The sequence below is a fragment of the Bradyrhizobium betae genome (assembly GCF_050632175.1).
Lineage (GTDB): Bacteria > Pseudomonadota > Alphaproteobacteria > Rhizobiales > Xanthobacteraceae > Bradyrhizobium > Bradyrhizobium betae_B.
This window is the reverse complement of sequence record NZ_CP192576.1, coordinates 2,943,573-3,058,647: the sequence shown is the minus strand read 5'-3', so window position 1 is coordinate 3,058,647 and position 115,075 is coordinate 2,943,573. Positions and strand designations below refer to the sequence as shown.

Annotated in this window: 93 protein-coding genes and 11 pseudogenes (2 of these 104 only partly in view); 67 read left to right on the top strand and 37 right to left on the bottom strand. The window is 64.8% G+C overall.

The window, feature by feature from the left end; translation table 11 throughout:
• The 3 genes from ACQ86E_RS14785 to ACQ86E_RS14775 all read right to left on the bottom strand — a co-directional run.
• A protein-coding gene (locus tag ACQ86E_RS14785; protein ID WP_431205987.1) for a DUF1330 domain-containing protein crosses the window boundary here: on the bottom strand, positions 1-231 show its 5' portion. 63 nt of this gene lie to the left of the window's left edge; only the first 231 of its 294 coding nucleotides appear in the window; its start codon is at positions 229-231; the stop codon falls past the left edge of the window.
• A gap of 28 nt (positions 232-259) precedes the next feature.
• A complete protein-coding gene (locus tag ACQ86E_RS14780; RefSeq protein ID WP_431205986.1) occupies positions 260-946 on the bottom strand; it encodes a DNA-3-methyladenine glycosylase I in 687 nt (228 codons plus the stop codon).
• Between the two features lie 383 nt (positions 947-1,329).
• Positions 1,330-2,154: a hypothetical protein gene (locus ACQ86E_RS14775; protein WP_431205985.1), complete on the bottom strand. Its 825-nt coding sequence runs from the start codon at positions 2,152-2,154 to the stop codon at positions 1,330-1,332.
• A gap of 178 nt (positions 2,155-2,332) precedes the next feature.
• Between ACQ86E_RS14775 and ACQ86E_RS14770 the strand changes: the two genes are divergently transcribed.
• Both ACQ86E_RS14770 and ACQ86E_RS14765 read left to right on the top strand, forming a co-directional pair.
• Positions 2,333-3,409: a glycosyltransferase family 4 protein gene (locus ACQ86E_RS14770; RefSeq protein WP_431205984.1), complete on the top strand. Its 1,077-nt coding sequence runs from the start codon at positions 2,333-2,335 to the stop codon at positions 3,407-3,409.
• A 219-nt stretch (positions 3,410-3,628) separates the two neighbouring features.
• Positions 3,629-4,456, top strand: coding sequence for a metallophosphoesterase family protein (locus ACQ86E_RS14765; protein ID WP_431205983.1), 828 nt, complete (start codon positions 3,629-3,631; stop codon positions 4,454-4,456).
• On the opposite strand, the gene ACQ86E_RS14760 is transcribed toward ACQ86E_RS14765, so the two are convergent.
• The 5 genes and pseudogenes from ACQ86E_RS14760 to ACQ86E_RS14740 all read right to left on the bottom strand — a co-directional run bounded on the left by ACQ86E_RS14760 (position 4,395) and on the right by ACQ86E_RS14740 (position 7,348).
• Positions 4,395-4,880: a Crp/Fnr family transcriptional regulator gene (locus ACQ86E_RS14760; RefSeq protein ID WP_431205982.1), complete on the bottom strand. Its 486-nt coding sequence runs from the start codon at positions 4,878-4,880 to the stop codon at positions 4,395-4,397. The two genes, ACQ86E_RS14765 and ACQ86E_RS14760, sit on opposite strands and share 62 nt — an antisense overlap.
• 56 nt (positions 4,881-4,936) lie before the next feature.
• Entirely contained in the window at positions 4,937-5,479 is a 543-nt protein-coding gene (locus ACQ86E_RS14755) for a GNAT family N-acetyltransferase (protein ID WP_431205981.1), read from the bottom strand.
• A gap of 121 nt (positions 5,480-5,600) precedes the next feature.
• The gene (locus ACQ86E_RS14750; protein WP_143842733.1) at positions 5,601-6,341 is read right to left on the bottom strand and encodes a di-trans,poly-cis-decaprenylcistransferase; all 741 of its coding nucleotides are present in this window, start codon (positions 6,339-6,341) and stop codon (positions 5,601-5,603) included.
• A 27-nt stretch (positions 6,342-6,368) separates the two neighbouring features.
• Positions 6,369-6,744, bottom strand: a pseudogene (locus tag ACQ86E_RS14745) (transcriptional regulator).
• Positions 6,731-7,348: a hypothetical protein gene (locus ACQ86E_RS14740; RefSeq protein ID WP_431205980.1), complete on the bottom strand. Its 618-nt coding sequence runs from the start codon at positions 7,346-7,348 to the stop codon at positions 6,731-6,733. Before ACQ86E_RS14740 ends, ACQ86E_RS14745 begins: the two are co-directional and overlap by 14 nt.
• A gap of 197 nt (positions 7,349-7,545) precedes the next feature.
• Here ACQ86E_RS14740 and ACQ86E_RS14735 point away from each other — a divergent pair, with 197 nt between their 5' ends.
• A complete protein-coding gene (locus ACQ86E_RS14735) occupies positions 7,546-8,790 on the top strand; it encodes a S1C family serine protease (RefSeq protein ID WP_431205979.1) in 1,245 nt (414 codons plus the stop codon).
• A 24-nt stretch (positions 8,791-8,814) separates the two neighbouring features.
• Here the strand turns inward: ACQ86E_RS14735 and ACQ86E_RS14730 are convergent, their stop codons facing one another.
• Complete coding sequence (locus ACQ86E_RS14730) at positions 8,815-9,729, bottom strand: LysR family transcriptional regulator (RefSeq protein WP_431205978.1); 915 nt, start codon at positions 9,727-9,729, stop codon at positions 8,815-8,817.
• 110 nt (positions 9,730-9,839) lie between these two features.
• Between ACQ86E_RS14730 and ACQ86E_RS14725 the strand changes: the two genes are divergently transcribed.
• Positions 9,840-10,379 (top strand): carboxymuconolactone decarboxylase family protein, encoded by a 540-nt coding sequence (locus ACQ86E_RS14725; protein WP_431205977.1) that lies wholly within the window; start codon positions 9,840-9,842, stop codon positions 10,377-10,379.
• 81 nt (positions 10,380-10,460) lie between these two features.
• Here ACQ86E_RS14725 and ACQ86E_RS14720 read toward each other — a convergent pair whose 3' ends face one another.
• Positions 10,461-10,739, bottom strand: a complete 279-nt coding sequence (locus ACQ86E_RS14720) for a DUF3551 domain-containing protein (protein ID WP_431205976.1) — start codon at positions 10,737-10,739, stop codon at positions 10,461-10,463.
• A gap of 149 nt (positions 10,740-10,888) precedes the next feature.
• Positions 10,889-11,863, bottom strand: coding sequence for a Bug family tripartite tricarboxylate transporter substrate binding protein (locus tag ACQ86E_RS14715; protein WP_431205975.1), 975 nt, complete (start codon positions 11,861-11,863; stop codon positions 10,889-10,891).
• Positions 11,864-12,005: 142 nt separating this feature from the next.
• On the opposite strand from ACQ86E_RS14715, the gene ACQ86E_RS14710 reads away from it, so the two are divergent.
• Both ACQ86E_RS14710 and ACQ86E_RS14705 read left to right on the top strand, forming a co-directional pair.
• On the top strand, positions 12,006-12,416 hold the full coding sequence (locus ACQ86E_RS14710) for a VOC family protein (RefSeq protein ID WP_431205974.1): 411 nt from the start codon (positions 12,006-12,008) through the stop codon (positions 12,414-12,416).
• Between the two features lie 116 nt (positions 12,417-12,532).
• Positions 12,533-14,113 (top strand): ATP-dependent acyl-CoA ligase, encoded by a 1,581-nt coding sequence (locus tag ACQ86E_RS14705; protein ID WP_431205973.1) that lies wholly within the window; start codon positions 12,533-12,535, stop codon positions 14,111-14,113.
• On the opposite strand, the gene ACQ86E_RS14700 is transcribed toward ACQ86E_RS14705, so the two are convergent.
• The 4 genes from ACQ86E_RS14700 to ACQ86E_RS14685 all read right to left on the bottom strand — a co-directional run bounded on the left by ACQ86E_RS14700 (position 14,114) and on the right by ACQ86E_RS14685 (position 19,042).
• Complete coding sequence (locus tag ACQ86E_RS14700) at positions 14,114-15,208, bottom strand: HD-GYP domain-containing protein (RefSeq protein WP_431205972.1); 1,095 nt, start codon at positions 15,206-15,208, stop codon at positions 14,114-14,116. It abuts the gene before it with no gap.
• Between the two features lie 248 nt (positions 15,209-15,456).
• Positions 15,457-16,071, bottom strand: coding sequence for a cell envelope biogenesis protein TolA (locus ACQ86E_RS14695; RefSeq protein WP_431205971.1), 615 nt, complete (start codon positions 16,069-16,071; stop codon positions 15,457-15,459).
• Positions 16,072-16,268: 197 nt separating this feature from the next.
• A complete protein-coding gene (locus tag ACQ86E_RS14690) occupies positions 16,269-18,554 on the bottom strand; it encodes a molybdopterin cofactor-binding domain-containing protein (RefSeq protein ID WP_431205970.1) in 2,286 nt (761 codons plus the stop codon).
• Positions 18,551-19,042, bottom strand: coding sequence for a (2Fe-2S)-binding protein (locus tag ACQ86E_RS14685; RefSeq protein ID WP_431205969.1), 492 nt, complete (start codon positions 19,040-19,042; stop codon positions 18,551-18,553). The genes ACQ86E_RS14690 and ACQ86E_RS14685 overlap by 4 nt, the downstream gene beginning before the upstream one ends.
• A 306-nt stretch (positions 19,043-19,348) precedes the next feature.
• On the opposite strand from ACQ86E_RS14685, the gene ACQ86E_RS14680 reads away from it, so the two are divergent.
• The 3 genes from ACQ86E_RS14680 to ACQ86E_RS14670 all read left to right on the top strand — a co-directional run bounded on the left by ACQ86E_RS14680 (position 19,349) and on the right by ACQ86E_RS14670 (position 21,321).
• Positions 19,349-20,113: an alpha/beta fold hydrolase gene (locus ACQ86E_RS14680; RefSeq protein ID WP_431205968.1), complete on the top strand. Its 765-nt coding sequence runs from the start codon at positions 19,349-19,351 to the stop codon at positions 20,111-20,113.
• A 24-nt stretch (positions 20,114-20,137) separates the two neighbouring features.
• Positions 20,138-20,479: a hypothetical protein gene (locus ACQ86E_RS14675; RefSeq protein WP_431205967.1), complete on the top strand. Its 342-nt coding sequence runs from the start codon at positions 20,138-20,140 to the stop codon at positions 20,477-20,479.
• 167 nt (positions 20,480-20,646) lie between these two features.
• On the top strand, positions 20,647-21,321 hold the full coding sequence (locus ACQ86E_RS14670; protein ID WP_431205966.1) for a dienelactone hydrolase family protein: 675 nt from the start codon (positions 20,647-20,649) through the stop codon (positions 21,319-21,321).
• 87 nt (positions 21,322-21,408) lie between these two features.
• On the opposite strand, the gene ACQ86E_RS14665 is transcribed toward ACQ86E_RS14670, so the two are convergent.
• The 3 genes from ACQ86E_RS14665 to ACQ86E_RS14655 all read right to left on the bottom strand — a co-directional run bounded on the left by ACQ86E_RS14665 (position 21,409) and on the right by ACQ86E_RS14655 (position 23,524).
• Positions 21,409-22,158: a polysaccharide biosynthesis/export family protein gene (locus ACQ86E_RS14665; protein ID WP_431205965.1), complete on the bottom strand. Its 750-nt coding sequence runs from the start codon at positions 22,156-22,158 to the stop codon at positions 21,409-21,411.
• A gap of 206 nt (positions 22,159-22,364) precedes the next feature.
• Positions 22,365-23,021: a peptide-methionine (S)-S-oxide reductase MsrA gene (msrA, locus tag ACQ86E_RS14660; protein ID WP_431205964.1), complete on the bottom strand. Its 657-nt coding sequence runs from the start codon at positions 23,019-23,021 to the stop codon at positions 22,365-22,367.
• A gap of 185 nt (positions 23,022-23,206) precedes the next feature.
• Positions 23,207-23,524 (bottom strand): hypothetical protein, encoded by a 318-nt coding sequence (locus ACQ86E_RS14655; RefSeq protein WP_431205963.1) that lies wholly within the window; start codon positions 23,522-23,524, stop codon positions 23,207-23,209.
• 402 nt (positions 23,525-23,926) lie between these two features.
• Between ACQ86E_RS14655 and rpsT the strand changes: the two genes are divergently transcribed.
• From rpsT to ACQ86E_RS14590, 13 genes and pseudogenes are all read left to right on the top strand, one after another.
• Positions 23,927-24,193, top strand: coding sequence for a 30S ribosomal protein S20 (rpsT, locus tag ACQ86E_RS14650; RefSeq protein ID WP_431205962.1), 267 nt, complete (start codon positions 23,927-23,929; stop codon positions 24,191-24,193).
• Positions 24,194-25,454: 1,261 nt separating this feature from the next.
• On the top strand, positions 25,455-26,867 hold the full coding sequence (gene dnaA, locus ACQ86E_RS14645) for a chromosomal replication initiator protein DnaA (protein ID WP_431206477.1): 1,413 nt from the start codon (positions 25,455-25,457) through the stop codon (positions 26,865-26,867).
• Between the two features lie 265 nt (positions 26,868-27,132).
• Positions 27,133-28,251 carry a DNA polymerase III subunit beta gene (gene dnaN, locus ACQ86E_RS14640; protein WP_375311975.1) on the top strand — a complete coding sequence of 373 codons (1,119 nt, stop codon included), beginning with the start codon at positions 27,133-27,135 and terminating at the stop codon, positions 28,249-28,251.
• 250 nt (positions 28,252-28,501) lie between these two features.
• Positions 28,502-28,867, top strand: a complete 366-nt coding sequence (locus tag ACQ86E_RS14635) for an endonuclease domain-containing protein (RefSeq protein WP_431206476.1) — start codon at positions 28,502-28,504, stop codon at positions 28,865-28,867.
• An 88-nt stretch (positions 28,868-28,955) separates the two neighbouring features.
• Positions 28,956-30,096, top strand: a pseudogene (gene recF / locus ACQ86E_RS14630) (DNA replication/repair protein RecF).
• 103 nt (positions 30,097-30,199) lie between these two features.
• Positions 30,200-30,943 carry a hypothetical protein gene (locus tag ACQ86E_RS14625; protein WP_431205961.1) on the top strand — a complete coding sequence of 248 codons (744 nt, stop codon included), beginning with the start codon at positions 30,200-30,202 and terminating at the stop codon, positions 30,941-30,943.
• A gap of 108 nt (positions 30,944-31,051) precedes the next feature.
• Positions 31,052-33,223, top strand: coding sequence for a hypothetical protein (locus ACQ86E_RS14620; RefSeq protein WP_431205960.1), 2,172 nt, complete (start codon positions 31,052-31,054; stop codon positions 33,221-33,223).
• Positions 33,224-33,504: 281 nt separating this feature from the next.
• Complete coding sequence (gene gyrB, locus ACQ86E_RS14615) at positions 33,505-35,940, top strand: DNA topoisomerase (ATP-hydrolyzing) subunit B (protein WP_431205959.1); 2,436 nt, start codon at positions 33,505-33,507, stop codon at positions 35,938-35,940.
• 236 nt (positions 35,941-36,176) lie between these two features.
• The gene (locus ACQ86E_RS14610; RefSeq protein ID WP_431205958.1) at positions 36,177-36,644 is read left to right on the top strand and encodes a hypothetical protein; all 468 of its coding nucleotides are present in this window, start codon (positions 36,177-36,179) and stop codon (positions 36,642-36,644) included.
• 112 nt (positions 36,645-36,756) lie between these two features.
• Entirely contained in the window at positions 36,757-38,052 is a 1,296-nt protein-coding gene (murA, locus tag ACQ86E_RS14605; protein WP_431205957.1) for a UDP-N-acetylglucosamine 1-carboxyvinyltransferase, read from the top strand.
• A gap of 86 nt (positions 38,053-38,138) precedes the next feature.
• Positions 38,139-39,532 (top strand): annotated as a pseudogene (locus tag ACQ86E_RS14600) (MATE family efflux transporter).
• Positions 39,529-40,014, top strand: a complete 486-nt coding sequence (locus ACQ86E_RS14595) for a DUF2867 domain-containing protein (RefSeq protein WP_431205956.1) — start codon at positions 39,529-39,531, stop codon at positions 40,012-40,014. Before ACQ86E_RS14600 ends, ACQ86E_RS14595 begins: the two are co-directional and overlap by 4 nt.
• Complete coding sequence (locus tag ACQ86E_RS14590; RefSeq protein ID WP_431205955.1) at positions 40,014-40,664, top strand: 2-hydroxychromene-2-carboxylate isomerase; 651 nt, start codon at positions 40,014-40,016, stop codon at positions 40,662-40,664. The genes ACQ86E_RS14595 and ACQ86E_RS14590 overlap by 1 nt, the downstream gene beginning before the upstream one ends.
• 1 nt (position 40,665) lies before the next feature.
• On the opposite strand, the gene ACQ86E_RS14585 is transcribed toward ACQ86E_RS14590, so the two are convergent.
• Positions 40,666-41,781: an FUSC family protein gene (locus ACQ86E_RS14585; RefSeq protein ID WP_431205954.1), complete on the bottom strand. Its 1,116-nt coding sequence runs from the start codon at positions 41,779-41,781 to the stop codon at positions 40,666-40,668.
• Between the two features lie 118 nt (positions 41,782-41,899).
• Between ACQ86E_RS14585 and ACQ86E_RS14580 the strand changes: the two genes are divergently transcribed.
• Complete coding sequence (locus tag ACQ86E_RS14580) at positions 41,900-43,267, top strand: MmgE/PrpD family protein (protein ID WP_431205953.1); 1,368 nt, start codon at positions 41,900-41,902, stop codon at positions 43,265-43,267.
• Positions 43,268-43,317: 50 nt separating this feature from the next.
• On the opposite strand, the gene ACQ86E_RS14575 is transcribed toward ACQ86E_RS14580, so the two are convergent.
• Both ACQ86E_RS14575 and ACQ86E_RS14570 read right to left on the bottom strand, forming a co-directional pair.
• On the bottom strand, positions 43,318-44,736 hold the full coding sequence (locus ACQ86E_RS14575) for a serine hydrolase domain-containing protein (protein WP_431205952.1): 1,419 nt from the start codon (positions 44,734-44,736) through the stop codon (positions 43,318-43,320).
• Between the two features lie 144 nt (positions 44,737-44,880).
• On the bottom strand, positions 44,881-45,948 hold the full coding sequence (locus ACQ86E_RS14570; protein WP_431205951.1) for a helix-turn-helix domain-containing protein: 1,068 nt from the start codon (positions 45,946-45,948) through the stop codon (positions 44,881-44,883).
• A 224-nt stretch (positions 45,949-46,172) separates the two neighbouring features.
• On the opposite strand from ACQ86E_RS14570, the gene ACQ86E_RS14565 reads away from it, so the two are divergent.
• The 3 genes and pseudogenes from ACQ86E_RS14565 to ACQ86E_RS14555 all read left to right on the top strand — a co-directional run bounded on the left by ACQ86E_RS14565 (position 46,173) and on the right by ACQ86E_RS14555 (position 50,628).
• Positions 46,173-47,090, top strand: a complete 918-nt coding sequence (locus tag ACQ86E_RS14565) for a pirin family protein (protein ID WP_431205950.1) — start codon at positions 46,173-46,175, stop codon at positions 47,088-47,090.
• Positions 47,091-47,155: 65 nt separating this feature from the next.
• Positions 47,156-48,069 (top strand): annotated as a pseudogene (locus ACQ86E_RS14560) (phosphoribosylaminoimidazolesuccinocarboxamide synthase).
• A gap of 342 nt (positions 48,070-48,411) precedes the next feature.
• Positions 48,412-50,628: an SLC26A/SulP transporter family protein gene (locus ACQ86E_RS14555; RefSeq protein ID WP_431205949.1), complete on the top strand. Its 2,217-nt coding sequence runs from the start codon at positions 48,412-48,414 to the stop codon at positions 50,626-50,628.
• 112 nt (positions 50,629-50,740) lie between these two features.
• Here ACQ86E_RS14555 and ACQ86E_RS14550 read toward each other — a convergent pair whose 3' ends face one another.
• Together ACQ86E_RS14550 and ACQ86E_RS14545 are read right to left on the bottom strand one after the other, a co-directional pair.
• A complete protein-coding gene (locus tag ACQ86E_RS14550; RefSeq protein ID WP_431205948.1) occupies positions 50,741-52,234 on the bottom strand; it encodes an NAD-dependent succinate-semialdehyde dehydrogenase in 1,494 nt (497 codons plus the stop codon).
• Between the two features lie 110 nt (positions 52,235-52,344).
• The gene (locus ACQ86E_RS14545) at positions 52,345-52,665 is read right to left on the bottom strand and encodes a hypothetical protein (RefSeq protein ID WP_014438668.1); all 321 of its coding nucleotides are present in this window, start codon (positions 52,663-52,665) and stop codon (positions 52,345-52,347) included.
• A 338-nt stretch (positions 52,666-53,003) separates the two neighbouring features.
• Here ACQ86E_RS14545 and ACQ86E_RS14540 point away from each other — a divergent pair, with 338 nt between their 5' ends.
• Both ACQ86E_RS14540 and ACQ86E_RS14535 read left to right on the top strand, forming a co-directional pair.
• Positions 53,004-54,197, top strand: coding sequence for a serine hydrolase domain-containing protein (locus ACQ86E_RS14540; RefSeq protein WP_431205947.1), 1,194 nt, complete (start codon positions 53,004-53,006; stop codon positions 54,195-54,197).
• A 169-nt stretch (positions 54,198-54,366) separates the two neighbouring features.
• Positions 54,367-56,062 (top strand): annotated as a pseudogene (locus tag ACQ86E_RS14535) (AMP-binding protein).
• Positions 56,063-56,167: 105 nt separating this feature from the next.
• On the opposite strand, the gene ACQ86E_RS14530 reads toward ACQ86E_RS14535, so the two are convergent.
• Positions 56,168-57,169: an adenosine kinase gene (locus tag ACQ86E_RS14530; protein WP_431205946.1), complete on the bottom strand. Its 1,002-nt coding sequence runs from the start codon at positions 57,167-57,169 to the stop codon at positions 56,168-56,170.
• A 138-nt stretch (positions 57,170-57,307) separates the two neighbouring features.
• Between ACQ86E_RS14530 and murJ the strand changes: the two genes are divergently transcribed.
• From murJ to ACQ86E_RS14510, 4 genes are all read left to right on the top strand, one after another.
• Positions 57,308-58,858, top strand: coding sequence for a murein biosynthesis integral membrane protein MurJ (gene murJ / locus ACQ86E_RS14525; protein ID WP_431205945.1), 1,551 nt, complete (start codon positions 57,308-57,310; stop codon positions 58,856-58,858).
• A gap of 74 nt (positions 58,859-58,932) precedes the next feature.
• On the top strand, positions 58,933-59,985 hold the full coding sequence (gene trpS / locus ACQ86E_RS14520; protein ID WP_375311954.1) for a tryptophan--tRNA ligase: 1,053 nt from the start codon (positions 58,933-58,935) through the stop codon (positions 59,983-59,985).
• Between the two features lie 109 nt (positions 59,986-60,094).
• Positions 60,095-60,589, top strand: a complete 495-nt coding sequence (locus ACQ86E_RS14515; RefSeq protein ID WP_431205944.1) for a universal stress protein — start codon at positions 60,095-60,097, stop codon at positions 60,587-60,589.
• 153 nt (positions 60,590-60,742) lie between these two features.
• Entirely contained in the window at positions 60,743-61,312 is a 570-nt protein-coding gene (locus ACQ86E_RS14510; protein WP_431205943.1) for a NifU family protein, read from the top strand.
• Positions 61,313-61,420: 108 nt separating this feature from the next.
• On the opposite strand, the gene ACQ86E_RS14505 is transcribed toward ACQ86E_RS14510, so the two are convergent.
• Entirely contained in the window at positions 61,421-63,106 is a 1,686-nt protein-coding gene (locus ACQ86E_RS14505) for a methyl-accepting chemotaxis protein (RefSeq protein ID WP_431205942.1), read from the bottom strand.
• A 309-nt stretch (positions 63,107-63,415) separates the two neighbouring features.
• Here ACQ86E_RS14505 and tsaB point away from each other — a divergent pair, with 309 nt between their 5' ends.
• The 12 genes from tsaB (at position 63,416) to trmB (ending at position 74,266) form a co-directional block, all read left to right on the top strand.
• Complete coding sequence (gene tsaB / locus ACQ86E_RS14500; protein ID WP_431205941.1) at positions 63,416-64,108, top strand: tRNA (adenosine(37)-N6)-threonylcarbamoyltransferase complex dimerization subunit type 1 TsaB; 693 nt, start codon at positions 63,416-63,418, stop codon at positions 64,106-64,108.
• Positions 64,105-64,590: a ribosomal protein S18-alanine N-acetyltransferase gene (rimI, locus tag ACQ86E_RS14495; RefSeq protein WP_431205940.1), complete on the top strand. Its 486-nt coding sequence runs from the start codon at positions 64,105-64,107 to the stop codon at positions 64,588-64,590. Before tsaB ends, rimI begins: the two co-directional genes overlap by 4 nt.
• Positions 64,591-64,628: 38 nt before the next feature.
• Positions 64,629-65,084, top strand: coding sequence for a Fur family transcriptional regulator (locus tag ACQ86E_RS14490; protein ID WP_431205939.1), 456 nt, complete (start codon positions 64,629-64,631; stop codon positions 65,082-65,084).
• 4 nt (positions 65,085-65,088) lie between these two features.
• Entirely contained in the window at positions 65,089-65,769 is a 681-nt protein-coding gene (locus tag ACQ86E_RS14485) for an HAD family hydrolase (protein WP_431205938.1), read from the top strand.
• A gap of 143 nt (positions 65,770-65,912) precedes the next feature.
• Positions 65,913-67,310, top strand: coding sequence for a tRNA (N6-isopentenyl adenosine(37)-C2)-methylthiotransferase MiaB (miaB, locus tag ACQ86E_RS14480; RefSeq protein ID WP_431205937.1), 1,398 nt, complete (start codon positions 65,913-65,915; stop codon positions 67,308-67,310).
• A 64-nt stretch (positions 67,311-67,374) separates the two neighbouring features.
• The gene (locus tag ACQ86E_RS14475; RefSeq protein ID WP_014438680.1) at positions 67,375-68,370 is read left to right on the top strand and encodes a PhoH family protein; all 996 of its coding nucleotides are present in this window, start codon (positions 67,375-67,377) and stop codon (positions 68,368-68,370) included.
• An 82-nt stretch (positions 68,371-68,452) separates the two neighbouring features.
• Positions 68,453-68,941 (top strand): rRNA maturation RNase YbeY, encoded by a 489-nt coding sequence (gene ybeY, locus ACQ86E_RS14470; protein WP_431205936.1) that lies wholly within the window; start codon positions 68,453-68,455, stop codon positions 68,939-68,941.
• A gap of 1 nt (position 68,942) precedes the next feature.
• A complete protein-coding gene (locus ACQ86E_RS14465) occupies positions 68,943-70,061 on the top strand; it encodes a hemolysin family protein (protein WP_431205935.1) in 1,119 nt (372 codons plus the stop codon).
• Complete coding sequence (gene lnt / locus ACQ86E_RS14460) at positions 70,058-71,671, top strand: apolipoprotein N-acyltransferase (protein ID WP_431205934.1); 1,614 nt, start codon at positions 70,058-70,060, stop codon at positions 71,669-71,671. Before ACQ86E_RS14465 ends, lnt begins: the two co-directional genes overlap by 4 nt.
• A gap of 232 nt (positions 71,672-71,903) precedes the next feature.
• Positions 71,904-72,317 (top strand): helix-turn-helix domain-containing protein, encoded by a 414-nt coding sequence (locus ACQ86E_RS14455; RefSeq protein ID WP_431205933.1) that lies wholly within the window; start codon positions 71,904-71,906, stop codon positions 72,315-72,317.
• Positions 72,318-72,401: 84 nt separating this feature from the next.
• On the top strand, positions 72,402-73,559 hold the full coding sequence (locus tag ACQ86E_RS14450) for a M20 family metallopeptidase (protein ID WP_431205932.1): 1,158 nt from the start codon (positions 72,402-72,404) through the stop codon (positions 73,557-73,559).
• Positions 73,556-74,266, top strand: a complete 711-nt coding sequence (trmB, locus tag ACQ86E_RS14445) for a tRNA (guanosine(46)-N7)-methyltransferase TrmB (RefSeq protein WP_431205931.1) — start codon at positions 73,556-73,558, stop codon at positions 74,264-74,266. The genes ACQ86E_RS14450 and trmB overlap by 4 nt, the downstream gene beginning before the upstream one ends.
• On the opposite strand, the gene ACQ86E_RS14440 is transcribed toward trmB, so the two are convergent.
• Positions 74,263-75,345: a DUF2336 domain-containing protein gene (locus ACQ86E_RS14440; protein ID WP_431205930.1), complete on the bottom strand. Its 1,083-nt coding sequence runs from the start codon at positions 75,343-75,345 to the stop codon at positions 74,263-74,265. The genes trmB and ACQ86E_RS14440 overlap by 4 nt on opposite strands.
• 331 nt (positions 75,346-75,676) lie before the next feature.
• Positions 75,677-75,823 (bottom strand): hypothetical protein, encoded by a 147-nt coding sequence (locus ACQ86E_RS14435; RefSeq protein WP_431206664.1) that lies wholly within the window; start codon positions 75,821-75,823, stop codon positions 75,677-75,679.
• On the opposite strand from ACQ86E_RS14435, the pseudogene rimP reads away from it, so the two are divergent.
• From rimP to ACQ86E_RS14390, 9 genes and pseudogenes are all read left to right on the top strand, one after another.
• Positions 75,822-76,482, top strand: a pseudogene (gene rimP / locus ACQ86E_RS14430) (ribosome maturation factor RimP). The gene ACQ86E_RS14435 and the pseudogene rimP sit on opposite strands and share 2 nt — an antisense overlap.
• A gap of 2 nt (positions 76,483-76,484) precedes the next feature.
• The gene (gene nusA, locus ACQ86E_RS14425; protein WP_431205929.1) at positions 76,485-78,095 is read left to right on the top strand and encodes a transcription termination factor NusA; all 1,611 of its coding nucleotides are present in this window, start codon (positions 76,485-76,487) and stop codon (positions 78,093-78,095) included.
• 22 nt (positions 78,096-78,117) lie between these two features.
• Positions 78,118-78,801 (top strand): RNA-binding protein, encoded by a 684-nt coding sequence (locus ACQ86E_RS14420; RefSeq protein ID WP_431205928.1) that lies wholly within the window; start codon positions 78,118-78,120, stop codon positions 78,799-78,801.
• 70 nt (positions 78,802-78,871) lie between these two features.
• Positions 78,872-81,598 carry a translation initiation factor IF-2 gene (infB, locus tag ACQ86E_RS14415; RefSeq protein WP_431205927.1) on the top strand — a complete coding sequence of 909 codons (2,727 nt, stop codon included), beginning with the start codon at positions 78,872-78,874 and terminating at the stop codon, positions 81,596-81,598.
• A 154-nt stretch (positions 81,599-81,752) separates the two neighbouring features.
• Positions 81,753-82,200 (top strand): annotated as a pseudogene (rbfA, locus tag ACQ86E_RS14410) (30S ribosome-binding factor RbfA).
• Positions 82,197-83,315 carry a tRNA pseudouridine(55) synthase TruB gene (gene truB / locus ACQ86E_RS14405; protein WP_431205926.1) on the top strand — a complete coding sequence of 373 codons (1,119 nt, stop codon included), beginning with the start codon at positions 82,197-82,199 and terminating at the stop codon, positions 83,313-83,315. Before rbfA ends, truB begins: the two are co-directional and overlap by 4 nt.
• A gap of 2 nt (positions 83,316-83,317) precedes the next feature.
• On the top strand, positions 83,318-83,587 hold the full coding sequence (rpsO, locus tag ACQ86E_RS14400) for a 30S ribosomal protein S15 (RefSeq protein ID WP_007598346.1): 270 nt from the start codon (positions 83,318-83,320) through the stop codon (positions 83,585-83,587).
• A 376-nt stretch (positions 83,588-83,963) separates the two neighbouring features.
• Positions 83,964-86,120 (top strand): polyribonucleotide nucleotidyltransferase, encoded by a 2,157-nt coding sequence (pnp, locus tag ACQ86E_RS14395; protein WP_431205925.1) that lies wholly within the window; start codon positions 83,964-83,966, stop codon positions 86,118-86,120.
• Positions 86,121-86,324: 204 nt separating this feature from the next.
• Positions 86,325-87,056: a superoxide dismutase gene (locus tag ACQ86E_RS14390; RefSeq protein WP_431205924.1), complete on the top strand. Its 732-nt coding sequence runs from the start codon at positions 86,325-86,327 to the stop codon at positions 87,054-87,056.
• A 67-nt stretch (positions 87,057-87,123) separates the two neighbouring features.
• On the opposite strand, the gene katG is transcribed toward ACQ86E_RS14390, so the two are convergent.
• A complete protein-coding gene (gene katG, locus ACQ86E_RS14385) occupies positions 87,124-89,289 on the bottom strand; it encodes a catalase/peroxidase HPI (RefSeq protein WP_431205923.1) in 2,166 nt (721 codons plus the stop codon).
• A gap of 113 nt (positions 89,290-89,402) precedes the next feature.
• Between katG and ACQ86E_RS14380 the strand changes: the two genes are divergently transcribed.
• From ACQ86E_RS14380 to ACQ86E_RS14370, 3 genes and pseudogenes are all read left to right on the top strand, one after another.
• Positions 89,403-90,329: a LysR substrate-binding domain-containing protein gene (locus ACQ86E_RS14380; protein WP_431205922.1), complete on the top strand. Its 927-nt coding sequence runs from the start codon at positions 89,403-89,405 to the stop codon at positions 90,327-90,329.
• Positions 90,330-90,336: 7 nt separating this feature from the next.
• A pseudogene (locus ACQ86E_RS14375) lies at positions 90,337-90,797 on the top strand (GNAT family N-acetyltransferase).
• A 45-nt stretch (positions 90,798-90,842) separates the two neighbouring features.
• Entirely contained in the window at positions 90,843-91,709 is an 867-nt protein-coding gene (locus tag ACQ86E_RS14370; RefSeq protein WP_431205921.1) for a hypothetical protein, read from the top strand.
• A 19-nt stretch (positions 91,710-91,728) separates the two neighbouring features.
• On the opposite strand, the gene fabI is transcribed toward ACQ86E_RS14370, so the two are convergent.
• The 3 genes and pseudogenes from fabI to fabA all read right to left on the bottom strand — a co-directional run bounded on the left by fabI (position 91,729) and on the right by fabA (position 94,410).
• Entirely contained in the window at positions 91,729-92,529 is an 801-nt protein-coding gene (gene fabI / locus ACQ86E_RS14365) for an enoyl-ACP reductase FabI (protein WP_431206475.1), read from the bottom strand.
• Between the two features lie 95 nt (positions 92,530-92,624).
• On the bottom strand, positions 92,625-93,848 hold the full coding sequence (fabB, locus tag ACQ86E_RS14360) for a beta-ketoacyl-ACP synthase I (protein WP_431205920.1): 1,224 nt from the start codon (positions 93,846-93,848) through the stop codon (positions 92,625-92,627).
• 41 nt (positions 93,849-93,889) lie between these two features.
• Positions 93,890-94,410, bottom strand: a pseudogene (fabA, locus tag ACQ86E_RS14355) (bifunctional 3-hydroxydecanoyl-ACP dehydratase/trans-2-decenoyl-ACP isomerase).
• 349 nt (positions 94,411-94,759) lie between these two features.
• Here fabA and irrA point away from each other — a divergent pair.
• Positions 94,760-95,251 carry an iron response transcriptional regulator IrrA gene (irrA, locus tag ACQ86E_RS14350; RefSeq protein WP_431205919.1) on the top strand — a complete coding sequence of 164 codons (492 nt, stop codon included), beginning with the start codon at positions 94,760-94,762 and terminating at the stop codon, positions 95,249-95,251.
• Positions 95,252-95,393: 142 nt separating this feature from the next.
• Here irrA and ACQ86E_RS14345 read toward each other — a convergent pair whose 3' ends face one another.
• The gene (locus tag ACQ86E_RS14345) at positions 95,394-95,924 is read right to left on the bottom strand and encodes an SH3 domain-containing protein (protein WP_431205918.1); all 531 of its coding nucleotides are present in this window, start codon (positions 95,922-95,924) and stop codon (positions 95,394-95,396) included.
• A 323-nt stretch (positions 95,925-96,247) separates the two neighbouring features.
• Between ACQ86E_RS14345 and ACQ86E_RS14340 the strand changes: the two genes are divergently transcribed.
• Complete coding sequence (locus ACQ86E_RS14340; RefSeq protein ID WP_431205917.1) at positions 96,248-97,249, top strand: 2-hydroxyacid dehydrogenase; 1,002 nt, start codon at positions 96,248-96,250, stop codon at positions 97,247-97,249.
• Positions 97,250-97,251: 2 nt separating this feature from the next.
• On the opposite strand, the gene ACQ86E_RS14335 is transcribed toward ACQ86E_RS14340, so the two are convergent.
• Complete coding sequence (locus tag ACQ86E_RS14335) at positions 97,252-98,163, bottom strand: LysR family transcriptional regulator (RefSeq protein ID WP_431205916.1); 912 nt, start codon at positions 98,161-98,163, stop codon at positions 97,252-97,254.
• Positions 98,164-98,278: 115 nt separating this feature from the next.
• On the opposite strand from ACQ86E_RS14335, the gene ACQ86E_RS14330 reads away from it, so the two are divergent.
• Positions 98,279-99,286, top strand: coding sequence for an aldo/keto reductase (locus ACQ86E_RS14330; protein ID WP_431205915.1), 1,008 nt, complete (start codon positions 98,279-98,281; stop codon positions 99,284-99,286).
• Positions 99,287-99,295: 9 nt separating this feature from the next.
• On the opposite strand, the gene ACQ86E_RS14325 is transcribed toward ACQ86E_RS14330, so the two are convergent.
• A complete protein-coding gene (locus tag ACQ86E_RS14325; RefSeq protein WP_431205914.1) occupies positions 99,296-100,099 on the bottom strand; it encodes a HesA/MoeB/ThiF family protein in 804 nt (267 codons plus the stop codon).
• Between the two features lie 104 nt (positions 100,100-100,203).
• Here ACQ86E_RS14325 and ACQ86E_RS14320 point away from each other — a divergent pair, with 104 nt between their 5' ends.
• Positions 100,204-101,565, top strand: a complete 1,362-nt coding sequence (locus tag ACQ86E_RS14320) for a serine protease (protein ID WP_431205913.1) — start codon at positions 100,204-100,206, stop codon at positions 101,563-101,565.
• Between the two features lie 88 nt (positions 101,566-101,653).
• Here ACQ86E_RS14320 and ACQ86E_RS14315 read toward each other — a convergent pair whose 3' ends face one another.
• Both ACQ86E_RS14315 and ggt read right to left on the bottom strand, forming a co-directional pair.
• Positions 101,654-102,706, bottom strand: a complete 1,053-nt coding sequence (locus ACQ86E_RS14315) for a sensor histidine kinase (RefSeq protein WP_431205912.1) — start codon at positions 102,704-102,706, stop codon at positions 101,654-101,656.
• Between the two features lie 227 nt (positions 102,707-102,933).
• Positions 102,934-104,613, bottom strand: coding sequence for a gamma-glutamyltransferase (gene ggt, locus ACQ86E_RS14310; protein ID WP_431205911.1), 1,680 nt, complete (start codon positions 104,611-104,613; stop codon positions 102,934-102,936).
• A 239-nt stretch (positions 104,614-104,852) separates the two neighbouring features.
• On the opposite strand from ggt, the gene ACQ86E_RS14305 reads away from it, so the two are divergent.
• On the top strand, positions 104,853-105,596 hold the full coding sequence (locus ACQ86E_RS14305; RefSeq protein ID WP_431205910.1) for an AAA family ATPase: 744 nt from the start codon (positions 104,853-104,855) through the stop codon (positions 105,594-105,596).
• 320 nt (positions 105,597-105,916) lie between these two features.
• On the opposite strand, the pseudogene mutM reads toward ACQ86E_RS14305, so the two are convergent.
• Positions 105,917-106,797, bottom strand: a pseudogene (mutM, locus tag ACQ86E_RS14300) (bifunctional DNA-formamidopyrimidine glycosylase/DNA-(apurinic or apyrimidinic site) lyase).
• Between the two features lie 81 nt (positions 106,798-106,878).
• Here mutM and ubiE point away from each other — a divergent pair.
• The 6 genes and pseudogenes from ubiE to tsaE form a co-directional block, all read left to right on the top strand.
• Positions 106,879-107,640, top strand: coding sequence for a bifunctional demethylmenaquinone methyltransferase/2-methoxy-6-polyprenyl-1,4-benzoquinol methylase UbiE (gene ubiE / locus ACQ86E_RS14295; RefSeq protein WP_431205909.1), 762 nt, complete (start codon positions 106,879-106,881; stop codon positions 107,638-107,640).
• A pseudogene (gene ubiB, locus ACQ86E_RS14290) lies at positions 107,637-109,209 on the top strand (2-polyprenylphenol 6-hydroxylase). The gene ubiE and the pseudogene ubiB overlap by 4 nt, the downstream one beginning before the upstream one ends.
• Before the next feature lie 56 nt (positions 109,210-109,265).
• Positions 109,266-110,732, top strand: coding sequence for a bifunctional phosphopantothenoylcysteine decarboxylase/phosphopantothenate--cysteine ligase CoaBC (gene coaBC / locus ACQ86E_RS14285; RefSeq protein ID WP_431205908.1), 1,467 nt, complete (start codon positions 109,266-109,268; stop codon positions 110,730-110,732).
• Entirely contained in the window at positions 110,729-111,187 is a 459-nt protein-coding gene (gene dut, locus ACQ86E_RS14280; protein WP_431205907.1) for a dUTP diphosphatase, read from the top strand. The genes coaBC and dut overlap by 4 nt, the downstream gene beginning before the upstream one ends.
• A gap of 261 nt (positions 111,188-111,448) precedes the next feature.
• On the top strand, positions 111,449-113,953 hold the full coding sequence (locus ACQ86E_RS14275; protein ID WP_431205906.1) for an ATP-binding protein: 2,505 nt from the start codon (positions 111,449-111,451) through the stop codon (positions 113,951-113,953).
• A protein-coding gene (gene tsaE / locus ACQ86E_RS14270; RefSeq protein WP_431205905.1) for a tRNA (adenosine(37)-N6)-threonylcarbamoyltransferase complex ATPase subunit type 1 TsaE crosses the window boundary here: on the top strand, positions 113,950-115,075 show its 5' portion. Its footprint extends 401 nt past the window's final position; 1,126 of the gene's 1,527 nt are visible here — the first part of the coding sequence; it begins with the start codon at positions 113,950-113,952; its stop codon lies beyond the right edge, outside the window. Before ACQ86E_RS14275 ends, tsaE begins: the two co-directional genes overlap by 4 nt.

The following is a 115,075-nucleotide window of genomic DNA, read 5'->3' as shown; positions in this document are numbered from 1 at the left end:
GGCCTTGTAGGCCGGGCTTTCATACGCCGCCCTGGCGCTCGCGACGCTGTCGAACTCGATAAGGACGACACGTTCCATCAGGCCGTGCTCGAATGCCGCGGCCGGCATCCCGCGCGCGAGCACGCGGCCACCGGCGGCCTCGATCGCAGGCCGCGACAGCTTGGCATAGGCCGCCATGGCGTCGGGGTTCTTGATCGCGCGGTAGGTGGCAACCCAATAGGCCTTTGCCATTTCGTTTCTCCTTGTTTCCAGTGACCCGCTACTCGCCGCGGTTCTCGCCGACCGAGAGCGCGCAGATGCGTGACAGATATGTGTAAGGCAGGCCGGTCTCCTCGGCCCAGGCATTGAATTGCGCCTGCACTTTTGCGAGATCGCCCTTGGACTTGACCTCTTCGGCGATATCGAGGCCGGCATCGCGCAAGGACGCGACGACGTCCTTCGAGGTGACAAAGCCGTCCCAGCCGACGAAACGCAGCAGCATCTGGCCTGTGTTGCCCCCTAAGCGGCTGCCGCGCCTGGTGAGGAGATCGAGCAGGCCGATCTCGTTGGACGGCGGCCATTTCGCCAGAAATCTGCCGAAGCTGCCGTGCTCCCTCGCAATCTCCTGCACGAAGGCGGCGTTGCCGCGCACCGACATGATCTTGGCGCCGTTGCGCACGATGCGCGTATCGCGCAGCAGGCCTTCCCAATAGTCCTCGGGCTGGAAGCCGAGCCTGGCCGGCTCGAAGTGCAGGAAAGCCTCTTCAAAGCCGTCCCATTTCGAGTCGATCACGCTCCAGGCAAAACCGGCGGAGAACACCCGCCTGGTCATCTCGGCAAGGATGCGATCGTCGCCGAGCTTCGCCAGACGCTTGAGGTCGGGCTTCTCGGGCATCAGCTTCTCGAGCGCCTTGGGCCCGCCCTTGCGTTTCTCGGCGCGGGCACGAATGGTCTTGAACGAGGTCATGCAATGTCGCTCTGAGCGGCACGAAGAAGCGCGAGCTTAGCGCACTGAGCCGGTCCTGCAACCGTGACCATGTCACAGCGTCAATACTGCCCTTGCGTCGAGGCGTCGAATGGGATTTGGATGCAGCGATTACGGCTAGCGCCCACTGACGATACTTCTCATCTTTTTCAAGGCTCCGTTCGTCCAACATGGAAATCAATGCATTGCGCGTCGGCTGGATCGTCAGCCAACCCGACAAAGGGGACAGCGATCTCTTCCCTGATATACCGGCGCATCGTCATGAGGTTTTCGTCTGGACGCCATCGCGCTTCGCGTTCTGCTCCGATCATACCCAGGAGCATGCCGTTCATTCAGCCGCGCGGCGCTTCGGAGGCTTTGTCGTCTCAGGCATGTCGCTGGCTGAACTCGAGTCCCTCTATAATCTGCGCGCGCTCCAACTGATCGATCGTGAAGGCCGGCTGGATATTCCGTCGATCGTCATCGTGCGACCTGGCGCCGCTCCGGACGCATTTCCGCGCTTCGGCCAGCGGGTGCGCGCGGGCTGGCCGTTTCGCTCGCTCCTCTTCATCGCAGACGCTGCGACGGTCGAGCTGCTTCGGCGGGAGGGTCTGGTTGCCATGGAGCCGTCCGAAGCACGGCGAGCCGGCCTCTCGCAATTGTTCGCGCAGAACGCGGGAGCCTTCGCCGACACGCTGGCGGATCAGGTTCTGGCGGTCCAGATCCAGCCACCATGGCCCTACGGCGGCAGCCATACGGTGTTCGCGAACCAGACCGACGCTCTGCTGGACCGGAATTGGTTCGTTCTGCGCATCATCGTCGATCCCGAGGCTGGACCGGGCCCGACCATGCGGCGACGGATGAAAAGCAGGGTTGCCGAAGCCAACATCGACGCGATGTCTCACCTCGACACGGTCGCCTGCTCCGAAGCCACACCGCACGGCCGCCACATCCCCAACGCCGATGAACTCTATCGCGTCACTGCACGCAGCCTCATGCGGACGGTGATCGCGGACGATCTGACCGCCCGGCTTGCGGCGCGCGCCGATATCGCGGTCGTCAACTACGCCATGTACGCTGGATTTGCGCTCAAGACATGTCCCGACGCGAAGCTCGTCCTCGAGACGCATGACGACATCACACGCTCGAGCCGTCACGCGATCGCAGGTGGTCGCAAACCAGCCCTCATTTCCCACGCGCGCATCGGTCAAGCGCCACCTTCGGCTGGAGCGGCTGATCTGGCGTGCCGCCGATGTCTGCGTCGCCCTGTCGCTTTCGGAGTTGGTCAAGATTCAGCGGTACGCGCCCACTGTCTACGTACTTCCAAGACCTTACGCTCGCCCGTCTCGGGCGGCCGGCAACGACGCACGGTGGGACATTCTCATTGTAATGAATCCCCACCCTTTCAATATCCAGGGACTCGACGATTTTCTCGGCATCGTCGTCGCCGGCAATCCGTTGATGGCTGGCCTGCGGATCGCGATCGCTGGCCGGGTCAACGAGGGCCTCCAATCGAAATGGACGGACAGGCTGCCGAACACCCACTGGCTCGGATATGTCGAGGATCTGGACAGCCTCCGCGACGGAGCCCGCCTATCCGTCTGTCCTGAGCAGCATGGCACCGGCGTTGCCATCAAGGCTCTCACCGCCATCGCGGCCGGGCACCCGCTGGTGGCGACCTCAACCGCGCTGCGCGGACTTCCCGGCGCGATTCTCGACTTGATCCCACCTACCGACGGCCCGACGGAAATGCAGCGTCAGCTCCTGCAATTGCTGGGCAATGACGATCTGCTGCGGAGGCGCCGCAGCAGCGTCGCGCGCGCACGCGACCTTCTGTGGCCCGCCGGGAATCATGATCGGGCGCTGTCCCTGGCAAGGGGCGCGGACGAGGACAAGTCGACCATCCGAACGAAGCTTCTGGCAACGATCCAGGCCGGCGCTCCTCCGCCGGACCATTTGCGGCCGGGCACCGAACCGCAACCGATTCGCTTCGGTGAAGGCGGAAACGACGCTCCCTATCTGGGTCGCGGCTGGCTCCACGACGAGGCTGGCGGACGTTGGAGCGACGGGGCATCAGCGACCATCCGCATTCCGGCGGCCTGGTTTTCGTCCCCCAGCTGGCTGGTTCTGTACTTCATGGCGGATTTCCGCGGGCCCGACATCACCGTGAAACAGGGCGGGACGCCCCTTCGTTGCGTGTCCCGGGGAGCCGGCAGCATGGTGTTCGAGGTGGACGTTCCGGATGGCGCACCGGACGGCACCTGCATCTTCGAGATCGCATGCGCGCGCGAATTCTGTCCAAGAGATGCCGGCATCAGCGACGACGAGAGGATCCTCGGCGTCCATGTCAGGTCGGTCGAAATCGCGGTCAGGGGCAGCAAGCCGCTGTCATCTTACTGGATCGCCGGCTTATCCAACCGGGCTGGCAGGGTCTTGAGCAGACTCATGCGGTCCCGAATCGCCTGAATCTCGCTGGCGGCGCTGGGCTTTACAGGGCAGCTTTCCAAGGCAGCCTGGATTTATCCGGCTCGCCTGGACATTCCGGGATGATATGCTCATTGCGACGGGCAGCGCGACGATCGGTCGGTTTGACGCGGGCATGTCGCGCTACATTGGTCTGCTTCTTGCTTTTCTTACTTTCCGGAATTTTCCGATTTTCTCATTTCCTGACCTGATGGATTGACAATGCGCTGCCTGGTCGTGGCCGACCTGCACTACTCGCTGCCGCAGCTCGACTGGCTGGTGAGCGCGGCGCCGCAATTCGACCTCCTGATCTTCGCCGGCGATGCGCTCGACATCGGCTCGATGGTGGATTTTCGCGCGCAGATCGTGGTGGTGAAGAAGTATCTCGCGCTGCTTGCTGAAAGAACGCGCGTGATCCTCTGCTCCGGCAATCACGACCTCGACGAACGCAATAGCGAGGGGGAGAAGATCTCGCGCTGGATTTCGGAGGTGCGCGAACTGGGGATTGCCTGTGACGGCGACAGCCTCACCATCGGCGAGACCCTGTTCACGGTGTGCCCGTGGTGGGATGGGCCACTGGTCAAGCAGCGCATCGTCGAGCAGCTCCGCGATGCCGCAGTCAATCGGCCGCAGCGATGGATCTGGGCGCACCATGCGCCGCCGGCGAATTCGCCGACGAGCTGGGGCGGCAAGCGCTTCTTCGGCGATGTCGAGCTGGTGCAATGGATCATGCAGTATCAGCCGTCGATGGTGATCTCTGGCCATGTGCATCAGTCACCCTTCATCACGGACGGATCGTGGTTCGACCGGCTGGGCCAGACCTGGGTGTTCAATGCCGGCCTGCAGCCGGGCCGGCCGCCGACGCATATCGTGCTGGATCTCGATGTGAACAAGGCGTTCTGGCTGGCGGCGGGCGAAGCGCAATGGATCGACCTCGACGCGCCGCTGAAGCGGCCCGGCAGGTACATCGAGGAGCCGCCGGACTGGCTTACATCCTTGGGTCGGATTGCCGATCCGAGCCTGGCGAGACCTCAAGCGGCGGCAGGTTGATCATGCTCTGGAGCACTTCGCCGACCATGGCCAGATGCGTGCCGTGGCCGGCATATTGCCGCTTGAGGTCGGCAAGGTAGGTGTTGGCGACGTTCAGCCGTTGCGCCAGCATTTGCGCAATCAGCAGCGCCACCCCCGGCTCCTGCTTGAGGAACGAGGCGGCGTCCTCGAACTCGTAGACGACAGCGTCCGAACAGGCGCGCACCGTCGCAGTGTGCGGCTGGCCCAGCAGCACGGACATCTCGCCGAGCACCGCGCCGGGCTCGGTGACGGTGGCGACGATCATCTCGCCCTTGAGCACTTCGAGCTTGCCCTGCATCAGCACGTAGAGATGACCGGTGGTGCTGCCTTCGGTAACGACGACCGTGCCGGCCGCAACCTGCCGCTCCGTCCCGCCGGTGCAATAGTTCAACACTGCGCGCATCGCCGAAAGCTCCCGTGACGGGAGATAATAGAGCATGATCCGTGCCACCCGGCAAATCAGCGAGATGACGACGGACGCGACAGGCTTTTTGCGAGATGGACCGACTGCCAGTCACCGAGCCCGGTATCCGCAAACCCCGCCTTCTTCGCAAGACCGCGCATCTCCACATTCACCCGGGCCGTCTCGGCGGCAATCATCCCGTGACCGAGACCGCTCGCGCGCACCTCCATCGCTGCCATCATCTGCAAGCCGAGGCCCCTGCGCTGAAAGACATCGGCCACGGAGATGGCGAATTCGCCTTGCCGTGCGACCGCGTCGTAGACGTAGAGCGTCTCACCGATGATCGTGCCTTGCCCCTCCTGCCTGAGCTCGGCGAGCAAGGTGAAATGATCGGGATGGCCGGCCCTGGCGACGCATTCGGCCGCGACCATTGCGACGTCCGCCCGCGCGCCCATGAAGCGCTTGTTGCGCGTCGTCGTGGAAAGGCCCGTGAAATAGATCGACAGGCTCTCGACGTCGGAGGCATCGGCGGCCCTGATGCGGATCGTGCCCTTCGCCTGGTCCGACTCGATAACCGCATCCGGAAACAGCTGTGACATGCGCGGCGCCCTCGGAAGGTTGCGTTGAACGCACACCTAGCCGAGGCTGCGCGGAGGCCGCTTGGACATTGCCGCCAATCACGCGGCTGAAAACGAACAGCCCCTCTCTCCGTGCCGTGCGTCACACACGCGAGAGTGAAGGCACCTCGTCGGGCATGATCGCCTGAAGGCCGCCGAAGCGGCGCTCGCGGCCGTGGAAGGAGGCCAAGGCGGCGGCAAGATCGGCCGCGTCGAATTCGGGCCACATCCGCTCGGTGAAATGCAACTCGGCATAGGCGCCTTCCCAGAGCAGGAAGTCCGACAGCCGCTTCTCGCCCGAAGTGCGGATGATGAGATCGACGTCGCGAAGGCCGGCCTCGCCGGTGACGAGTTGCGAGAACGCTTCTCGCGTGAGGCTCGTCAGTGCCGCCGCCTTTGCGGCCGCATTGAGGATGGCGTCACGCGCGGAGTAGTCGACGGCGATGCGCAGGTGAAGCGTGCTGCCGCCGGCTGTGGCATCTTCGGCGCGCGCGATCGCATTGGCGATGCCGTCGGGCAGGCGGTCGCGGCGGCCGATCACGGTGAGGCGCACGCCGTTCTTGACCAGACTCTGCACCTCGTTGGCGAGATAGAAGCGCAGAAGCGTCATCAACGCGGCAACCTCGGCTTTCGGCCGGCGCCAATTGTCGGTGGAGAAGGCATAAAGCGTCAGCGTGCCGATGCCCTGCCTGGGCGCGGCCTCGACGATGCGCCGGATCGCCTCGACGCCGGCCTCGTGGCCGCGCAGGCGGGACAGGCCGCGCCGCGTCGCCCAGCGTCCGTTGCCGTCCATGATGATGCCGACGTGAAGCTTGTCGTCGCGAGGCGCAAGGTCGCTTTGCATTGCAAAGTCTCCGGTCAAAAAAGGGGATCAGGTCGAGACGATGCCGAGACGGCCGAGCGGCGGCGCCTCACGGCCGGCCGCCTTGGCGGCGTCGCGCACCAGGCGGCTCGAGCACGGTGAGATAGTCGAGGAAGCGGCGGCGGCCGGCCTTGGTCAGGCGGCAGGTGGTGTGCGGGCGATTGCCCTCATAGCCCTTGGTCACCTCGACGAGCCCGGCTTCCTGGAGCACGGCCAGATGCCGGCTGAGATTGCCGTCGGTGAGGCCGCAAAGCTGCTTGAGATCGGCGAACGCAAGCCCCTTGGGATGCGCCATCAGCGAGGTCAGAAGCCCGAGCCTCGCCTTCTCGTGGATCACGCGATCGAGTCCTTCATAGGAGAACGGCGCGCTGTCAGTCTTCGACATCATGGTCTCCGGACGCAAAATACAAAATGCCCGCCATCACCGATTGCCCGATCACGAAGGGCAGCCCCATGGTCCACGGCGACAGCGTGTGGGTCCGGCTCGCGAGCACGACAACGACGAAGCCGGACACGAAATACCAGGCGCCGGCGAGCGCGACGGTGCGCGGCAGCGAGCGTACGGAGGCGAAAATGCCGAGCGACACCAGGATCTGCCACAGGCCGGGCAAGAGCCACAGCGTCTCGCTGGCGAACTTCCACATCACCACCGCGAGCAGCACGCCGGCGACACCGGCGGGAAGGAATTGCTCGACCGCCTGGTGGATCATGGCGTCGGCGAGACCCGAATGATGGCGGCGCGAGCGCGCGCGCATCTCGATGCCGATCATCAGGCCGGAGAGCGCGGCCGCCATGAACCAGCCCAGGAAGAAGCCGAGCGGCTCGCCGGTGGGATCACTGAGCAGCCAGAATTGCAGGATCGCGGTGAGAAGCGCGACGACGCCGGTCGCGGCCATCGTCGCCGGGCCGTAGCCGCGGAACGCCGTACCCGCCGCGATCTGGCTGCGGATCTCCACGATATCGGCCAGCGCCTTGTCGAGATCGCGCATCGGCAACGCCAAAACCCCGCTCCGCCCTGGAAGTCCGGGGTCAAGCCCCCGTTACTTTGTATTGCAAAGTATATAGCCATGCAAAGTAAAGGCAAGCCGGAAAGTCATCGCGAGGCGCCCCGATCGGATGAACAACTGACGGTTGCGCCGCAACTCTCCCCGCGGCTAAGATGGGTCCAAAAGCGTTGGGGGAAGCTATGTGGTTGAAGTCATGTGTCGTTGCGTTGCTATTGCAGACGGGCGTCGTCGGAGCGGCGTATGCGAAGGGACCGTTCGGCAGCGTCAATGTCGGCAACTGGATCGGCGGCGCCTTCAGCAATGACGAGACGGGCGCCTTCTCGCATTGCGCGGCGACGACGCCTTATGCGAACGGCGTCATCCTCGTCGTGAGCCAAAATGCCGCCGGCACATGGTCACTCGCCTTTGCGAGTCCCGGCTACCGCTTCAACAAGGGCGAGAACGCCGCGATCGACGTGACGTTTGATGGGCAGGAGCGAGCCAGGCTGTACGCTACGGCGTATCAATCCAACATGCTCACGGCCGTCATGCCGCTCAATGTCGTGCGTACGTTCCAGAAGGCGAGCCTGATGGTGGCGACAGCCGGCCGCGCCGTCCTGAATTTCGATCTGACCTCGACCGGGCCGGTGATCGCCGCATTGGCCCATTGCGTGACCAAGGTGAAGGCCGACGGGCTCGACAAGGCCGGCGACTTCACCAAGATCGCCGCCAAGCCGCAGCCCGCGCCGGACAAGCAGGCGCCGCCGGCTGGCAATAAGGCCACCCGAGTCAAGGCCGGAACCGGCTTCGTGGTCAGCGCCAACGGGCATATCATCACCAATAACCATGTGATCGACGGCTGCGTCGGCGACATCAAGGGCAACCTCACCGGCGAAGCTGCGATGGTCCTGCGCGTCGTGTCGAACGACGCGAACAACGATCTTGCCCTGTTGCAGGCGCCATCGACCACGACGTTCAAGGACTTCGTTCGCATCCGCGACCGCTCGATCCGCTCGGGCGATTCCGTCGTCGCGATCGGTTTTCCTTACGTCGGGATGCTGACCTCGGACTTCACCGTCACAACCGGTATCGTGAGCTCGCTCAGCGGCCTGCGCAACGACACGCGCTTTCTGCAAATCAGCGCACCCGTGCAGCCGGGCAATAGCGGTGGACCGCTCTTCGACACTGCGGGGCAAATCGTGGGCGTGGTCACCGGAAAGGTTGATGCGCTCCGCGTCGTCGCGGCGACCGGCACCATTCCCGAAAACATCAACTTCGCCATCAAGACCGGCGCTCTGCGCGACTTCCTCGACAATTCCGTGGTCCCCTACCAGACCGCCGAGCCGAAAGGCGAGCTCAAGACCACCGACATCGCCGGCAACGCGCGGCCGTACACGATGCTGATCTCGTGCAATGCCACGGCGCAGGTCGACGCAAAGCGATAGGTGTGATGCGCGGGCGCACTGCAATCAGCCCGCCGCACCCTTCTTGCGCGCCGCGGCGCGAGCGGCAAAGTGCTTCCGCGCCGCCTCGATCAGCGCCCGCGCATTCGGCGAGCGCAGCCGGTTGGCCTGATAGACGAGACTGACCGGGACCGACGGCGGATCCTGGTTGGCAAGCAAATAGCGCAGGCGGCCATCGGCGACGTGCTGCTCGACCTGATAGTCGAGCACGCGCGAGATCCCGAGACCGGAGATCGCGGCATCGATCGCGGCGTCGACGCTGTTGGTCATCAGCCGGGGCTCGCATTTGACGACGACTTCGCCGGAAGGGCCAAAGCGCCATTCGCCGTTACGGGTGAAATTGTCGAAGCCGATCAGGTCGTGTCCGCCGAGGTCGGCGACAGTGGCCGGCACTCCGCGGCTCTTCAGGTATTTCGGGCTGGCGACAAGCACGCGCCGGACCTGCGCGATACGGACAGCGTGAAGCGCGCTATCCGACAACTCGGCGATACGCACGGCGACATCGACACCCTCCTCGACCAGCCTGACCACGCGATCGGTCAGCGTCAGCCGGACGTCGAGACCGGCATGGGCGCGCAGCAGTTGCTCCACGATCGGCAGAATATGAATCCGCCCGAACACAACCGGCGCGGTGACGATCAACAAGCCGCGCGGCTCGGCCGCGTCGCCGCGCACCGCGCGCGCGGCATCGTCGAGTTCCTCCAACGCGTGGCGGCAGCGGTCGAGATAGGCCTCGCCCTCCGGCGTCAGCGCAACCGAGCGCGTCGTCCGGCGCAGCAGCGTGACCCCGAGCGTCTCCTCCAGCCCGGCGATGCCCCGGCTCGCCGCGGTCGGCGAAATTCCAAGTGCACGGGCCGCCTCGACGAAGCTTCGCTTGTCCGCCACGGTGACGAAGGTGCGCAACACCTGCATCTGATCCATCAGATTATCCCGCCAGCGGCGATAAAGAAGTGCAATCTTTGCCGATTATCGCGGAGGTCACAAGGGCGCATATCGGCTGCGCAGACTGACCTGCAGCAACGGAGAATTCCATGTCCCGCCTGACCATTCCCGAATGCGACGCCGCACCGGCCGCCTCCCAAGCCTTGCTCGACGGTGTAAAGGCGCAGATCGGATCGATCCCGAATCTGTTTCGCGTGACGGCAAATAGCCCCGCAGCGCTGGAAGGCTACCTCGCCTTGTCGAAGGCGCTTGGCCGCACCCTGACGCCGGCACGGCGCGAACAGATCGCGCTCGCCGTCGCCGAGGTGAACAGCTGCGACTATTGCCTGTCCGCGCACAGCTATTTCGGCGCCAATTTCGCCAAGCTGAGCCAATCCGAGATCGCCCTGAACCGTACCGGCCACGCCACGGACACGCAGACCGATGCCATTCTGGCCTTTGCGCGTGCGGTCGCGCTCGCCAGGGGCAAGGTAAGCGACGCCGATCTCGCCGCCGTGCGCAAGGCCGGCGCCAGCGAGGCAGAGGTCATCGAGATCGTCGCCAACGTCGCGCTCAATGTCCTCACCAATTTCATCAACAACGTCGCCGAGACCGAGATCGATTTCCCGGTCGTGCGCGCGGCGGCCTGAGCCGCATCTGGACGAGGATCACAGCAATGAAAAAGCCGCTCCGGCGCGTCGAGTCGTTGCCGGACCGGCTCAATGTCGGCGTCAATACGGCCCAACAGGTCCCGCGCGGCGGCGCGGCTGAGGTTGGCGCTGCGGCGGCTGCCCGTAGGCCATGCGAGGATTGCGATCGCAGAACAGCAGCCGCCCGGACACGCTGGCCTGGCATTGCTCATAGGTGCTGTAGGCGCACTCGCCGGGATAATCATACTCACCGCCCTGGGCGCACCAGGGATAGTCGCGCGCCGCGGCGGGCGTGGCGGTGACGAAACCGGCAAGGACCGTCGCGCCAAGGGTCAGCAGCGCCAAATGCGTCTTGCGCATGATCCCAGCTCCTCTGTTCACGCCGCCAGATACGGCGCCATCTATCATCAGGTTTCGCGGCGTCGTTTTATTCCGGATCGACGCCGCAGACCACCCAAGAAAAAGCCCTGCCGAACGGCAGGGCTCCATTTCTCGCGATCACAAGATTGCTACTCGACCTTCAGGCCGGCGAACTCGACGACCTTCTTCCACTTCGCGGTCTCGGCCTCGACCTGCTTGCCGAACTCTTCCGGCGTCAGCACCAGGGGATCACCGCCGAGCTCGACCAGGCGCTTGGTCATGTCGGGCTCCTTCATGAGAGTGTTGATCTCGCCGTTGAGTTTGGCGATCATGTCCTTGGGCATGTTCTTCGGCCCGCCGATGCCGAACAGCGCGCTCGCCTCGTAATCCTTCACGGTCTCGCCGATCGCGGGGACGTCGGGCAATTGCGGCGAGCGTTGCGCCGTAGTGACGCCGAGCGCGCGCAAGCTGCCGGAGCGGATGTGCTGGATGATCGAGGGCATGTTGTCGAAGATCACCTGCACCTGGCCGCCGAGCATGTCGGTGATCGCGGGCGCCGCGCCGCGATAGGGCACGTGCTGCATCTTGCAGCCGGTCATCGCCATGAACATCTCGCCGGACAGATGCACCGAGGTGCCGTTGCCGGAGGAGGCCATGTTCACCTTGCCGGGATTGGCCTTCACGTACTCGATGAACTCTGGAACGGTCTTGGCCGGCACGTCCTTGTTGACGGTCATCACGTTCGGCACGCGCTGGAAGCCGGCGATCGGCGCGATGTCGCGCACGAAATTGAACTTGAGGTTCGCGTAGAGCGTGGCGTTGATGTAGTTGGCCGGATTGACCAGCAGCACGGTGTAGCCGTCGGGCTCGGCGTTGACGACGGATTCGGTGGCGATATTGTTGCCGGCGCCCGGCTTGTTCTCGACCACGAATTGCTGGCCGAGCCGTTCCGACAGCCGCTGGCCGATCAGGCGCGCGAGAATGTCGGTGGCACCGCCCGGCGGGTAGCCGACCACGAACTTCACCGGCCGGGACGGATAGTCGGCGGCGAAGGCTTTCGACAGCGGGCTGGCTGCAAGAGGCGTGGCGGCAAGCAGGCCCAGCGCGGAACGGCGAGTGATCATATGGAGGGTTCTCCCAAGTGTTGTTCTTCAAAGGTCGTTGTTATTGAAGGCCCGATATCTTGATAGCGTCGTCTGCGCGGTTGTAACAAAGCTTGCCGCAGGCGGAAAGTGCGCGAGGCGCATCACGACGAAAGGATAAGGCATGCCGGTCAAGGTCGAAGCCCTCGATCATCTCGTGATTAACGTGGCCGACGTCGCGGTGACCGCCGAGTGGTATCGCGAGATTCTCGGCATGGAAGTCAAGGTGTTCGACCCCGGCGGCGGCAAAGCGCCGCGGACTTCTCTTCAATTCGGTAACCAGAAGATCAACGTCCGGCCGCGCGATGCCGACAAGGTGGAGTGGTTCACCGCTGATCACCAGACCGCCGGCAGCGAGGATCTGTGCTTCCTCACCTCCGCCACACCGGACGAGGTGGTGGCGCATTTGCAGGCACATGGCGTCGCGATCGAGGAAGGCCCGGCTCCCAGGCAGGGCGCCCGCGGCACGCTGCGCTCGGTCTATTGCCGGGATCCGGATGGGAGCTTGATCGAGATTTCGTCGTACCAGGATTGAGGCGCGCGCGGCATTCGACCGTCGTCCCCGATTTGCTCCCCGCGTCATCCGGTGGCAGGAAGACGCAATCATCGAAAAGCAGCCGCCGACAAGATGCAGGCTGCACGGGAGGAAACATGCCACTTCAACAGACGTCAGCCGGAATCGTGAGCCCGTTCGACGGGCTCGACGTGCCCTGGCTGCTGAAGATGCGCGCCGAGGTGCGCAGCTCGCATCCGTTCCTGACCTGGGCGCCGTTCGACGCGCCGGCGCGGCGCTGGAGCTATGGCGAGTTTCACGAGCGGGTCGGCGCGCTCGCGGCGGGGCTCGCCAAGCGCGGCGTGAAGCCCGGCGAGTATGTGCTGATCCATCTCGACAATTGCATCGAGGCGCTGCTGGCCTGGTTTGCCTGCGTCGAGCTGGGCGCCATCGCGGTCACCACCAACACCCGCTCGGCTCCGGCCGAGATCGAATATTTCGCCGATCATTGCGGCGCTGTCGCGGCGATCACGCAGCCGGCCTATGCGGAGATCGTCGCGCAGAACTGCCGCAGCATTCGCTGGATGGCGGTGACGTCGCACGATGCCGGCGCTGCGCCTGCACAATCTGTCCCTCGCGGCGACAGCTTCGAATCGCTGTTCGCCGACAGCGCGGACCGGCCGCAGCGGGCGACCGATCCGTTCGCGCCGTGCAGCGTGCAGTACACGTCAGGCACGACGTCGCGCCCGAAGGCGGTGCTCTGGACCCATGCCAACGCGCTGTGGGGCGCCAAGATCAACGCCGCGCATGAGGATTTGCACGCGAGCGACGTGCACCAGACCTATCTGCCGCTGTTTCACACCAATGCGCTGGCCTATTCCATGCTGGCGACGCTGTGGGTTGGCGCCACCTGCGTGATCCAGCCGCGCTTCTCGGCGAGCCGGTTCTGGGGTGTCGCGCGCGAGCACGGTTCGACCTGGACGTCGACCATTCCGTTCTGCATGAAGGCGCTGCTCGAGCAGGAGATTCCGAGGGATCACAAATTCCGCCTGTGGGGCACCGCCATCAACGAGCCGCCGGCCTTCGCCGCGTTCGGCGTCAAGATGATCGGCTGGTGGGGCATGACCGAGACGATCACCCACGGCATCGTCGGCGAGGTCGACCAGCCCAACATCCCGATGTCGATCGGTCGCGCCGCGGGCGAATATCAAATCCGCATCAGCGACGACGACGGGCGGCCGACCGAGGTCGGCGACACCGGCAATCTCTCGATCAAGGGCATCCCCGGCCTGTCGCTGTTCGCCGAATATCTCCACAACGAGAAGGCCACGCGCGAGAGTTTCGACGAGCACGGATTCTTCCTCACCGGCGACCGCGTCGAGCGTCTGACGAACGGCTTCATCAGGTTCGGGGATCGCGCCAAGGACATGCTGAAGGTCGGCGGCGAGAACGTCGCGGCCTCCGAGATCGAGCAGGTGATCGCGGTTGTGCCCGGCGTGCGCGAGGCCGCGGTGGTGGCGAAGAAGCATCCGATGCTGGACGAGGTGCCGGTCGTCTTCATCATCCCGCATGGCGGCGTCGCGGGCGCAGCGCCCGACCTGCATGACAGCGTGATGGCCGCCTGCCGAAAGGGCCTCGCCGACTTCAAGGTGCCGCGCGAGGTGAGATTCGTCGACGACATGCCGCGTTCGACGCTGGAGAAGGTCGCGAAGGCGGAGTTGCGGAAGATGGTGGGGTGATTAAAACGATCCCAGCGCCACCGGCCGAAACGCCTGCAACAGCTGCTGGTCGAGCTTGCCGCCCATGCCTTCCATCATCGTGAAGGCACGCGAGTGCGTGAAGGGCATGCGGTAGGCGCGCTTCTCCACCAAAGCAGCGTAGATGTCGACGATCGTCGTCACCCGCACGATGTCGCTGATCTGGTTCGATGACAGATTGTTCGGATAGCCCGAGCCGTCGAGGAATTCGTGGTGATGCAGGATGACGTCCAGCATCTCCGGCGGGAAGCCGCCTTGCTCGGCGAGCGCGTCGTAGCCGCGGCGCGGATGCTGGCGGACCTCGTCCATCTCCTCGTCGGTGAGCTTGCCCGGCTTGTCGAGCAGCGCCGCGGGAATGAACGCCTTGCCGACGTCGTGCAGCAGGGCGGCGCGGGTCAGGCGGCGCTGGTCGTCCTCGCGCATGCCGAGATGCTGCGCGAAGGCGACCGCGAAGCCGGTGACGAACAGGCAATGCCGATAGCTGCCGACATGATGGCAGCCGACGGTGGTGAGCCATTCGCGCAGCGAGGAATGCTTGATCGCCTTCAGGATCTTGCTCTCGGCGGCGACGACGTCGTCGAAGCTCAGCGGCACGCCGAGCGGCAGCTTCTCGAACATCTTCGCCAGCACCGCGTGCGCCGCTTCGACGCCGCGGTTGAGCGTCTTGCCGCGGTCGGTGGCGTCGTAGGTGGCGGTGTCGGGGAACGCGGCGCGGATGCGCTGCAGGATCGCATCGGGCTGCAGCGGCCGCGAGATCGTGTCGGTGGCCCCGAGCGCCCAGGCCTGCATGGTGCCGTGATGCAGGGCATCGGCAAGCACGAACAGGCGCGGCATCGAATGATAGGCATCGCCGCGCAGCTTGTTGCGCACCCGTTGCACGCTGTCGGGCGAGCGCAGGTTGATATCGACGACGAGACCGGACAGATCGCGCGAGGGCCGTTCGGGAATCTGCTGCGTGGTCACCGTCGAGACCTCGCCGACCGCCTTCAGGATGCTGGCAAGCTCGCTGCTCGCATCGCTCCGGTCGGAGGCGAGCAGAAGCCGGCGTTTGGCGGCGGATTTGGCTGGCGCGTTCATGGGTTCCCCAAAAGCACGGGAGTGTATTTGGCATCAGCCTATGCCTGATCAGGTTCTCCGGGCCTTAAGAGGCGTGCTCAAGGGAGCCTTGCGGAATTGGACGCAATTTTAGGGATTTGAGTTCCTTCCTGGAGGTTCCCAATCCAGAACGGCGAAAACAACCCCATGCACAGTAGAACGGCCATTGATAAGAAAGGGATATTTTCGCGGTTGCGCCTCCCTCCTAGCCTGACGGTCGACGTGAGCGGCTAGTCCCCCGCGCGCCGCAATGCCGCCTTGAGCTTCTCGCGCGTCTCGTTCCAACCTGCCTCTTCCGCATTCAGTCTCGCCTGGATCTTCTCGATCTCGGCTCGCAGGGCAGCGGCGCGCTGGGTGTGCTCTTCCCTGGCCTTGTCCAAGGCTCCCTGCGCCTTGTCGACGGCCCGCTGCCTGCGCTCGCGCTGTTTCTGCCGGGCCGCCTCTTCCTTGGCCTCCGCGCGCTCGCGGCTTCGCCGCTCGCGTTCGTATGCTTCAGCCGCTTTCCGATCGTCCGCCGTGGCTGATTGGGCTGACGATTTCTTCGCCTTGCGACCTGCCGGCTTGCGACCTGCCCGCTTGAGAGCAGCCCTCTTGCGCCCTTCCTCGCCGAGGGTCTTCGGCAGGTCCGCGTTCTCGCCAAACGGCCCGTCTGTTCCCACCGGCCGTTTCAGAACAACGCCCGGCTTCGCCATGGTCGCGGCGATGATGTCGGGATCGCGGCTCTCCTTCGCCGCGCCCTGATGGAAAAGATTGCTGTCGGCACCCCACGCCTCCAGCGCAGCCTTCATCGACGGCGCGGCGATGGCCTGCTCGAAGAAGCCCAGCGATGTCTGATAGGTCTTCAATTTTCTCGCCATCAGCCGAACCGCGCCTTCTGCGTTCTTCGTGCAATCGAACACGCCTGCGATGTCGGAACAGTGATCCCATGATGTCCTGCCATCGCATCGGCGCGTTGGGAATATTGGGTGCGGCTTTTCGTATGACAACAAAATCCGCCGGAAGCTACCCCCGGCGGATCGTCTCAAACAGCCGTTCGACCGGCTTATGCCTTCATCGCGCCCTTCACGGCCGCGGCCGTGATCGGCAGCGCCCGGACGCGGGCGCCGCTGGCGTTGAAGATGGCGTTGCCGATGGCGGGAGCGACCACCGTCACGGCGGGCTCGCCGACGCCGGTGGCCTTTTCGCCGTTAGCGATCACGGCCACCACGACCTCCGGCATCTGGCTCATGCGCAAGGGCGTGTAGCTGTCGAAATTGGTCTGCTCGATGCCACCGTCCTTGAGCGTTGCCTTCTCGTACATCGCCAGCGACAGGCCCCACAATGCCGCGCCCTCGACCTGGGCGCGGATGTTGTCGGGATGCACCTGGGTGCCGACGTCGGTCGCGACCGTGAGCTTCTTCACGGTCACCTCGCCCGACGGCGCCACCGCGACATGGGCGACGCACGCCGTCCAGCTCGCGGACGCGCGCTCCTGCGACGACACGCAGGCAACGCCCATGCCCTCGCCTTTCGGCAATTGCCTGGTGCCATAGCCGGACAGACCCATCGCGGCGAGCAGCGTGTTGCGCAGCCGCTGCGCGCCGCCGTCGTTCTTGCCCTTGCCGTCGAGCAACGCGATGCGGAACTGCGCCGGGTCCTGGTTGGTCGCAGCCGCGATCTCGTCGATCATGCTTTCGACCGCCCAGAAGGTCCAACCCGGCGCCACCGAGCGGAGCTGACCCGACGGGGTGGCGTTGTGCGCGAGCTCGTTCTTGATCGCGCGCACGTAGTGATTGGGCACGGTGTAGAAGAAGTCGGCGCCGTTCACCGTGAAGGAATCAAGCGGCCCCTTCTTGTCGACCGAGGGCGTGAGGAAATCAGGGATCCCCCAGCGCGCAGTGGGCCAGGCCGACACCACGTCGTGGCTGAGCGCGACGAGCTTGCCGTCACCATCCACGCCGGCCTTGACCTTTTGGTAGGTGAGCGGACGCGAGAAATCCATCGTCATGTCGTTCTCGCGCGTATAGATCACCTTCACCGGCTTGCCGACCGCCTTCGCCGCCTGCACGGCGGGGATCATCATGTCGGCATCGAGCCTGCGGCCGAAGCCGCCGCCAAGCCACATCTGGTGCATGACCACGAACTTCGGATCGATCCCGGCGGCACCGGCTGCGATCGCGCCGGAGCGCGTCGCAAACTGATTGCCGGAATAGATATGCAGGATGTCGCCCTTGAACTCCGCGGTGGCGTTCATCGGCTCCATCGGCGCGTGGATGTTGATGCTGGTGGTGTACTCGGCCTCCACCACCTTGGCCGCCGAGCCGAACGCCGCGTTGGGATCGCCGTCCTTGACGAAGAACTGGCCGGAATCCTCGAGCTTCTGCAGCCGCATGGCCTCATCGAGCAGCGACTGGGTCGACACCTTCGCGTTCGGACCGCCGTCATAGGCGATCTTGAGCGCCTGCGCCGCCTTCTTGGCATTGGCGTAGGTGCTGGCCACCGCGACCACCCAGCCCGATGTCGTGCCGGTCTTGTCGTCGAGGGTGACGGCCTTGATGAAGCCCGGCACCTTCTTCGCCGCGCTGTCGTCGACCGATTTCACGGTGGCGCCGAAGCGCACCGGCGGCGTGACGATCGCGCCATAGGCCATGCCGGGGAGCATCACGTCGATGCCGTATTTGGCCGTGCCGTTGGTCTTGGAGGGGATGTCGAGCTGCGGCACCGATACGCCGATCATGGTGTATTGATCCGGTGTCTTCAGCTTGATCGCCTTCAGCTCATCGGGCGTGAAGGTCTTCGTCGCCTTGCCGCTCTTGACGACATCGGCGAACGACATCTGCTTCTTCGACTTCGGATGCACGATCGCGGACTCGCGCACCACCAGTTCGGAGGCCGGAACGCCCATCGCGGCGGCCGCGCCTTCCGTCAACGCCATGCGGCCGGCGGCACCCGCCCGGCTCATCGCGTCGAAGTTCATCATGGTCGACCAGCTTCCGCCGGTGATCTGCGCGCCCAGCACGGGGTCGTTGAACTTCGGATCGTTGGAAGCAAGCGCGACGCGCATGTCGCTCCACTTCGCCCCTAACTCCTCGGCTACGATCTGCGCCATGGTGGAGGCGATGTGCTGCCCCATGTCGGCCTTGCCGCACGTGACGGTGACGAGGCCATCGGGCGCGATCGCGTACCAGACGCTCGGCTCGAAATTGGCGGGCGCAGCCGCGGCCGCTTCACCGATGCCGGGCACGCCGGCATAGCCGAGCACGAGGCCGGTTGCGGCGGTGCCGACGAGGAACGAGCGACGGCTGAGGTCGGTCGCCTCGGGGGTGACGTTCTTCACGTGCTTGTTCATGTGGGCCTCCGCTCGTTGCCGGAAGCGGATGCGGTGCGCATCTCGGTGGCGGCGCGCATGATTGCCTTCTGGATCCGCGAGTACGTCATGCAACGGCAGAGATTGCCGTCCATATGCGCCACGACCTCGTCCTTGGTCGGATTGGGATTCTTGGCGAGCAGCGATGCCGCCTGCATGATCTGGCCGGACTGGCAGTAGCCGCATTGCGGCACCTGCTCGGCGATCCACGCCTTCTGCAGGGGATGATCACCCTTCGGCGCGAGGCCTTCGATGGTGGTGATCTTCTTGCCGGCGACGTCGCTGAGCATGGTCTGGCACGAGCGCACGGCTTCGCCGTTGACGTGGACGGTGCAGGCACCGCAAAGCCCGGCACCGCAGCCGAACTTGGTGCCGGTCATCTGCAATTGTTCGCGGATAGCCCAAAGGAGCGGCGTGTCGTTTGCCGCATCCACGGACATGCTCCGCCCGTTGATGGTGAGCGTTGGCATAGGCGTCTTCCCCTGCCGGTGCATGAAGCCGCTTACGGCGGCAACTTGTCTTGGCGGACACCCACCGGGCCGGCGCCCGCCTTGATCGCAAGAATGATCGGGTTCAGGCGTTGAGGCAAATGCAATCTGGAATCGATCGAAACTATCTCGGCAGCTCCGTGTTGTGCGCTGCGACAAGTGCACCAACACAGCGACTCAACGCAACAGAAGTGGCGTAGGCACGCGAGCCATCACCGCCGCGACAGTTTCCTCCGAGTAACCGCGCGAGCTAGGATGAGTGAGGAAACAGAACAACAAGGGTGGGCAATGCCGAAGATCGATCGGGACGGCGTCGGGATTTATTACGAAGTCCATGGCGAGGGTCCGCCGCTGCTGCTCACGCACGGTTACTCCTCGACGTCGGCGATGTGGCATGGGCAGGTCGATGCGCTCGCGAAGGACCACACGCTGATCCTGTGGGACATGCGCGGCCACGGCCAGTCCGATTATCCCGACGATCCCAAGGCGTACAGCGAAGCACTGACCGTCGGCGACATGGCGGCAATCCTCGATACGGTCGGCGCGGAGCACGCCATCATCGGCGGCCTGTCGCTCGGGGGCTACATGTCGCTCGCCTTCTATCGCGCGCATCCGCAAGCGACCCGCGCGCTGCTGATCATCGACACCGGCCCCGGCTTCAGGAAGGACGACGCGCGCGAGGCCTGGAACGCGCGGGCGCTCGGAACCGCCGACCGGCTGGATCGCGAAGGTCTCGATATGCTGAAATCGGCGACGCGCGAGCGCGCCACCGCGCGTCATCGCAACGCCAGGGGATTGGCGCTCGCCGCGCGCGGCATGCTGACCCAGCGCGACGCCCGCGTGATCGAGCTGTTGCCCGACATCAAGGTGCCCAGTTTGATCGTGGTCGGCGCCGACGACACGCCGTTCCTCGCAGCAAGCGACTACATGGCCGCGAAAATCCCCGGCGCGCAAAAGGTCGTGATCCCCGGGGCCGGACACGCCGTCAACATCGATCAGCCCAAGGCTTTTGTTGACGCGGTGCTGCCTTTCCTGAAGAACTTGCCGGGATAGGACGATCGAACGGGAACACAGGCAATGAAGCGGGCGATGTTGGCTGCGGGCGCGGTGTGGCTGGCGATGTCTGCGTCCGCGCAGGCAGAGTCCTTCGGCACGATGCCGCCGCGCCAGCCTTTCGTCACGACCTTGTCGAACAACACGCCGCTCGCCTTCGGCATGGATGCCGGGCAGGCCGCGCGCGTGCTCGGGCAGCCCTTGCAATATGTGCGGGGCCGTCCCGGCAACGAGATCTACCTCGCTTTGCGCAACATCGGCGGCAGCGGCCTGATCCCCACTCGCCCTCGCCTGTTCCTGCAATTCCGCCACGGACGCCTGGCGGGATGGAAAGAAGACTACGGCGAGAACTGGATGTGGGAGTGAGGCGGCGGCGCGCCAACATTTCCACATCGTCATGGCCGGGCTTGTCCCGGCCATCCACGATCTTTCGTGCCCGCCAAGAACGTGGATGCCCGGGACAAGCCCGGGCATGACGAGTGTGCGGGACGAGCCGATTCCCAATCGACGGCCAACCAAGAAGGACAACCCGCATGGGACAAGACATCAAGCTGACGGCCTCCGACAATTTCCAGCTCGGCGCCTATCGCGCTGACCCCTCAGGCAGCCCCAAGGGCGCCGTGGTGGTGATCCAGGAGATTTTTGGCGTCAACCATCACATCCGCTCGGTCTGCGACCGTCTGGCCGGGGAAGGCTATGTCGCGATCGCGCCGTCGATCTTCGACCGCACCTCGCCGAACTTCCAGTCGGGCTATACCCCCGAGGAGATCGCCGAAGCGCGAAAATTCGTCGCCAGTCCCGACTGGGAGGCGATGCTGCGCGACACGCAGGCCGCGATCGATGCGGTGAAGAGCGTCGGCCCGGTCGGCATCATCGGCTTTTGTCTCGGCGGCAGTGTCGCCTTTATCGCGGCGACGCGATTGACCGGCCTGAAGGCCGCGATCGGCTATTACGGCGGCGCGGTCGTGCGCTTCGCCGACGAGACGCCGAAGGTGCCGACGCAGCTGCATTTCGGCGAGAAGGATTCCGGCATTCCCCTGACCGATGTCGAGACCGTCAAAGCGAAGCGGCCGGATGTCGAGGTCTTCATCTATCCCGGCGCCCAGCACGGCTTCCATTGCGACGAGCGCGCGAGCTACGACAAGGCGAGTGCCGACATCGCCTGGCCACGCAGCATGGACTTCTTCGCGAAGCATTTGACGAAGTAAGCGCGCCCGACTTTCTTCGCGTCATTCCGGGATACGCCGCAAGGCGCAGGCACGGAATGACCAAGAGAGAGTTGGGCTGAAGCTTGCCTAGAACCAGCGCTCGCCGACGAACACGGTGTCGCCGGGGTTCAAGGGCGTGCCGAGCGGCACCACGGCGCGCATGGAGCCGCCGGCTTCGGTGTGGGTGACGGTGACCACGTCGCGCTTGGCGCGGGGCGAGAAGCCGCCGGCGATGGCGACGGCGCTTTCGACCGTCATGTTCGGCACATAGGGATATTGGCCGGGCGCCGTGACTTCGCCGAGGATGAAGAACGGCCGATAGGACTCGACCTCGACAGCGACCGAGGGCTCACGGATGTAGCCATTGCGCAGCCGCGCGGCGATTTCACCGGCGAGTCCTGCCGGGGTGCGGCCACGTGCCGGCACTCCGCCGATCAGCGGCATCGTGATCGAACCACCGGCGTCGATGGCGTAGCTGTTGGTGAGGCCTTCCTGGCCGTAGACCACGACGCGCAGCTTGTCGCCGGCGTCGAGATGGTAGGAAGCATCGTAGCGCACCGGCGCCGCCATGGGGACGGCGTAGCCGACGGGCATCGGCGCGGGCGAAGGGGCAAAGGAATTGGTCAGCGCGCTGATCGCACCGCCGCCGTTGTTGGCGACGACGACCGGCTGCGGCGCACCGTAGGGCTGGCCGTAGGCCATCGAGTCCAGATCGGGGCGCGGCTGTCCGTATGCGACGGGGCCGGCGGTCTGCATGCAGCCACCAAGGGTCAGCGCGGCGGACGCTGCCAGGGAGGCTGCCAAGATCGACCATCGAAACGCGCGTGCAACCGGCACCGGACCTATCCCTCGGAACGAGACAGCCTCAGTGATGCACCGGTTATGGTTAATAAAGCGTTGAGGGGGCCTAGGGCGAAGAGGCCGACGCGAGATCAGCCGCACACTCCGTCATGCCCGGGCTTGTCCCGGGCATCCACGGTCTTCCCTCGCGGCACCAAGAACGTGGATGGCCGGGACAAGCCCGGCCATGACTAGGGACTGCCTTACGCGCTCACGCCCGCGCCGATCGGACAGGACACGCCCGTGCCGCCGAGCCCGCAATAGCCGGCGGGATTCTTCGCCAGATATTGCTGATGGTAATCCTCGGCGAAATAGAATTCGCCGGCGGGCGCGATCTCGGTGGTGATGGCGCCGAGACCCTTGGCGGCAAGCGCCTTCTGGTAGAGCGCCCTGGACTCGTCGGCCGCCTTCTTCTGCGCATCGGAATGCGTGTAGATCGCGCTTCGGTATTGCGTGCCGACGTCGTTGCCCTGGCGCATGCCCTGCGTCGGGTTGTGACTCTCCCAGAACGTCTTCAACAATCTGTCGTAGGAGATCTTCTTCGGATCGAACACGACCAGCACCACTTCGGTGTGGCCGGTGCGCCCCGAGCAGGTCTCTTCATAGGTCGGGTTCGGCGTGTGGCCGCCGGCATAGCCAACGGCGGTCGTGTAAATGCCATCGCCGAGTTCCCAGAACTTGCGCTCGGCGCCCCAGAAGCAGCCGAGCCCGAACACGGCCTGCTCGAGGCCGGCGGGGTAAGGCGGCTGCAACTTGGCTCCGTTGACGAAATGGGTGGTCGCGGTCGGAATGGCTTGCGCACGGCCGGGCAGCGCCTCAGTTGCGCTCGGCAATGCGGTGGTCTTGCGCATGAACAACATGATTGGGCCTCCGCAACGAGCTGTTCGTCGCTTGAGCCAATCCAAGAAGAAGGGCTCAGACGGCGTGCTCGCGATCAAGTGGGAATATAGGTCTTTACGCGCGAAGCGGCAGCCCCGTTACGCCGCCGCCAGCGCGAAAGCTCAGTCGCGGAAATTGAAAGATCAATCCCGGCGGGAATTGAGGATCAATCCCGGGAATAGCCGATCAGCGGCTTGCGCGGGCGGAACAGGACCATCAGGAGGATGCCCAGAATGCCAAGGACGGCGAAGACCGGCTGATCCAGCACCAGGCGGATCACCGAGGTCCAGAGCCAAGGCGCCTTGGCCTCGACCCAGGTCCGGAACGCCGTCTGGCTGGCCTGATTGATGTCATTCCAGAACTGGCCGAACCGGGTGAACCGCAGGGTCTGGTCGGCCACCCAGCGAGCGCCGTCATAGACCATGAAGATGAAGCCGCCGGCGAGCAGCAGCAGCCCAATCAGTCGGAAAAAGCCGCGGATCATGCCTCACCCCACACGGTCGTCCGATCGGACGACCCCCAAACTCCGCCAGCCAATAACCGGGAGACGGCAGAAATTCAACCTCTTCAGTGCGTTACGGCACGCCTCTCGGCGCTCAAGGCCCGTTTCCGGGCCGGGAAAGCGTTGACGGTGCCACAGACCCTCTCTATAAGGGCGCCAACTGGCGGTGGGCGCAATCCTGCCGCCGCTGTTCTTTGAGCAGTTGCAGGCGCCTTGAGCTTTTAACGGCTCTCTGGAGTCTCAGAGACGGCCCGCAAGGCTGTCGCTCATGTTCCGGGAACAGCCCAGCAATCGAACACCCTAAATCCGAGCGTCGATCAAGCGGTCAAGCAGCCGGCGCTACCCGAACAAGACGCGACCGGTACCGCAAAGGATATAGAGACCATGGCCAATACAACCTCCGCCAAGAAAGCGACGCGCAAGATCGCCCGCCGCACTGCCGTCAACAAGTCGCGCCGCACCCAGATGCGCGGCGTCGTGCGCACCGTCGAAGAAGCCATCAAGACCGGCGATCGCGCCGCCGCCACGCAGGCGATGGCGAATGCCGAGCCGGCCCTGATGCGCGCCGCCCAGCGCAACATCATTCACAAGAATAACGCCAGCCGCAAAGTCTCGCGCCTCACCGCGCAGATCGCCAAGCTCGCGAAGTAACGTCGCGCCGTTCGGTCGGCTCATCCGATCGGTTGAGCCCATACGACATCGCGCTCGTCAATCAGCCCGGCTTCACGCCGGGCTTTTTGTTGTCTGCCATATTCACGCAAGCAGTCACGCGACGTCCATTCTTTGCTTGGACGATTTGCATCGTCAGCACTATGGTGCTTTCCGTAATTTTACCTGCCGATGTTTTTGCAACAGCGGAAACTCTCACCGCGCTGCGAAAAACCCTTGCGGGGCGGGGCTAACTCGCATTTGCGTGCGCACCGAGTTCTGCACACCGTAGTTTTCCCGGAACATGTTTCTCGTCGGGTTACCCTGTGAAACGAGACTCAAAAAACGATGTCTCGCTAACAACTTATCGACATAGCACCGACAAGCATTTGGAAAATTCGCCCGCGCGTCGCGCGCGCGACGTTTTTGTGAAAAATTTTTAGCGGCGACGGAGAATTGTCACATGACGCGCCGCGCTTTCGAATCTGTGCACGGATTCAAACTCTTGCTCGCCAGCCTGTGCACAACTCCCGCGCGGCGTTAACGCTGGTCAAGTTTTTTGATCGATCAAGTGTGAATCAATTCCGTTGCGAGTCTTTCCGCATAGTGTATTCCTTAGGTCGTCCGCAGCGCCCACGATCTTGAGACCAGCGCGGTTTTAGAAAACGGGGCGAGCGTGCAAATCGGCGGCGGTGTGCACGTAGGCGACGCTTCAACAAGCGATTGTCGGTTCAAAACCCACAGCAATGTGGGAATGGTAGTTCTTTGTCTGAATGTCTCCAAGCGGGATTTCTCGATCTCGCTCGCGCCAAGCGCAAATGAGAGACGTCATGAAGCTACCCCGACACGACTGATGGCGTAGCCGGGCGGACGAACAGTACAGACGGGCAGGACATCGGCGACGTTGGTCGCAGTTGTCTTCAGGACACGCAGGACCTTGCCGTGAGCAATCACGGCAGGACGGGGAGGTATCATGTCTTACGGACTCAACGCGGTATTGAAACAAGTCTCATGTTCCAACGATGCCGTTCTAACTCCGTCGGACACCCAGCCTCCCGCGTGTGACGGAGCGCCGAGTACGCGCTGACCTCGCGACCCCTCCATCTCTGACATCGCTGATCGGACGCGGCGTTCTCGCCGAACGGTCGAGCCATGCCTGATGATGGACTCGCTTTGAGGTCGCGCCATGACAGAAACCCTGATGGCAGGAACTCTGCATGGCGCTCACAACGCAACTTTATCTCTCAGCAAAAGTTTTCAAATGATGACGACATCGGAACAGGATCGCTGGTCACGCGTGAAGAGCCGGCTGCGCTCGAACGTCGGCGAAGACGTCTATACGAGCTGGTTCGCCCGCATGGATCTGGAAGGCGTGCAGGAGGAGAGCGTGCGGCTCTCGGTTCCGACGCGCTTCCTGAAGAGCTGGATCCAGGCTCATTATGCCGAGCGCGTGCTGTCGTGCTGGCAGGCCGAGATGCCGGAGGTGCATCGCATCGATCTCACCGTTCGCACCGCAGTGCGCCCGGTCGTTCAGGCAAAGGAAGCGCCCGCGCCGGTCGAGACGCGCCGCGCGCCCGCCGCCGAGCTGCGCTCGACCGCGACCGCACCGGTCTCGGCCAATCATGATGCGCTCGGCGGCTCGCCGCTCGACCCGCGCCTGACCTTTGCGAGCTTCGTCGTCGGCCGCTCCAACACGCTGGCGCATGCCGCCGCGCGTCAGGTTGCCGAGGGCCGCCGCGGCGACCCCGTCATGTTCAACCCGCTCTACATTCATGCAGGCGTCGGCCTCGGCAAGACGCATCTGCTTCAGGCGGTGACCTGGTCCGGCAATTCGGGCAACGAGCGCAAGGTGCTGTACCTGACCGCGGAAAAATTCATGTACGGCTTCGTCGCCGCGCTGAAGACGCAGACGGCGCTCGCCTTCAAGGAAGCGCTGCGCGGCATCGACGTGCTCGTCATCGACGATCTGCAGTTCCTGCAGGGCAAGTCGACGCAGGCCGAGTTCTGTCACACGCTGAATGCGTTGATCGACGCCGGCCGCCAGGTCGTGATCGCGGCCGATCGGCCGCCGTCCGATCTCGAAAGCCTCGACGATCGCGTGCGCTCGCGGCTGGCCGGCGGCCTCGTGGTCGAGATGGGCTCGCTCGGCGAAGAGCTGCGGCACGGCATTCTCAAGTCGCGCGTCGCGGCGGCTCGCGCCCATCATGCGACGTTCGAGGTGCCCGAGGAGGTGCTGACCTATCTGGCCCGCGCCATCACCCATAACGGCAGGGATCTGGAAGGCGCGATCAATCGCCTGCTGGCGCATTCGAAACTCAACAACCGGCCGGTGACGCTGGAGATGGCCGAGCACGAGGTGCGCGACCTGATCCGCCCGCAGGAGCCGAAGCGGATCAAGATCGAGGACATCCAGCGCGTGGTGGCGCGGCAGTATAATGTCAGCCGCTCCGACCTGTTGTCCTCGCGCCGCACCGCCAACGTGGTCCGTCCGCGCCAGGTGGCGATGTACCTCGCCAAGACCCTGACCCTGCGTTCGCTCCCCGAGATCGGCCGCCGCTTCGGCGGGCGCGACCACACCACGGTTCTGCACGCCGTGCGCAAGATCGAGGCACTGGTCTCCAAGGACACCGCGCTGTCAGACGAGGTCGAGGCGCTGAAGCGCCAGCTTCAGGAATAAACGCCTGGTGCTGCTGCCATTCTCCCGCCGCCCCGGCCATGCCTGGGCGGCGGTCTTTATTTCTGCCGGTAAATCGTGGGGAACTGCCCTGCAATCCCTTGAAACGGATGGCTTTCCGCGCCACCTTGCGCGACCCTGACGGCTTTGGTCATATCGACTGGATGCCCCGGTCTGTCGGGGTCTTTCGGTGCCGCGGCGCTTTCGGCGTCCGGTTTTCAACACTGAGTTTTCACTAGGTTTTCTTGGGGATCGGGCGAGTAGTGCAATGAAGGTTACGGTCGAGCGCGCGCAACTCCTGAAGTCGCTGGGTCATGTCCACCGCGTGGTCGAGCGCCGGAACACGATCCCGATCCTCGGCAACGTGCTGGTCCGCGCCGAGAACACGAAGCTGTCGCTGAAGGCGACCGACCTCGACCTCGAGGTGACGGAGACACTGCCTGCGGAGACCGCGACCGCCGGCTCCACCACCGTGCCGGCGCACATGTTCTATGACATCGTGCGCAAGCTGCCTGATGGATCGCAGATCGTGCTGGAGGCCGACGGCGACCGCGCCGTGCTGGCGATCCGCGCCGGCCGCTCGCGCTTCACGCTGCAGACCCTGCCGGAGAATGACTTCCCGGATCTCGCCGCCGGCGACATGTCGCATTCGTTCAACCTCGCCGCCAAGGACGTCAAGCGGCTGATCGACCGCACCCAGTTCGCGATCTCGACCGAAGAGACGCGCTACTATCTCAACGGCATCTATCTGCACGCCGCCGGCACGCCGACGGCCGCCACCCTGCGCGGCGTCGCCACCGACGGTCACCGCCTCGCCCAGCTCGACCTGGTCCAGCCCAAGGGCGCCGACGGCATGCCGGGCGTGATCGTGCCACGCAAGACCGTCGGCGAGGTGCAGCGCCTGATCGAGGATGCCGAGGCCGAGGTCACGATCGAGCTGTCGCAGGCCAAGATCCGCTTCACCATCGGCAATGTGGTGCTGACCTCGAAGCTGATCGACGGCACCTTCCCCGATTATGGCCGCGTCATCCCGCAGGGCAACGACAAGGAGCTCGTCGTCGACAAGAAGGATTTCGAGAACGCGGTCGACCGCGTTTCCACGATCTCCAGCGAGCGCGGGCGGGCGGTGAAGCTGTCGCTGTCGCCGGGCAAGCTGGTACTGTCGGTGACCAACCCGGATTCCGGCAGCGCCACCGAAGAGCTCGAGGTCGAATACGCCTCCGACGCCCTCGATATCGGCTTCAACTCCCGCTACCTGCTCGACATCGCCGCCCAGATCGAAGGCGACGTCGCAACGCTGAGGCTCGCCGACCCCGGCTCGCCCACGCTGGTGCAGGACCGCGACGACAAGAGCGCGCTGTACGTGCTGATGCCGATGCGGGTGTGAGGGACGTGCTCCCTCGCGGACATTCCGCTATCTCTCAAGAGCTCGGTGCGATGCGCGTTATCGTGCCCTCTCCCCTTGCGGGAGAGGGCAGCTCCGCGAGTAGCCAAAACCTCGCTTGGGTGAGGGGTCCTCTCGCGGCACCTTCACCGCGGAGACAACCCCTCACCCGCCGCCGTTTCGCGTCGGCACCCTCTCCCGCAAGGGGAGAGGGTAGAGGCACCGCGCCCCACCGGCATTCGGAATGACGCCGATGCCGCAAGACCCGCATCATCGGCCGACCGCCAAGCACCTTCGCCAATTTGCGAAGAACATGCGGCGCGAACCGACAGATGCGGAAGCGGCCATATGGCGTTTGTTGAGGGATCGTCGGCTATCCGCCTACAAGTTTCGCCGGCAGGTGCCAATCGGGAACTACATTCTCGACTTCGTCTGCTTCGATAAACGTCTCGTGATCGAGATCGACGGAAGTCAGCACGCGGAATCGCAACGTGATGCAATTCGGGACACCGCAATTTCCGCGGAAGGTTTCTCGATAGCCCGCTACTGGAACAATGACGTGCTGCAGCACCCCTCTTCCGTCCTGGAGGACATCCTTGCAAAGCTCGCCGGGCAGTAAGATACCCCTCACCCGTCGCCTCACTTCGTGAGGCGCCACCCTCTCCCACAAGGGGAGAGGGGAAGAATCGCGCCATAACGAATAACTGATGACCCCCTCCCGCATTCATCGCCTGACGCTGACGCATTTTCGCAATTACCGGGCGGCGGGGCTCGAGACGGCGGCTGACATGGTGGCGCTGGTCGGGCCGAACGGGGCGGGCAAGACCAATTGCATCGAGGCGATCTCGTTCCTGTCGCCGGGCCGTGGCCTGCGGCGCGCCACGCTGGAAGACGTCGCCGACAACCAGGGCGACGGCTCCTGGGCGGTCTCCGCGCAGGTCGAAGGCGCATTGGGCCTGGCCACGCTCGGCACCGGCATCGATCCGCCGCGGGCGGACGCCGCGGTGAGCCGGCGCTGCCGCATCGACCGCGAGCCGGTCAATTCGGCCACGGCCTTCGGAGACCATATCCGCATGGTGTGGCTGACGCCGGCGATGGACGGGCTGTTCATGGGCGCAGGCTCCGAGCGGCGGCGCTTCTTCGATCGCCTGGTGCTCGCCATCGACAGCGAGCATTCCAGCCGGATCTCCGCGGCTCGAGCGCTCCCTGCGCTCGCGCAACCGCCTGCTCGAGACGCGCAATTACGACGACCATTGGTGTGACGCGATCGAGCGCGAGACCGCCGAGCTCGCGGTCGCCGTCGCGGCGACGCGTGGCCAGACCGCGGCGCGGCTGACCGGCATGCTCAATGCGCGCGCGCAGGCTTCCGCGTTTCCGTCGGCGCAGATCGCGCTCGACGGCTGGATGGAGAACGCGCTGCTTCAGGAGACCGCGACGTCGGTCGAGGACCGCTACCGCCAGATCCTGCGCGACAACCGTCCGCGCGACGCGATCGCCGGCCGCACCACCGACGGCCCGCACCTCACCGACCTCCAGGTGATCTACGCACCCAAGAGCATGCCGGCGCGCGACGCCTCGACCGGCGAGCAGAAAGCGCTGCTGATCGGTCTCGTGCTGGCGCATGCGACACTGGTCGCGGAGATGACCGGCATCGTGCCACTGCTGCTGCTCGATGAGGTCGTTGCCCATCTCGATCCGAACCGGCGCGCTGCGCTGTTCGACGAGCTGCGCAAGCTCGGCGCACAGGTGTGGCTGACCGGCGCGGACCCGGCAGCCTTCGCCGAAATCGGCGCCGGAGGCGAGATCTTTGACGTCGAGAGCGGACGGGTCTCCAACCGCCGTCCTTGAACCTGCCTCATTCTCCTCACGACTAGTTGCCAGAGGCCGCGCCGATGCTGTCGCAGCCTCTGCAGTCGCGATGACATGACGCGCGATATCCCTGGAGAGTGAGATGCGGACGGTAACGCCCGGGGCGCAAGCCTCGGCACGATGGCTGGCGTTTGCGTGCGGCCTTGTCCTGCTCGCGAGCTGCACGCTCGCCGCCAGCGCCGGCGCCTGGGTGCCGCATCTATCGGAGCTGTTTTCGACCGGGCTCACGCCGGATCCCGACGCCAGGCTGCCCGCACCGACCCGTTTCAGCTACAGAGGAATCCACACCACGGTGGCGAGCGGCTTCGAGGCGCCGCTGCGCACCAGGCTCGACGCCACCGTGCCCGCAGGGATCAGTGACGTGCTCGCCTTCTACCGCACCGAGCTCGGCAAGCTCGGCTGGCAGGAAAAGCCGGATGGCGCGGTGATCGCCGCCGATCGCGTGCAGCTCGCCTTCGCCTCCCCGCTGGGGCCGGCGGCACTGGAGCTGCGCCGCAAGGACGACAGCACAATGGTCAATCTCGTGCAGAAGAACGCCGATACGGCGACCAGGGCGAACGTCATGCCCGAGCCGGGCCAGGCCAAAGTGGTGTTCAGCAATATCGGCGAGACCGAAGCGGCGCTCACGATCTACGGGCGCACCATCCGGCGCGCGGGCGGCGCCAACGCAGTGGCGCTGGATCTGCCGCCCGGCCAATATACCTACGAACTGAGCGTGCCAGGCCATGCGGTCACCACGAACATCCTCACCTTCGCCGCCGGTGACGCCTGGGAGCTCACGGTCGGGCGCGGCGGCGAGGCATGGTCGCCGCTCCAGCTGTATTGAACCTCACGGGTTTCTGCCGCGACTTCTCGTTCGAGGCCGCGCCGACGGTGTCGCGGCCCGCAATTGCGCGAGGCATGACGACCCGCGCGAAATCCAGGAGCTTTGACGATGCCGATGATCCCGCGCGGGACGCAAGTCCCGGCACGCTGGCGGCTGCTTGTGTGCGGCCTCTTCCTGACGGCGAGCTGCCCGATCGCGGCGGCTGCCGACGGGGGCATCGCCGACGTCCACGCGCTGCCGCAGCTCGAGGGCGCAGTGGAAGACACCTCGCGTCCCGATCCCTACCGGGTCGAATATCGCGTGCCGACGCCGGCTGCAGCGACCTTGCCTTCGGTACGAAAGCTCCTGAGCGCCAACGGATGGGTGCCATATGTGATGCCGCTGGAGGAGACCAGCACCACGCTGAAATTCAAGAAGGGACGGCAGGGCCTTTCGGTTCATTTCACGCAGGCGCCCGGCCGGCCCGACCAGTCCGTGGTCAATTACACGAGCGACCGCATCTATTCCAACGTGCCGTTTCCCGAAGGCGCCAGCGACATCGTGTTCGACGGCACCCGGCCCTATCTCGGCTGCATCGCCCCTGCGGCGCTCGATGCGACATCGGATTTCTACACCAGCCAGATGAATGCGATCGGCTGGCGGAAACTCACGCCCGAGGCGGCCGCAGGCTGGACCAATGCCGGCCTTGGCGAGACCGTTCCGAACGGCGTGCGCGCGTTCTACGACCATGCCGACGACGCGGCCGGCGGCTTCTACAAGCAGAAGCCCATCATGCTGACGCTGACGCGCCGCGACGACGGCCGGACCAATGTCGACATCAGGGTCGCGCCCTTCGCGCTTCCCGTCGATCTCAAGGCCGACAGCGATATCGCCGGCCTGCCCCGGCCGAACGCCACAAGACGCGCAGCAGGCCTGGGCGGCGCCAGCTCCAACAAGCGCGAGATGACCGCTGCTGCCACGGCCGAGCTGCCTGCCGTGCTCGCCTTTTATCGTCGCGAGCTCGCTGCGCGCGGCTGGCAAGAGGATGGAAACGCGCCGCTCGCGCCCGGCGACGACGCGGCGATCAGGATCTCCACGGCAGAGGAAACCGGCTTGCTGCGGCTCGGCCGCAAGTATGATTTCACCATGATCAGCCTGATCGCTCAGGTGAAGGAATCGGCCCTTGCCGCCCGCGCCAGGGCGAAGAAGGAAGCCGACGACAGATTCTTCAGCGATGTCACGTCCGTCGCCAGGCAGATGATCGCCGCCGACGAAGCGAGGCGCAAGGTGCAGGCGGCGGCGCTGTCCGATACGCCGCTCAATCCGCTCGCCGACAGCAGGACGCCGGTGCCGCTGCCCGAAAATGCCGAGGGCGTGAAGTTCGAAGGCAACGACGGCCAACTGGAATTCTCATCCACATCGAGTGTGAAGGCGCTCACCGCGTTCTATCGCGCGGCGCTGAAGCCCGCAGGCTGGAAAGAGCAGCCCTCCGTCATCAACCAGCCCAACATGGCGATGATGGAGTTTTCCAGAAGCGGCAAGTCGATCTCGATGACCGTGATGCAGATGGGCCCGAAGGTGAATGTCCGCGCCAACGGTTCCGGCCTTATGGTGGCTGCCGCCAAGCCCGTGGCCGCTCCCGAGGTGCAGGCCGGATCTTCCGAGGCGAAGTCCTCCGAGCCGCTCAAGCCCGACAGCGAATCCCAACTCCCCGTGCCGACACAGCGCTCGTCGACCTCGCTTGCCACGACGAAACTGCCAGGCAGCGAGACTCCGTTCCGCCGCGAGCTGGCGGCCAGCATCCCGGCCCCGCTCGGCGATGTCCTGGCTTTCTACCGCTCGGAGCTTTCCAGGCTCGGCTGGCAGGAAAAGGCCGACGGTGCGGCCGTGTCCGCGGAGCGCACGCAGATCGACTTCACCTCGCCGCAAGGGCCGGCCACGCTCAAGCTCGGCCGCGCCAAGGGCGAGACCACGGTCAGCCTGGTGCAAAAGAATCCGGATGCCGCGACCAAGGCGGACATCATGCCGAAGCCCGGCCAGGCCAGGCTGATGCTTGGCAATATGGGGGCGAAGGAAGCTGCGCTGACGATCAACAAACAGACCGTCAAGATCGCGGCCGGCGCCGGCGGTCCGCAATCGCCGAAGGGTCCGATGCTCGACCTGCCGCCCGGCACTTACCAATATGCGCTGCGAACGCCCGGACGCCCGGCCCGTACCGAGACTCTCACGGTCGCCGCTGGCGATGCCTGGGGCCTCTTGGTGGGTCCAAGCGGAGACGTCCTGCCGCTTCAGATGTACTGAACCCGTCCATCCTCCGAGGCGGTTCAGGCGCCTCGGAGCCATCTGCCCGCCCCGCAAAATCCACGCCTCGAGCGACCCGGAACAACCCTGCAGAATCGCGCTTTTCGCGGCGCCCAAAAACGGCCTCCAAACGCCTTGAAAACCGACAAAAAACCCCTATTTGATCAAAGGGTTGCTGGAGGATACTTTGCGCTAGGCGCAAGCTGTCTTTCATGGCACAAATAGCCTGCAAATCAGCGCCTTTTGCGCGGCTGATTCGGGCGACATCTCGAAGGCCTCTCATGACAGAACCTGCTCGGCAGACGCCTGCCGAAAACGAGCCCTCAAATCCAAGCGATTACGGGGCGGAATCGATCCGCGTGCTCAAGGGTCTCGATGCTGTCCGCAAGCGCCCGGGCATGTATATCGGTGACACCGACGACGGCTCCGGCCTGCACCACATGGTCTACGAGGTCGTCGACAACGCGATCGACGAAGCGCTCGCGGGCCACGCCACGCGCGTCGACGTGATCCTCAATGCCGACAATTCCGTCACCGTGCGCGACGACGGCCGCGGCATTCCCGTCGACATCCACAAGGGCGAAGGCATCTCGGCCGCCGAGGTCATCATGACCCAGCTCCATGCCGGCGGAAAGTTCGACCAGAATTCCTACAAGGTCTCCGGCGGTCTGCACGGCGTCGGCGTCTCCGTCGTCAACGCGCTGTCGAGCAAGCTCGGCTTGCGCATCTGGCGCGACAACAAGGAGCACTACATCGAATTCGCCCATGGCGATGCAGTCGCACCGCTGGTGGTGGTCGGAGATGCGCCGGGCCGACGCGGCACCGAGGTCACGTTCCAGGCTTCGACCGAGACTTTCAAGAACATCGAATACGATTTCGCGACGCTGGAGCACCGGCTGCGCGAGCTCGCCTTCCTCAACTCCGGCGTCAACATCGCCCTCTCCGACATGCGTCACGCGGTCGAGAAGCGCGAGGAGATGCACTATTCGGGCGGCGTCGAGGAATTCGTCAAATATCTCGACCGCAACAAGAAGGCGATCGTGCCGGCACCGATCATGGTGCGCGCGGAAGCCAACGGCATCGGCGTCGAGGCCGCGCTGTGGTGGAACGACAGCTACCACGAAAACGTGCTGTGCTTCACCAACAACATCCCGCAACGTGACGGCGGCACCCATCTCGCCGGCTTCCGCGGCGCGCTGACGCGCCAGGTCAACGGTTATGCCGAGGCCCATGCCAAGAAGGAAAAGATCGCGCTGACCGGCGACGACTGCCGCGAAGGCCTCACCGCGGTGCTGTCGGTGAAGGTGCCCGATCCGAAGTTCTCGTCGCAGACCAAGGACAAGCTGGTGTCCTCGGAAGTGCGCCCCGTGGTCGAGAACGTCCTCAACGAAGCGCTCCAGGCCTGGTTCGAGGAACACCCGTCCGAGGCCAAGATGATCGTCGGCAAGGTGATCCAGGCCGCCGCCGCCCGTGAAGCCGCGCGAAAGGCGCGCGAGCTGACGCGCAAGAGCCCGCTCTCGGTCTCCTCGCTGCCCGGCAAGCTCGCCGACTGCCAGGAGAAGGACCCGGAAAAATCCGAACTGTTCATCGTCGAGGGCGACTCGGCAGGCGGCAGCGCCAAGCAGGGCCGCAACCGCGAATTCCAGGCCGTCTTGCCGCTCCGCGGCAAGATCTTGAACGTCGAACGCGTGCGTCCAGACAAGATGCTGGGCAGCGAGCAGATCGGCACGCTCATCACCGCGCTCGGCACCAGCATCGGCGACGAGTTCTCGATCGAGAAGCTGCGCTACCACAAGATCATCGTGATGACGGACGCCGACGTCGACGGCGCCCACATCCGTACGCTGCTGCTGACCTTCTTCTACCGCCAGATGCGGCAGATCATCGACGGCGGCTATCTCTATATCGCCCAGCCGCCGCTGTATAAGGTCAACCGCGGCAAGTCCGAGCAGTACCTCAAGGACGAGCGGGCGCTCGAGGATTATCTGATCGACACCGGGCTCGACGATTGCGTCTACATTCCGGGCACCGGCGGTGATCGCACCGGCCGCGATCTGCGTTCGCTGATCGACGACGCCCGGGCCGTCCGCGGCATCCTGCGCAGCCTGCACTCCCGCTACAATCGCAAGGTGATCGAGCAGGCCGCCATCACCGGCGTGCTCAACAAGGCGATCTATGGCGACCCGGAGAAAGCCGCGGCGGCCGCGCAATACATCGCCGCCCGGCTCGACACGCTCGCCGACGAGGTCGAGCGCGGCTGGGTCGGCCAATACGTCGAAGGCCAGGGCTTCCAGTTCGAGCGCACGGTGCGCGGCGTCAAGGAAGCCGCCCTCATCGACGACGCCTTCCTGGGTTCGGTCGAAGCCCGCAAGCTCGACGAGTACACGGTGAAGCTCCAGGACGTTTATGCCCGCCCGGGCAAGCTGCGCCGCAAGGACGCAGAACACATGGTCTACGGCCCGGTCGACCTGTTCGAAGCCGTCACCGACGCCGGCCGCAAGGGCGTCACCCTGCAGCGCTACAAAGGACTGGGCGAGATGAACCCGGAGCAGCTCTGGGAAACGACGCTGGACACCAATGCGCGCTCGCTGCTGCAGGTGAAGGTCAAGGAGGTCGACGAGGCCGACGACATCTTCACCAAGCTGATGGGCGACGTGGTCGAACCGCGCCGCGACTTCATCCAGGAGCATTCGCTGAGCGCGACGATCGATATCTGAGATTCGCCGCTCCCGCAGCGTCATGGCCGGGCGTAGCCGTCCGAAGGACGGCGTCGCTTCGCCCGCTTACGTCCCGGCCATCCACGCGTTGCTCCGCGGACCAAAGAACGTGGATGCCCGGGACAAGCCCGGGCATGACGGCTGGACCGATCCCAGTATCGCTGAACCTCCCCTTCCGCCGTCGCGACGAACCGGCATGAACCCGCAGGCCAGTTCCGGCCGGGAAGCGCCATGCCATGTCCAGCTCGTCCGCGACCATTTCCACCGTGCCATCCCGCCGGCTCGGCATCATCGGCAGCATTGTAGGCATATTGGCCCTGATGGCGGCTGTGTTGCCGCATTGGGTCGTGCCGATTGTATTCCCGCCGCCGCCCGCTGATCAGGTCATCGTCGACACCGGGCACCGCATCAGGGACCGCGTGATCGCGCGCGTGAAGGGCGTCGAGTATCAGACCCCAAAGGTCGAGAAATCGGCCGGACGAAGCTGGAGCGAGACGGCATCAGTCGCAGCGATCTCGCTCGGCCTGCTTGCCGTCCTGCTCTCGGTCCTCGCGCTGATCTTTCGGGAAGAACGGCTCCTGGCCGCCGTGGCCGCGACGCTCGGCGCCGGCGCCATCGCGATCGAGATATCCTTCGTCGTGATCGGCGCGCTGATCCTGATCGCAATCCTCTATGTGGTGGGGAATATCATCGGGCTGTTCTAGGCTTCAAAGGGCCTGACGGGCCGGCCTCGGCGCGGCCAGCACAATTGCTACCGCGCTCAAATCTCTGTAGTTTCCGCCCGAAACCGCCCACCAACAGGACAGCGAGAACCCCGTGGCCCCCATCCAGTACATCGTCGAGGGCGGTCACCGGCTCTCGGGCTCGATCGAGCCGTCCGGCAACAAGAATTCGGCGCTGCCGATCATCGCCGCCGCCCTGCTCACCGAGCATCCGGTGACGCTGGAGAACGTGCCGCGGATCCGCGACACCGAGACGCTGGTCGAGCTGATCCGCTCGGTCGGCGCGGCGGCGGAATGGACCGCGCGCAATACGCTTCAGATCCACGCCAAGAGCATCCGCGCCGCCGACCTCGATCCCGAGCTGTGCGTGCGCATCCGCGCCTCGATCCTGCTCGCAGGCCCGCTGCTCGCCCGCTGCGGCGAGGTGATGCTGCCGCCGCCCGGCGGCGACGTCATCGGCCGTCGTCGCCTCGACACGCATGTGCTCGCGCTCGAGCAGCTGGGGGCCAAGGTCACGGCGACCGACCGGCTCGAATTCCGCGCGGCCAGGCTCGCCGGCGCAGACGTGTTCCTGGACGAGCCGAGCGTCACCGCGACCGAGAACGCGCTGGTCGCGGCAGTGGCCGCCGACGGCGTCACTTATTTGCGCAACGCCGCCTCGGAGCCGCATGTGCAGGACCTCGCCAATTTCCTGGTCGCGCTCGGCGCCAGGATCGAGGGCATCGGTACCAACACCATGATCGTGCACGGACCGGCAACGCTGGGCGGCACCACCTACCGGATCCAGCCCGACCATATCGAGGTCGGCTCGCTGATCGGGCTTGCCGCCGTGACGCGCTCGCCGCTGCGCATCGTGCGCGCGGGCGTCGAGCATCTGCGCTCGATCCGCATGGGCTTCGAGCGGCTCGGCATCGTCTGCCGTATCGAAGGCGACGATCTCATCGTGCCCTCGAACCAGACGATGAAAATCCAGGACGATTTCGGCGGCCACGTGCCGAAGCTGGAGGACCAGCCCTGGCCCGCCTTCCCCGCCGACCTGATGTCGATCGCGATCGTCACCGCCACGCAATGCGAAGGCGTGATCCTGATGTTCGAGAAGATGTTCGAATCGCGGATGTTCTTCGTCGACAAGCTGATCGCGATGGGCGCGCGCATCGTGCTATGCGATCCGCACCGCGCCATTATCGCAGGCCCGAGCCGCCTGCACGGCGCAGCGATGACCTCGCCCGACATCCGCGCCGGCATGGCGATGTTGCTCGCGGCCGTCTGCGCCGAGGGCACCTCCACCATCAACAACGCCGACCAGATCGAGCGCGGCTACGAGCGCATCGAGGAACGGCTGAACGCGCTGGGTGCGAGGATCAAGCGCGTGCCGGAGCGCAAGAACTGAGATTCTTCGCCTCTCCCCGCAAGCGGGGCGAGGGAGAAGAAGCACGGGCCATGTTTTCGTCGCGCGGCCGTGCTAACGAGTCCGCCATGCTCGACACCGTCCAACAGCAATCGCAGCCGCAAGCCGGCGCGCCGCCGAATCATCTCGCCGAAGAATTCGTCGAGACGCTGCGGCTGGCCGTGCCGATGATGCTGACACAGCTCGGGCAGATCGCGATGATCACGACCGATCTCGCGATGATCGGCAGGCTCGGTGAGGACGCGGTCGCGGCGGCCGCGCTGGCGCATACGGTCTATTTCGTCAGCTTCACCTTCGGGCTCGGGCTGGTGACCGCGGTATCGCCGCTGGCCGCACAGGCGTTCGGCGCGGGCGACGTCAAACGGCTTCGACACGCCTTGCGCGTCGGCCTGTGGGTCTCGTTCCTGATCTCGTTGCCGATGATAGCGTCGCCGCTCTACGGCGAAAAATCCTGCTTGCGCTCGGCCAGGCGCCGCAGTCCGCCGCGCTCGCCCAGCGCTATCTGAACGGGCTGGCCTGGGGCATCGCGCCGGCGCTCGGCTTCATCGCGCTGCGCAGCATGATGAGCGCGGTGAACCGGCCGCAGGCGCCACTGTGGATCACGGTCGCGGCGATCCCCATCAATGCCGCGCTGGTCTATGCCCTGATCCACGGCCTGTTCGGCCTGCCGGAGCTCGGCCTGTTCGGCGCCGGGCTTGCGACCACGCTGGTCAATCTCGGCACCTTCCTCGCCACACTCGCCATCGCCGCATGGCGCAAGCCGTTCGCGGACTATCGCCCGCTCGCTGATCTGTGGCGGATCGACTGGCCGCTGATGCGCCGGCTCATCGTCATCGGCGCGCCGATCTCGTTCTCCCTGCTGCTGGAATATGGCCTGTTCTCGTCGGCCGCGCTGTTGATGGGCTTGATCTCGACCGCTGCGATCGCCGCGCATCAGATCGCGCTCCAGGTCACCGCCGTGCTGTTCATGGTCCCGCTCGGCATCGGCATGGCCGCGACGGTGCGGGTCGGCCACGCGTTCGGCCGCAACGACCCGGCCGCGGTGAAGCGCGCCGGCCTTGTCGCGGCTCTGCTCGGGATCGCGCTGGTCTCCGCGCTGACGATCGCCATCATCCTCGGCCGCTACCGGCTGGGCCGGCTGTTCTTCGGCTCTGGCGAGGCCAGCGCGGCAACGGTCGAGCTGACGGCGACACTGCTGGTGGTCGGTGCGACCTTCTTCATCGCCGATGGCCTCCAGACCATCGTGGGCGGCGCGCTGCGCGGCATCAATGACACCAGGATGACATTGGTGTTCGCGGCGATCGGCTATTGGTGCATCGCCTTTCCGGTCGGCTGGGTACTGGCATTCAACGCCCATGTCGGCGCGGTCGGCGTCTGGATCGGATTCTCGGTCGGGACGTTCGTCTATGCCGGCCTTCTGATCTTGCGCTTTCGGATGCTGACGCGCAGATTGGCAGCATGACCGGAACAGTCCGCGAAGTCACGCCTGAGGTCGATGCCGGTGCCGTGCTGGCAGGCGCGCAGTTCATCGACGCGTTTCGCGTCGAGATCGGCGCAGCGGCCGTGAATGCCCGCGAGGCCTGCACACGGATGGTGCTGCACGGTCCGCGCTGGATCGATGCGCTGCTGCGCCTGCGCAATATCCTGGTGAGCCCGTTCGGATTGAAGACATCGGGCGAAGGCGCGCCGGCCCCGGGCGGCCTGATCGGGCTGTTTCCGGTGCTGAGCGAGACGCCGGAGCGGCTGGTCGCCGGTTTCGACGATTCCCATCTCGACTTCCGCATCGTGGTCGATATTTCAGGCGATGCGGCAAGCCGTGAGGTGACGTCGACCACGCTGGTGCGGACGAACAATCTGCTCGGGCGCATTTATCTCACCCTCATCATGCCCTTCCACAAGCTCGTGGTGCGCAGCATGATGGGACGCATCGTGGAGCCGGCCTGATGGCGCTGTCCGTCGATCTGTTCTATTCCTTCCGCAGTCCCTACAGCTACCTGGCGCTCCCGAAAACGCTCAAGCTCGTCGAGGAGTACGATCTCACGGTGAATTTGCGGCCGGTTTATCCGATCGCGGTGCGTGTGCCTGGCTTCTTCAAGAAGGCCAGTCCGCAATTCGCACGCTACATCGTGCTGGATAGCCGCCGGGTTGCCGAGCACGCCGGCATTCCCTTCCGGTTTCCGCGCCCTGATCCGATCGTGCAGGACATGACGACGCTCGATGTCGCGGCCGAGCAACCCTACATCCACCGCCTGACCCGGCTCGGCGCGATGGCGCAGCTCGACGGCCGCTCGCTCGCATTCACCGCCGCGATCGCGCCCGTGCTGTGGGATGGGTCGGTGGCAGGATGGAACGAGGGCGATCATCTCGCGCGCGCCGCCGAGAAGGCCGGCTTTGATCTCGCCGCGATGGACGCCGCGATCGGCGCGGACGCCGATCGCTACGAGCAGGTGATCGCGGAGAACGAAAAGGACCACGCGGCATCAGGCCATTGGGGCGTGCCGACTTTCGTATTCGAGAACGAGCCGTTCTTCGGCCAGGACCGCATCGATCTCCTGGTCTGGCGCATGATGGCTAAGGGCCTGACCAAGCGGTAGCTCAATCAGCTTTGCGCACCGGACCATCCGCCGCCGCCTCCGACCATTCGCCGACGACGCGGTCGAGATCGCAGAGATTCTGGTGCATCTGCTCCAGCGAGAAACCGATCGCGAAGAAGCGTTCGGCGGTGTCGCCGGGCTGACCGCGGATCAGTCCGTCCTGACGCACGGCGGCGACCGCCTCGGCATAATGCTGGAGTGCGACGTGAACGGGATGAATCGGCGGCGCGCCGGCGCCCTCGCGTAGCGCCACAGCGGCCGAACGCAGGAAGCGCGCGATCACGGTCGAGACCTCCGTCAAGGGAGCTGCGAGCCGCATCTGCACATCCACCGGCAGCGGCACCACGGTGGCACGGCCGATCATCACGACATCGTGGCGCAGGCGCAGGACGGTGCGCAGCATCGGACCGGTATCCGGCCCGCCCGACAGGCGCGCCGCGCGCTCGCGCTCGGCCTCGGCGCCGATCGCGTTGAGTCCGACCATCGCCGTGCCGATGCCGTCCTGGATCCGGTGCAGCGCGTCGTTGTCGCGGCCGCGCGTGAGGCCGGCGAGCAGTTCGGTGAACGCGTCGGCGATCAGTTCGAGCAGCTTTGCCGCAGCGGCGCGGATCTGCCGCACCGCGCGCGAAGGCAGCACCAGAAACGAGACCAACAAGCCCGTGATGGCGCCGACCCCGACCTCGCTGACCCGGTCGATCGCCGAGGTCAAGGGATCGGAGTGGTGCATGGTCGGAACCAGCAGTACGATCACCGCCGTCACCGTGGCCGCGCTGAGGCTCGGATTGATCGCTGCGATGAAGGCCAGCGGGGCGACCGAGAGCACCAGCAGGCCGAGCAGGCCAGCCTCGCTCGAATAAGGGATCAGGATCGCGATGGCGCCGCCATAGATGGCGCCACCGATGGTGCCGAGCATGTAGTCGCGCGTCGCCTTCAGCGAGCGGCCGACGCTCATCTGGGTCACGATCAGCGAGGTCAGGACCGCCCAGAGCGGCAACAGCAGATGCAGCGCGGTGGCGATGGCATAGGCCGCAGTCGCCGCCACGGTGACCCGGATCGCCAGTCCCAATTGCGTCCGCCGTGACCGGATCCGGTCGAACAGCTTTCCCGCGAGTCCCATGGTCAAACGTTCCGATCTTCCCGGGCCAGGCAAAAGCATGGCTGATGCCCGCGGCCCCAAGGCCGCTTGAAAGGCTAAATCAGCCCGCCTAACTTGCGCGCCAAAACGAGGAAACACGATGGCCAACGAAACCGCAACGCTCGCCGCCTACGTCTTCAATCTGAAATTTGACGATATTCCAGCGGAGGTGCTGGATCGCGCCAAGGTGCTGACGCTCGATTTCCTCGGCAGCGCCATCCGGGCGCGCAGCGAGGCGGAATCGACCCCGTCGATCCTGAAGATGCTGGAGGCGCTCGCGCTCGACACCAAGGGCGAATCCACCGTGTTCGGCGACAGCAAGACCTGGACCCCGGCGGTTGCAGCGCTGCTCAACGGCGCGCTCGGCCATTCGCTCGATTTCGACGACACCCACGCCGATTCCTCGCTGCATCCGAGCGCGCCGGTGGTCCCGGCCGCCTTCGCCGTCGGCGAGATGGTCGGCGCTTCCGGCCGCGACGTGCTGACCGCGATCGTGGCGGGCTATGAAGTCTGCTGCCGGCTCGGCAACGCGCTCGATCCGACCTCGCATTATGCGCGCGGCTTCCACCCGACCGCCACCGCCGGCACCTATGGCGCGGCCGCGGCGGCCGGCAAACTGTTCGGCCTCTCCGAGCAGCAGATCATCGCCGCCTTCGGCGTCTCCGGCAGCCAGGCCGCGGGCTCGCTGCAATTCCTGGTCAATGGCGCCTGGAACAAGCGCTACCAGGTCGGCGCCGCCGCGATGAACGGCGTGATCGCCGCGACGCTGGCGCGCAACGATTTCGTCGGCTCGGCCGAATCGGTCGAAGGCAAGCACGGCCTGCTCGCCGGCTACACCGACGATCCGCATCCCGACAAGGCGGTCGCCGGGCTCGGCAACACCTATGAGACGATGAAGATCGGCGTGAAGCCGTATCCGAGCTGCCGCTACACCCACGCCGCGATCGACGCGCTGATCGCGATGCGCCGCGAGCACAATCTGACACCCGACCAGGTCAAGCGCGTCGAGATCGGCCTGCACCGCAACGGCATCACGCTGACCGGCGACGCCGCGACCAAGCGCCATCCCACCTCGATCGTCGGCGGCCAGTTCTCGATGTTCTTCACCGGTGCGCTCGCGCTCGACCAGGGCTCGTTCGGCTGGGACGACTACAACCGGCTCGGCGATGCCGCGATCGACGCGCTCGCCGACAAGTTCGACGTGGTGCAGGACGACCGGCTCGAGGTCGGCCGCACCCATCCGTTCGGCGCACGCGTCAGCATCACCACCGACGACGGCGTGCATGAGCGGCTCTACGCCGATCCCTCCGGCGAGCCCACCTCCTTCCCCGACGCACAGGCGATGCAGCAGAAGTTTCTGACACTGGCGCGCCCGGTGCTGAACGCGCGGGCGGAAAAGTTTGCCGATGCGATCATGACGCTGGAGCGGTTCGATCGCGTGGCGAAGGCGACCGAGCTGGGAAGGTAGTCGTACTGCCGGATGCTCTGCTGACCCTCCCCTGGAGGGTCAGAAAGACCTCAATCCACGCGCGCCTTCTCACGCGTTGCCGCAATCACATCGCGCACGAGATCGAACACGCCATCCGCTTCCGGCGGTCCGTTCGGCGAGCGGCCCAGGCGCACGATCACCAGTTTCTCCGACGGGATCACGATCGTGTACTGCCCGATGGTGCCCTTCGCGAAGAAGGCATCGCGCGGCCAGCCGTGCTCCACGCGGAAATTCGCGCCAAAGCTGTCGCCCTGGTTGGTCCAGAAGCCGGCGCCGATGCCGACCCAGGCGTTCGGCGTCGCGGTTGCCGAGTCATTCACCCAGCCTTCGGGGAGAATGCGCCTGCCGCCGGCGACGCCGTCGTTGAGATAGAGCTGGCCGAATCGCGCCCAGTCGCGCGCGGACGCCAGCATCTCGCTGGAGCCTTCGATGGTGCCGGCGCCGTCGAGTTGGAGCGTGACATGGCGCATGCCGAGCGGGGCGAACAATTCGCGGCGTGCGAAGCGCAGCGCATCCGCAGGATGGCCGCCGGCGGCGTTGCGGATCAGATGCGCGAGCAGGATGGTGTTGCCGTCGTGGTAGTTCCAGACGGAGCCCGGCGCGGTCGCAAGCGGCATGCTCGCGGCATAGGCGGCCATGTCGCCTTCGACGAATTTCATGCGATTGACCGGCTCGAAGGCGGAGCCGAGCGAGGCCTGCAACGAGCTGCCGAGCGCGAGCCCGGCAGTATGGCGCAGCAATTGATCGACGGTGATGGCGTGGCGCGGATCATCCGGATTGGCCCAGGCCGCGACCGGCGCGGGCCCGTCGAGTTTCAACTTGCCCTGGCGCACGAGAATGCCTGTCAGTGCCGAGATTACGGATTTCGTCATGGAGAAGCCGAGCAGCGGCGTCTCCGGTCCGATCCCGTCGGCATAGCGCTCGGCGATGATGCGGCCGGCCTTCATGACCACGATCGCGCGGGTGCGGCGATAGGGCGGCTGCGCGGGTTCGGTGAAAGCGCGGTCGAGGGCCGCTGACAGCCCCTCGCTTTGCGGGGACACGATGGACGGGCCGGCAATCTCAGGCAGCAGCACCGGCTGCTTGTCATCCGGCGGCAGCACGACGTCGGCGATGTCAGCGCCATGATCGAGCGTGCAGCCGAGCCCCTCACGATAGACGGCGTGGCTGCGGCCGATGCCGAACAGCGTCACCGTGACGTCCTTGCGGACGCGATCGACGTGATAGTCCATCGCCCAGGTGAGCAGGCCGGCGCCCGGCATCGCATCGGTGGTCTCGGCGAGGTTGCGGCTGGGATCGAGGCCGGAGACGAAGGTCTCCGAGCAGAGCACGTCGGCTATGAAACCGGTGGCGACCTTGGGCACGTCGCGCGCCCGCGCCGCGCCGACCACGAGGCCGGCACACGCGATGGTGGTGGTGAGGAGGAGGATCTTGCGGCGACGGGTCACTGGCTTTCTCCGGCTTCGGGACGTGTGCCGGGAGAAGGCCGGAGGTGGGAAAGGCATGCTCGCCGGATTTGAAAACCGACCTCGTTGAAATTGACCGGATCTGGTCGATTCCGAAATTCTTATGTAGTTTCAATGGTCTAAAATCTAGACCGCTTCGGCCTTGAGCCGCCGGTACTCCGTCGGCGTCACGCCCGTCACCGCCTTGAAGGCGCGATTGAACGGGCCGAGGGACTGGAATCCGGCGTCCATGGCAATGGTGATGACGGGGACCTCGACCTGGGCGGGATCGGCGAGCGCGGCCTTGGCTTCCTCGATCCGGTGGTTGTTCAGGAACACATTGAAGTTGCGATAGCCGAGCCGCTGGTTGATCAGCCGGCGCAGCCGGTATTCCGGAATTTTCAGCCGGCCGGCGAGGACGCCGATGGTGATGTTCTCCTGGCGATAGATCCGCTCGTCCGCCATCAGGCGCAGCAAGGCCTCGATGAGCTTCCGGTCGGCAACGTCCTCGACCCCAGCGGGCTGCTGACTCGGCGCAACCGCCGGCGCCGCCCCCGCAGCGGCCGGAAACAGATCCGCGCCGTCGACGCGCATCATGGCAAAGGCTATGGCCGCAACGATGCAGGCGAGCACGCCGGCATTGATGGTGTTGGCGAGATCGCCGACGTCGCTGCCGGCGACCACAATCTGCAGCAGTGCGTTCAGTCCGCCATAGAGCGCGGCGATGCAGACGATGAAGACACGAACCCGGCGGCGTCGTTCGACCAGGTCGACCGGCCATGACGCGATCGTCTGCACGATTGCAAGGGCGATGAAGCCGAGCACGATCAGATTGACGACAGTGACCGAGAACCGCACATGGCCGCCCGGCGCGATCCAGACGCATCCGGCAAAACTGAAGGCGGTCACCAGTGCCCAGATCAAGCCATGCCACCGGCGCAGGCTAAACTCGTCGTCGAACAGCGCGCGGGTGAACAGCCAGAACACCACGATGTTGCCGGTCGACAGCGCGATCAGCGGCGCATGCCAGGCCGGGACCAGCGAGGATACGCCGACCGAATAGCTTGCGGCATGCGCAGCCGAGCCCAGCGCGAAAGCCGCGCCGAGCCGGGCCGCCAGCACGTTGCGAAAGCCTTGAAACAGTGACGCAGCCAATACCAGCAGCAACGCCACGGACGCGGCGCGAAAAGCGAGTTCTGTTGCGGCGGGGGTCATCGGGTGATGCGATCGGTCGCGGTTGACATCAGGCAAACATCCTTCGTCAGGCCGCGCTTTTCAAGATGGACCACATCGGAGAAACCATCGCCCGCCCCTGTTTCCGGATTAGGTATCGCCGGTATTGCGCGATGACGGCAAATAGACCGTCGCGGCGATGCGGAGGCGTCGCGACTGGGTCGTCAAATCCTGTTAACATCGCCGCAACAAAGAAGGAGTCCACCATGAGCTGGCAGCCCTCCAACGATCCCGTGCTCGGCGATCCCATGTCCTGCGATGCGCTCGATCTCGTCATCGTGCCGCGCACGCGCGACCTCGGCGACGGATTCGCGGTGCGGCGCGCGCTGCCGCATGGCAAGCGGCAGATGGTCGGGCCCTTCATCTTCTTCGATCATTTCGGACCGGTGCAGTTCGTCTCCGGCAAGGGCATGGACGTGCGGCCGCATCCGCATATCGGGCTGGCCACCGTCACCTATCTGTTCGACGGCGCGATCATGCATCGCGACAGCGAGGGCAACATCCAGGAGATCCAGCCCGGCGCGATGAACCTGATGACCGCCGGGCGCGGCATCGCGCATTCCGAGCGCACGCCGGATGTGCAGCGCGCCTCCGGGCAGAAGATGCTGGGCCTGCAAAGCTGGATCGCGCTGCCGGCCGGATCCGAAGAGATCGCGCCGTCTTTCCAGCATTACGGGGCCGCTGACCTGCCGATGATCTCCGAACGCGACTTCACCGCGAAGGTGATCGCGGGCTCGGCCTTTGGCATCACATCGCCGGTGTCCATGGTCTCGCCCTGGTTTTATACCGAGGTCACGGCGGTCGCGGGCGCGACAATACCGCTCGATCCTGACCACGAGGAGCGCGCGATCTACGTGGTCGAAGGCGAGGTCGAGATCGCGAACGAGCGGTACGAAGGGCCGCGGCTGCTGATCTTCCGTCCCGGCGACCGCATCACCGTGAAGGCCGTGAGGCCCACGCGGATGATGTTTCTCGGCGGCGATGCGCTGGAGGGCCCGCGCCACATCTGGTGGAATTTCGTCTCCTCCAGCAAGGAGCGGATCGAGCAGGCCAAGCAGGACTGGAAAACCGGCCGCTTCGCGGCAGTTCCGCAGGAACATGAGTTCATTCCGCTGCCGGAATAGGCTAATCCCGGTTCCGGCGGTGCCATCAGGCGCGGCCGGATATCCTGCCTGCGAAAGCTTTGCCGATGACCACCATGCTCTCCAGCGACCTGCCCCTGACCAAGATCGGCCGCGGCAAGGTGCGCGACATCTACGCCGTCGACGACGACCGCCTGCTGCTCGTCACCACCGACCGCATCAGCGCCTTCGACGTCGTGATGGGCGAGACCATCCCGATGAAGGGCGCGGTGCTGACCCAGATCAGCGCGTTCTGGTTCAACGAGCTCGAAGGCGTGGTGCCGCACCACATGATCAGCGCCGATGCCGACGAGATCATCGCGGCCGTGCCGGCCTTGAAGCCGCACCGTGCCGAAATCCTCGGCCGGGCCATGCTCTGCCGCCGCACCACCGTGTTCCCGATCGAGTGCGTGATCCGCGGCTATCTCTCGGGCTCCGCGTGGAAGGAATATGCCGCCAGCGGCACGCTCGCCGGCGAGAAGCTGAAGGCAGGTCTGGTCGAGAGCGAGAAGCTGGAACCGTCGATCTTCAGCCCGGCCACCAAGGCCGAGACCGGCCACGACGAAAACATCACTATCGCAAAGATGCGTGAGGTCGTCGGCGACGAGACGGCCTACACACTCGAGAGCATGACGCGCGCGATCTACACGCTCGGCGAGGAACTCGCCCGCGAGCAGGGCATCATCATCGCCGACACCAAGTTCGAGTTCGGCCGCGACAAGGACGGCCGCATCATCCTGATCGACGAAGTCATGACGCCGGATTCGTCACGCTTCTGGGCCGTCGATGCCTACAAGCCCGGCCAGCCGCAGGCGAGCTTCGACAAGCAGCCGCTGCGCGATTATCTCGACGTCGAACGCCGCGCCGGCCGCTGGAACGGCGACGCCCCCCGCCGCCGCTGCCGACTAGCGTGGTGGAAGCGACCAGCAAGAGATACCTGGAAGCGTACCGGCGCGTGACCGGGACAGAGCTGAAGATTTAGGCGCGGTTATTCGATCTCGCTCGGTCATTGCGAGCACGTGATGGGCTATTCGCCACACCACGCTGTCATCGCCCGGCTCGACCGGGCGATCCAGTACTTCGAGACGCCTATGATTCGGGGAGAAGCCGCGGCGTACTGGATTCCCCGCTTTCGCGGGGAATGACAGCTGGGGGTGTGGAGACTTCGGCTCTCATCTCAACCATATGGTTGAGCGTTTACACCTTATAAATGCGGGTATTCACCGCGGAACTGTCGGATATTTCATAGGTTCGAGAATCCTGTTGCGCTAAGTCCGTAGTCGTCTACGTCTCAGACTGCATTTTCAGGAGCGAGCGCAACGGCGTGGCCGATCCAGCAATCACTCTCAGTCCGGCTCCGAGAGCCAATCCGAGCCTCAAGCGTGCGCTGAATGACATATTGGGAGGAAGCGCGGCCAGCGTCCTGACGGTTACTTTCGGGCTATCCTATTCGCTGCTCATCTTCGCCGGACCGCTGTCGCCCTATCTGTCCTACGGGATCACCGCGACTTTCGTTAGTTCCGCCGTGCTTGCGATCGTCATCGGGCTTGGCAGCTCACTTCCCTTTGCTATTGCCGCCCCCGACAGCTCGACTGCCGCGGTGACGGGAATTCTGGCGGCCTCGGTGGTCGAGCGTATCGAGACGGCGAACCTGCACACGTCGTTGCTCCCGCCGATCCTGATCACGCTCGGCCTGTCGACGGTGCTGACAGGATTGGTGCTGTGCGGGCTGGGCCTGACGCGGCTCGGCCGCGCCATCCGCTACGTGCCCTATCCCGTGGTAGGCGGCTTCCTCGGCGCCACCGGACTTCTCATCGCCCTCGGTGCGATCCGGGTGATCACCAACCATCCGCTGCAATGGACGACGCTGTCGCAGTTCGGTGATCGCACCATTTTGCTGGAGCTCGGGGCTGCCTGCACGATGGCGCTGGTGCTGTATCTCACCTGGCATCGCTCGCGCAGCCCGTTCGGACTGCCGATCATCCTGGTCAGCGGCGTGCTCACGGCGCATCTGGCATTCTGGATCACCGGTGTGTCGTTCGATGACGCACGCGCCCTGGGCTGGACGTTTCAGCCTCCGCCCCAAGCGGCCTTCATGCTGCCCTGGCACACCGGCGATCTCGCCCGATATCCCTGGTTTGCCATACCGGACCTGCTCGGAAACGTCGTCGCCGTCATTTTCGTCACGGCCGCCAGTACGCTGTTCAACACCACTGGCATCGAGGTCGCCACGCATCGCGAGGCCAACCTGGAGAGCGAACTGAACGTCACCGGGGCCGCCAACATCCTGACCGGCCTGCTGGGCGGCTACCCCGGCTGCAGCTCGACCAGCCGCTCGATCCTCAACTACAGCAGCGGCGGGCGCGGACGCCTGTCCGGCCTCACGGTTGCGGCGCTCTCGCTGCTGATGCTCGCGGTCGCACCCGAGTTGCTCGGGTTCATCCCGAAATTCGTGCTTGGCGGCCTGTTGCTCTATCTCGGCGCCGATCAGCTCCACAAATGGATCATCGAATCGCGCAGGCGACTCTCACACATCGAATACCTCTCGCTGATCGCCATCATCGTGATCATCGTCGCCTGGGGTTTTGTGCCGGGCATCCTGATCGGCGTGATCATCGGCTGCGCGACATTTGCGTTCAGCGCCGCGCGCGTGGAGTCGATCAAATACAGTTTCGACGGCTCGGAATACCGCTCCTCGCTGGACCGCTCGCGCGACGACCAGGACGTGCTGCTCGCGCATGGCGGCAAGATTCGAGGCCTGAATTTGCAGAGCTATCTGTTCTTCGGGTCCGCCAATCGGCTTTACCAGCACGTCAAGCGGCTGCTGCAGGAGCACCCGGAGTGCCGCTATCTGCTGTTCGATTTCAAGCTCGTCACCGGCGTCGACTCGTCAGCGGCTTACAGCTTTGCGCAGATCAAACGCAGCGCGCATGACCTCGGTGTCGAGCTGATCCTGGTGCATCTGTCTTCCGCGGCCGAGAAGGTGCTGCGCTCAAGCGACTTCGTCGGCGAGGGCGTCACCATCGTTCCCGAGCTCGATCATGCGCTGGAGTGGTGCGAGAACGAGTTGATCGCGCAGCATCAGGAGCTGGCCCAGGAAGAAGCGAGCCTGCGCGACTGGTTCAAGGGGATTCTCAAGAGCGAGGACGACGCCGATAGACTGATCCACCGCTGCCAGCGCCTCGAGGTCGAAGCCGGCGACATCATCGTGCAGGCCGGCGACCCCGCCGATTCCATGCATTTCATTCTTGAGGGACGCGTCGGCATCATGGTCCCCGCCGACGACGACCGCACCACGCGCGTACGCAGCCTCGGTCGCTACACCACGATCGGCGAGATGGGCCTGGTGTCGAATACGCCGCGCAGCGCGACGATCCAGGCCGAAGTCGACAGCGTGCTCTACGTCCTCAACACGCACCAGTTCGATGCGATCAGGACCGAGGACCCCGCGCTCAGCCACAAGCTGCTGACCTACTTCGTGTCGGTCATGGCCGAGCGGCTGACGTTTGCGAACCGGACGATCGCGGTGTTGCGGCGGTGATGACTCCGTCATTGCGAGGAACTCTTGCGACGAAGCAATCCAGACTGTCTCTGTGGAAGGATTCTGGATTGCTTCGCTTCGCTCGCAATGACGTGGAAGGGAGTGGCGCGGCCTACACCCCCGCCATCATCACGTATTTGATCTCGACATATTCTTCCATGCCGTGATGCGAGCCTTCACGGCCGAGGCCGCTTTCCTTGACGCCGCCGAAGGGCGCGACTTCCGTGGTGATCAGGCCGGTGTTGACGCCGACCATGCCCGACTCCAGCGCTTCGGCGACGCGCCAGACGCGGCCGAGATCGCGGGAGTAGAAGTAGGAGGCCAGACCAAATGGCGAGGCATTGCACATCGCGACGACATCGGCCTCGTCCTTGAAGCGGATGACGGGAGCGAGCGGGCCGAAGGTTTCCTCCTGCGCCACCAGCGAGTCCGGCTTGACGTCGGCGAGCACGGTCGGCTCGAAGAACGAGCGGCCGAGTTCGCTGCGCTTGCCGCCGATGACGACCTTGGCACCGCGCTTGACGGCATCGGCGATGTGGCGCTCGACCTTGTCGACCGCTTTCGCATTGATCAGCGGACCCTGGGTGACGCCAGCCTCGGTGCCGTCGCCGATCTTCATCGCCGCAACCTTGGCCGAGAGCTTCTTCACGAACTCGTCGTAGATCTTGTCCTGGGCGTAGAGACGGTTGGCGCAGACGCAGGTCTGGCCCATGTTGCGGTACTTCGAGACGATGGCCCCTTCGACCGCCGCATCGATGTCGGCGTCGTCGAACACCACGAACGGCGCATTGCCGCCGAGCTCGAGGCCGAGCCGCTTCACACCGACGGAGGCTTGCTGGTAGAGGATCTTGCCGACGGCGGTTGAGCCGGTGAAGCCGACGAAGCGCACCGCCGGATGCTCGCACAGCACCTTGCCGATCGGCGGCGCATCGCCGGTGACGATGTTCAGAACGCCCTTGGGGATGCCGGCCTTCTCGGCCAGCACGGCCAGCGCCAGCGCCGACAGCGGCGTCTCGTTGGCGGGCTTGAGCACGACGGTGCAGCCCGCGGCCAGCGCCGGCGAGACCTTCCGCGTGATCATCGAGTTCGGGAAATTCCACGGCGTGATCGCGCCGCAGACGCCGATCGGCTGCTTGATCGCGAGCAGGCGCGCATCCGGCCGCTGGGTCGGGATGGTCTCGCCATAGACGCGGCGGGCTTCCTCGGCAAAGAACTCGATATAGGCGGCGCCGATGTCGACCTCGCCAAGAGCTTCCGAGAGCGGCTTGCCCTGCTCGGAGGTGAGGATCAGCGCGAGATCCTCGCGATTGGCGATGATCAGCTCGAACCATTTGCGCAGGATGTTGGAACGCTGCTTGGCGGTGTGCTTGGCCCAGGCCGGGAAGGCGCGCTGCGCGGCTTCAACCGCTTTGGTCGTCTCGTCCGCACCGAGCTGCGGGACCTTGGCGAGCTCGACGCCGGTCGCGGGATTGTTGACGGCAAAGACCGGCGTGCCGACCCAGGCACCGTCGATATAGCAGGCCTCCTTTAGCAGCGAAGGATCCTTCAGCCGGTCGCGCAGGGTGGCGGTGGCTTGCGGGGCGCGTGCGGCGGCGGTCGGTGTCATGGCGTTACTCCCTGGGGCGATCGGATCGGCCCGGAATATAGGGGCAGACGGCGCGCAATGCACCGTCCCGCGACGCACATCTGATGGGAGTTAAGGCGAGAGCGGAAGGGTTACGCCGCGCCGCTCATATAGGTCTCGCGCCGGCCGATCATGCGCTCGGCAGCCGCCTTGGCGCCGGCCTTCGAGGAGGTCGCGCACGTCCGGTATTCGAGATCGGGGGCGTCCGAGGCGTCGCGGCGGCCGAACCAGGATTTGGAGCCGACCGGCAGCAACGCCAGTGCCTGCGCCAGATTGTCGACCGCGCCGAACGAATAGAGCGCGCCTGTGCCGGCGATCCGAACCTCGTAAATGCCGGGTGAGATCGGCGCCTCGAGGTTCTCACCCCGTCCGGGACGGGGATAGCGCTTCCATTCGCTCCAGGTCGAAATCATCTCAAGTCCCCTCGCGGCCGATCGGGGGCCGCCAAATTTGAATTAAGTCCTAGCGTCAGCGGCCCATTGGGCCAAAGGCCAAACGCGGCAACGCACAAAATGTTTCAGTGCTTCAGACACGCGAAACATATCGCCCAGGCCCATCCGAGGTCACGGCGAAGTGCGTCCATCCACCGCAGCTTGCGATGGCATGTTGCATCCGTGTCGTCCTGCCTGGAGCGCGGACCGTCAAGTCACGACATCGCGACCGAAGCGCGCATATGACCGCCCTTGCCGCGCAGCGGATGCGGGAGGACAATTGGTTACTTCCAACAATAATCAAACCGGAGGAAACGCGTATGCAAAGCCAAGCCCAGATCGACGAGATTTTGCGCCAGAAGAGCGACGCCAAGGAGATTCCCGGCGTCGTCGCCATCGCCGCCAGCGGTAACGACGTGCTCTATCAGGGCGCCTTCGGCAAGCGCGATCTGTCCAAGCCCGATGCGATGACGGCGGATAGTGTGTTCTGGATCGCCTCGATGACGAAGGCGGTGACATCGGCGGGCGCGATGCAGCTCGTCGAGCAGGGCAAATTGTCTCTGGATGCGCCGATCGGCGAGGTGCTGCCCGATCTCGCCAAGCCGCAAGTGCTCGAAGGCTTCGACGCCGGCGGCGCCCCGAAGCTGCGGCCGGCCAAGCGGCCGATCACGCTGCGCCAGCTCATGACCCATACCGCCGGATTCGCCTACAACATGTGGAACGGCGATCTGGCGATCCATCTGGAAAAGACGGGCACGCCGCCCATCACCACCTGCCAGAACGCGGCCTTGAAGACACCGATCATGACCGATCCCGGTACGCGCTGGGAATACGGCACCAATATCGATTTCGTCGGCAAGGCCGTGGAGGCCGTCAGCGGCAAGCGGCTGGATGCCTATCTGCGCGACAATCTGTTTGCACCGCTCGGGATGTCCGACACCGCCTTCAAGATCACCGACGACATGCGCAAGCGCCTGGTCGGCATGCATGCGCGCGGCGAAGACGGCCAGCTGGCCGCGATACCGTTCGAGCTCGAGCAGGAGCCGGAATTCCACATGGGCGGCGGCGGGCTCTATTCGACTGCGGCCGACTACATCCGGTTCACCCAGATGATCCTGAACAAAGGCCGTGGCAACGGCAATCAGGTGCTCAAGGCCGAGACCGTCGCGGCGATGGGGCAGAACCACATGGGCGACATCAACATGACCAAGCTGACGACGGCGGCGCCGATGTACACCAACGACGTCGATCTCTATCCGGAGCAGGTGAAGAAGTGGGGCCTCAGCTTCATGATCAACACCGCCAGGACCGCCGAAGGCCGCAGCGCGGGCAGCCTCGCCTGGGCCGGCCTTGCCAACACCTATTACTGGATCGATCCGGCGCGGGATGTCACCGGTGTCATCCTGATGCAGCTGCTGCCGTTTGCGGATGCCAAGTGCCTGGAGACGTTCGCAGGCTTCGAGCGCGGGGTTTATGCCGGGCTCGATGCGGGGAGCGGGCAGAGGGCGGCGTAACGAGCACCGCTTTCACGATGCGTCATGGCCGGGCTTGTCCCGGCCATTCACGTTCGTCAATTTGACGCAGATCGACAATCTGTCGCAGAAAGACGTGGATGCCCGGGTCAAGCCCGGGGCATGACGATTGAGAGAATGTGCCGACGATCTTTGGCGAGAGGATTTCGATTTGGCGGATAAAATCGACAGCTATGTTTGCGGCATCTCGGACACGCCCCTGCTCGGCGACACCATCGGTCGCAGCCTCGACCACGCGGTGCGGCGCTGGGGACCTCGCGAGGCGCTGGTCTCGCCCAGCCACGACGTGCGATGGACCTGGAGTGAATTCGCCGAGCGGGTCGACGCGCTCGCCGCCGGCTTTCTCGCGCTCGGTCTTGAACGCGGAGAGCGGATCGGCATCTGGTCGCTGAACCGGCCGGAATGGACGCTCACCCAGTTCGCCGCCGCCAAGGCCGGCCTGATCCTGGTCACGATCAATCCCGCTTATCGGCTTAGCGAACTGGAGTTCGCGCTGAAGAAAGTCGGCTGCGCCGCGATCGTCACCGCGACGGCGTTCAAGACCAGCAATTACATGGACATGCTCCATACGCTGCTGCCGGAGCTGGCGCGCGCAAAGCCCGGGCAGTTGCAGGCAGCGCGACTGCCGGCCTTGCGGATGGTGATCCAGATCGGCGGCCCGGCGGCGTCAGGCACGATTCCCTTCGAGGACGTCGCGCGCATGGGCGGGGCCGGGCATCGCGAACGGCTTGCCGCACTCGGCGCCGCGCTGCAGTTCGACGATCCCGTCAACATCCAGTTCACCAGCGGCACGACCGGATCGCCGAAGGGCGTGACGCTGACGCACCACAACATCCTCAACAACGGCTATTTCACCGGCCGCGCGATGCGACTGACGGAAGCGGATCGCATCTGCATCCCGGTGCCGCTCTATCACTGTTTCGGCATGGTGATGGGCAACCTCGCCTCCGTCACGCTCGGCACGACGATGGTCTATCCGGGCGAGGGTTTCGATCCGCTGGCAACGTTGCGCGCCATCGAGCAGGAGAAGTGCACGGCGCTGTACGGCGTGCCGACCATGTTCATCGCCGAGCTCGATCATCCCGAGTTCAGTAATTTCGACCTGAAATCGCTGCGCACCGGCATCATGGCCGGCGCCCCCTGCCCGATCGAGGTGATGAAGCGCGTCAACACCGAGATGAACATGCGCGAGGTCACCATCGCCTATGGCATGACCGAAACCAGCCCGGTCAGCTTCCAGAGCGCGACCGACGATCCGCTCGAGCGGCGCGTTTCCACGGTGGGGCGCATTCACCCGCATGTTGAAGTCAAGGTCGTCGATCTCGAAGGCAGGATCGTCAAGCGGGGCGAACGCGGCGAGCTTTGCACCCGCGGCTACAGCGTCATGCTGGGCTATTGGGAGGACGAGGAAAAGACCGGGGACGTGCTGGATGCCAATGGCTGGATGCATACGGGCGATCTCGCCACCATCGACGATGCGGGCTACTGCAACATCGTCGGCCGCATCAAGGATCTGGTGATCCGCGGCGGTGAGAATCTCTATCCGCGCGAGATCGAGGAATTTCTGTACCGTCACCCCAAAATCCAGGACGTGCAGATTTTCGGCGTGGCGGACACCCGCTATGGCGAAGAACTATGCGCCTGGATCTCGCGTCAGGCCGGGCGAGACGCTGACCGCCGAGGAGGTCCGCGCGTTCTGCGACGGCCAGATCGCCCACAACAAGATCCCGCGCTATGTGGAATTCGTTGACGAGTTTCCGATGACCGTGACCGGAAAGATCCAGAAATTCGTGATGCGGGATGCAGTGGAGCAGCGGCTGGGATTGAAGGCTGCGAAGACGGCGTGAGTCTCACCGTCATTGCGAGGGGCCCTTGCGGCGAAGCAATCCAGAATCCCTCTGCGGAAACGGACTGGATTGCTTCGCTCGCAATGACGGCGGAGAAAGAGAGCCTTAAGCCGTCAGCCCGCGCTGCTGGGCCAATTCCTTCAGCGACACCTGCGGACGCGCGCCGATATGCTGGATGACTTCGGCCGCCGCCAGCGCGCCGAGCTCGCCGCACTGCTTGTAGGCCAGGTTGCGCGCCAGGCCGAACAGGAAGCCCGCGGCGAACAGATCGCCGGCGCCGGTGGTGTCGACCAGCTTGGCGATCGGGGCCGCAGGCGCCGCGACGGCGTCTTCGGATGACACCACCATGCAGCCCTTCTCGCTGCGGGTGACCACGCCGAGATTGACGTCGTTGCGCAGCTGCTTCAGCGCGGTGTCGAAGTCCGAGGTCATGTAGAGCGAATGCAGTTCGGACTCGTTCGCGAACACGATGTCGACGGTCCCGTTGCGCATCAGCGACAGGAATTCGTCGCGATAGCGGTCGACGCAGAAGGAATCCGACAGCGTCAGCGCCACCTTGCGCCTGGCATCATGCGCGATCTTGGCCGCCTTGAGGAAGGCGTCCTTGGCGTTCTTGGGATCCCAAAGGTAACCTTCGAGATAGACGATCCCGGCGCTCGCGATCTCGGCGGGATCGATGTCGGCGGGCGACAGATCCTGCGCGGCACCGAGATAGGTATTCATGGTGCGCTCGCCGTCTGGCGTAACCAGGATGTAGGAGCAGCCGGTCGCGGCGCCGTCCTTCGCAGCGGGCGTGTTGAAGGCGACGCCGGCGGCGCGGATGTCGTGGACATAGAGACCGCCGATCTGGTCGTCCTTGACCTTGCCGACATAGGCGGCCCGCGCCCCCAGGCTGGCGATGCCGACGATGGTGTTGGCGGCCGAGCCGCCCGAAACTTCCGTCGCCGGACCCATGTCCTTGTAGATGGCAGCGGCCCGCGCCTCGTCGATCAGGGACATGCTGCCCTTGGTCATGCCGTGCCTGGCCAGAAAAGCCTCGTCGGTTGTGACCAGCACGTCGAACAGCGCATTGCCGATCCCGAGAACGTCATATTTCACGTCAGCCATTCACCTTGATCCTGTTGCCGGATTGCGATCCCTGAGGAAATCCGCTTCCTGTCGGCCTGAAATCTGGCTCGCGGCCTATCACGACCGGCCCTTGGCGGGCAAGCATTGGCGGGCAAGCAACGGTATTATCAAAGGGCAATGATCCGCTCCTTCCTGACCGTCTCGACGGGAACACTGGCCTCGCGGCTGCTGGGCTTTGCGCGCGATTCCCTGATCGCGGCGCTGCTCGGCACCGGCGCGGTGGCCGATGCGTTTCTGGCCGCATTCCAGCTCGTCAACGTCGTTCGCCGCCTGCTCAGCGAAGGGGCCCTGAATGCTGCGCTGGTCCCGGCCTGGCTGCGCGTCCGTGACCGCGACGGCGAGCGGGCGGCAGCCGCCTTTGCGGGACGCGTGCTCGGCACGGTCAGCGCGGCCCTGATCGCGATCTCGATCGTCATTGCGCTTCTGATGCCGCTGATCATCACGATCATTGCGCCGGGATTCATTGGCAGCAGCACACTCGATCTCGCCGTCGCGAACGCGCGGCTGATGCTGCCCTATCTTGCTTTCGCCGGTCCCGTCACGGTGCTGATGGGATTGCTCAACGCGCAAGGCCGATTTGCCCTCACCGCCTTCTCACCGCTGCTGTTCAACATCGCGCTGATTGCCGCGATCGTAGTGCTGCTCGTCTGGAACGCCGATGCGCCCTTCGCCGCGTGGATGCTGGCGGCGACCGTCGGCATCGCCGGCCTGCTGCAACTCGCGATGCTGTTGTCGCAGCGGAGCGGGCGCCTCGCGACGCCGCGGCGCATGAGCTTCGACAAGGAGATGCGCGGCTTCTTCGCTAGGGCCATTCCCGGCATGATCGCAAGCTCCGGTCCGCAATGGCTGATGGTGGCCGGCGCGATCATTGCGTCCGCCACGCCGTCTGCCGTCTCCTGGCTCTATTTCGCCAATCGGCTGATCGAGCTGCCGCTCGGCATCGTCGGCGTCGCCATGGGCACGGTGCTGGTGCCGGAGCTGACGCGCGCGGTCGGAAGCGGCGACCGTGAGGCGGTGGCGCATGCGGAATCGCGAGCTTTGGAACTCGCGACCGGGCTGGCGCTGCCCGCCACACTCGGCCTGATCGTGCTGGCCGAACCGATCGTGCGGCTATTGTTCGAGCATGGCGCGTTCGGCGCGGCGGACAGCCAGGCGACCGCGCATGCGCTGATGTGGCTGGCGCTGGGGCTGCCGGCCCACGTGCTGATCAAGACGCTGTCGCCGGCCTTCTATGCCCGCGGCGACACGATGACGCCGCTGCTGGCCACGGCAAAAGGTTTCGTGGTGGCGATCGCGCTTGCGGTCCTGCTCGGTCATTATTTCGGCGCGAGCGGTATCGCCGCGAGCATCGCCGCCGGTGCCTGGAGCAGCGCGACCTCGCTGCTCCGGAAGGGCACCGGCGAGTTCGGCTTTTCTGTCGATGCGGCCGCGCGACAACGGCTGCCGCGGATCGTGCTTGCCGCCGCGACAATGGGCGCCCTGCTCTGGCTGACGAGCGGCCTGGTGCCTGCCGTGGCGCATGGGCTGATCAGGTTCGTTGCGCTGGGCTTCCAGATCGCGGCCGGCATCGGCGTCTATGGCCTCCTCCTGCAACTCCTCGGGGTCGCCTCCCTGCGCGCGGCGGCGGCCGCCCTGAAGCGACCTGCCACACGCGATCCGCGCGCCTGAGGCCCGCGAATTACCCTTGACGGGGCAGCGCCGCTGTTGGAAACGACGCCGGCTACCCCTTAGGAAAGCTTGCCATGCCATTCGTTGAACGGGTTTTTTCGGGCGTCCAGCCGACGGGCAATCTGCACCTCGGCAATTATCTCGGCGCGATCGTCAACTTCGTGAAGATGCAAGATACCCACAACTGCATCTATTGCGTCGTCGACATGCACGCGATCACGCAAGGGGTGGACGTCTGGGGCGGTCCGGTCGAGCTGGCGCGCAACACCCGCGAGGTGACCGCGGCATTCATCGCCGCCGGCATCGATCCGAAGAAGCACATCGTGTTCAACCAGAGCCAGGTCTCGGGCCATGCCGAGCTCGCCTGGATCTTCAACTGCGTCGCGCGCATGGGCTGGCTCGGCCGCATGACCCAGTTCAAGGAGAAGGCCGGCAAGGACCGCGAGAACGCGTCCGTCGGCCTGTTCGACTATCCCGTGCTGATGGCGGCCGACATCCTGCTGTACCGCGCCACCCACGTGCCGGTCGGCGAGGACCAGAAGCAGCATCTGGAGCTCTCGCGCGACATCGCGCAGAAGTTCAACAACGACTTCGGCGACTCGATCCGCAACCTCGGCGCCAATGACGGCCTGTTCTTCCCGCTGCCGGAGCCGCTGATTCAGGGGCCGGCGACGCGGGTGATGAGCTTGCGCGACGGCACCAAGAAGATGTCGAAGTCGGATCCGTCGGACAACTCCCGCATCAACCTGACCGACGACGCCGACACCATCGCGCAGAAGGTGCGCAAGGCGAAGACCGATCCGGAGCCGTTGCCGACCGAAGAAAAGGGCCTGGAGCCACGCCCCGAGGCCGACAATCTCGTCGGCATCTTCGCCGCGCTCTCCGGCCGCACCAAGGCCGACGTGCTGCGCGAGTTCGGCGGCGGCCAGTTCTCCAGCTTCAAGAATTCGCTGGTCGAGCTGTGCGTGACGAAGCTCTCGCCGATCGCCGGCGAGATGAAGCGTCTCGTCGCCGACCCCGGCCATATCGATGCCATCCTCAACGACGGCGCCGATCGGGCCCGCGCCATCGCCGACGAGACCATGAAGCTCTCCAAGGACATCGTCGGCTTCATCCGCCGGCGCTGATTGCTGCGATCGCAAAACCCCGGCCGACGCCACGGCGCCGGCCGCTTCTCCCCTCCCCAAGCGTGGGCGAGTGTGGCAGCATGCAGGCCGTGCACATTCCGGGACATGCATGACCAGCAAGCGACTTTGCTTCGAGCCGGGTCACAAGCCCAAATGCCTCGTCATCGTCGACGATACCGCCGAATGGGATCGCGCGGTCTATTACGCCAGCCGCTGGGCGATCCGCGCCGGCGGCGGCGTGGTGATGCTGCGCATCATCGAGCCCGACGAGCAGAACCAGGAATGGCTGGGGGTCGCCGACATCATGCGCGCCGAAGCGCATGAAGCGGCGGAAGCCGCGCTCGACCGCGCCGCCGGCCGCGCCAACGGCATCGCCGCGATCACGCCGGAACGGGTGATCCGCGAAGGTGCCGCGATGGAACAGCTGCTGGCGTTGATCGACGAGGACCCTGACATCGCCATGCTGGTACTCGCCGCCAGCCCCGGGGCGGAAGGCCCTGGCCCGCTGGTTTCGCTGCTGTCTCACGCGCTGGGCACATTCCCGGTGCCGGTGACGGTCATTTCCGGCGCCCTCAGCGACCAAAGCGTGGATTCGCTGTCGTAGGCGATCTTGGTTGCCCCCAGGGGGTAAGCAACCCCAAGCCGCTGAAAATATTGGACTAATACTTCGCCTCCCCTTGATCGTGCGTTCGCCGTCGCCATCTGCTAATTGATAGCTCACGCGCCGGCCTTGAACCGGCGACGTCTGGAGAAAACCATGTTCATTCAAACCGAAGCCACTCCCAATCCCGCCACGCTGAAATTCATTCCCGGCCGCTCCGTCACGGATGGCGGGCCGATGGAATTCGTGAGCCGCGAATCGGCGACGCGCTCGCCGCTGGCCGAAAAGCTGTTCGACGTGCCCGGCGTCACCGGCGTGTTCTACGGATCGGATTTCATCACCGTGACCAAGGCGGACGGTGAATGGCAGCAGCTCAAGCCCGCGATCCTCGGCGCCATCATGGAGCACTACATGTCCGGCGCGCCGCTGCTCGCCGACGGTTCGGCCGCTGGCGATGCCGATCTCGACGACGAGGACGAGTTCTTCGACGAGTCCGATGCCGAGACGGTCGACATGATCAAGGACCTGATCGAGACGCGCGTGCGTCCCGCGGTCGCCAATGACGGCGGCGACATCACCTTCCGTGGCTTCAAGGACGGTATCGTCTACCTCAACATGAAGGGCTCTTGCGCAGGCTGCCCGTCATCGACCGCGACGCTTCAGCACGGCATCCAGAATTTGCTCAAGCATTTCGTGCCCGACGTGGTCGAAGTCCGGCCGATGTAGGTCAGGTGCCGTAGGGTGGGTTCGCGCAACGTAACCCACCACTTCTGTCACCGCAGGAATCAAAGAGGTGGGTTACGCCTTCGGCTGACCCACCCCACGACATCTTTCCTACGCAGCCAGGCCGATGCTCGCGGCTTCCTCTGCCGCCTTGCGCATGCTCGCCGACATCTCGTTGGTGACGGTGCTCTGCTCTTCGACCGCCGCGGCGGTTGACGACACGTACTCGCTGACGCCATGGATCGCGCCCCTGATCGAGTCCAGCGCGGCGACGACGTCAACCGAGATACCGTTGAGGTTGCTGATCTCCTGCTCGATCCTGTCGGCCGCCTGCTTGGCCTGATTGGCGAGATTTTTCACCTCCGACGCAACCACCGCAAAACCGCGACCGGCTTCGCCGGCGCGCGCAGATCTGATGGTGGCGTTCAGCGCCAGCAGATTGATCTGACCGGTGATGTTGCCGATGAGCTGCACGATCACGCTCATCGATTCCGCCGCCTGCGTCAGCCGCTGCGCCTGCTGGTCCGCTGCCTCGACCCGGCCGACCGCGGTCGACGCGGTCTCGCGCGAGCGCGTCATCGCTTCGGCGATCTCGCGCACCGACGCGTTGAGCTCCTCGGCGCCGGCGGCGACCGATTCCATCATGTCGCGCACCTTCTCGCTGCGCTTGCGTGCGATCACCTGGGCGGTGGTGTCGGACGCATATTTGACGACCTTGAACGGTTTGCCGTTGAGATCGCGGATCGGGTTGTAAGAAGCCTGGATGAAGACCTGGCGACCGCCCTTGCCGATGCGCTGATATTCGCCGGACTGGAATTCGCCGGCATTCAGCCTCGCCCAGAAGGCGCGATAGGCCTCGCTCTCGCGTTCGTCGGCGCCCACGAACATGCTGTGGTGCTTGCCGACGATCTCGGGCAGCGCATAACCGAGCGCGCCGAGGAAGTTTTCGTTGGCGGTGAGCACCTTTCCGTCCATGTCAAACTCGATGACGGCCTGCGACTTGCCGATCGCCTCGATCTGCCCCGCGAAATTCGCGTTGGTCAGCTTCTGCGCGCTGACGTCGGTGGCGAACTTCACCACCTTGAAAGGCTTGCCGGCCTCGTCGAGGATCGGGTTGTAGGAGGCGAGAATCCAGACCTCCTTGGCGCCCTTGCCAAACCGCTTGTATTCGCCGGACTGGAACTCGCCGCGCGCGAGCTTGGCCCAGAACTCACGATAGGCGGCACTGTCGCGCTCGCTGGCGCTGACGAACATGCCGTGGTGCTTGCCCTGGATCTCATCGAGCCGGTAGCCCACCGTGCTCAGGAAGTTCTCGTTGGCCGTAATGATGCTGCCATCGAGATTGAACTCAATCACACCCTGAGCGCGGCCGATCGCAGAGATCTTTCCGGCGTCTTCCAGGCTGCGGATCTTGCGCGCGGTGATGTCGGTGGCGAACTTCACGACCTTCACCAGCTTGCCGGCCTCGTCGACGATCGGATTGTAGGACGCCTGGATCCAGATCTCGCGGCCGCCCTTGCCGAGCCGCTTGTACTCCGCCGATTGAAATTCGCCGCGGCCCAGACGCGCCCAGAACTCGCGATACGCAGCGCCGTCCCGCTCGTCCGGCGTCACGAACATCGAGTGATGCTTGCCCTGGATCTCGTCGAGTCGATAGCCCATCGCGTTCAGAAAGTTCTGGTTGGCCGTGATGATGGAACCGTCGAGATTGAACTCGATCACCGCCTGCGACTTGCCGAGCGCGATGACCTGGGCCAGAGCCTCTCGCGCCAAATAGCCGCTTCTCCAAAAAGACATCTACTAAAACCTTTCCAAGGACGCTCTGACAGATATCTCGGCAACGCCGCAGTGCATCATTCAGATCTGGCCGGGGCGATGAACGTCCCGCAAACTGTCGAACGATGGTGAAAGACTCCTTAAACTCACACTATTTCAGAGACTTAGATATCTTGCAGGTTGCATCTGGCGGGACGCCCTGCGAAAAGGAGCGCGAAGCGTCGATTGATCTCACCCCCACGTAGAATTACGGGCGAGGCGATCGTGCGCCTGTCGAGAAATCAAACTTGGGCTGGTCCGACCGCGGCGGAACCGACTAAGCTGATCTCGATGCTGATCCTTGCCATCGACACCGCGCTGGAGGCGTGCGCGGCCGCCGTTCTCGACACCGACGCCGGCGAGCTCCTTGCGCGGGAGGAGCTCCTCATGAAGCGCGGCCACGCCGAAGCGCTGATGCCGATGATTGCGCGCGTCATGACGACCGCCGATCTCGCTTTTACCTCGCTCGACCGCATCGCCGTCACCGTCGGTCCCGGAAGCTTCACCGGATTGCGCGTCGGCATCTCGGCCGCACGCGGACTTGCGCTGGCGGCGAAGCGCCCGGCCGTCGGGCTGACGACGTTATCGGCCTATGCCGCCACCATCGTCGGTCAGAACGGAACGGCGCCGGTGATCTCCGCCATCGATGCCCGGCACGATCACGTCTATTTCCAGATCGTCGCCGGCGACGGCAGCCAGCTGGTGCGGCCGGGCGTAGCTCCCATCGACGAGGCGATCGCGGCCTCGCAATTCGGTGCACCGCATCTGGTCGGCGATGGCGCAAGACTCCTCGCCGATCGCTGGCCGAAGGATGCACCGCAACCCGTCACGGTCGACGCGCAGCCCGCGCCCGACATCAGCTGGGTCGCGTGGCTCGGCGCAGCCGCCGATCCCGAGACAAATCCGGCGCGGCCGTTCTATCTGAAGGCGCCCGACGCAAAGCCGACCGCAGGGCCGCCGCTCGCACAAGCCGCCAGCGCATGATGGGATGGTTTTCGGAATGGTGGCGCGGCGGCATGCCCGCCGTCGAGCCCGCCTCCGCACGCGACGCGCTGCGGCTCGCGCAGCTTCACGGCCAGTCCTTCGCGCACGGCTGGGGTGAAAGCGAATTCGAGACCATGCTCAGCGAGCACAACACGCTCGTCCATCGCCTGCGCCTCGGCCGCAAGGTCATCGGCTTCGCGGTGTCGCGGATCGGCGCGGACGAAGCGGAGATTCTCTCGATCGCGGTCGACCAGGCCTATCGCGGCCGCGGCCTCTCCCGCATGCTGCTGATGACCCATCTCGGTCACCTCGCCGGACGCGGCGTGCGCACGATATTTCTGGAGGTGGAGGAGAACAACCAGCCGGCACGGCGGCTCTACGACAGGACCGGATTCGTGGTGGTCGGACGCCGCGAACGCTACTATAAGCAGCCCAACGGGGAACAATTGAACGCACTTCTGATGCGACGTGACTTGTCGTAATATTGATGGCAGAAAGCGCCCCGTCAGGCAGACAACACATGACTGGACTTAAACCTTCCACCGCATCCAAGGCATCCGGCATCGAGGCGCGCTGTGCCGCGACCGGCATGCGCATGACCGAGCAGCGCCGCGTCATCGCGCGCGTGCTCGCGGAGGCGGTCGATCATCCCGATGTCGAGGAATTGTACCGGCGCTGCGTCGCCGTCGACGACAAGATCTCGATCTCGACGGTGTATCGCACCGTCAAGCTGTTCGAGGATGCCGGCATCATCGAGCGCCACGATTTCCGCGAGGGCCGCGCGCGCTACGAGACGATGCGCGACAGCCATCACGACCACCTCATCAATCTGCGCGACGGCACGGTGATCGAGTTCACGTCCGAAGAGATCGAGAAGCTCCAGGCCGAGATCGCCCGCAAGCTCGGCTACAAGCTGGTCGATCACCGGCTCGAGCTCTATTGCGTCCCGCTCGACGACGACAAGCCGACGTCCTGATCTAGTGCCCATCGACCTCATCATTTTCGATTGCGACGGCGTGCTCGTGGACAGCGAAGTGATCTCCTGTCGTGCGCATGCAGATGTGCTGACGAAGCACGGCTATCCGATCACGTCGGAGCAGGTGCTGGTTCGCTTTCTCGGCGTATCCGAGAAAGATGCGCGTCGAATGGTCGAGCAGGAAATCGGCCGGAGCCTTCCCGACGATCTCGAGAGGCAGGTGAATGCGGCGACTCTGAAATTCTATGCCAGCGATCTGCAGCCGATCACCCACGTGGCCGCGGCAATTGCCGCAATCGATTTGCCGAAATGCGTCGCATCGAGTGGCACGCCGGAGAAAATCCATCACGGCCTGACATGTGCCGGGCTGTACGACCTGCTCGCTCCAAACATTTTTTCGGCGAGCCAGGTCGCACGCGGAAAGCCGGCGCCCGATCTGTTCCTGTTTGCAGCCGCGCAGATGAAGGTTGCACCGGAACGGTGCCTGGTGATCGAGGACAGCGTCCCCGGCGTAACCGGAGCACATGCCGCCGGAATGACCGTGCTGGGCTTTCACGGCGGCAGCCATTGCCCGCCAGGGCACGCCGAGCGGCTGCTTGACGCCGGCTCCGGATTGACGTTCGACGATATGCGGCAACTGCCCGAGCTGGTCCGGCGCATCGCGGCGGACGTCGTCGTCGGCTAGAACCCGAATCTCACGCCAAAAGCTCCGAATTCCGCATTTCGCCCGCTTGGAGCGTCCCGAATGACCTCCTTGGGCTCATTCGCTGGATTTTCGCTGCTCCAGCCTATATCTGAGGGCGGTCCTCCACCTCCATTCCGGGTTCCATGACGCCGCCGCGCAAGCTGCACATCAAATCATATGGCTGCCAGATGAACGTCTACGATGCCCAGCGCATGGTGGACACGCTGGCTCCGGAAGGATTCGTAGAGACGGCCAGTGCGGAGGATGCCGACCTCGTCATCCTCAACACCTGCCATATCCGCGAGAAGGCTTCCGAGAAGGTCTATTCCGAGCTCGGCCGCCTTCGGGTCGCGAAGGACGAGGCCGCGCGTGGCGGCCGCACGATGCAGATCGCGGTCGCCGGATGCGTGGCGCAGGCCGAGGGTGGAGAGATCACGCGGCGCGCGCCAGTGGTCGACGTCGTGGTCGGCCCGCAGAGCTATCATCACCTTCCGGAGCTTCTGAAGCGAGCGCGCAACGAGGGCCGCGCGATCGAGACCGAATTTCCCGCAGCCGACAAATTCGGCTTCCTGGCCCAACCCAAGCCCGCCGCGATCCGCGCGCGCGGCATTTCCGCTTTCGTCACCGTGCAGGAAGGCTGCGACAAGTTCTGCACTTTCTGCGTCGTGCCGTACACGCGGGGTTCGGAAGTCTCGCGTCCGGTGGCGAAGATCGTCGACGACGTGAAGCGGCTGGCCGACAACGGGGTGCGCGAGCTCACCCTGATCGGGCAGAACGTCAACGCCTATCACGGCGAGGGGCCTGACGGAAAAGTCTGGCCGCTCGGCCGGCTGCTCGAGCATCTGGCGACCATTCCCGGCATTGCCCGGCTGCGTTATTCGACCAGCCATCCCCGCGACGTCGACGACAGTTTGATCGCCGCCCATCGCGATCTCGGCCAGCTGATGCCGTTCGTGCACCTGCCGGTGCAGTCGGGTTCGGACCGGGTTTTGGCCGCCATGAACAGGAAACATACCGCCGATGATTACCGGCGTGTCGTCGACCGTTTCCGGGCCGCGCGCCAAGACATTGCTTTTTCATCAGATTTTATCGTGGGCTTCCCTGGCGAGAGCGAGCAAGATTTTCTCGCCACTCTCGCGCTTGTCACGCAAATCGGCTACGCTGCGGCGTATTCGTTCAAATACTCCGCCCGGCCGGGAACGCCGGCCGCGGATATGCAGGAGACGGTGTCCCCCTCCGAGATGGACCAGCGATTGGAGCGGCTCCAGGAACTGATCGACAGCCAGCAATCGGCCTTCAACAAGGCTGCGATTGGCTCAACCGTCGACGTGCTGTTCGAACGTCCGGCCCGCAGGGACGGCCAGATCGTCGGCCGCACCGCGTTCCTTCAGCCCGCCCATGTGATGGCCTCGCCCGACATCATCGGACAAATCCTGCCGGTGCGGATCGACAGCCTCGAACGCTACAGCTTCCTCGGTGAGCTCGCCACACCGCGCGTTGCGCGCGAGCCCGCTTTATCGCCCATAGCCACTGGAGCCTGAACCCTTGCCAAAAAGTGCATCGGATTCGTCTTCTATCGCTCCCAGCCGCAAATTCGACCGCGACATGCAAGTACCGCCCGAGACCCAGGTCGTCATCGATTTCGACGACAATCGCGCGGCGTCCGCGCTGGTCGGCCCTTACGGCCAGCACCTGGCGCAGATCGAGCGGCGGCTCGGCGTCGTCGTCGATTCCAAGGGCAACCACATCACCATCGGCGGTTCGCGCGACGGCTGCGATGCCGCCCGCCGCGTGCTGGAGACGCTCTACGCCCAGGCCGTGAAGGGACAGGATCTCGACCAGGGCGAGGTCGAGGGCGCGATCCGCGCCGTGATCGCGCAGGGCTCGCTGTTCGAGTTCGACGCCAAGTCGGCCAAGTCGACATTCGACAGCATCAATTTGCGCAAGCGCCCGGTGCGCGCGCGCACGGCGGCGCAGGATTCCTACATTCGCGCGCTGAAGCGCCACGAGTTGGTGTTCGGCATCGGCCCCGCCGGCACCGGCAAGACCTGGCTTGCAGTGGCGCATGCCGCGCAACTGTTCGAGCGCAAGGAGGTCGACAAGATCATCCTGTCGCGCCCGGCGGTGGAAGCCGGCGAGCGGCTCGGTTTCCTGCCCGGCGATCTCCGCGAGAAGGTCGATCCGTATCTGCGCCCGATCTATGACGCGCTCTATGATCTCATGGATGCACGCATCGTCGAGCGCGCGCTGCAGACCGGCGAGATCGAGATCGCACCGCTCGCCTTCATGCGCGGCCGCACGCTGACCAATGCCGCCATCATCCTCGACGAGGCGCAGAACACCACGTCGATGCAGATGAAGATGTTTCTGACTCGACTCGGCGAGAACAGCCGCATGATCGTGACAGGCGATCCCTCGCAGATCGACCTGCCGAACGGCCAGACCTCAGGGCTCGCCGAGGCGACCCGGCTGCTGAGCGGCGTCGAAGGCATTGCACAAGTTCATTTCAAGGCCGAGGACGTGATCCGCCACGAACTCGTGGCGCGGATCGTCTCCGCCTATGAAGGGCAGCCGCAGCGGCCGGCCGCCGGTAAATCCTGACGAGACAACAGCCGGATCATACGGGCGCGGACGCAGGCGCCTTTCGTTCCGAACAAAGAGAATGTCACACCCCAACCTTCCCATGACCGAGGTCCTTGTCGTTGCCGAATGCTGGCAGCGCGAACCCGATTCCGAAGCCGTGATCCAGCGCGCCGTTGCGGCCGCCGCCGAAACTGTCGACGAGGACGTCGCGGGCGCGGAAGTGGCCGTGATGCTGACAGATGATGCCGGCATCCGTACGCTCAATAGCAACTGGCGCGGCCTCGACAAGCCGACCAATGTGCTGTCATTTCCCGCGCTGCAGCCGGAGGGCGAGTGGAAGCCGGGCGATGCGCCGCGCATGCTCGGCGACATCGCGATCGCCTACGAGACCATGCGGCGCGAAGCGGACGAGGAGCACAAGCCGTTCGATCATCATTTGAGCCATCTTGCCGTGCATGGTTTCCTGCATCTGATCGGCTTCGACCACGAGAACGACGACGAGGCAGAGGAGATGGAAGCGCTGGAGACGCAGATCCTGGCTCATCTCGGCATCCCCGACCCCTATGCAGACCGCGCAGGGACGCACTGAGATGCCGGATTCCGAACCGATCCACGACAACCCGCGCGAGACGCCCAATCTGCCGGCCGTAGTGACGTCAGGCGAGGTGCTGCGCCCGACCGCGGACGGCTGGCTGCTCCGCGCCATCCGGACGCTGTTCGGCTGGAAGGCCGGATCGGTGCGCGACGACCTCCAGGTCGTGCTCGACGCCACGACGCCCGACGACACCGGCTTCTCGACCGTCGAGCGCACCATGCTGCGCAACATCCTCGGCCTGCACGAGCGGCGGATCGCCGACGTCATGGTGCATCGCGCCGACATCATCGCCGTGAAGCGCGACATCCCGCTCGGCGAGTTGATGGATCGCTTCGAAAGCGCCGGCCATTCGCGCCTGGTGGTTTACAACGAGACGCTCGACGATCCCGTCGGCATCGTCCACATCCGCGACCTGCTCGCTTTCATGACCGCGCGGGCGCGCGTGTCGGACGCCACCAAGACGAAGCGCAAGAAGCCGCTGCCGGCCGGGCTCGATTTGAAGGCCGTGGACCTCGCGCTGCCGCTTGAGGATGCGCGCATCATCCGCAAGCTGCTCTACGTGCCGCCGTCGATGCGGGCGATCGATCTGCTCGCACAGATGCAGGCGACGCGCATTCATCTGGCGCTGGTCGTGGACGAATATGGCGGCAGCGACGGGCTGGTTTCGCTCGAGGATATCGTCGAGCAGATCGTCGGCGAGATCGACGACGAGCACGACAGCGACGAGCCGCCCTCGATCGTGCGCCTGCCCGACAACGCCTTCATCGCCGACGCCCGCGCCAGCCTCGAGGACGTCCGCACGGTGATCGGCGAGGATTTCGTCACCGGCGAGGCCGGCGAGGAAGTCGAGACGCTCGGCGGCTATCTCGTCAGCTTCGTCGGCCGCCTGCCGGTGCGCGGCGAGGTGATCTCGGGCCCCGGCAATTACGAGATCGAGGTGCTCGATGCCGATCCGCGCCGCGTCAAGCGACTGCGGATCTCGACGCGAAAGGAACGACCCGCGCCGCGCACCCAGCGCGAAAGCCGCCGCCGCGAGACCACGCCGGAGAGCGGTCAGCCGCCGTCCAGCGACACGCCCACCCCGCCGCCGAGCGACGGGGCCGGCCCGCAGTGAGTCCGTTCCAGCGCCTTCGGCAGATCGCCCTCACCATCATCCTCGCCTGGGGATGGAAGCGCGCACTCATCGCGATGGGCTGCGGCGCGCTGTCGGTGCTGGCGCTGGCGCCATTCAACATCTTTCCCGTGCTGTTCGTCACCTTGCCTGTGATGGTCTGGCTGATCGACGGCGCCGGCGCCGGACGTTATGGCGGCGTCCCCGTCGCGGCACTGACCGGCTACTGCTTCGGGCTCGGCTATTTCGTGCCCGGCCTCTACTGGATCGGTTATGCGTTCTTCGTCGATGCCGATGTGTTCGCCTGGCTGACGCCATTCGCTGTTCTCGGCCTGCCGGCCTATCTCTCGATCTTCACGGCGCTCGGATTTGCCTTGGCCCGCCTGCTCTGGACCAAGGATGCCATGCGCATCCTCGCGCTCGCGGCGAGTCTCACTATAACCGAATGGCTGCGCGGCCACGCACTGACCGGTTTTCCCTGGAACGCGTTCGGCTATGCACTGTCCGAGCCATTGCCGCTGGCGCAGACGGCATCGTTGATCGGCCTGTGGGGCATGACGTTCCTCAGCATCGCGATCTTCGCAAGTCCCGCGGCGCTGATCGACCGCACGCCTGACCGCCGCCCGGCATGGCGCGCACCGGTCGCAGGAATCGCGCTGCTGATCGTGATGAGCATCTTCGGCGCGATCCGCCTGTCGCTGCATCCGACCACGATGGTCGCAGGCGCCAAGCTGCGCCTGATGCAGCCGGACCTCCAGCAGGACGCAAAGTTCAACTACGCCGCCAAGGCGGACGTGATGAAGAAATACCTGGCGCTGTCGGACCGCGCCTCCGGACCGCAATCGACCGGCGTGCGCGATGCCACCATCCTGATCTGGCCGGAATCCGCCTTTCCGTTCTTCCTGACCCGCGAAGCCGATGCGATGGCCGAGATCGCCGAGCTGCTGCCGAAGGGCACGGTGCTGATCACGGGTTCAGTCCGCGCGCCCGACTTGCCGCGCGGCACGCCGATCACGCGCGCGTATAATTCGATCTACGTCATCGATCACGACGGCAGCGTGCTCTCGGTGTACGACAAGCTGCACCTCGTGCCGTTCGGTGAATTTCTGCCCTATCAGGACCTGATGGAGAAGCTCGGGTTCGAGCAACTGACGCGCATGCGCGGCGGCTTCATTCCCGGCACCGTGCGGCACGCACTGCCGGTGCCCGGCGTGCCGCCGGCGCTGCCGCTGATCTGTTACGAAGCCATCTTTCCCGGCGAGGTTGCCGGGCGCAACGAACGTCCAGGCTGGATCGTGAACCTCACCAATGACGGCTGGTTCGGCATCTCGACCGGTCCCTATCAGCATCTGGAGCAGGCACGGATGCGCGCCATCGAACTCGGACTGCCGCTGGTCCGCTCGGCCAATACCGGCGTCTCGGCGGTGATCGATCCGGTCGGGCGCACCGTTGCAAGCCTCGGCCTCGGAGTCGAAGGCATTTTGGATGCAAGCCTGCCTGCCGCAATTCCACCGACCGTCTATGCGCGTGTGGGCGATGTGCCCGCAGCAATGCTCGTCGCGCTGGCTGTGTTTCTGGCGGTCAGGCGACGTGTTGCCAAACGGCATCCGTAGTAACACCGTCGCCAGTGGTTTCCGGTCGACGCGACGGGATTCCTTTGACAACCGTAGTCCCACGGTTGACAGACTGCACGCGGCCTCCTCATTCTGCATCCGCTGCAAAAGACAGTGGGCATTGCTAAATTTCTCCGCAATGTTCCCCAATAACAGGGTTTGATTTTTACGCTGCTTGCACCTGAGGCATTCTTTTCGATTGCGCCGACGGTGATGTTTGGAGGCTGAGGAAATGTCGAAAGCGCCCAACCCTGTTGACAAATATGTCGGCAGCCGCGTGCGCATGCGCCGCATCATGTTGGGCATGAGTCAGGAGAAGCTCGGTGAAGCTTTAGGCCTGACTTTCCAGCAGATTCAGAAATATGAGAAGGGCACCAATCGTGTCGGCGCGAGCCGCATTCAGCAGATTTCCGAGATTCTGCAGGTGCCGGTATCGTTCCTGTTCGAAGGCGGTCCGAGCGGCGTGGCCGGACCCGACGGCTTCGCTGAAGGTGCTTCGCCCTCATATGTGTCGGACTTCCTCGCGACGTCGGAAGGTCTCGCTCTGACCAAGGCGTTTACGCGAATCACCGATTCGAAGATGCGCCGCTCGATCGTCGACCTCGTCGAGCAGATCGCGGCACGCGAAGGCCCCGACAAGCGCTGAGTGCCAACGCTGTACGATTTGTGACAGCGTCAATTCTGGCCTATGTCGTCATCTGTGGCCGCGCTTTGATGCGTCCCCTTTCCGATGATGCGGTTCAAAGGCACAGATGCGCTCATGACCAACTCCAATTGGTTCGATTCTCAAACTATTCTCGATGGCATCCGGCGCTGGGTGGAGATCGAGACGCCGACGGAAGCGCCTGATCAAGTCAACAAGCTGATCGCTGTGGTCGCGGAGCAATATCGCGATCTGCCGGTCACGCTCGAACGCATCGCCGGCGTCGACGGCTGCGGCGATCATCTCGTTGCGCGCACGATCTGGGGCCAGGACCTGCCGGGCATTCTGGTGCTGAGCCACCTCGACACCGTTCATCCCATGGGATTCATCGAGCGCCTGCCGTTCAGGGTCGAAGGCGACAGCGCGTTCGGCCCCGGCATCTATGACATGAAGGGCGGCGCCTACATCGCCCAGCACGCCTTTCGCGCGCTTTGCGCAACGGCCGAGCGCTCACCGCTCGGCATCACCCACATTTTCACCTCCGATGAGGAGATCGGCAGCCCCACCTCCCGCGCGCTGATCGAGCAGGAAGGGCGCAGGGCCAAATACGTTCTGGTGACGGAGCCTGCGCGCGACGGCGGCAAGATCGTCACCGGGCGCAAGGGCGTCGGGAGATTTGAAGTGTTCATCAAGGGCGTGCCCGCGCATGCCGGCACACGGCCCCAGGACGGCCGCAGCGCGAACCGCGAGCTCGCCAACGTGATCCTGGCGCTGGAGGGAATGAACGACCTGGAGCGCGGCGTCACCGTCAATGTCGGCGTGGTGCGCGGCGGCACACGGCCCAACGTCACGCCGGAAGAGGCCCACGCCGAAATCGATTTGCGCGTCCCGAGCTTCACCGATGCGGAAGAATTCGTCGGCAGGATCCTCGGACTGACGTCGAAGACGGAAGGCGTCACCGTCAAGGTCACGGGCGCGCTCAATCGTCCACCTTACGAGAAGAACAATGCCGGCGCCGCGTTGTACGAGCACGCCAAGACGCTTGCCGCCGAGATCGGCTTCGAGCTGATCGACGCCCACACCGGCGGCGGCTCGGACGGCAATTTCACCGCCGCGCACACCGCGACGCTCGACGGGCTCGGCGTCGACGGCAAGGGCGCGCACACCCATTATGAGCAGCTCTACATCTCGTCACTCGAACCGCGGGCGCGGCTGCTGCATCGCCTGTACCAGACGCTGCGATGAGCGAACGCAAATCAGACCCCGATCGCGACGACAGCGAGCGCGCCTTCTTCGGGCGCCGCAAGGGCCACAAGCTCAGGCAGCACCAGGCCGAGCTGATCGATCATCTGCTGCCGCATCTTGCGCTCGACATTGACGGCGAGGCGCCGGCCAATGCCGGCGAGATCTTCGATCCCGCAGCGGACGAGGTGCGACTCGAGATCGGCTTTGGCGGCGGCGAGCATCTTGCGGCCGAGGCGCAGGCCTTCCCCGGGACCGGCTTCATCGGCTGCGAGCCTTATGTCAACGGCATGGCGAAGATCCTCGCGCAGATCGAGGCCGCCAACATCGCCAACATCCGCCTGTTCGCGGGCGACGCCGCCGAGCTGCTGGCCTGGCTGCCGCAGGGCTCGCTGTCGCGAATCGACCTGATCCATCCCGATCCCTGGCCGAAGCGCCGTCACTGGAAGCGGCGCTTCGTCCAGGACCGGACGATCGCCGCGATGGCGCGCGTGCTGAAGGCTGGCGGCGAATTCCGCTTCGTTTGCGACATCGACGATTACTGCGCCTGGACGCTGTCGCATCTGTCGCGCTCGCCGGACTTTCGATGGCTCGCGGAACGCGCCGATGATTTCCGGCTGCCGTGGAACGGCTACACCATGACGCGCTACGGCCGGAAGGCCACGCGCGAAGGGCGCAAGGCGGCTTATCTGCGGTTCAGGCGGCTCTAGATCGTCTGCCGGTTGCGCCAGAATTTCACGACGCGTTCGGCCGTTGCCGGCATCAGGCGCGTGAAATTCACGCGCGCCTGCTCAAGATCGGCATCGGCTGGCGTGCGATTCTGGCCGTACCACATCAGGATCAGGGCGCGCACCGTGGGCCAGCCGAGATTCAGCATCCGACCCAGAATCAGAATCGGATCGTAGCGGTCGCTCGAAATCAAGCGGTCGAGAATCGAGAGGCGGACTCCGGCCATCGCCGAGAGCGAGGCGATCGACTCCTCGTATTTGTGCGCCCTGGCGAAGCCGAGCAGCGCGCTCTCGCCGAGATGTCCGCCGCGATGCAAGGCGAGCACGGTGCGCTGTGCCGCCGAGAAATCACGCCGCGGCCCGGGCGGCTGAGAAGCCTCCTCTATTGCGGTCATGGCGCGCTTGATCTCGACCTGACGCGCGGGATTGACCACGCGCGAGAGGCGGCGGCGGATTACGCCGAGCGTGCCGTTGAGCAGCTCCTTCAGGTGCTCTCCCGAAAGATCGTCGCGTTGGCCGATCTTGAGCGTCAGCACGCCATCCTGTGCCGCACGCTTGATCAGCTCGGAATAACTGCTCGGCGAGAACACCGCGCCGGCATTGCCGGCCGCGCGCCGCACCACGTCGCGATCGCCACGCTCGACCAGCACGTCGGTGACGACAGCCGGCAAAGCGGGGCGCTCCGTCATCGCCAGCAAATGACCATGGCCCTTCAACCGTGCGATCTCGACCAGGGCGGCTTCGTCGAGCACGGGCGAGTGGCGCAGCACGGGGCCTGCCACCATGATCTCGTTCTCGCGCGCGAGCTGGGTCACCAGATGCGGCGGCGCGTTGTCCAGGCGCGAGAAGCGTTCGGCAAGATCGACCCGCGAGGCCAGCTCGGCATGCGGGACGAGATCGATCAGGAGATTGTCGAAGAGCTCGATGAGTTCGGGACGGAGCCTTGCGGCATCGTGAAAGAACAATTCGGAGATGGCGCGCGCGATCTCGCCGCGACGCCGGGGATCACCGCGTTTGACGATATCGTCCAGTCCGGGAATGAGCGACGTGGCAACGGTCATGAAACGCAACTCGAACAGGGCACGCCGCGGGTGCGCCCTTGGTCCAAGCCGCCCCACAATCAGGGAATCTAGGCCTGCTAGATGAAGGAAGCGTTGCGCGAGGCCCCGCGAACCGGACGCAAAAAGCCTCGTCCTGCCTGCGATGGGCCTTGTCCGGGAGGACGGAAAGGGCTATATCAGCCCCAATTCATCTTCTCATACGATCCGCGTAGTGAGAGTGGGCCCGAAAGGACCCGCTCTTTTTTATTACCTGAGCGCGGCTTGGCGGAAGATACGGCCTGACGCGTTGTCGGGAAAGTTCCGAAGCGGGCTTTGCAGTCGTAACCAAGCCTTAACCATCGAGCGCCTTGACCCTGGATATGACCGAACCGACCACTGGTTCCACGGATGCCGAGTTGCTGGCCGAGCCGAGGCTCGTCGTCGAGCCGGGCGTGGCGGCACGGGTATCCGCGGTCGCGGGTCCGGTGCTGGAGGGCATGGGTTATCGCCTGGTGCGGGTCCGCATTTCCGGTGAATCCGGCTGCACCGTACAGATCATGGCCGAGCGTCCGGATGGCACGATACAGGCTCGAGGACTGCGAGGCGATCTCGCGGGCGCTGTCGCCCGTGCTCGATGTCGCCGACCCCATCGATCGCGCCTATCGGCTGGAGATTTCCTCGCCGGGGATCGACCGGCCCCTGGTGCGGCGCTCGGATTTCGAGCGCTATGTGGGCCATCTGGTGAAAGTCGAGATGGCTGTCGCCCATGAGGGGCGGAAGCGGTTCCGTGGCAAGATCGGCGCCGTCGAAGGCGACCGCGTGCATCTGCATCGCGACGACGTCAAGTCGGGCGACGAGACCGACGTCCTCCTGGCGATGGAGGATATCGGCGAGGCACGGCTGGTGCTGACCGACGAGCTGATCGCGGAATCAATGCGCCGCGGCAAGGCCCAGGCGCGCGAGATGCGCCGCAATCTCGGCCTGGAGCCGCCGGCGGCACCGCACGCCAGCATCAGCGAGAAAACGACCAAGAACACCAAGCCGCAAAAGAAGCCGGCTCCGACGCCAAAAAAGCCGGCCCCGACCAATACGAAGAAACATCGCCTTGCCGCCGATCGCGCGCGGCGGGGCGAGATCGAGCCTGACGAAGGAGACTAGCCATGGCAGTCAGTGCCAATCGACTTGAGTTGCTCCAGATCGCCGACGCCGTTGCGCGCGAGAAATCGATCGACCGCGGCATCGTCATCGCGGCGATGGAGGACGCCATCGCCAAGGCCGCGCGGGCCCGATATGGCAGCGAGACCGACGTACACGCCGAGATCGACCCCAAGAAGGGCGAGTTGCGGCTGTCGCGCCACATGCTGGTCGTCGAGACGGTTGAAAACCATTCCAACCAGATCTCGCTGGTGGACGCACAGCGCGCCAATCCCGGTGCCCAGGTCGGCGACACCATCGCCGACACCCTGCCGCCGCTGGAATACGGCCGCATCGCCGCGCAGTCGGCCAAGCAGGTGATCGTGCAGAAGGTGCGCGAGGCCGAGCGTGACCGGCAGTACCAGGAATTCAAGGACCGCATCGGCGACATCGTCAACGGCGTCGTCAAGCGCGTCGAATATGGCAGCGTAATCGTCGATCTCGGCCGCGGCGAAGCCATCATTCGCCGCGACGAGATGCTGCCGCGCGAAGTGTTCCGCAACGGCGACCGCGTCCGCGCCTACATCTTCGACGTCCGCCGCGAGACCCGCGGCCCGCAGATCTTCCTCTCCCGCACCCATCCGCAGTTCATGGCGAAGCTGTTCGCGCAGGAAGTGCCCGAGATCTATGACGGCATCGTCGAGATCAAGGCGGTGGCCCGCGATCCCGGCTCGCGCGCGAAAATCGGCGTGATTTCCCGCGATTCCTCGGTCGATCCGGTCGGCGCCTGCGTCGGCATGCGCGGCTCGCGCGTGCAGGCCGTGGTGAACGAGCTGCAGGGCGAGAAGATCGACATCATTCCCTGGTCGCCCGACATCGCGACCTTCGTGGTCAACGCGCTGGCGCCGGCCGAAGTCTCCAAGGTCGTCATCGACGAGGACCGCGAGCGCATCGAAGTCGTCGTGCCCGACACCAACAACCAGCTCTCGCTGGCGATCGGCCGCCGCGGCCAGAACGTGCGTCTGGCCTCGCAGCTCACCGGCTGGGACATCGACATCCTGACCGAGCAGGAGGAATCGGAGCGCCGCCAGGCCGACTTCGAGAACTCCACCCGCGTCTTCATGGAATCGCTCAACGTCGACGAAGTGGTCGGCCAGCTGCTGGCGTCAGAAGGCTTCACCTCGGTCGAGGAACTCGCCATGGTGGACCTCAAGGAGCTCGCCGGCATCGAGGGCTTCGACGAGGAGACCGCGCAGGAACTCCAGAACCGTGCCCGCGAATATCTCGAGCAGCAGGAAGCCGAGATCGAAGCCAAGCGCAAGGAGCTCGGTGTCGAGGACGCCGTCAAGGACGTGCCGGGCGTGACTTCGAAGATGCTGGTGAAATTCGGTGAGAACGACATCAAGACGGTGGACGACCTCGCCGGCTGCGCCACCGACGATCTGGTCGGCTGGACCGAGCGCAAGGAAGGCGGCGAACAGACCAAGTTCCCCGGCGCGCTCGATGGCCTCGAAATCTCCCGCGACGACGCGGAAGCCATGATCATGCAGGCCCGCGTCAAGGCCGGCTGGATCACCGAAGCCGATCTTGCCAAGCCGGCCGAAGAGGCTGAGGCGGCTGAAGATCAGCCGGCTTAAGGGCCAGGAGAATGTCGCCCGGATGCTCGCAGATACCGACCACGATCTCGACAATGGCCCGCGGACCGAAAGGTCCGCGACCATGCGGATGTGCGCGGTCAGCCGCGAGGTCCGGCCGATCGACGAGCTGATCCGCTTCGTCGTCTCGCCGGAAGGACACGTCGTCCCCGATCTCAAGCGCAAGCTGCCCGGACGCGGCATGTGGCTCACCGCCTCGCGCGAGGTGGTTGCGGAAGCCGTTCGTCGTCACCATTTCAGCAAAGCCTTCAAGCGCGAACTGCGCATCCCCCAGACGTTTCCTGCGGACATCGAGGCGCTCCTGGTTCGGAGCGTGACCGAAGCCCTTGGGATTGCTGCCAAGGCGGCCCAGATCGTGGCCGGTTTCGGCAAGGTCGAAAGCGCCCTGCGGGAAGGCACGGTCGAGGTCCTGATCCATGCCAGCGACGGGGCCGCGGACGGAATCCGCAAATTGGACATGCTGGCACGTCAAAATGACGGAAATCGCGGCACCAGGCCGCAGATTCCCGTCGTTACCGCACTGAAATCAGTAGAATTGGATTTGGCACTTACCCGGTCAAATGTGATACATGCTGCCCTGCTCGCGGGCCCGGCGAGCAAGTCATTCCTGTCACGTAGCCAGATGCTGGTCCGATACCGGATGGCGGACGATGACAAGACTGCCGAAAAGCCCGGCCAGGATTTCTGAGAGACAACGACCACCCAATAGGACGGTGCGGCAACGCACAACGCTAACAGATCAGGATTAGGACTGCTGAATGGTTGATACCAAGACCCCTGACGACAAGAAGCTGAGCGTTCCGAGCAAGACGCTATCGCTCAAGCCACGCGTCGAAACGGGCACTGTGCGCCAGAGCTTCAGCCATGGCCGCAGCAAGCAGGTCGTGGTCGAGAAGCGCGGCAAGCGCCGGATCGACGGCAGCCCCGAGCCGCAGGCTCCGACGGTTGTCGCAAAGCCGGCACCGGCCGCTCCCGCGCCGCGTCCCGGCACGCCCGCTCCCTCGCGCCCGGCGCCGCCGCGTAACTCCGGCTCCGGCGCGGTGCTGCGCACCCTGACCGAGGACGAACGTTCCGCCCGCGCCAGCGCGCTGGCCGATGCCAAGGTGCGCGAAGTCGAAGAGCGCCGCCAGGCCGAGGAAGAGGCCCAGCGCCGCTCCGTTCGCGAGGCCGCCGAGCGCGCCGATCGCGAAGCCGCCGAATCCCGCCGCAAGGCCGAGGAAGAGCGCCATCGTCACGAGGACGAAGCCAAGCGCAAGGCCGAGACCGAAGCCAAGAAGCGTTTTGGCGAAGGCGAGCAGCCGTCTGCTCCCCGCCCGGCATCAACTGCGGCGGCCCCGGCCGCTCCTGCGCCGCGTCCCGGCGCGCCCGCAGCTCGCCCCGGCACCACCACGACCACGGCACGCCCGGGAACGACGACCGCCCGCCCTGGAACGACCACGGCGCGGCCGACAGGCGGCCCATTGGGTCGCGCTCCCGCGGTCGCAGCCGGTCCGGACGAGGACGATGGTCCGCGCCAGATCCGCCGCGGACCCGGCGGCGCAGCGCGCCCTGTGGTCCCTCCCAAGCCCACGCACAAGCCCGGTCCGCAGAAAGAGCGCGGCCGTCTGACCGTCGTCACCGCGCTCAACGCAGACGAAGTGCGCGAGCGCTCGATCGCCTCATTCCGCCGCCGCACCCAGCGCCTGAAGGGCCATGCCGCGAACGAGCCGAAGGAAAAGCTCATTCGCGAGGTGATCATTCCTGAAGCGATCACCATCCAGGAGCTCGCCAACCGTATGGCCGAGCGCGCGGTGGAAATCATCCGCATGCTGATGAAGCAGGGCGCGATCCACAAGATCACCGACGTGATCGACGCCGACACCGCGCAGCTGATCGCCGAGGAACTGGGGCACACCGTCAAGCGCGTTGCCGCGTCCGACGTTGAAGAAGGCCTGTTCGACGCAACCGACGATTCCACCGACACCGAGACGCGTTCGCCCGTCGTGACGGTGATGGGTCACGTCGACCACGGCAAGACCTCGCTGCTCGACGCGCTCCGTCATGCCAACGTGGTCTCCGGCGAAGCCGGCGGCATCACCCAGCATATTGGTGCCTATCAGGTGACATCGCCGGAAAGCGGCAAGAAGATCACCTTCATCGATACGCCCGGCCACGCCGCCTTCACCGCGATGCGTGCCCGCGGCGCCAAGGTCACCGACATCGTGATCTTGGTGGTTGCCGCCGATGACGGCGTGATGCCGCAGACCATCGAGGCGATCAATCACGCCAAGGCGGCCAATGTGCCGATGATCGTGGCGATCAACAAGATCGACAAGCCCGACGCCAAGCCCGAGCGCGTGCGCACCGAACTGCTCCAGCATGAAGTGCAGGTCGAATCCTTCGGCGGCGAAGTCGTCGACGTCGAGGTGTCCGCCAAGAACAAGACCAATCTCGACAAGTTGCTCGAGATGATTGCGCTCCAGGCCGAACTCCTCGACCTGAAGACCAATTCGGATCGTCCGGCGGAAGGCACCGTGATCGAAGCCAAGCTCGATCGCGGCCGCGGTCCGGTGGCGACCGTGCTGGTGCAGCGCGGCACGTTGCGGGTCGGTGACATCATCGTCGCCGGCGCCGAGATGGGCCGCGTCCGTGCCCTCATCAACGATCAGGGCATCACCATCGACGAAGCCGGTCCGTCAGTGCCGGTCGAAGTGCTCGGCTTCAACGGTCCGCCGGAAGCCGGCGATCGTCTCGCCGTGGTCGAGAACGAAGCCCGCGCCCGTCAGGTCACCAGCTACCGCGCGCACCAGAAGCGCGAGAACGCGGCTGCCTCGATCTCCGGCATGCGCGGCTCGCTCGAACAGATGATGTCGCAGCTCAAGACGTCGGGCCGCAAGGACTTCCCGCTGATCATCAAGGCCGACGTGCAGGGCTCGTTGGAAGCGATTTTGGGATCGCTGGAGAAGCTCGGCACCGACGAAGTCGCCGCCCGCATCCTGCATGCCGGCGTCGGCGGTATTTCGGAATCCGACGTGACGCTCGCGGAAGGTTTCAACGCCGTGATCCTCGGCTTCTCGGTTCGCGCCAACAAGGAGGCCGCTGCTGCCGCCAAGCGCAACGGCATCGAGATCCGCTATTACAACATCATCTACGACCTCGTGGACGACATAAAAAAGGCGATGAGCGGTCTGCTCGCGCCGACCTTGCGCGAAACCATGCTCGGCAATGCTTCGATCCTGGAGATATTCAACATCTCCAAGGTCGGCAAGGTTGCCGGCTGCCGCGTCACCGACGGCACCGTGGAACGCGGCGCCAATGTGCGCCTGATCCGCGACAACGTCGTCGTGCACGAAGGCAAGCTGTCGACGTTGAAGCGCTTCAAGGACGAGGTGAAGGAAGTCCAGTCCGGTCAGGAATGCGGCATGGCCTTCGAGAACTACCACGACATGCGCGCTGGCGATGTTATCGAGTGTTATCGCGTGGAGACGATTCAGCGCTCCCTGTAAGTCCAAATCTTACCGAAGCGCACGGATCTTTTTGAACTGAAATGACGAGAGTGCGGTGGCGGGATTTTTCCCGGCCATCCGCCTCTCATTCGCTTCAACAGGACAAATGACAATGCTCGTGTCCCAAGCACGGGCAATGAGGTGATTTCGAACCATGCCACGCCATCATCAGAAGAAGAGTTCCGTGCCAGGCGGAGGCTCGCAGCGCCAGTTGCGCGTCGGCGAACAGGTTCGCCACGCGATGGCCGAGATTCTGGCGCAAGGCAATGTGCATGATGCGGACCTCGAAGGTCACATCATCACCGTGCCGGAGGTGCGGATGTCGCCCGACCTGAAGCTCGCGACAGTCTACGTGATGCCGCTCGGTGGCCGCGACACCGGGGTCGTCATCGCTGCGCTCGAGCCGCAACAAGAAGTTTCTGCGCGGCGAGGTCGCGCATCGCGTTAACCTGAAATTTGCACCTGACCTTCGCTTCCGCGTCGACGAGCGATTCGACGAAGCGGAACGGATCGAGAAGCTTTTGAGAACACCTGCGGTGCAGAAGGACCTCGAACAGGATTTGGAACAGGATCCGGATACGGATCGGGAAGAAGAGCAATGACGATGGACCCGGCTCACGGCACGATCGGCGGCGAAGAGACCGATCAGCGCGACCCGCAGAAAAATAATTTTGCGGATCTGGGCGGAAATTCTCAGCCGCATCAGGAGGCGCGCCGCATCAACAACGATCCGCGCGCCAGGCCGCAGAAGGGTAACCAGCCGCGCCGCGACCGCCGCGACGTCCACGGCTGGGTCGTGCTCGACAAGCCGATCGGCATGACCTCGACGCAGGCCGTTGCCGTGCTGAAGCGCCTGTTCAACGCCAAGCGCGCGGGACACGCCGGCACCCTCGATCCGCTCGCCTCGGGCGGCCTGCCCATTGCGCTGGGAGAAGCCACGAAGACAGTTCCCTTCGTCATGGACGGCCGCAAGCGCTACCAGTTCACCGTATGCTGGGGCGAGGAACGCGACACCGACGACATCGAGGGCCGGGTGACCGCGACCTCCGACCAGCGCCCGACCCGCGAGGCCATCCTGGCCCTGTTGCCCCGCTTCACCGGGGTGATCGAGCAGGTCCCGCCGCGCTATTCCGCGATCAAGGTCCAGGGCGAGCGCGCCTATGACCTCGCCCGCGACGGCGAGATCGTGGAGCTGGCCCCCCGCCCGGTCGAGATTCACCATTTAGCCCTTGTAGATCAACCGGATAGTGACCGGGCCGTATTCGAGGCCGAGTGTGGCAAGGGCACCTATGTCCGCGCGCTCGCCCGCGATATGGGCCGGATTCTCGGCACTTATGGCCATATCTGCGCGCTGCGGCGGACCCTGGTCGGCCCATTTGACGAGAACGACATGATTCCGCTGGATCAGTTGGAGGCTTTGTGCGATAGAGCCGCGTCCGGCGAGGGTAGCCTCGCCGACGCGCTTATGCCCGTTGAGACCGCGCTGGACGACATCCCGGCACTGGCCGTCACTCGGGCTGATGCGGCAAGGCTCCATCGGGGCCAAGCCGTTTTGTTGCGCGGACGGGATGCGCCCACTAGTAGCGGCACAGTCTATGTCACGGTGGCAGGCCGTCTCTTGGCGCTTGCTGAAGTCGGCAATGGCGAAATCATCCCCAAGCGTGTGTTCAACCTGACCGGCCTGACTGCCAGCTCCGGTCGTAACGAGAGAAATTGACGATGTCGATTGCCGCAGAACGCAAAGCGGAAGTCATCAAGACGAATGCCAACAAGGCCGGCGACACCGGTTCGCCAGAGGTTCAGGTCGCGATCCTGTCGGAACGCATCGCCAACCTCACGAACCATTTCAAGACCCACGTGAAGGACAACCATTCGCGCCGCGGTCTTCTGAAGCTGGTCTCGACCCGCCGCTCGCTCCTCGACTATGTGAAGAAGAAGGACGAGGCGCGTTACAAGGCGCTGCTCGAGAAGCACAACATTCGTCGCTAAGTGTTCTCACGCGCGCCACCGGCGCGCGTTTTCGTGCGCGGGTTCGAACGAAAGCGTTGATTTAAAGGTTTTTGATCGAGGCTGCGTGCGCGTCGGGTGCGAGCCATTCAAGGCAAGCATCCGAGGCACGATCAGCGAGGACCGCAATTGGTCGTCGCTTTCGTGCCGACTGACAGTCCAGCAGCAATCCGGCGGCTGGGCACAACGGGCAAGGCGCCCGTATGACCCGAAAGGATGGACGCCATCCGAAATCCAAAAACCATGGCAGGATCGCAGGACGCTGATCGCCCGCTTCGATCAGCGTCCCGCAATCTTGCGCATGGTTTTTGTTTTTCAGGTCCGTCCTTCTTTCGAGAACCCATGAAAGAAGACCACTATGTTCAATAAGCATTCCGTCGAGATCGACTGGGGTGGACGCCCCCTCAAGCTCGAAACCGGCAAGATCGCCCGCCAGGCCGACGGCGCCGTCGTCGCCACCTACGGCGAGACCGTGGTGCTCGCCACCGTCGTCGCTGCGAAGTCGCCGCGCGAAGGCGTCGACTTCCTGCCGCTGACCGTCGACTATCAGGAAAAGACCTACGCAGCCGGCCGCATTCCCGGCGGCTATTTCAAGCGCGAGGGTCGTCCGACCGAGAAGGAGACGCTGGTCTCCCGCCTGATCGACCGTCCGATCCGTCCGCTGTTCGTCGACGGCTGGCGCAACGAGACCCAGGTGATCGTCACCGTGCTCTCCCACGACATGGAGAACGATCCCGACATCGTGGCGCTGGTGGCCTCATCGGCTGCTTTGACTTTGTCCGGCGCGCCCTTCAAGGGCCCGATCGGCGCTGCCCGTGTCGGCTTCGCCAATGACGAGTTCATCCTCAACCCGACGCTCGACGAGATGGTCGACACCCAGCTCGACCTGGTCGTCGCCGGTACTGCCGACGCCGTTCTGATGGTGGAATCGGAAGCCAAGGAGCTGAACGAAGACATCATGCTCGGCGCCGTGATGTTCGGTCACCGCCACTTCCAGCCGGTCATCAACGCGATCATCGAGCTCGCCGAGAAGGCCGCCAAGGAGCCGCGCGAAGTCACCGTGATCGACAATTCGGCGCTCGAGAAGGAAATGCTCGGCCTTGTCGAGCAGGAGCTGCGCGCCGCTTACGCCATTCCGGTCAAGCAGGATCGCTACGCCGCGGTCGGCAAGGTCAAGGAAAAGGTGATCGCCCACTATTTCCCCGAAGGGCAGGAGCCGAAATACGACAAGCTCCGCATCTCCGGCGTGTTCAAGGAGCTCGAAGCCAAGATCGTTCGCTGGAACATCCTCGACACCGGCAAGCGCATCGACGGCCGTGACAGCAAGACCGTGCGCAACATCGTCGCCGAAGTCGGCGTACTGCCCCGCGCCCACGGCTCGGCCCTGTTCACCCGCGGCGAAACCCAGGCGCTGGTTGTGACCACGCTCGGTACCGGCGAGGACGAGCAGTACATCGATGCGCTGTCCGGAACGTACAAAGAGACGTTCCTGCTGCACTACAACTTCCCTCCCTACTCGGTCGGCGAGACCGGTCGCCTCGGCGGCACCAAGCGCCGCGAGATCGGCCACGGCAAGCTCGCCTGGCGCGCGATCCACCCGGTGCTGCCGCCGCATCATGAATTCCCCTACACCACGCGCGTGGTGTCGGAGATCACCGAGTCGAACGGCTCGTCCTCGATGGCTTCGGTCTGCGGCGCTTCGCTGGCGCTGATGGATGCCGGCGTGCCGTTGAAGCGGCCGACCGCCGGTATCGCGATGGGCCTGATCCTCGAAGACAAGCGCTTCGCGGTTCTGTCGGACATTCTCGGTGACGAGGATCATCTCGGCGACATGGACTTCAAGGTCGCCGGCACCGAGCAGGGCATCACCTCGCTCCAGATGGACATCAAGATCGAGGGCATCACCGAAGAGATCATGAAGGTCGCGCTCGGCCAGGCCAAGGATGGACGTATCCACATCCTCGGCGAGATGTCGAAGGCGCTCACCAACGCCCGCGCCGAGCTTGGCGAATACGCACCGCGCATCGAGACCTTCAAGATCGCCACCGACAAGATCCGCGAAGTGATCGGCACCGGCGGCAAGGTGATCCGCGAGATCGTCGAGAAGACCGGCGCCAAGGTCAACATCGAGGACGACGGCACCGTGAAGGTCGCCTCCTCCGACGGCGAGGCGATGAAGGCCGCGATCAAGTGGATCAAGTCGATCGCGTCCGATCCGGAAGTCGGCCAGATCTATGACGGCACCGTCGTCAAGGTGATGGAGTTCGGCGCCTTCGTGAACTTCTTCGGCTCCAAGGACGGTCTCGTCCACATCAGCCAGCTCGCTTCGGCGCGCGTGCAGAAGACCTCCGACGTCGTCAAGGAAGGCGACAAGGTCAAGGTCAAGCTGCTCGGCTTCGACGACCGCGGCAAGACCCGCCTCTCGATGAAGGTCGTCGACCAGACCACCGGCGAAGACCTCGAGGGCAAGGTCGGCGACGGCGAGAAGGCTCCGCGCGAGGCGGCCGGCGAGTAATCGCCCGGAACCATCGGAATACGAAGGGCGGCCGCGAGGCCGCCCTTTTGTTGGCCGTCTGCGGCGGGCATCACCGGGATGCAATGCGCGATTCCGCCGCAGCGTCAGAATGGCTGCGCTTGAAACCGGCGACAGTCGCTGCTGCGTACCTGTTCTCACGGTCGTCCGCCGTATCCGCGGGTCGTCCCCAGACAGGAGAACCACATGTCATCCCTATCCCGGCGTCGTCTCATGTTCGCTGCAACCGGCCTCGTCGCCGCTGCCGCGGCCCCGCGCCTCGCGTTCGCGCAGGCCGCGATGGCACCCGCAGGTCCGTTCAAGCTCGATCCGCTGGCTTATCCGGCGAACGCGCTGGAACCGCATATCGATGCCAGGACGATGGAGATCCATCACGACCGTCATCACCAGGCGTTCATCACCAACCTGAACAATTTCGCTAAGGACAATCCGCAGATCGCGGACAAACCTGTCGGTGATGTGCTCGGCAATCTCGGTGCCGTGCCCGAAGCGATCCGCACTGGCGTCCGCAACAGCATGGGCGGTCACGCCAACCATACCATGTTCTGGCAAATTATGGGGCCGAATGGCGGCAAGCCGGAAGGCGCCCTGCTCGCCGCAATCGACGGCGATCTCGGCAGCATGGAAAAATTCCAGACCGACTTCAACGCTGCCGGCGGACGCGTGTTCGGTTCGGGCTGGGTGTTCGTGACGGTCGGCAAGGATGGCAAACTTGCGATCGAGACGCGTCCCAACCAGGACAATCCGATGATGGACGGCAAGCGTGCGCTGCTCGGCAACGACGTCTGGGAGCACGCCTATTACCTGAACTACCAGAACCGCCGAGCCGATTATCTCAAGGCATGGTGGAACACAGTGAGCTGGAAAGTCGTAGGTGAACGCTATGCCGCCGCCAAGGCCGGCACACTCGGCGTGTGAGGGCGATCGCGCCACGAAAAAGGGCGGCTTCTCGGCCGCCCTTTTGTTTATCGCTTGCTGATCAGGATCAGGCCACGATGTCGTAGCGGTCGAGGTTCATCACCTTGGTCCAGGCCTTGGCGAAGTCCTTGACGAACTTCTCCTTGGCGTCCGACGTCGCGTAAACTTCAGCGTAGGCACGAAGCTGCGAGTGTGCGCCGAAGATCAGGTCGACGCGCGTGCCGGTCCACTTGACCGAATTGGTCTTGCGGTCGCGGGCCTCGTAAGTGCCGTCGGCCGCCTGCGTCCACTGCGTGCTCATGTCGAGCAGGTTGAGGAAGAAGTCGTTGCTCAGCGTTCCCACCTTCGAGGTGAGGACGCCGTGCTTCGAACCGTTCGCATTGGCGCCGAGCACACGCAGGCCACCGAGAAGCACCGTCATCTCCGGGCCGGTGAGCCGCAGCAGCTGCGCGCGATCGACGAGGGCTTCCTCCTGCTGCATGAACTGATGCCGCTTGCCGATGAAGTTGCGGAAACCATCGGCGCGAGGCTCCAGCGGAGCAAAGGAAGCAGCGTCGGTCTGCTCCTGCGATGCATCCATGCGGCCCGGCGTGAACCCGACCTTCACGTCGACGCCGGCATCCTTCGCGGCCTTCTCGACCGCGGCGGTGCCGCCGAGCACGATCAGGTCGGCCAGCGAGACCTTCTTCGCGCCTGACGACGCGTTGAAGTCCTTCTGGATCGCTTCGAGCTTGCCGAGGACCTTCGCGAGCTGCGCTGGCTCGTTCACCTCCCAATCCTTCTGCGGGGCGAGGCGGATACGAGCACCATTGGCGCCGCCGCGCTTGTCCGAGCCGCGGAACGTCGAGGCCGACGCCCATGCCGCCGAGACCAGCTCCGGCACCGAGAGACCCGAGGCCAGGATCTTCGTCTTCAGCGCGGCGATGTCCTGATCGCTGGCCAGCTCGTGATTCACGGCCGGGATCGGATCCTGCCAGATCAGCGTCTCCTTCGGCACCAGTGGGCCGAGATAGCGCTGGATCGGCCCCATGTCGCGATGGGTGAGCTTGAACCAGGCGCGGGCAAACGCATCCGCGAACTGATCCGGATGCTCGAGGAAGCGCCGCGAGATCTTCTCATAGGCCGGGTCGAAGCGCAGCGAGAGGTCGGTGGTCAGCATCGTCGGCCGATGCTTCTTCGACTTGTCGAAGGCGTCGGGAATGATCGCGTCGGCGCCCTTGGCCGTCCACTGGTTCGCACCGCCCGGGCTCTTCGTCAGCTCCCACTCGAAGTTGAACAGGTTCTCGAAGAAGTTGTTGCTCCATTTGGTCGGCGTGGTCGTCCACGTCACCTCGAGACCGCTGGTGATGGCATCGCCCGAGTGGCCCGAGGCGTGCTTGCTCTTCCAGCCGAGGCCTTGGTCCTCCAGTGCGCCCGCTTCCGGCTCCGGTCCGACCAGCGACGGATCGCCCGCACCATGGGTCTTGCCGAAGCTGTGGCCGCCGGCGATCAGCGCCACCGTCTCTTCGTCGTTCATCGCCATGCGCGCGAAGGTCTCGCGGATGTCCTTGGCGGCAGCGACCGGATCCGGCTTGCCGTTCGGACCTTCCGGGTTGACGTAGATGAGCCCCATCTGCACCGCGCCGAGCGGCTCGGCGAGCTCGCGTTCGCCGCTGTAGCGCTCATCGCCCAGCCAGGTGCCTTCCGGGCCCCAATAGAGCTCTTCCGGCTCCCAGACGTCGACACGGCCGCCGGCAAAGCCAAACGTCTTGAAGCCCATCGACTCCAGCGCGACGTTGCCGGCGAGCACCATCAGATCGGCCCAGGAAAGCTTGCGGCCGTATTTCTGCTTGATCGGCCAGAGCAGACGGCGGGCCTTGTCGAGGTTGGCGTTGTCGGGCCAGCTGTTGAGCGGCGCGAAACGCTGCTGACCGGCGCCGGCGCCACCGCGACCGTCCGTGGTGCGGTAAGTGCCCGCGCTGTGCCAGGCCATGCGGATCATCAGGCCGCCATAGTGACCGAAGTCGGCGGGCCACCATTCCTGCGAGTCGGTCATCAGCGCGGTCAGGTCCTTGATGACCGCGTTCAGGTCGAGCGTTTTGAATTCCTTGGCGTAGTCGAAGTCGCCGTCCATCGGATCGGACTTGTCGGAATTCCGATGCAGCATTTCGATGCTGAGCTGGGTTGGCCACCAATCGCGGTTTGCCGGCACGCGTTTTCCACCCGAAAACGGGCACTTTGAAGTGTCGTCCATGAATACCTCCTCTGGTGGCGCGAACTCGCGCCTTTGACCAGGTAGAACCACTCTAAGCCTCCCATTCCATCAGGGGAAGTTGACTTTAATGATCGCTGCGATAGGATTTTCTGATGGTCAACGTGACAATGCGCCAGCTCCGGTATTTCGATGCGCTGGCGCGCCATGGTCATTTCGGCCGTGCGGCGGAGGCCAGCTCGATCTCGCAGCCGGCCCTGTCGATGCAGATCAAGGAACTGGAGGACGCGCTCGGCGGTCTGCTGCTCGAGCGCAGCGCCCGGCAGGTGGCCCTGACCCGTTTCGGCGAAGAGCTCGCGCCGCGCGTCCGTGACATCCTGCGCTCGGTCGACGAACTCGGCGATTTCGCGCGCGCCTCGCAGGACCGCTTCGTCGGGCGGCTGCGGATCGGCATGATCCCGACGATCGCGCCCTATCTGCTCCCCACGATCACCAAGAATCTCACGCGCATGCATCCGGAGCTCGACATCCGCGTGCGCGAGACGATGACACCCCGGCTGATCCAGGAACTGGTCGAAGGCCGGCTCGACACGGCCATCGTCGCATTGCCGGTGTCGGAACCGTCGCTCACCGAGGTCGCGCTGTTCGACGAGAAATTCCTGCTGGTCCGGCCGAGTTCCGATGAAGGCACGCCGGTGCCATCGCGCGAGATGATGCGCGAGATGCGGCTGTTGCTGCTCGAAGAAGGACACTGCTTCCGCGATCAGGCGCTGTCCTTCTGCAACATGCAGTCGTCGCCACCGCGCGAGATGCTCGACGCGAACTCGCTGTCGACGCTGGTCCAGATGGTCAGCGCCGGCATCGGCGTGACCTTGATTCCGGAGATGGCCGTGCCGGTGGAGACGCGCTCCGCCTCTGTCTCGCTGGCGCGCTTCCGCGACCCCGAACCTTCGCGCACCATCGGCATGGTCTGGCGCAAGACCAGCCCGCTGGCGCGCCAGCTCCTGCAGATCTCCGAGGTGGTGTGCCTGTCGGCCGGCAAGGTGCGCGCACGTCAACCCGCGCGCAGCTCGCGAGCCTGACGCCCCCATGTCGGATCCGATCATCCGCCCCGCACGTGCCGACGAATATGACGAGGTCGGCCGCGTCTGGATGGAGAGCTGGGTCTCGACCGGGCTCGGCGAGGCCAGCGACTTCCTGCTGGCGAATCTGCGTGCACGTGTCAGGCGGGAGATCGAGCACGGCTGGAGCCTGTTCGTCGCCGACGACAACGGCACGATCGCCGCGATGCTGGCGCTGCATCTGCCAAAGCTCTATCTCGACATGCTGTTCGTCGGACCCGCCTATCAGGGGCAATCGCTCGGACGAACATTGCTCGCCTTCACGCGCACGCAAATGCCGGATGAGATGTATTTGCGTTGCGTGCGCGAAAACGAAAGGCCTGGCGCTGGTACGAGCGCGAAGGTTTTGTGTTCGAGAAGGAAGAGCTCGAACCGTCGAACGGTTTCGTGATGAAGTACTACCGGTGGAAACGGCGACCGGCCGGATAGGCAGCGAGCTCTGGTGCAGCTTGCGGTTGTCATGATCCCCACCTATTGTGGTGGACAGATCTCCTTCCGCTGCTCGATGCCCTGGAATCCATGGTTCGATTTGCTGTTTCCGTAATCGCACTGCTCTGCCCTCTCGCTCTGGCAGCAGCTCAAACCCCTCCTGCGACCACGCCTCCCGCGAAGCCGGCAGTCAAGAAATCGGCAGCAAAGACGAGAGCGGCGGTCGCCAAACCGGAGCAGCCGGCAAACGCCGGCCCGTGCCGCCTCGGAGTGATCTCGGTGATCGGCGAGCGCTACTCCGTACAAAAATTTGGCGTGACGATCTTCGAGGCTGAGGAAAACGAAGTCCCAATCGACTGGGGCCTCGACGATCTTGTTTTCGCACGCGTGCGTGCGGCAGCGAACAACGATCCCTCCGTACGCAGGATCGCCTATCCGAAGGGGGCCTTCGATCCCTTCTATCATGCGAAGGCGATCTTCATACCGGACCCGAAGGAGAGTCTGCCGGTGATCGTGAAGGGCTTCACCGCGAATGCAAGTTGCGATCGCTATCTCGTCGCAACCACGTTCAAGACGAAGCTGCCGAACTCGAACATGACGCTGAATGGCATCGGCACCTACAATCAGGGGCTCGGCAAAATCATCCGGCACTCTCACATTTTCGCCAATGTTGCGATCACGCTGATTGACGGCCGCAGCTACGAGCAGATCAAGCGTCCCCTTACCGATATCGGCGCGAATCTCGCCGCAAATATGCGTCTGTTTGAAGACCCGATCACCAAGCTCGACAACTCGCTGTTCCCCGATCCGCCCGATACGGCTTCGACCAACGCGGCGCTCCGCGAGAGAACTCGCGCGCTCGTCGTAGACAGGCTTGACCGGAGCATCCCCGGCTATTTGAAGGAAGACTGAGCCGCGCGCCTTTGCCCGCCTACTCCGACGTCTTCAAGTCGTCCGGCCTCGGCATCAGGATGGTGTTGTAGCCGGAATCGACATAGTGGATTTCGCCGGTCACGCCGCCGGAGAGATCCGACAGCAGATACAGCGCCGAGCCGCCGAGTTCATCGAGCGTGACGCCGCGGCGGAGCGGCGAATGCTTTTGCATGAAGGCGAACATCGCGCGCGCCTCGCCGATGCCGGAGCCGGCGAGCGTGCGGATCGGCCCTGCGGAAATCGCGTTGATGCGAATGCCGCGCAGTCCGAAATCGGAGGCCAGATAGCGCACCGACGCTTCCAGCGCCGCCTTGGCCACGCCCATCACGTTGTAGTTCGGCATGGCGCGCTCCGAGGCGCCGAAGGTCAGCGTGATCATGCTGCCGCCCTCGGTCATCAGCTCGGCGGCGCGCTTGGCCACCTCCGTGAACGAGAAGCAGGAGATCACCATGGTGCGCGAAAAATTCTCGCGGCTGGTGTCGGCGTAGCGGCCCTTCAGCTCGTTCTTGTCGGCGAAGCCGATGGCATGGATCACGAAATCCAGCCGGCCCCATTTTTCACGGAGCGCATCGAACGTCGCATCGACACTGGCGATGTCTTCGACGTCGCAAGGCAGCACCAGATCGACACCCAGCTGCTCCGCCAGCGGCTTGACGCGCTTGCCGAGGGCTTCGCCCTGGAAGGTGAAGGCGAGCTCGGCGCCATGGGCATGCAGCGTCTTCGCCATACCCCAGGCGATCGAATGATCATTGGCGATGCCCATGATCAGACCGCGCTTGCCCTTCATCAAACCTTCCATCTTGTGATCACCTTCCGCTTTCGTCATGCCTAAGACGTGGATGGCCGGGACAAGCCCGGCCATGACGAGAAATCACGAACGCGTCGACAAGAACGTCACACATCCAGCCGGCTGAACACCAGCGTGGCGTTGGTGCCGCCGAAGCCGAAGGAGTTCGACAGCACGGTGCCGATCTTGACGTTGTCGATGCGCTTGCGCACGATCGGCATGTCGGCGAATACGGGATCGAGCTCCTGGATGTGCGCGCTCTCGCAGATGAAGCCGTTGTTCATCATCAGCAGCGAGTAGATCGCTTCCTGCACACCGGTGGCGCCCAGCGAGTGGCCAGTCAGCGCCTTGGTCGCCGAGATCGGCGGGCACTTCTCGCCGACGCCGAACACCTTTCGGAGCGCCTCGATTTCCGGCGGATCGCCGGCCGGCGTCGAGGTGGCGTGCGGATTGATGTAGTCGACTTTGGTCTTCACCGTCGACATCGCCATGCGCATGCAGCGCTCGGCGCCTTCGCCTGACGGTGCGACCATGTCGTAACCATCGGACGTCGCGCCGTAGCCGACGATCTCGCCATAAATGCGCGCGCCGCGCGCCTTGGCATGCTCGAGTTCTTCGAGCACGAGGACTCCCGCGCCCCCGGCGATGACAAAACCGTCGCGGTTGACGTCGTAGGGACGCGAGGCGGTGGCGGGCGTGTCGTTGTATTTCGAGGACATCGCGCCCATGGCGTCGAACAGCACCGACAGCGACCAGTCCAGTTCCTCGCAGCCGCCTGCAAAGATGATGTCCTGCTTGCCGATCTGGATCGTCTCATAGGCGTTGCCGACGCAATGGTTCGAGGTCGCGCAGGCCGAGGAGATCGAATAGTTCACGCCCTTGATCTTGAACCAGGTCGCGAGCGTTGCGGAGGCGGTGGACGACATCGCTTTCGGCACTGCAAACGGACCGACGCGCTTCGGTCCCTTGGTGCGGGTGATGTCGGCCGCCTCGACGATCGTGCGGGCGGACGGGCCGCCGGAGCCCATGATGATGCCTGTGCGGATGTTGGAGACGTCGTCAGGCGACAGACCGGAGTCCTGGATCGCCTGCTCCATCGCGATGTGATTCCAGGCCGCGCCCTGGCCGAGGAAGCGCATCGCGCGACGGTCGACGACCGTCGCAGGATCAAGTGTCGGCGCACCTTGCACCTGCGAACGGAAGCCGAGCTCGGCATATTTCTCAGCCCGCGAAATGCCCGACTTCGCCTCGTGAAGGCTCGCAAGCACTTCCTGGGTGTTGTTTCCGATGGACGAGACGATTCCCATCCCGGTGACCACAACCCGCCTCATGACAGCCTCGCCTAAATCGTTGTCTTTCTTGGTGATGCGCGTTAGCTCAGGCTCGTGCCCTGCTTGAACAGGCCGACCTTCAGATCCTTCGCGCGATAGATAATCTGGTCATCGACCGAAAGCCACCCGTCGGCGATGCCGAGCACGAGCTTTGAACGCATCACGCGTTTGATGTCGACGTTGTACACAACCTTGCGGGCCTCGGGCAGCACCTGGCCGCTGAACTTTAATTCGTTCAGCCCGAGCGCGCGCCCACGACCTTCGCCCCCGGTCCAGCCCAGAAAAAGCCGACCATTTGCCACAGCGCATCGAGGCCGAGGCAGCCGGGCATGACAGGATCGTTCTTGAAGTGGCAGCCGAAGAACCAGAGGTCGGGCTTCACGTCGAGTTCGGCGCGCACCACGCCCTTGCCGTGCTCGCCGCCGTTATCACTGATTTCCGTGATGCGGTCGAACATCAGCATCGGCGGCAGCGGCAGCTGGGCATTGCCCGGGCCGAACATCTCGCCGCGGGCACATGCCAGCAGATCTTCGTATTCGTAACCGTTGCGCCTGTTCAACATGCGGAAGCCTCTGTTCTAACCCCGATTGAGCGGCGTTTCTGGCAAAAATCGGCCCCGTTTGGTTCGGCAAGCAGCGCCAATTGTCGTCATCAGGCGCGAATGCCGGGAGCCCGGATGGTCTGCAGACCAGGCCTCAATGCCTGGCAGCGCCAAAATCGGTTAGCGGAACCGCGCGCTCTCTAACACAGGCGATTTCGGGTGGCAAAGCGGTCTCATGAAGGTAAAATGACGCGATCCTCGCCCGGTTCCAAGCCTGATTAGAACCTCTCTAGTTGCGAGAAACTTGCATGTGCATCTATCTGTCCATATATTGCATATAGATAGTGTCCACGCGTGCCCGAAGTTGGAAATGAGCGAGAATTCAGCGCCCCGTCACGACGACGACATCCATGCCGCGGCCCTTTTGTCCGGCCGCCAGCCGGCGTTGACCGGTTGCCCATGGCATGACGTCAACGAAATGCTCCAGTCCGCGGGGCTTCGTCCGACGCGCCAGCGCATGGCGCTCGGCTGGCTTCTGTTCGGCAAGGGTGCACGCCACCTCACGGCTGAAATGCTCTACGAGGAAGCGACGCTGGCCAAGGTCCCGGTCTCGCTGGCGACCGTCTACAACACACTGAACCAGCTCACCGATGCCGGCCTGCTGCGTCAGGTCAGCGTCGACGGCACCAAGACCTATTTCGACACCAACGTCACCACCCACCACCACTACTATCTCGAGAACAGCCACGAGCTGGTCGACATCGAGGATCCGCATCTGGCGCTGTCCAAGATGCCGGAAGTACCGGAGGGTTACGAGATCGCGCGGATCGACATGGTCGTGCGCCTGCGCAAGAAGCGCTGAGATAAATCCAGGACTGTTGAATTCGTCGTCATGGCCGGGCTTGTCCCGGCCATCCACGTTTTGGGGCCAAGCAAAGGTGCGTCGATGCCCGGGACAAGCCCGGGCATGACGGCCAGGGCGGCAGCTTGCCCTCAGCCAAGCGTCAGTTGACCTGCTCGTCCGAGTAGACGCCCCAGAGGCGTTCCTGCTGGATCCACCCGTCGAATCCATTGCCGGTGACGCGGCACCAGTTTGCGCTGCACTTCTTCACCTGCGTGACGACGCCGGCCTGGAGCTTTGCTGCAACGGCGCTTTCGGGATCGGCCCGGTCGTAGATCGGCGCGAGCTCGTCCTTGTGCTTCATGGTGACGACCGCGGTGCGGCGACCCGACAGCAGCGAATGATAGACCCAGCCCTCGGCGCCTTCGGAATCGCGCACCCGGCGCCAGTTCTCGAACTCCGCGGTGATTTCGACCGGCAGACCGGACCGGGTGTAGACCCAGGCCACGTCATTGTCCTTGGTCGGACCGGCGCGGACGTTCACGTGATCCGATTTGAGGCTGACATAGCGCGGCACCGGCAGGCCGCTGGCGGTCTGGGGCGTGTTGTCCTTCGCTGAATGCGAGGGGCTGACCGAGGCGCTCAACCAGGTGCAAACGAGCGCCATCACCGAACAAAAACGCCCCAACGCCATCAACCCGTCTCCTGTGGAAAACCTGGCTGAGCCAGGTCCTCACCCCAATTCCAAAACCCTGCCGCGCGAACCCCAACCCGCCCCACGCGGGTGTTCCCGAACCCTTTGCCCGTGGTTCTTGTCTTGGCCCGGCCTTCTGCTAGAGAGGACGGACATCTGAACAACCAGTTTGCCCCGATTTTCCGGCCGGAAATGTCGGGAGAGCTTGAAGGAAACGCCGGGGACGGCACGGCATTCGCAGTGTCGAACAACCGGGTTAATGAGGCCTCAACGGCCGGCCTTTGGCGACAGGGGCAGCCTGCGGCGCCTCATGAGGGCAGGACATGTCGGTGAAGAAAAAGCCCCTCGTCGTGGTGACGCGCAAGCTGCCGGACTCGATCGAGACCCGGATGCGCGAGCTGTTCGACGCGCGGATCAATCTCGAGGACACACCGATGTCGGCGGAGCAGATCGCGGAGGCCGCGCGCACCGCCGATGTGCTGGTTCCGACCGTCACCGATCACATCAGTGCCGACATCGTCAACCAGCCCGACTGCAAGCTGAAGCTGATCGCCAATTTCGGCAACGGCGTCGACAATATCGACGTCGAGGCGGCGCATGCCCGCGGCATCACCGTCACCAACACGCCGAAAGTCCTGACCGAAGACACCGCCGACATGACCATGGCGCTGATCCTGGCCGTGCCGCGCAGGATGATCGAAGGCGCCTCCATTCTCACCGAAGGAAAGCCCTGGCCCGGCTGGTCGCCGACCTGGATGCTCGGCCACCGCATCGGCGGCAAACGCCTCGGCATCATCGGCATGGGCCGCATCGGCCAGGCGGTCGCGCGCCGCGCCCGCGCCTTCGGCCTGCAGATCCACTATCACAACCGCCGCCCCGTGGCGCCCAAGATCGCCGAAGAGCTTGGCGCGACCTATTGGGAAAGCCTCGACCAGATGCTGGCGCGGATGGACATCATCTCGGTGAACTGTCCGCACACCCCGGCGACCTATCATCTGCTCTCGGCGCGGCGGCTGAAGCTGATCCGGAAAGACGCCTACATCGTCAACACTGCGCGCGGCGGGGTGACCGACGAGGACACGCTGATCAAGCTGATCGAAGGCGGCGAGATCGCCGGCGCCGGCCTCGACGTCTACGAGCACGAGCCCGCGGTCAATCCAAAGCTGGTGCGGCTCGCCAAGGCCGGCAAGGTGACGTTGCTGCCGCATATGGGTTCGGCCACGATCGAAGGCCGCGTCGAGATGGGCGAGAAGGTGATCATCAACATCCGCACCTTCCTCGACGCGCACAAGCCGCCGGATCGCGTGCTGCCGAGCATGCTCTGAGGTTATTTGCTGCGCGCTTCGCGCTTGCGCCAATCAGCGACGAAGTCGATGAAGGCGCGCAGCGCGGGCGGCGTCTGGCGGCGGCTCGGATAGTACAGGAACGGTCCGGGAAACGGCTCGCACCAGTCCTCCATCAAGCTGACCAGCGCGCCGGATGTCACGGCATCATGGACGTAGCCGTCGAGCGTTGCCCAGATGCCGACGCCGTCGAGCACGGCGCGCATGGCAAGGCCCATATTGGTCGAGATCAGCTTCGCCGGCGGATCGACCTTCACGACCTGGCCGGCCTTCTCGAACTCGAGATCATGCATGACGCCGCTCGAGTAACGGGCGCGGATGCAGTCATGGTCGAGCAGGTCCTTTGGATGTTTCGGCCGGCCGTGGCGCGCGATGTAATCGGGCGAAGCGACCACGACATAGCTCTGTGGACCGCTCAGCGGGATCGCCACCATGTCCTGCGCCAGATGCTCACCATAGCGCACGCCCGCGTCGTAGCCTCCACTGACGATGTCGACGAAACCGCTTTCGCTGACGATATCGAGATCGATCTGCGGATGCGCGCCAAGAAACGGCCCGACCATCGGCGCGAGCACGAGATCGACCGCCGGCGGTGGTGCGTTGATGCGCAGGCGGCCCGAGGCGACTTCACGGAGGCCGCGGACCTGATCCAGGGCGTCGCCGACATCGCGCAGCGCGGGGGCCACGCGCGACAGCAAAAGCTCGCCCGCCTCGGTCAGCGCGACGCTGCGGGTGGTGCGGTTCATTAGGCGGACCCCGAGGCGCTCCTCCAGATCCCGGAGCCGCTGGCTAAGGCTCGACACGGACACACGAATTTCGACCGCGGCGCGCCTGAAATTGCGGGTGCGGGCCACTGCCACGAAGGCGTCGAGATCGCGCAGGTCGGGATCGGCCATTGTTCGATATTGTGAACAAGCCATTCTGGATTGTCCAGCTTATCGACGCAATCAGGCAGGCGCATATCTCGTCTCGTCACGCGGCGCCATCAGCCGCCTTTCGAGGAGAGCCATCATGGAACAGCGTAAACTCGGTTCGACGGGCCCGACCGTCTCCGCCCTCGGTCTCGGCTGCATGGGCATGTCGGAGGTCTATGGCCCCGCCGATCGCGACGAGAGCATCGCCACGGTCCACGCCGCGCTCGATGCCGGCATCACGCTGATGGATACCGGCGATTTCTACGCGATGGGGCACAACGAGTTGCTGGTGCGGGAAGCGCTGAAAGGTGTGCCGCGCGAAAAAGTGCAGATCAGCGTCAAGTACGGCGCGCTGCGCGGTCCGGCCGGCGACTTCATCGGAATGGACACACGGCCGGCCGCGACCAAAAATTTCCTCGCTTACTCGCTGCAGCGGCTCGGCACCGATTACATCGACATCTACCGTCCGGCGCGGCTCGATCCCGGCGTTCCCATCGAGGAAACCATCGGCGGCCTCGCCGATCTCGTGAAGGCCGGTTACATCAGGCATATCGGCCTGTCCGAGGTGGGCTCAGACACCATCCGCCGCGCGCATGCCGTGCATCCGATCGCCGATCTCCAGATCGAATATTCGTTGATCGAGCGTGGCATCGAGCGCGACATCCTGAAGACGTGCCGCGAGCTTGGCATCGGCATCACTGCCTATGGCGTGCTGGCGCGTGGCCTGATCAGCGGCCATTGGTCGAAGGACTCCGGCAAGACCGGCAAGGACTACCGGCTGATGACGCCGCGCTTCCAGGGCGCGAACCTCGACGCCAATCTTACGCTGGTTGAGCAGCTGCGTGCGATCGCCGCCGCGATCGGCGCGACTCCCGCGCAGGTCGCCATCGCCTGGGTCGCGGCGCAGGGCAAGGAGATCATACCGCTGGTCGGCGCGCGAACTCGCACCCGTCTCGCCGAGGCGCTCGGCGCGACCAAGGTGACGCTGGCGCCGGTTCATCTTGCCGCACTGGCGAAAGCATTTCCGCCGGATGTCGCCGCGGGTACGCGCTATGCCGCGGAGCAGATGGCGCATCTCGATAGCGAGAAACCAGCCACCCGATAACGACGGCAATCAGGTGCGATGGGCGCTGAGGTCCGCGACCACAGGCCCATCGCCATTGAGCGGATTGGCGGGATCGCGCGCGTAGCGCAGCGTCTCGAAGCGCATCGCGCGCGCATCGACCATCAGGAGGCGGCCGACCAGGCCGTCGCCGAAGCCGACGATCTCGCGGATCGCCTCCAGCGCCATCATCGAGCCCATGACGCCCGCAAGCGCGCCCATGACGCCGGCCTCCGCGCAGGCCGGCACCGTGCCCGGCGGCGGCGCTTCCGGAAACAGGCAGCGATAGGTCGGGTTGAACACGCCGTCGGCGTTGGTCTCATGCGCGCGGATGGTGGTGAGCGAGCCGTCGAAGGTGCCGAGCGCCGCCGTGATCAGCGGCTTCTTCGCGAAGAAGCAGGCGTCGGAAACCAGATAGCGCGTCGCGAAATTGTCGGAGCCGTCGAGCACGAGATCGTAGTCGCCGATCAGGCTGAGCGCATTGTCGGCGCTGAGCCAGGTGGCGTGACCGACGAAGCGGACATGCGGATTCAGGGCCGCGATCCGCTCGCCTGCGCTCTCGACCTTGTGGCGGCCGATGTCGGGCGTCGCGTGGATCACTTGGCGCTGGAGATTCGACAGCGATACAACGTCGTCATCGACCACGCCGAGCGTGCCGATGCCGGCGGCCGCCAGATACATGAGAGCGGGCGCACCGAGCCCGCCGGCGCCAATCACCAACGCGGAGGCCTTTTTCAGCGCAGCCTGGCCCGGCCCACCGACATCGCGCAGCACGATATGGCGGGCATAGCGTTCGAGTTCATCCGGGCTCAGCAACTTCTCTTCTCCTGAACCAGCCCAACATTGTTCGCGACCAACGAGATGTGCTTCAATGGCGGCACGTTCAATGGTCAATTTGCAATGGGCTGGCTGGATTTGTCATGAGATCGATGCTTGCGGCAACACTGATGTTGACGGCGGCCACAGGCGCGAGCGCCCAGATAACGAAGCCACAGGTGCCCGGCACCAAGCCAAAAGTGGTCCAGACCGTCCCGATCAAGCCGCCGGCCCTGCAGACGCCGTCGGAGACGGCGGACGGCATGACGCAAGGAGAGCGGCTGTCGCTGCAGTCCGACCTCGCCTGGGTCGGCCAGTATAACGGCGCCATCACCGGCGACGTCAGCGCGCGCATGGTCGAGGCGATCAAGGAATACCAGAAGCTCAAGGGCGGCAAGCCCACCGGCGTGCTCAATCCGCAGGAGCGCGCTGCGCTCGCCGAGACCGCGCGTCGGAGGCAGGAGGGCGTCGGCTGGAAGCTTGTGACGGAAATGACCAGCGGCGCGCGGCTCGGCATTCCCTCAAAGCTGGTGCCGCAGCAGGCCACCGATGCCAACGGATCGAGATGGACCTCGCCGACAGGAACGGTGCAGGTGCTGCTCAGCCGCCGCAAGGAGGCAAACCCCACCACGGCAAAGCTCGCCGAACTGGAGAAGAAGGAGCCGGCCGGGCGCAAGGTCGACTACACCGTGGTGAAGCCCGATTTCTTCGTGCTGTCAGGACTCCAGGGCCTGAAGAAATTCTACGTGCGCGGCACCTTCAAGGGCGACGAGGTCCGCATCATGACGATCCTCTACGACCAGGCGACCGAGAACACGGTCGAGCCTGTCGTGATCGCGATGTCGAGCGCGTTCAACGCGTTTCCCTCAGGGACGCAAGCCGGGCCGCCGCCGCGCAAGACTGTCGAATACGGCACCGGCATCGTCGTCAGCGACGACGGCGCGATCGTCGCCGACCGCCTCGTCACCGACAGCTGCCTTGCGATCACCATCGCCGGCTACGGCAGCGCCGACCGTCTCGCCGAGGACAAGGAGCACGATCTCGCGCTGCTGCACATTTATGGCGCGCGTGGCCTGAAGCCACTCAGCCTCGCGGGTGGCGGGGCAAAGACAAGCGTCGATGTCGTGGGCATCGCGGATCCACAAAGCCAGGCCGGCGCTGCCGCCGTGTCGAGCCTCAAGGGCGCGCTGGCACCTGTCGGTGGCGGCGATTCCGCGCTGTCACCGCCGCCGTCGGTCGGATTTTCCGGTAGCCCGGCGATCGATGGTGACGGCAAGTTCGCCGGCGTTTCGCTATTGAAGCCGGTAATGGTCGCGGGGCCTGCGACAGCGGTGCCGGCATCACAGGCCGTGATGGTCTCCGCGGAAACTGTGCGCGATTTCCTCAAAGCAAACGGCGTCACGGCGAATGGCACATCGACGGATGCGAAAGCTGCCGTCGTGCGCGTGATCTGCGTAAGGAAGTAATTCAGACGGCGCCCGCGCTTCGTCTCCCGTCTCGATGCGTGCGGTCAAGACATGTCACGCCGCCGAGCCATGCAGCTTCCGCTCGGCCTCACGAGGCTTTTGCGGAAGTCGCCAGATTTTCGAGAGGGGCTGTCAGGCGGCAGATGAGACCGGTCGAATCATAGGAAACGTCGACAGAACCTCCGAAATCGTCTTCCAGCACGCGGGAGATGAGGCGTGAACCAAAGCCCACGCGGGCTGGCGTCGACGCCATTGGCCCGCCCAATTCCTGCCAGACAAAAACGAACCTTGGCTCTCCGTCCTGATCGCCCGCCGTCCAGGTGATCGACACGCGGCCGCTCGCCACAGTCAGCGCGCCGTATTTCAAAGCGTTGGTCGCGAGCTCATGAATCGCCAGGGACAGGCCGAGCGCCTGTCGGGACTTGACGACAAGTGGCGGCCCCGAAACCGTGAAGCGGCCTTCGCCTGTCTGATAAGGGATGAGAGCGGTGTCGATCACATCCCGAAGCGGAGCGGCAGCCCAGTTTGCTGCGGTCAACAGGTCATGCGCGCGTCCGAACGCGCCAAGTCGTGCCTGGTACTTTTCGAGGTCGGCTTTGCTGGATGGCTCGCGAAATGTCTGCGCGGCGACCGCACTCAGGACTGCAAGCGTGTTCTTGACGCGGTGCTTCAGCTCTTCGTTGATGAGGGCCAGCGCTTCTCTTGTCGTATGCTCGGACGTGACATCCTTGCAGACGACAAGCACGCCGCCCACTTTGCCCTCGAAATCGATCGGGCCGAAGCTATACGTCCACCAGACGTCCTCGCGACGACCATGACGCGTCACCGGGACAAGTTGGTCCTCATTCCATGTCGCGCCCTTGCCGGCCATGACGTGCTCGATCTGAGGACCAATGACGTCCCAGATTTCTGCCCAACACTCGCGGCCACCTGCTCCCAGAGCACTTGGATGCCTTTCGGGCCCCATCGTCTCCCGATATGCGTCGTTGTAGAACTGGACGAGGTCCGGCCCCCACCAGATGAACATCGGGTGACGCGAGGTCAGAACGAGCCGCACCGTAACGCGAAGACTTTGAGGCCAGGTTTCCGGGGAGCCTACCGACGTTTTCGACCAGTCGAACGCGCGCGTCAGAGCGCCCATCTCGCCGCCTTCGGCCAGGAAGTCGCTGGCTCCATCTCCACCCATACGCACAACCTTACCCGGACACCGACCTGTCGTCAGAGTTCCGTAGCATACAGTGCACGACTCATGTCGTCATCCGCCTCAGTCAGGCCGAGCATCCGGCATCTGCCGGACGCAGCGAATACCCTTGTCCAGAAATTGCCAATGACGTTCAAAAACCGCCAGAGTGTTCCGGAGATACACGACTAACTCAGCCTGAACCGCACGCCGCTTCGTGCAAGCCCGCCTGAAATCCCGACTGGCGTGCCATCCGCGCGCCAGCAGGCGGCGCCGGTCATGGTGCCGTCGTCATGGAAGGCGATGCCGTTCATGCCGCCGGCGACCGTCGCAACGGGCTGCACCTTGTGGCCGAGCGCGGCGAGCCTCAAACGCACGGCCTCCGGCATTGCCTGCTCGACCTCGAGCGCGTTCCCCTCGGTCCACACGCGCGGCGCCTCGACCGCCTCCTGCAAGGTCATGCCGTGGTCGATCAGATTGACCAGCGCCTGCATCGCGCTCGGGAAGATGCGCTTGCCGCCGGGCAGGCCGAGCGCGTAACGCAGCCTGCCGCCGTTCAGCGCCATCATCGGCGACATCGAAGTCGTCACGCGCTTGCCCGGCGCCAGCGACAGCGCGTGACCGGGGCGCGGATCGAACAGGTTCATGTAGTTGTTGGCGATCGCACCGAGCCCCGGGATCATGATCTTGGCGCCGAACAGATTGTTGATGGTCTGCGTGGTCGCGACCACGTTGCCGAAGCTGTCTGCCGCCGTCATGTGCGTGGTGTGAGCACCTTCGAGCGGCGACACGCCGGCGCCCCAGGCCTGCGCCCGCGACGGATCGATGGCGCGGCGGCGCTCCTCGGCATAGGCTTTCGAGGTCAGCTTCTCCACGGGCACGCCGACATAGTCAGGGTCGCCGCTCGCCGCGGCGCGATCGGCAAAGGCGATCTTCAGGACCTCGGCGAGATAGTGAATGGTCTCCGGTGTGCCGAAACCGAGGCCGCCGATGTCGTAACCTTCGAGGATGTTGAGCATCTGCGCGATGTGCACGCCGGAGGCCGCGGGCGGCGGCGGGCCAAGGATGGTCCAGCCGCGATAGTCGGCACGGATCGGCTGCCGTTCGACGGTCTTGTAGCTGGTGAGATCGTTGCGGCGGATGAAGCCGCCGGCCTTCTCCATGTAGTCGGCGAGGATGTCGCCGAGCGGCCCCTCGTAGAGTGCGGTCTCACCGTGATCGGAAATATAACGCAGCGTCTCGGCATATTCGGCTTGCACGACGCGCTCGCCGACCTTCAGTGGCGCACCGTCAGGCAGATAGATCGCTGAGATCGGCTTGTCCTTGCGCATCTCGGCGGCGCTCTCACTGATGCATTCGTGCAAATAGGGCGTCGCCGCATAGCCGCGCGCGGCGTGCTTGATGGCGGGCTGCATCACGTCGGCAAGGCTCATGGTGCCGAAGCGTCGCAGCGTCTCACACCAGGCCTTCAGCGAGCCCGGTGTGGCAACCGCCTTCGGACCGTTGAGGTTCTCGTTGCCGACGGTGTCGAACACGTCATGCGCCGAGCCGGGTTTGGAGGTGTAACTGGTGTCGCGCACCGCCGCAGGCACGGTGCTCTGGCCGTCGATGAAGCGATGGCTGCCGTCCGCCAGGCGGATATGCGCCATGCCGCCGCCGATGATGCCGACCATCATCGGCTCGACCACGGTCAGCGTGAACAGGGTTGCGATCGCGGCATCGATGGCGTTGCCACCCGCGGCCAGCATCTCCGCGCCGGCGCTCGACGCCAGCGGATGGTTGCTGACCACCATGCCGCGGCTCGAGACCGCGGGCATCTTCTGGCATTCAAAGGTCGTTGCCGTCCGGTCGCGCCAGTTTCCGCTCATGCCGCCTGCCTTTCCTGTTCACCGCGGCGAGCACATCACACGCAGGATTACGGGTCCAGTAATGGTACGGATTAGCTGTCATTCCCGATTCTGCCATCATCGTTACTGCTGATTCGGACATCCGCGATCCCCTTTGGATCGGGCCGGCACGTCCTGAGCGAGAAGAGCTCAGCATCCCCATAGATGCACGTTCGCGTGGCGTTTTCCTGACCCGAGCACTCCAAAGGATTCATCTTCCAATGCACACGATCGTACTCGCCACCCAAAAGGGCGGCAGCGGCAAGAGCACCCTCGCCATCGGCCTCGCGCTCGCAGCCAAGCATGCAGGCTTCTCCGTCCGCCTGATCGAGACCGACCCTCAGGGCACCCTGTCCAACTGGCAGCGACGCCGCAACAATGACGATCTCGTCGTCGAGCCAATCTATCACGCCGCCGATCTCGAACCGCGCCTGAAGATGCTGGCCGACAGCGGCCTCCAGCTCGCGATCATCGACACCGCAGCCGGCCTCAGCGCCGCGACCACCGCAGCGATCCGCCACTCTGACCTCTGCCTGATTCCGGCCCGCCCGAGCGTAGCCGACATCGAGGCGACCGTCTCCACGCTCAGCGTCGCGCGCGCCTGGAAGCGGCCCTACAGCTTCGTGCTGAACCAGACGCCGATCCGCGGCCAGCGCATCGACAACGCGGCCAACACGCTCGCCGAAGAAGCCGCGCTCGATCTGGCCGACGTGCTCGCGCGCCCGCTGATCGTGATGCGCAACGACCATCAGGACTCGCTCGCCAGCGGCCTCGCTGTCAGCGAGTTCGCGCCGAACGGCAAGTCGGCGGACGAGATCCGCGGCCTCTGGCGCTGGATCGAGACCCGGCTCGAGCTCGAAGCCACCACCAATGTGCTGATCGACCAGGTGATCTCGGCCGCGGACGGCATGTTGCACGTCGCCACCGAGCTCGCGGCGGACGAGACCACGACACTGGCGTCCTGAGCGGGGCATCGCTCGGACGGCAGCCGGCCCTCCACCATCCGGAAGGGCCCAGCGACGAAGCAATCCGGTCACCAGCCCGGCCGGATTGCTTCGCTTCGCGTTTTCTGGCGTTGGCGATCCGTCATCGCACAAAATGTCGAAAACAACCCCATGCACAGTAGAACGGCTTGCCGCCGAGGTACCCCGGCGACGGCGCGCAGACATCTGACTTGTCAGATGAAAAGGCTGTTTGCGGGCAACGTTGCTCCATCCACCCGTCATTGCGGTGGGACCGTCGTCTGACAGCTCGACAGCTCACAACCTCCCGGCTGCGATCTCTCTCACTTCTGACATTTCGCACACCAGAACGTCGATCGACCGTTCTGCGTGAATCGCTTCACCGTGCCGCCGCAGCCGGGGGTCCTGCAAGGCTCGCCTTCGCGATCGTAGACCTTGAACGAGTGCTGGAAATAGCCGAGCTCGCCGGAGGTCTGGCGATGGTCGCGCAATGACGATCCGCCGGCCTTGATGGCGTCGTTCAGCACGGTGTGGATCGCGCCGACCAGTCGCTTGGCGTGATCGGTCGGCTCGCCCTTTTGGTCGACAGCGTCGCCGCGATCCGGCGCGGCGACAGATGCGAACGGTGCAGGGCTTCGCAGACATAGATGTTGCCGAGCCCCGCGACCACGCGCTGGTCGAGCAGCGCGGCCTTCAGGCTCGTGGTCTTGCCCGCGCAGGACCGCGCCAGCATGGCCGCATCGAACGCGTTGCCGAGCGGCTCGGGGCCGAGGTCACGCAGCAGCGGCTCGTCTTCAAGCGCGTCGCGCGCGATCACTTTCATGTAACCGAAGCGGCGCGGATCGTTGAAGATGATGTCGGCGCCGGAAGACATCCGGAACAGCACGTGGTCGTGCGTGGAGTCCTTCTCCCTGGGGTAGTGAAACTCACCCGGCGATGCGTCGTTGTCGGGCTTGATGACGCGGAACGAGCCCGACATGCCCAGATGCATCAGAAGCACGTCGCCGGAGGCGAGATCGGCCATGAGATATTTTGCACGGCGTCCGAGCCCCGTGACGACCTGTCCCTGGAGCCGGGCGACGAAATCCGGCTGGAACGGAAAGCGCAGATCGGGCCTGCGGGCCTCCGCGACGAGGATTTTCGCACCCTCCATGACCGGCTGAAGGCCGCGGCGGACGGTCTCGACTTCGGGCAATTCAGGCATGGTCAGGCATTCACCTTATGAGGGCGGTGTGATAGCGCCATTGCGGCGGGCGCGCTATGGTTCGCCCAGTGGAGTAGAGTAATGGATCGGCCGGGCGAAACCACGCATTTTGGCTTCAGGGACGTTCCCCTGGGGGACAAGCAGACGCTGGTGAACGATGTGTTTCACAGCGTGGCGTCGCGCTATGATTTGATGAACGATTTGATGTCCGGCGGACTGCACCGGGTCTGGAAAGACATCATGATCAACGCGCTCAACCCGCCGAGGAGCGACCGGCCGTTCGCGTTGCTCGACGTTGCCGGCGGCACCGGCGACATCTCGTTCCGGGCCGCCAAGGCGGCAGGCCCCGGCTTTCATGCCACCGTCTGCGACATCAATTCCGGGATGCTCGAGGTCGGCCGCGAGCGCGCCGCGAAACGCCATCTCGAGACCCAGGTCGATTTCGTCGAAGGTAATGCCGAGGCGCTCGCTTTCGCCGACCGCAGCTTCGACGCATATACGATCGCTTTCGGCATTCGCAACGTGCCGCGGATCGATCTCGCGCTGGCGGAGGCCTATCGCGTGCTGAAGCCCGGCAGCCGCTTCCTTTGCTTGGAATTCTCCACCGTCGAGATGCCCGGCCTCGATCGTCTCTACGACCTGTTCTCGTTCAAGGTGATTCCGCCGCTCGGCCGCATGGTCACGGGCGACGCCGAGTCCTACCAGTATCTGGTCGAATCGATCCGCAAGTTTCCAAAGCCCAACGCCTTCGCCGACATGATCCGCGACGCCGGCTTTTCCCGCGTCGGCTTTCAGACCCTGTCGGGCGGCATCGTCGCGCTGCATTCGGGCTGGCGTTTGTGATTTCTGCCATCACCCACATTTCGCGCCTGATCCGCGCCGCGTTCGTGTTTGCGCGCGAAGGCGTGTTCGGCTCGGTCGATCCGAGCCTGGTGCCGCCGCCAGGACAGCTCGCGCTGAAGCTTGCGCGCATCGTCGAGCGGCGCGGCCCGAAAGACGGGCCACGGATGTCGCGCGCGCTGACGCGGATGGGCCCGGCCTATCTCAAGCTCGGGCAGTTTCTGGCGACGCGCCCCGACGTCGTCGGCGTCATCATGGCGCGCGACCTGGAAAGCCTGCAGGATCGCTTGCCGCCGTTTTCGCAAGCAGAAGCGGAAGCCGCGATCGCGACCTCGCTGGAGCGTCCGCTGACGGATGTATTCGCGAGCCTCGGTCCGCCGGTCGCGGCCGCCTCGATCGCGCAGGTGCATCGCGGCGAAGTGCTGCGCGACGGCGTCCGCAAAGCGGTCGCCGTGAAAGTCTTGCGGCCCAACGTGGCCGCGCGCTTCCGCCGCGACCTCTCCGATTTCTTCTTCGTCGCACACAAGGCCGAGGCTTACTCGTCCGAGGCGCGGCGGCTGCGCCTGATCGAAGTCATCAACACCATGTCGCGCTCGGTCGCGATGGAGATGGACCTGCGGCTCGAAGCTGCCGCGCTGTCGGAGATGGCGGAGAACACGCAGGACGATCCTGATTTCCGCGTGCCTGCTGTCGACTGGGACCGCACCACACACAACGTGCTGACGATGGAGTGGATCGACGGTATCGCGCTGAACGATCACAAGCGCCTTGCGGAGTCGCAGGTCGATCTGCCTGATCTCGGCCGCAAGGTGATCCAGAGTTTCCTGCGCCACGCGCTGCGCGACGGCTTTTTCACGCCGACATGCATCCCGGAAACCTGTTCCTGGACGATGCCGGCCGCCTGGTCGCGGTCGATTTCGGCATCATGGGCCGGCTCGGGATGAAGGAGCGGCGCTTCCTCGCGGAGATCCTGCTCGGCTTCATCACCCGAGACTATCGCCGCGTCGCCGAGGTGCATTTCGAGGCGGGTTACGTGCCCGCGCATCATTCCGTCGAGAATTTCGCGCAAGCCATCCGCGCCATCGGCGAGCCCATTCACAACCGCACCGCCGAGGAGATCTCGATGGCGCGGCTGCTGACGCTGCTGCTCGAGGTCACCGGCCTGTTCGACATGACGACGCGGCCCGAGCTGATCCTGCTGCAGAAGACCATGGTCGTGGTCGAGGGGTCGCGCGAGGCTTCGATCCGAAACTCGACATCTGGAAGGTCGCCGATCCCGTGGTGCGCGAATGGATCGAGCGCAATCTCGGACCGATCGGCCGGGTGCAGGGGGCGATTTCCGGCGGCGGCGACCTCGCCCGCGTGCTGATGCGACTGCCCGACATCGCGCAACGCTCGGTCGCGGTGCTCGAGCAGCTCGAAGCCATGACCCGGGACGGCATCCGGCTATCGCCCGAGAGCATCGCCGCGATGGGCCGCAGCGAGGGCCGCAAGAACCGCTGGCGCACCGTCGCGCTCTGGATCATCGCCGCGACCTTCATCGGCATCCTGATCGCGGTCCGGAATCTTTGATTGCACTGCAATCAAGCGATTGCTAGCATCGCTATCATTTGTGCTGGAGGGGCGTCATGGCAAGCCTGACCATCCGCAAGCTCGACGAGGGCGTCAAAACCTATCTGCGCCTGCGCTCGGCCAGGAACCGCAGGTCGGTCGAGGAGGAGGTAAGGGTCATCCTCGGGGAGCTGATCGAGGGTCGCGAGGAGCCGCTGACACCGTTCGCGGCCCCTCCCGCGGCATCCACCGCCCCAACGCCCCAGCGCACCGGCGCCGCTCCGGAGGCCAGTGTCACCCTCATCATCGGCGGCGGGATCGCGGCCTATAAGTCGCTGGACCTGATCCGTCGGCTCAAGGAGCGCCGCATTGAGGTCCGCTGCGTGCTGACCAAGGCGGCGCAGCAATTCGTCACGCCGCTCGCGGTGAGCGCGCTCTCGCATGAGCGCGTCTATACCGATCTGTTCGACCCCCAGAGCGAGTTCGACGCCGGCCATATCAGGCTGGCGCGCGAGTGCGACATGATCGTGGTGGCGCCGGCGACGGCCGACCTGATGGCGAAGATGGCCAATGGCCATGCCGACGATCTCGCCAGCGCCATCCTGCTCGCGACCAACCGAAAAATCCTGCTGGCGCCGGCGATGAATCCGCTGATGTGGAACAACGCGGCGACGCGCCGCAACGTCGCGCAGCTTCAGCGCGACGGCGTGGCGCTGGTCGGGCCGAATTCCGGCGAGATGGCCGAAGTGGGCGAGGCCGGAACCGGCCGCATGTCCGAGGCGATCGAGATCGCCGCCGCCGCCGAGCGCCTGCTGCGGCCACCGGTGCCGCGTCCGCTCGCAGGCAAGCGCGTGCTGATCACCGCGGGGCCGACACATGAGCCGATCGATCCGGTGCGCTACATCGCCAACCGGTCTTCGGGCAAGCAGGGCTTTGCCATTGCTGCCGCCGCGCAAGCTGCGGGCGCCGAGGTTATCCTGGTGAGCGGCCCGGTCGATCTCGACGATCCCGCCGGCGTCACGGTGAAGCATGTGGAGTCCGCGCGGCAGATGCTGGAGCAGGTGCAGGCTTCGCTTCCCGCCGACATCGCGATCTTCGCAGCCGCGGTCGCCGACTGGCGCGTCGCGAGCGAGGGCGAGCAGAAGCTGAAGAAGAGTTCGGCCGGCATGCCGCCGCTTCAACTGGTCGAGAACCCCGACATCCTCGCCACGGTCTCGAAGCTGACGGACCAGCGCCCGCCGCTGGTGATCGGCTTTGCCGCCGAGACCGAACATCTCATCGACAACGCCAAATCGAAGCTCGCCCGCAAGGGTTGCGACTGGATCGTCGCCAACGACGTCTCGCCCGCAACCGGCGTGATGGGCGGCGACCGCAATACCGTGCATCTGATCAGTCGCAAGAATGGCGAGAAGGACGGCGAGATTGCAGTTGATTCCTGGCCGGTGATGACCAAGGAACAGGTCGCCATCGAACTGGTCGCGCATATCGCAAGAAGCGTGACCGACAAATCCTTGACCGACAAAGCCCCGGAGCCGGCATCTTGAGCACGACAGCCACGGTCGAACTGCAGCAACTCGCCCACGCCGCGGGTCTGCCGCTGCCGGCTTATCAGACCGCCGAGGCCGCCGGCCTCGACCTGATGGCGGCGGTGCCGGAGAACGAACCGATGACGCTCGCGCCCGGTCAATCCGCGCTGGTGCCGACGGGGCTCGCGATCGCGCTGCCGCCCGGACACGAGGCTCAGGTGCGGCCGCGCTCCGGTCTTGCCGCCAAGCACGGCGTCACCGTGCTGAATTCGCCGGGCACGATCGACGCGGACTATCGCGGCGAGATCAAGGTGATCCTGATCAACCACGGCGCGGCTCCCTTCGTGATCAAGCGCGGCGAGCGCGTCGCGCAGATGGTGATCGCGCCCGTGGTGCAGGCCGCGCTGGTTCCCGTGGCGACCTTGTCCGCCACCGACCGCGGCTCCGGCGGCTTCGGCTCGACCGGGCGGTGAGTCGTTTCACCTCTCCCGCGTGCGGGGAGGGAGCGCACCGGCATCGCGGCAGGCGTCTGCGTAACCGCGAACACACGACAATTCAGCCGAATCATTCCGAAGAACCACTTGGGCTGGAACCGCACACCCCGCATTTTTTTGGGGCCGCCTTTGCGTTCACGATCTGGACTCTTACCGCTGGAGTCACGGTGAGGGTATTGTCGTTTGATTCGCGCGCGACGGGGGTCGCCGCGCGTCAATTCGTGCGGTCTTGGGGCAACTATGTCAGGCGTGATCGTGTCGATGCGTCGGACGCTGCTGTCGTGCACATCGCTGGTGCGCAACGGCATGATCGGAAGCGCGCTCGCAGTACTGCTGCCGGCTGCGCCAGCCGAGGCCGCCGACCTCGTCGACACACTCTCGGTATTGCTGGACTTCAACCGGCAGGAACTCGCGGTGCTGACCACCGCGCTGGCCCTGCTCGGCTTCTCGGTCGTGGCGGCCATCCTGCTGATGCGTACGCGCGTGCGCACGGTGAAGAACGAGGCGCGGTTGCGCGCGCGGATCGGGGAACTGCAGCTGCAGGCCGACCGCTTCGGCGCGCTGCTGTTCGCCGAGCCGCAGGTCCTGATCTCCTGGCCGGCCGGCGACGACCGCGCGCAGATTTCCGGCGACATCTCCATGGTGCTGCCGCGCGACTCCTCGCCGCAGCGCGTGCTCGCATTCGGCACCTGGCTGCCGCCGGAACCGGCGCTCCAGATGGACCATGCGGTCGATGCGCTGCGTGACCGCGGCGACGGATTCCAGATCACGCTGACGACAGCGCATGGGCACACGCTGGAGGCCATCGGCCGCGCCATCGGCGGCCAAGCCATTGTCAGGATTCGCGAACTTTCGGGCCTGCGCCGCGAACTGGCCGAAACCAATCTGCGCTACAAGGCGCTCTCCGACGAGACCGAGATGCTGCGCGGCTTCGCCGCCGCCGCGCCATGGCCGATCTGGGCCAAGGCGGAGAACGGCGCGCTCACTTTCGCCAATCCGGCCTATGTGCGCGCGACCGAGGCGACCAGCGTCGGCGACGCCCAGGAGCGCAAGCTCGAGTTGCTCGACAGTGCGGACCGCACCGCCATGGACCGCGGCCTGAAGGAGGCCGCGAGCTTCACCTCGCGATTGCCGATCGTGATCGGCGGCGAGCGGCGCATCTACGACGTCCGCGCGGTCAATGTCCGCAGCGGCAGTGTCGGCGTCGCGATCGACGCCAGCGAGGCGGATGCGCTGAGCTCGGCCCTGGTGCGGATGGCGGAGGCGCATCGCCGCACGCTCGACCAGCTCTCCTCGGGTGTCGCCGTGTTCGACGGCCAGCGCCGGCTCGCCTTCTACAACGATTCCTACCGGCGGCTCTGGGACCTCGACCGCACCTTCCTCGACGCCAATCCTGACGATTCCAGCGTGCTCGACCAGCTCCGCGCCGCACGAAAACTGCCGGAGCAGCCGGACTTCCGCGCCTGGAAGGCGAAATTGCACGAGGCCTATCGTGCCGTGGAGGCCGCCAAGGACACCTGGTACCTGCCCGACGGCCGCGCGCTCTCCGTCGTCACCACGCCGAATCCGGAAGGCGGCGTCACCTATCTGTTCGACGACGTCACCGAGAGCCTCGAACTCGCCCGCCGCTTCGACGGCATGATCCGTGTCCAGCGCGAGACGCTGGACAGCCTCGCCGAGGGCGTCGCGGTGTTCGGCAGCAACGGCAAGGCCCAGCTGTTCAACCCGGCCTTCGTCCGGATGTGGAAGCTGTCCGCCGACGCCATGCGGGACGAGCCGCATATCCAGACCGTCGAAGGCTGGTGCCACCAGCTGTTCGACGACCCCGCGGTCTGGCGCCAGATCCGAGAGGCCGTCACCTCGATCGAGAGCCGCGCCGACATTCCCCTGAAACTGGAGCGCAAGGACGGCAGCGTGCTCGACGGCATGATCCGCCCGCTGCATGACGGCGCGACCATGCTGACGTTCCAGGACATCACCGACACCGAGAACGTCGAGCGCGCGCTGCGTGAGCGCAACGAGGCGCTGGAAGCCGCCGACCAGATGAAGGTGGATTTCGTCCACCATGTCTCCTACGAGCTGCGCTCGCCGCTCACCACCATCATCGGCTTCGCGCACTTCCTCAGCGATCCCTCCACCGGGCCGCTGACGCCGAAACAGGCCGAATATCTCGATTACGTCACCAAATCGACCAACGCGCTGCTGGCGCTGACCAACAACATCCTGGATCTCGCCACCATCGACGCCGGCGCCATGAAGCTGGAACTCGGGCCGGTCGACGTCAGCAAGACCATCGAGCTGGCCGCCGAAGGCATCCAGGACCGGCTCGCCACCGACCGCATCCGTCTCAAGGTCGAGATCGCGCCCGATATCGGCAGCTTCATCGGCGACGAGAAGCGCGTGGTGCAGGTGCTCTATAACCTCCTCGCCAACGCCGTCGGGTTTTCTCCACAGGATTCCACGGTCGGCATCAGCGCGCGCCGCACCGAGGGCAGCGTGGTCTTCACCGTGACAGATTCCGGGCCTGGAATACCTGCCGACATGAAGGACAAGGTGTTCAACTGGTTCGAGAGCCGCTCGCAGGGGTCGCGTCACCGCGGCGCCGGGCTCGGCCTGTCGCTGGTGCGTTCCTTCGTCGAGCTGCATGGCGGCAAGGTGCGGGTGGATTCGATCGTCGGCCGGGGCACGGTCGTGATCTGCGACTTCCCGACCGACCAGGCGGCGCATCGCGACGCCGCCGAATGACTGCGTCCACCACATTCTCCGTCGCGCTTCCCAACGAGACGGCGACTGCGCAACTGATGGCAGACCTCGCGCTGCTGGTCGGCCCCGGCGATGTCATCACCCTCACCGGCGATCTCGGCGCCGGCAAGACTGCGGCCGCCCGCAGCCTGATCCGCTACCTCGCCGGCGACGAGGAACTGGAAGTGCCGAGCCCGACCTTCACTCTGGTGCAGGGCTACGAGCTGCCGCCATTTCCGGTGATACACGCCGACCTCTATCGCATCGAGAACGAGAGCGAGCTCGAGGAGATCGGGCTGTCGCCGCTCCCCGATGCCACGCTGGTGCTGATCGAATGGCCGGAGCGCGCGCCGTCGGCGATGCCGGGGGATCGCATCGACATCGCGCTGACGCACCGCACCGCGCTGGGCTCGAACGCACGCGCTGCCGAGATCACCGGTCACGGCAAGAGCGCTGCCGTCGTTGCGCGGCTGAAGGCGCTTCGGGAATTCCTGGACGCATCGGGGTACATGGATGCAGCGCGCAAGCGCATGGCCGGCGACGCTTCAACGCGCTCTTATGCGCGACTGCTGCGCGACGACGGCGTCGTCATCCTCATGAACTTTCCGCAACGCCCGGACGGCGCCGCACTCTACAACGGAAAATCCTACAGCGCCGCGGTGCATCTCGCCGAGAACATCTCACCGTTCGTCGCGATCGACGAGGGCCTGCGCGCGCAGGGACTCTCGGCGCCCAAGATCCATCATTTCGATCTCGACCAGGGCTTTCTGATCAGCGAGGATTTTGGCAGCGAAGGTGTGATCGAAGGCGGTCCGCCGCGTCCGATTGTAGAACGCTATGAAGCCGCGACAGATGTGCTCGCTTTGCTGCACGGCAGGACTCTGCCGGAGAAGCTGCCGCTGAACGGGCAGGCCTACGACATTCCCGTCTTCGACATCGAAGCACTCTTGATCGAGATCGGGTTGATGCCGGAATGGTATCTGCCCGATCGCAACGCGCCGCTGAGCGACGAGAAGCGCGCGGAGTTCTTCGCGATGTGGCGCGAACTCCTGAAGAAACCGCTGGCCGCACCGAAGACCTGGATCATCCGCGACTATCACTCGCCAAATCTGATCTGGCTTGCAG

What these genes read in the sequence shown, in the direction of transcription:
- ACQ86E_RS14565 (WP_431205950.1), top strand. Translation starts at nt 46,173, where the DNA reads ATGAGCTGGCAGCCCTCCAACGATCCCGTGCTCGGCGATCCCATGTCC.
- katG (WP_431205923.1), bottom strand. Translation starts at nt 89,289, where the DNA reads ATGGACGACACTTCAAAGTGCCCGTTTTCGGGTGGAAAACGCGTGCCG.
- infB (WP_431205927.1), top strand. Translation starts at nt 78,872, where the DNA reads ATGGTTGATACCAAGACCCCTGACGACAAGAAGCTGAGCGTTCCGAGC.
- trmB (WP_431205931.1), top strand. Translation starts at nt 73,556, where the DNA reads ATGAGCGAACGCAAATCAGACCCCGATCGCGACGACAGCGAGCGCGCC.
- ACQ86E_RS14685 (WP_431205969.1), bottom strand. Translation starts at nt 19,042, where the DNA reads ATGCCAACGCTCACCATCAACGGGCGGAGCATGTCCGTGGATGCGGCA.
- ACQ86E_RS14710 (WP_431205974.1), top strand. Translation starts at nt 12,006, where the DNA reads ATGCCGGTCAAGGTCGAAGCCCTCGATCATCTCGTGATTAACGTGGCC.
- ACQ86E_RS14595 (WP_431205956.1), top strand. Translation starts at nt 39,529, where the DNA reads ATGACCGGAACAGTCCGCGAAGTCACGCCTGAGGTCGATGCCGGTGCC.
- ACQ86E_RS14510 (WP_431205943.1), top strand. Translation starts at nt 60,743, where the DNA reads ATGTTCATTCAAACCGAAGCCACTCCCAATCCCGCCACGCTGAAATTC.
- ACQ86E_RS14700 (WP_431205972.1), bottom strand. Translation starts at nt 15,208, where the DNA reads ATGAACGCGCCAGCCAAATCCGCCGCCAAACGCCGGCTTCTGCTCGCC.
- rimI (WP_431205940.1), top strand. Translation starts at nt 64,105, where the DNA reads ATGATGGGATGGTTTTCGGAATGGTGGCGCGGCGGCATGCCCGCCGTC.
- ybeY (WP_431205936.1), top strand. Translation starts at nt 68,453, where the DNA reads ATGACCGAGGTCCTTGTCGTTGCCGAATGCTGGCAGCGCGAACCCGAT.
- ACQ86E_RS14740 (WP_431205980.1), bottom strand. Translation starts at nt 7,348, where the DNA reads ATGCGCGATCTCGACAAGGCGCTGGCCGATATCGTGGAGATCCGCAGC.
- ACQ86E_RS14420 (WP_431205928.1), top strand. Translation starts at nt 78,118, where the DNA reads ATGCTCGCAGATACCGACCACGATCTCGACAATGGCCCGCGGACCGAA.
- ACQ86E_RS14490 (WP_431205939.1), top strand. Translation starts at nt 64,629, where the DNA reads ATGACTGGACTTAAACCTTCCACCGCATCCAAGGCATCCGGCATCGAG.
- ACQ86E_RS14715 (WP_431205975.1), bottom strand. Translation starts at nt 11,863, where the DNA reads ATGATCACTCGCCGTTCCGCGCTGGGCCTGCTTGCCGCCACGCCTCTT.
- ACQ86E_RS14675 (WP_431205967.1), top strand. Translation starts at nt 20,138, where the DNA reads ATGAAGCGGGCGATGTTGGCTGCGGGCGCGGTGTGGCTGGCGATGTCT.
- ACQ86E_RS14455 (WP_431205933.1), top strand. Translation starts at nt 71,904, where the DNA reads ATGTCGAAAGCGCCCAACCCTGTTGACAAATATGTCGGCAGCCGCGTG.
- ACQ86E_RS14450 (WP_431205932.1), top strand. Translation starts at nt 72,402, where the DNA reads ATGATGCGGTTCAAAGGCACAGATGCGCTCATGACCAACTCCAATTGG.
- ACQ86E_RS14275 (WP_431205906.1), top strand. Translation starts at nt 111,449, where the DNA reads ATGTCAGGCGTGATCGTGTCGATGCGTCGGACGCTGCTGTCGTGCACA.
- ACQ86E_RS14505 (WP_431205942.1), bottom strand. Translation starts at nt 63,106, where the DNA reads ATGTCTTTTTGGAGAAGCGGCTATTTGGCGCGAGAGGCTCTGGCCCAG.
- ACQ86E_RS14760 (WP_431205982.1), bottom strand. Translation starts at nt 4,880, where the DNA reads ATGCGCGCAGTGTTGAACTATTGCACCGGCGGGACGGAGCGGCAGGTT.
- ACQ86E_RS14720 (WP_431205976.1), bottom strand. Translation starts at nt 10,739, where the DNA reads ATGCGCAAGACGCATTTGGCGCTGCTGACCCTTGGCGCGACGGTCCTT.
- ACQ86E_RS14690 (WP_431205970.1), bottom strand. Translation starts at nt 18,554, where the DNA reads ATGAACAAGCACGTGAAGAACGTCACCCCCGAGGCGACCGACCTCAGC.
- ACQ86E_RS14620 (WP_431205960.1), top strand. Translation starts at nt 31,052, where the DNA reads ATGCCGATGATCCCGCGCGGGACGCAAGTCCCGGCACGCTGGCGGCTG.
- tsaB (WP_431205941.1), top strand. Translation starts at nt 63,416, where the DNA reads ATGCTGATCCTTGCCATCGACACCGCGCTGGAGGCGTGCGCGGCCGCC.
- ACQ86E_RS14725 (WP_431205977.1), top strand. Translation starts at nt 9,840, where the DNA reads ATGTCCCGCCTGACCATTCCCGAATGCGACGCCGCACCGGCCGCCTCC.
- gyrB (WP_431205959.1), top strand. Translation starts at nt 33,505, where the DNA reads ATGACAGAACCTGCTCGGCAGACGCCTGCCGAAAACGAGCCCTCAAAT.
- fabB (WP_431205920.1), bottom strand. Translation starts at nt 93,848, where the DNA reads ATGAGGCGGGTTGTGGTCACCGGGATGGGAATCGTCTCGTCCATCGGA.
- ACQ86E_RS14515 (WP_431205944.1), top strand. Translation starts at nt 60,095, where the DNA reads ATGACCAGCAAGCGACTTTGCTTCGAGCCGGGTCACAAGCCCAAATGC.
- nusA (WP_431205929.1), top strand. Translation starts at nt 76,485, where the DNA reads ATGGCAGTCAGTGCCAATCGACTTGAGTTGCTCCAGATCGCCGACGCC.
- fabI (WP_431206475.1), bottom strand. Translation starts at nt 92,529, where the DNA reads ATGGAAGGTTTGATGAAGGGCAAGCGCGGTCTGATCATGGGCATCGCC.
- truB (WP_431205926.1), top strand. Translation starts at nt 82,197, where the DNA reads ATGACGATGGACCCGGCTCACGGCACGATCGGCGGCGAAGAGACCGAT.
- msrA (WP_431205964.1), bottom strand. Translation starts at nt 23,021, where the DNA reads ATGTTGTTCATGCGCAAGACCACCGCATTGCCGAGCGCAACTGAGGCG.
- ACQ86E_RS14475 (WP_014438680.1), top strand. Translation starts at nt 67,375, where the DNA reads ATGCAAGTACCGCCCGAGACCCAGGTCGTCATCGATTTCGACGACAAT.
- ACQ86E_RS14585 (WP_431205954.1), bottom strand. Translation starts at nt 41,781, where the DNA reads ATGGGACTCGCGGGAAAGCTGTTCGACCGGATCCGGTCACGGCGGACG.
- ACQ86E_RS14540 (WP_431205947.1), top strand. Translation starts at nt 53,004, where the DNA reads ATGCAAAGCCAAGCCCAGATCGACGAGATTTTGCGCCAGAAGAGCGAC.
- rpsO (WP_007598346.1), top strand. Translation starts at nt 83,318, where the DNA reads ATGTCGATTGCCGCAGAACGCAAAGCGGAAGTCATCAAGACGAATGCC.
- ACQ86E_RS14345 (WP_431205918.1), bottom strand. Translation starts at nt 95,924, where the DNA reads ATGGCGTTGGGGCGTTTTTGTTCGGTGATGGCGCTCGTTTGCACCTGG.
- ACQ86E_RS14305 (WP_431205910.1), top strand. Translation starts at nt 104,853, where the DNA reads ATGCACACGATCGTACTCGCCACCCAAAAGGGCGGCAGCGGCAAGAGC.
- trpS (WP_375311954.1), top strand. Translation starts at nt 58,933, where the DNA reads ATGCCATTCGTTGAACGGGTTTTTTCGGGCGTCCAGCCGACGGGCAAT.
- ACQ86E_RS14340 (WP_431205917.1), top strand. Translation starts at nt 96,248, where the DNA reads ATGTCGGTGAAGAAAAAGCCCCTCGTCGTGGTGACGCGCAAGCTGCCG.
- ACQ86E_RS14625 (WP_431205961.1), top strand. Translation starts at nt 30,200, where the DNA reads ATGCGGACGGTAACGCCCGGGGCGCAAGCCTCGGCACGATGGCTGGCG.
- ACQ86E_RS14530 (WP_431205946.1), bottom strand. Translation starts at nt 57,169, where the DNA reads ATGGCTGACGTGAAATATGACGTTCTCGGGATCGGCAATGCGCTGTTC.
- ubiE (WP_431205909.1), top strand. Translation starts at nt 106,879, where the DNA reads ATGGATCGGCCGGGCGAAACCACGCATTTTGGCTTCAGGGACGTTCCC.
- ACQ86E_RS14315 (WP_431205912.1), bottom strand. Translation starts at nt 102,706, where the DNA reads ATGGGCGCTCTGACGCGCGCGTTCGACTGGTCGAAAACGTCGGTAGGC.
- miaB (WP_431205937.1), top strand. Translation starts at nt 65,913, where the DNA reads ATGACGCCGCCGCGCAAGCTGCACATCAAATCATATGGCTGCCAGATG.
- ACQ86E_RS14320 (WP_431205913.1), top strand. Translation starts at nt 100,204, where the DNA reads ATGAGATCGATGCTTGCGGCAACACTGATGTTGACGGCGGCCACAGGC.
- ACQ86E_RS14750 (WP_143842733.1), bottom strand. Translation starts at nt 6,341, where the DNA reads ATGCAAAGCGACCTTGCGCCTCGCGACGACAAGCTTCACGTCGGCATC.
- ACQ86E_RS14770 (WP_431205984.1), top strand. Translation starts at nt 2,333, where the DNA reads ATGAATCCCCACCCTTTCAATATCCAGGGACTCGACGATTTTCTCGGC.
- murJ (WP_431205945.1), top strand. Translation starts at nt 57,308, where the DNA reads ATGATCCGCTCCTTCCTGACCGTCTCGACGGGAACACTGGCCTCGCGG.
- ACQ86E_RS14765 (WP_431205983.1), top strand. Translation starts at nt 3,629, where the DNA reads ATGCGCTGCCTGGTCGTGGCCGACCTGCACTACTCGCTGCCGCAGCTC.
- ACQ86E_RS14545 (WP_014438668.1), bottom strand. Translation starts at nt 52,665, where the DNA reads ATGATTTCGACCTGGAGCGAATGGAAGCGCTATCCCCGTCCCGGACGG.
- ACQ86E_RS14570 (WP_431205951.1), bottom strand. Translation starts at nt 45,948, where the DNA reads ATGACCCCCGCCGCAACAGAACTCGCTTTTCGCGCCGCGTCCGTGGCG.
- ggt (WP_431205911.1), bottom strand. Translation starts at nt 104,613, where the DNA reads ATGAGCGGAAACTGGCGCGACCGGACGGCAACGACCTTTGAATGCCAG.
- ACQ86E_RS14390 (WP_431205924.1), top strand. Translation starts at nt 86,325, where the DNA reads ATGTCATCCCTATCCCGGCGTCGTCTCATGTTCGCTGCAACCGGCCTC.
- coaBC (WP_431205908.1), top strand. Translation starts at nt 109,266, where the DNA reads ATGGCAAGCCTGACCATCCGCAAGCTCGACGAGGGCGTCAAAACCTAT.
- dnaA (WP_431206477.1), top strand. Translation starts at nt 25,455, where the DNA reads ATGACGACATCGGAACAGGATCGCTGGTCACGCGTGAAGAGCCGGCTG.
- ACQ86E_RS14705 (WP_431205973.1), top strand. Translation starts at nt 12,533, where the DNA reads ATGCCACTTCAACAGACGTCAGCCGGAATCGTGAGCCCGTTCGACGGG.
- ACQ86E_RS14755 (WP_431205981.1), bottom strand. Translation starts at nt 5,479, where the DNA reads ATGTCACAGCTGTTTCCGGATGCGGTTATCGAGTCGGACCAGGCGAAG.
- ACQ86E_RS14335 (WP_431205916.1), bottom strand. Translation starts at nt 98,163, where the DNA reads ATGGCCGATCCCGACCTGCGCGATCTCGACGCCTTCGTGGCAGTGGCC.
- ACQ86E_RS14730 (WP_431205978.1), bottom strand. Translation starts at nt 9,729, where the DNA reads ATGGATCAGATGCAGGTGTTGCGCACCTTCGTCACCGTGGCGGACAAG.
- ACQ86E_RS14655 (WP_431205963.1), bottom strand. Translation starts at nt 23,524, where the DNA reads ATGATCCGCGGCTTTTTCCGACTGATTGGGCTGCTGCTGCTCGCCGGC.
- ACQ86E_RS14670 (WP_431205966.1), top strand. Translation starts at nt 20,647, where the DNA reads ATGGGACAAGACATCAAGCTGACGGCCTCCGACAATTTCCAGCTCGGC.
- ACQ86E_RS14380 (WP_431205922.1), top strand. Translation starts at nt 89,403, where the DNA reads ATGGTCAACGTGACAATGCGCCAGCTCCGGTATTTCGATGCGCTGGCG.
- ACQ86E_RS14550 (WP_431205948.1), bottom strand. Translation starts at nt 52,234, where the DNA reads ATGACACCGACCGCCGCCGCACGCGCCCCGCAAGCCACCGCCACCCTG.
- ACQ86E_RS14580 (WP_431205953.1), top strand. Translation starts at nt 41,900, where the DNA reads ATGGCCAACGAAACCGCAACGCTCGCCGCCTACGTCTTCAATCTGAAA.
- ACQ86E_RS14610 (WP_431205958.1), top strand. Translation starts at nt 36,177, where the DNA reads ATGTCCAGCTCGTCCGCGACCATTTCCACCGTGCCATCCCGCCGGCTC.
- pnp (WP_431205925.1), top strand. Translation starts at nt 83,964, where the DNA reads ATGTTCAATAAGCATTCCGTCGAGATCGACTGGGGTGGACGCCCCCTC.
- ACQ86E_RS14465 (WP_431205935.1), top strand. Translation starts at nt 68,943, where the DNA reads ATGCCGGATTCCGAACCGATCCACGACAACCCGCGCGAGACGCCCAAT.
- ACQ86E_RS14780 (WP_431205986.1), bottom strand. Translation starts at nt 946, where the DNA reads ATGACCTCGTTCAAGACCATTCGTGCCCGCGCCGAGAAACGCAAGGGC.
- ACQ86E_RS14680 (WP_431205968.1), top strand. Translation starts at nt 19,349, where the DNA reads ATGCCGAAGATCGATCGGGACGGCGTCGGGATTTATTACGAAGTCCAT.
- ACQ86E_RS14635 (WP_431206476.1), top strand. Translation starts at nt 28,502, where the DNA reads ATGCCGCAAGACCCGCATCATCGGCCGACCGCCAAGCACCTTCGCCAA.
- rpsT (WP_431205962.1), top strand. Translation starts at nt 23,927, where the DNA reads ATGGCCAATACAACCTCCGCCAAGAAAGCGACGCGCAAGATCGCCCGC.
- ACQ86E_RS14330 (WP_431205915.1), top strand. Translation starts at nt 98,279, where the DNA reads ATGGAACAGCGTAAACTCGGTTCGACGGGCCCGACCGTCTCCGCCCTC.
- irrA (WP_431205919.1), top strand. Translation starts at nt 94,760, where the DNA reads ATGAGCGAGAATTCAGCGCCCCGTCACGACGACGACATCCATGCCGCG.
- dnaN (WP_375311975.1), top strand. Translation starts at nt 27,133, where the DNA reads ATGAAGGTTACGGTCGAGCGCGCGCAACTCCTGAAGTCGCTGGGTCAT.
- ACQ86E_RS14590 (WP_431205955.1), top strand. Translation starts at nt 40,014, where the DNA reads ATGGCGCTGTCCGTCGATCTGTTCTATTCCTTCCGCAGTCCCTACAGC.
- ACQ86E_RS14435 (WP_431206664.1), bottom strand. Translation starts at nt 75,823, where the DNA reads ATGCCCTCCAGCACCGGACCCGCGACCGCGGATACCCGTGCCGCCACG.
- ACQ86E_RS14735 (WP_431205979.1), top strand. Translation starts at nt 7,546, where the DNA reads ATGTGGTTGAAGTCATGTGTCGTTGCGTTGCTATTGCAGACGGGCGTC.
- ACQ86E_RS14440 (WP_431205930.1), bottom strand. Translation starts at nt 75,345, where the DNA reads ATGACCGTTGCCACGTCGCTCATTCCCGGACTGGACGATATCGTCAAA.